A 115,343-nucleotide genomic window follows, 5' to 3' on the forward strand; every position below is an offset into this window, starting at 1 on the left:
CCGTGCGCGAGGACGTCAGCCTGGAGAAGGCCGACAGCGACGAGCCCGCGGCCAAGTAGTACGACGACGGTCCGCAGCACCACTTCACGGTTGTCCGCAGTCGGCGCCGCCCCCTGCCCTCACACGGGTCGGCGGCGCTGAGCCGGCGGCATGGGACAGGGAGAAACGAGCAAGGTGGCAACACCCAAGTCGCGTCCGCGCGACGGTTATCCGGGGCGGGCTCTGGCCCTCATCCTGGTGGTCACCGTCGGACTGGTCGCCCTCATGTTCGGGACAGGCCACAGGACGCCTCGCCTCGGGATCGACCTCGCGGGTGGCACCAGCATCACGCTGACCGCCACCTCGAAGGACAAGGCCGCGGTCAACCAGTCCAACATGGACATCGCGGTCGGGATCATCCAGAAGCGCGTCAACGCCTTCGGTGTCTCCGAAGCCGAGGTTCAGACCCAGGGCAACGACAACATCATCGTTGACATCCCGAAGGGGACGAACAGCGAGCAGGCGGCGCAGCAGGTCGGTACCACCGCCCAGCTGTACTTCCGCCCGGTGCTGGCCACCGCTCCCAGTGGTGTGACCCTGCCCCCCGCCACCAGCAGCCCGAGCGCGCCTGCCAGCGGCAGCCCGAGCGCCGCCGCCAGTGGCAGCGCCAGTGCCAAGCCGAGTGCCAGCGCCAGCGGTTCGACCGGTGCCGGCGCCAGTGCCGGTGCCGGCTCACCGAGTTCGGGTGCCTCCACGGCCGGTCGCGCGCTCTCCGAGGGCCTGCTCGCCGATGCCAGCGGCACGCCGAGCGCCCCCGCCGGCGGTGCGGCCACTCCGTCGGCCCCGGCCGCCGGCAGCGCCGCGCCGAGCTCGGCCGCCTCCGCGCTGCCGCCGGTCCCCACCGCCCCCGCGGACCCCTCCAGCCAGCTCACCCAGGGCACCGTCCCGGCCGACCTGGCCGCCAAGTTCGCCGCGCTGGACTGCTCCAACTCCACCCAGCGGATCGACTACCAGACCACCCCGGCGGCCGACGCCGTCGCCTGCTCCTACAACCAGGAGCAGAAGGTCTGGTACAAGTTCGCGCTCGGCCCGGTCGCGGTCAACGGTGCGGACGTCTCCAAGGCGCAGGCCGGCTACGACTCGCAGAACGGCGCCGGCTGGGAGGTGCAGCTGAACTTCAACGACCGTGGCTCCAAGGCTTTCGCCAACACCACCGGTCAGCTGGCCACCCTGCAGTCGCCGGCCAACCAGTTCGCCATCGTGCTGGACGGCAAGGTGGTCTCGCACCCCTACGTCAGCCAGTCGATCACCGGCGGCAACGCGGTGATCTCCGGCAGCTTCAGCCAGGACGACGCCAGCAACCTCTCCAACGTGCTGAGCTTCGGCGCGCTGCCGCTGAGCTTCAACCAGAGCGACATCACCACCGTCACCCCGCAGCTGGGCGGTGACCAGCTGCACGCCGGTCTGCTGGCCGGCGCGATCGGCCTGGCGCTGGTCGTCCTCTACTCGCTGATCTACTACCGGGGCCTGGGCCTGGTCTCGATCGCCGGCCTGGTGGTCTCCGCGATCCTGACCTACACGATCATGTGCCTGCTGGGCGCCGGGATCGGCTTCGCGCTGAACCTGCCGGCCGTCTGCGGTGCGATCGTGGCGATCGGTATCACCGCGGACTCCTTCATCGTGTACTTCGAACGCATCCGCGACGAGGTGCGCGAGGGTGCCCAGCTGCGCCCGGCCGTCCAGCGCGCCTGGCCGCGGGCCCGCCGCACCATCCTGGTCTCCGACTTCGTGTCGCTGCTCTGTGCCGTGGTGCTGTACATCTGCTCGGTCGGCAAGGTCCAGGGGTTCGCGTTCACGCTGGGTCTGACCACGGTGCTCGACGTCGTGGTGATCTTCCTCTTCACCAAGCCGATGATCACCCTGCTGGCGCGTCGGAAGTTCTTCGCGGACGGCCACCCGTGGTCCGGCCTCGACCCGAAGCGTCTGGGCGCCCGCCCGCCGGTGCGCGGCGGCCGCCGTCGCCCCGCCACCTCCGCCGCCGTGAAGGAGGCCTGACGTCGTGTCACGCTTCAGCAACATCGGCCACCGCCTCTACCAGGGCGAGGTCAGCTTCGACTTCGTCGGTCGGCGCAAGATCTGGTACAGCATCTCCGCGGCCATCGCCGCGGCGGCGCTGATCGGTCTGACCGTGATCGGTCTGCACCTGAGCATCGACTTCAAGGGCGGCTCGGTCTACACGATCAAGAAGCCCGGGCTGACGATCAGTCAGGCGCAGGACTCGATCGACAAGATCGTCGGCGACTCGACCCCGCAGGTGCAGGCCACCGGTGACGGCCAGATCCGGATCCAGGTCAGCTCCAACGACAAGCTGCAGTCCAGCGAGGTCGTCACCAAGCTGGCCGGCGACCTCGGCATCGGCGACCCGAGCGCGATCAACGCCCAGGTGGTGGGCCCGAGCTGGGGTCAGCAGATCTCCCAGAAGGCCCTGACCGGTCTGATCGTCTTCATGGTTCTGGTCACCGTCTACCTGGCGATCGCCTTCGAGTGGCGGATGGCGCTGGCGGCCCTGGTCGCCCTGATCCACGACCTGCTGATCACCATCGGTGTCTACGCCCTGGTCGGCTTCGAGGTCTCCCCGGGTACCGTGATCGGCTTCCTGACCATCCTCGGTTACTCGCTCTACGACACGGTCGTCGTCTTCGACACCGTGAAGGAGAACACCAAGGGGCTCGAGAAGCAGAACCGCCTCACGTACAGCGAGGCGGCCAACGCGGGTCTCAACCAGACCCTGGTCCGCTCGATCAACACCACCGTGGTGGCCCTGCTGCCGGTGGCGGCGCTGCTCTTCATCGGTGGCGGCATCCTCGGTGCCGGCACCCTGAACGACATCTCGCTCGCGCTCTTCGTCGGCCTCTCGGCCGGTGCGTACTCCTCGATCTGCGTCGCCACCCCGCTGCTCGCGCAGCTCAAGGAGCAGAGCCCGGAGATGCGCGCGCTGGCCAAGCGGGTCGCCCAGCGCAAGGCGGCGGACGCCAAGGCGGCCGCGGCCAAGGCGGCCGCGGCCAAGGCGGCGGCCGGCGAGAGCGACGAGCTGGTGGCCGACGAGATGTCGGACGCCGTCGAGGACGGCATCGCGGCCGGTATGGTCGGTCAGCGTACCCAGCCGGTCGGCCGGGCCCGTGGCAAGGGCCGCCCGTCCGGCAAGCGATGACCGAAGGACGCTCTCTGTGACCACCGCTGACACCGCCCTGACCGAGCTGCTCAACAGCCGGATCAAGGACGTGCCCGACTACCCGAAGCCGGGGGTGCTGTTCAAGGACATTGCCCCGCTGCTGGCCGACGCCGAGGCGTTCGGCGTCCTCACCAGGGCGCTGGCCGACCGGGCGACGGCGCTGGGCGCGACCAAGGTGGTGGGTCTGGAGGCCCGGGGCTTCGTGCTGGCGGCCCCGGCGGCCTTCGCCGCCGGGCTCGGCTTCGTGCCGATCCGCAAGAAGGGCAAGCTGCCCGGCGAGGTGTTCGAGCAGTCCTACGACCTGGAGTACGGCTCCGCCACCCTGGAGGTGCAGTGCGACGCCTTCGCCCCTGGTGAGCGGGTGCTGGTGGTCGACGACGTGCTGGCCACCGGCGGCACCATCGCCGCCTCGCTGGACCTGGTCAAGCGCACCGGGGCCGAGCTGGTCGGCGTGGTCGTCCTGATGGAGCTGGGCTTCCTGCCCGGCCGCGAGCGGCTCGCCGAGCACCTGGGCGGGGCGCCGCTGGAGACCCTGGTCATGGTCTGACCGGAGGGCGAACCGAGAACGAACCGAGAGCGGTGATCGCGGATGCGATCACCGCTCTCGGCATGTCAGGCACCGGGCGGCGGAACACCGGCGGGTCACGCTCGGTACGATGAAGGTTCATCCGGTGCGTACCGAGGAGTGTCTTTGCCAGACGAGGTAGTCCCCACGGCGGCCGCTTCCAGCAGCCAGCCGGCCGGCGACCAGCCGGCGGGCCAATCGCCCGCGCCCGCAGGGGCCACCCCGGCGCGTCCGGCGACGCCGCCCGTCTCCGGGCTGGCCCGCGCGGTGGCGCCCGCGCTGCGTCAGGCCTCCTCCTCCGGCGGTATGCGTGCCCGGCTGGCCCGGTTCGGCGGCCAGCGCGGCACGGTGCTCAACCCCGTCCTGGAACCGCTCTTCCGGACCATCAGGGCCGGCGACCCGAAGGCCGACCCGGCGCTGCTGCGCGACATCGAGCGGGCGTACGCGGTCGCCGAGCGTTGGCACCGCGGGCAGAAGCGCAAGAGCGGCGACCCGTACATCACCCATCCGCTGGCGGTCGCCACCATCCTCGCCGAGCTCGGCATGGACGCCCCGACCCTGATGGCCGGGCTGCTGCACGACACCGTCGAGGACACCGACTACGGCCTGGAGACGCTGCGCCAGGACTTCGGCGACTCGGTCGCGCTGCTGGTGGACGGCGTCACCAAGCTGGACAAGGTCAAGTTCGGCGAGGCCGCGCAAGCGGAAACGGTTCGCAAGATGGTGGTCGCGATGGCCAAGGACCCCCGGGTCCTGGTGATCAAGCTCGCCGACCGGCTGCACAACATGCGCACCATGCGCTACCTCAAGCGGGAGAAGCAGGAGAAGAAGGCCCGCGAGACGCTGGAGATCTACGCCCCGCTGGCGCACCGGCTGGGCATGAACACCATCAAGTGGGAGCTGGAGGACCTGGCCTTCGCCATCCTCTACCCCAAGATGTACGACGAGATCGTCCGGCTGGTGGCCGAGCGCGCGCCCAAGCGGGACGAGTACCTGGCCACCGTGATCGACCAGGTCCAGGGCGACCTGCGCGGGGCCCGGATCTCGGCCTCGGTGACCGGTCGGCCGAAGCACTACTACTCGGTCTACCAGAAGATGATCGTCCGCGGCCGCGACTTCGCCGAGATCTACGACCTGGTGGGCATCCGGGTCCTGGTCGACACCGTCCGCGACTGCTACGCGGCGCTCGGCACCATCCACGCGCGGTGGAACCCGGTCCCCGGCCGGTTCAAGGACTACATCGCGATGCCCAAGTTCAACATGTACCAGTCGCTGCACACCACGGTGATCGGCCCCGGCGGCAAGCCGGTCGAGCTGCAGATCCGTACCTTCGACATGCACCGGCGGGCCGAGTACGGCATCGCCGCGCACTGGAAGTACAAGCAGCGCGCGGTGGCCGGTGCCTCCAAGGTGCGCACCGACACGCCCTCCCAGGCCCGCAAGGAGGACAAGGCCGGCGCGGTCAACGAGATGGCCTGGCTGCGCCAGCTCCTCGACTGGCAGAAGGAGACCGAGGACCCGAGCGAGTTCCTCGAGTCGCTGCGCTTCGACCTGTCCAACAACGAGGTCTTCGTCTTCACCCCCAAGGGCGACGTGATAGCGCTGCCCGCCGGGGCCACCCCGGTGGACTTCGCCTTCGCCGTGCACACCGAGGTCGGTTTCCGCTGCATAGGGGCCCGGGTCAACGGGCGCCTGGTGCCGCTGGAGTCGACCCTGGAGAACGGCGACACGGTCGAGGTCTTCACCTCCAAGGCCGAGGGCGCCGGACCGTCCCGGGACTGGCTCGGCTTCGTCAAGTCGCCCCGGGCCCGCAACAAGATCAAGGCCTGGTTCTCCAAGGAGCGCCGCGAGGAGGCGATCGAGCAGGGCAAGGAGGCCATCGCCCGCGCGATGCGCAAGCAGGGCCTGCCGATCCAGCGGATCCTGACCGGCGACTCGCTGGTCACCCTGGCGCACGAGATGCGCTACCCGGACATCTCCTCGCTCTACGCCGCGATCGGCGAGGGTCACGTCTCGGCGCAGTCCATCGTGCAGAAGCTGGTCCAGGCGCTGGGCGGCGAGGAGGGGGCCACCGAGGAGTTCGCCGAGACCGCCACGGTCCCGACCCACGACAACCGCGCCGCGCGCCGCCGCCGGGCCAAGGGCGACCCCGGGGTGATCGTCAAGGGCGTGGACGACGTCTGGGTCAAGCTCTCGCGCTGCTGCACCCCCGTGCCGGGCGACCCGATCGTCGGCTTCATCACCCGCGGCAACGGCGTCTCGGTGCACCGGGCGGACTGCGTCAACGTGGACTCGCTGACCCAGCAGCCCGAGCGGATGATCGAGGTCGAGTGGGCGCCGACCCAGTCCTCGGTCTTCCTGGTGGCCATCCAGGTCGAGGCGCTGGACCGCTCCCGGCTGCTCTCGGACGTCACCCGGGTGCTCTCCGACCAGCACGTCAACATCCTCTCGGCGGCCGTGCAGACCTCGCGCGACCGGGTGGCGATGAGCCGCTTCACCTTCGAGATGGGCGACCCCAAGCACCTGGGCCATGTGCTCAAGGCGGTGCGCGGGGTGGAGGGCGTGTACGACGTCTACCGGGTCACCTCGGCCCGCAAGTAACGCGGACAAGACGGGAAGGGCCCCCACCGAACGGTGGGGGCCCTTCCCGTCAGGACGACCGACGTCGTGTCAGCCGCTGAACTCCTCCAGGCTCTTGAGCGCCTGGTCGAGCAGCGCCTGACGGCCGGCCAGCTCGGCCTCCAGCTTCTTGGCCTTGGCCTCGTTGCCGGCCGCACGGGCCTTGTCCAGGTCGGCCTTCAGCTTGTCGACCGCGCCCTGGAGCAGACCGGTCATGCCGGCCGCACGGGCCTTGGCCTCCGGGTTGGAGCGCTGCCACTCGGCCTCCTCGGCCTCGCGGATCGCGCGTTCCACGGTGTTCAGCCGGCCGTCCAGCTTCGGCTTGGCGTCGCGCGGCACGTGGCCGATCGCCTCCCAGCGCTCGTTGACGTCGCGCAGCGCGGCCTTGGCGGCCTTGAGGTCGGTGATCGGCAGGATCGCCTCGGCCTCGACCAGCAGCGCCTCCTTGAGCTTCTGGTTCTCGCTCTGCTCGGCGTCCCGCTCGGTGAAGACCGCCGAACGGGCCTGGAAGAAGACGTCCTGGGCGCCGCGGAACCGCGCCCACAGCTCGTCCTCGGCGTCCCGCTGGGCCCGGCCCGCGGCCTTCCACTGCGCCATCAGGTCGCGGTAGCGGGCCGCGGTGTCGCCCCACTCGGTCGAGCTGGAGAGCGCCTCGGCCTCGGCGACCAGCCGCTCCTTGGCCGCCCGGGCGTGGTCGCGCTCGGCGTCCAGCTGGGCGAAGTGCGCCTTGCGGTGCTTGGAGAAGACCGACCGGGCGTGCGAGAAGCGGTGCCACAGCTCGTCGTCGCTCTTGCGGTCCAGCCGGGGCAGGCCCTTCCAGGTGTCCACCAGCGCGCGCAGCCGGTCCCCGGCCTCCCGCCACTGGGTGGACTCGGCGAGCTGCTCGGCCTCGGCGACCAGCGCCTCCTTGGCCGTGCGGGTCTCGTCGGCCGCCTTGGCCCGAGCCGCCTTGCGCTCCACCTGGCGCGACTCGATCTCCCCGGCCAGGGTGTCGAGCCGCTGGACGAGCGCGGCGAGGTCGCCGACCGCGTGCGCCTCGACCACCTGCGAGCGCAGGTGGTCCAGCGCGGTCTGGGCGTCCTTGGCGGCCAGGTCCGTCTTGCGCACCCGGTGCTCCAGCAGGCCGATCTCGGCCGCCAGCCCCTGGTACTTGCGCTCGAAGTAGGCGAGAGCCTCCTCGGGGGAGCCCGCCTGCCAGGAGCCGACGACGCGTTCGCCCTCGGCGGTCCTGACGTAGACGGTCCCCTGCTCGTCGACACGGCCCCACGGGTCGCTGCTCACAGCGCCTCCTCCACATGACGGTTCGCCCACGCCTCGGTGGTGCGGATCCGTCGTCCACAGTTGAATGTGCGGCGGACCGATGGTCCGCCGTCCCCGCCCGCCCGATCGGTTCGGCTGCCGAGGGTGACGGCGAGCGGGTCAGGGCACCCTATACAACAGCAACATAGGCGACCAGGCCCGGTGCTGTCCGCATCCGGGCCGGGCCAATTCGCGCGGCGGGGCCTGAGCGCCCGCCAGGCTCGGCCCGGCCCCGGGTGCCTCAGCCCTTGGCCGCGGTCACCGAGTTGAGCACTACATTGGCGTTCGGCGCACCGTCCCCGGTGCCGCCCTGGACACCGCCGGCGGCGATGTTGTTCAGCACGTCCATGCCACCGGTGATCTTGCCGAACGGGGTGTAGCTGGGCGGCAGCTGGGTGTCCTTGTAGACCAGGAAGAACTGGCTGCCGTTGGTGTTCGGACCGGAGTTGGCCATCGCCACGGTGCCGGCCGGGTAGGTGGCGCCGGTCAGGTTCTCGTCCGTGAACGAGTAGCCGGGGGTGCCGCTGCCGGTGCCGGTCGGGTCACCGCACTGCAGCACGTAGATCCCCGAAGTGGTCAGCCGGTGGCACTTGGTGTGGTCGAAGTAGTTCTGACCGGCCAGGAAGACAAAGGAGTTGACCGTGTGCGGGGCCTTCGAGGGGTCCAGCTGGAGGGTCACCGCGCCGCAGCTGGTGTTCAGCGTGACGTTGTACTTGGCGCTGGTGTCGATCGCCATGGCCGGCTCGGCCTTCCACTGCTTGCCGTTCGGCTGGCCGGCGGCGGGCGTGGTGCAGCCCTTGACGTCCACCGGGCTGGCGGGCGCGCTCGGTGCGCCGGTGCCGGCCGCGGGCTGGCTCGGTGCGGCGTTCGCCGTGTCGCTCTTCTTGCTGTCGGACTTGAAGACGCCGCCGGCCCAGGCGCCGCCGCCCGCCAGCACCACCACGGCCACCGCGGCGCCGAGCACGGCGTTGCGGCGCTTGGCCTTGGACGCGGCCTCGACCCGGGCCTTCTGCTGCCGCTCGTACTTCTCCCGGGCGAGCTGCCGCCGTCGCTGTTCGCTGCTGACCACCGGCCGTGTCTCCTCAATCGCAACTCTCGTGGACATGTGTCCGGCGGATCATCGCATCCACCGGCCGCCAAGTGTAGGGACCTCGTCTGTAAGTACGCGGTGAACCGGCCCGCCACCTCGGTATCGGGTTCGCTACGGCGGGCGTACCGCCGGTAGGCTGCACCCCAGACTTTCCGTGTTCAAGAGCGCTCGCCGACCAGCTGAGAAGGACTGCCGTGTTCATCGCCGGATTTCCCGCCGGAGCCTGGGGCACCAACTGCTACCTGATCGCCCCGGCAGCCGGTGAGGAGTGCGTGATCGTCGACCCGGGGATGGACGCCACCGAGGGGGTGGAGGCGATGATCCGCGAGCACCGGCTGAAGCCGGTCGCGGTGGTGCTCACCCACGGCCACATCGACCACGTGGCCTCGGTGATGCCGATCTGCGGCGCCAAGGGCGTGCCGGCCTGGATCCACCCGGACGACCGGTACATGCTGACCGACCCGGAGAAGGCGCTCGGCCGCTCGCTCGGCGCGCAGCTCCTGGGCGAGCTGACCATCGGCGAGCCGGACGACGTCCGGGAGCTGACCGACGGCTCGGTGCTGGAGCTGGCCGGCCTCAAGCTCACCGTCGACCACGCGCCCGGCCATACCAAGGGGTCGGTGACGTTCCGGACGCCCGCCACCGATGAGATCCCGCCGGTTCTCTTCTCGGGCGACCTGCTCTTCGCCGGCTCCATCGGGCGCACGGACCTGCCCGGCGGCGACCACAGCGCGATCATGCGCTCGCTGGCCCGGGTCTGCCTGCCCCTCGACGACGCCACCGTGGTGCTGTCCGGCCACGGCACCCAGACCACCATCGGCCGCGAGCGCGCCACCAACCCCTACCTCAAGCAAGCGGCGGGGGCAGCCCCGAGTGGCGACGACGCTCCCGCGGCCGTGCGACGAGGAATGTGACGGAAGACCAGTTGAGCACCTTCACCGCCCCCAAGGGCACCTACGACCTGCTGCCGCCCAGCTCCGCGACCTTCCTGGCGGTTCGTCAGGCGCTGTCCGCACCGCTGCGCCGGGCCGGCTACGGCTACATCGAGACGCCCGTCTTCGAGGACGTCAAGCTCTTCTCACGCGGTGTCGGTGAGTCCACCGACATCGTCACCAAGGAGATGTTCACCCTCACCAAGCGCGGCAAGGAGGACCTGGCGCTGCGCCCCGAGGGCACCGCCTCGGTGGTCCGCGCGGTGCTCGAGGGCAACCTGCACAAGCTCGGCAACCTGCCGGTCAAGGTCTGGTACTCGGGCTCGTTCTACCGCTACGAGCGCCCGCAGAAGGGCCGCTACCGCCAGTTCTCCCAGGTCGGCGCCGAGGCGCTGGGCGCCGAGGACCCGGCGCTGGACGCCGAGCTGATCATCCTGGCCGACGACGCGTTCCGCTCGCTGGGCCTGCGCGACTACCGGCTGCTGCTCAACAGCCTGGGCGACAAGCAGTGCCGCCCGGTCTACCGGGCCGCGCTGCAGGAGTTCCTGCTGGGCCTGGACCTGGACGAGGACACCCGGCGCCGGGCCGAGATCAACCCGCTGCGGGTGCTGGACGACAAGCGCGAGGCCGTGCAGGCCCAGCTGACCGACGCCCCGATGCTGCGCGACTACCTGTGCGAGGAGTGCAAGGCCTACGACGAGCAGGTCCGCGCGCTGCTGACCGCCGCCGGAGTGGCCTTCGTCGACGACCCCAAGCTGGTCCGCGGGCTGGACTACTACACCCGCACCACCTTCGAGTTCGTGCACAACGGCCTGGGCGCGCAGTCCGCGATCGGCGGCGGCGGGCGCTACGACGGGCTCTCCGAGATGCTCGGCGGCCCCGCGCTGCCCTCGGTCGGCTGGGGCCTGGGCGTGGACCGGATCTACCTCGCGCTGGAGTCCGAGGGCGTCGTCCTCGACGTGCCCGCGACCACCTCGGTCTACGCGGTCGCGCTCGGCGAGGAAGCCAAGAACGTGTTGTTCGCCAAGGTCACCGAGCTGCGCCGGGCCGGTGTCGCCACCGACCTCGCCTTCGGCGTCAAGGGCATCAAGAACGCGATGAAGTCCGCCGACCGCTCCGGGGCCCGCTTCGCCCTGGTCGCCGGTGACCGTGATCTCGCCGAGGGAGTGGTCCAGTTGAAGGACCTGACCACCGGCGAGCAGAACCCGGTCGCACTCGAAGCACTCGTCACCACCCTGAAGGAGAAGCAGCTGTGATCCGCACGCACGACGCGGGCACGCTCCGCGCGGAGCACGCCGGAGCGACCGTCACCCTGGCCGGCTGGGTCGCCCGCCGCCGCGACCACGGCGGGGTGGCCTTCATCGACCTGCGCGATGCCTCCGGCACCGTGCAGGTCGTGGTCCGCGACCTCGAGTCGGTGCACGGCCTGCGCGCCGAGTACTGCGTCAAGGTGGTCGGCGACGTCCGGGTCCGCCCCGAGGGCAACGAGAACGCGGAGATCCCGACCGGCGCGGTCGAGGTCGTGGTCAGCGAGATCGAGGTGCTCTCGGAGGCCGCGCCGCTGCCGTTCCAGGTCGCCGAGTACGAGCCGGGCACGGTCAACGAGGAGGTCCGGCTGCGCTACCGCTACCTGGACCTGCGCCGCGAGGGCCCGGCCCGCGCGCTGCGGCTGCGTTCCAAGGTCAGCAACATCATCCGGCGGGAGCTGGAGGCGGCCGACTTCCTCGACATCGAGACGCCGTACCTGACCCGCTCCACCCCCGAGGGCGCCCGCGACTTCCTGGTCCCGGTCCGCCTGCAGCCCGGTCACTGGTACGCGCTGCCGCAGTCGCCCCAGCTCTTCAAGCAGCTGCTGATGGTGGCCGGCATGGAGCGCTACTACCAGATCGCCCGCTGCTTCCGCGACGAGGACTTCCGCGCCGACCGGCAGCCGGAGTTCACCCAGCTGGACATCGAGGCCTCGTTCGTCGACCAGGAGGACATCCTGGCCCTCGGCGAGAAGATCATCGCCGCGGTCTGGCGCGAGGTGCACGGTTACGAGATCGCGAACCCGCTGCCGCGGATGACCTACGCGGACGCGATGAGCCGCTACGGCTCGGACAAGCCGGACGTCCGGTTCGGCCAGGAACTCACCGACCTGACCGAGTACTTCAAGGGCACCGAGTTCCGGGTCTTCCAGGCCCCGTACGTCGGCGCGGTGGTCATGCCCGGCGGCGCCTCGCAGCCGCGCAAGGCGCTGGACGGCTGGCAGGACTGGGCCAAGGCGCGCGGCGCCCGCGGCCTGGCCTACGTCGTCATCGACGCGGAGACCGGCGAGCTGCGCGGCCCGGTGGCCAAGAACCTGTCCGCCGAGCACTTGGCCGGCCTGGCCGCCGCGGCGGGCGCCAAGAACGGCGACGCGATCTTCTTCGCGGCCGGCAAGCGGACCCCCTCGCAGGAGCTGCTGGGCGCCGCCCGCCTGGAGATCGGCCGCCGCTGCGACCTGATCGACGAGTCCCAGTGGGCCTTCCTCTGGGTCGTGGACTTCCCGATGTTCGAGCCGATCGAGGACGACAAGGGCGAGTTCCAGGGCTGGCACGCGGTGCACCACCCGTTCACCGCGCCCACCGATGAGTCGCTGGCCACCTTCGACACCGACCCGGGCAGCGCCCTGTCGAACGCCTACGACCTGGTGCTCAACGGCTCGGAGCTGGGCGGCGGTTCGATCCGTATCCACCAGCGCGAGGTGCAGCAGCGGGCGTTCGACGCGATCGGGCTCTCGGCCGAGGAGGCCCAGTCGCAGTTCGGCTTCCTGCTCGACGCGTTCAACTACGGCCCGCCGCCGCACGGTGGCATCGCGCTGGGCCTGGACCGGGTGGTCACGCTGCTCGGCGGCTACGACACCATCCGCGACGTCATCGCCTTCCCGAAGACGTCCACCGGTGGCGACCCGCTGACCGGCGCGCCGACCCCGATCACCCCGGCGCAGCGCCGCGAGGCCGGCGTCGACGCCAAGCCCCGCCTGAAGGAAGAGGCCAAGTCGGAGTCCTCGCAGGAGTCCTGACGCTTCATCAGCAGTGACCTCCGGCCGGTGCGCACCCGCGTACCGGCCGGAGCGCGTCCATCACCCCCGCAGTCCACGAAGGAGTGGGCCATGAAACCGCGCGTCAGAGTCGAGGAACCAGGCGACGCCCCCGCGATCAGACGGGTGCACATGGCCGCCTTCCCCGGTCCGGAGGAAGCCGACCTGGTGGACGCGCTGCGCCGGGATCCGGCCTGGCTGCCGGACCTCTCGCTGGTCGCCGTCGACGGCCGCGGCCTGGTGGTGGCGCACGCCCTGCTCACCCGGCTGCGGATCGGTGCGGGCGACGGCCTGGCGCTGGCCCCGGTGGCGGTGGCGCCCGAGTGGCAGCGGCGCGGGGTCGGCGAGCGCGTGGTGCGCGCCGCCCTGGCGGCGGCCCGGCAGGCGGGGGAGCGGCTGGTGGTGGTGCTCGGCGATCCCGGCTACTACGGGCGGTTCGGCTTCGCGCCGGCCTCCCGGCACGGGGTGAGCGGGCCCTTCGAGGTGCCGGACGCGGTCTTCCAGGCGGCGCCGCTGCCCGCCTACGACGGCGAGCCGAAGGGCCACTGCGCCTACCCGGAGCCGTTCGCCGCGGTCTGAGGACTTCAGCTGCCTGGCGCAACCAGTTGCACCACCGCGGCACGTGCTCTGCGAAGATCGGCCGCCGGCCTTAACGTGAGGGGTCATCAGCACCGATCCCACCCGGAGGCGCCACCGTGACCGACGAGCCCGTCAAGCAGCCCCGCCTGGCCAAGGCGGTCTACGAGAAGGAACTGCTGCGGCTCCAGCAGGAGCTGGTGAAGCTGCAGGAGTGGGTGCGGGTCGAGCGCGTCCGGCTGGTGGTGGTCTTCGAGGGGCGGGACGCGGCGGGCAAGGGCGGCGCCATCAAGCGGGTGACCGAGTACCTCAATCCCCGGGTCGCCCGGATCGCCGCGCTGCCCGCGCCCACCGAGCGCCAGCGCGGGCAGTGGTACTTCCAGCGGTACGTGGAGCAGCTGCCGGCGGCGGGCGAGATCGTGCTGTTCGACCGCAGCTGGTACAACCGGGCCGGGGTCGAGAAGGTGATGGGCTTCTGCACCGACGAGGAGTACTGGCAGTTCCTGCACCAGTGCCCGACCTTCGAGCGGATGCTGATCGAGGCCGGCATCGTGCTGCGCAAGTACTGGTTCTCGGTCAGCGACACCGAGCAGGAGCGCCGCTTCCGGTCCCGGCTGGCCGACCCGATGCGGCGCTGGAAGCTCTCCCCGATGGACACCGAGTCGATCAGTCGCTGGGAGGACTACTCCCGGGCCAAGGACGAGATGTTCGTCTACACCGACCTCCCGGAGTCCCCGTGGAACGTGGTGGAGAGCGACGACAAGCGGCGGTCCCGGATCAACATGATCGCCCACCTGCTCTCCACGATCCCGTACGAGGACGTCACCAAGCCCCCGGTGGCGCTGCCCTCCCGGCCGGCGTCCAAGGGCTACGAGCGCCCGCCGCGCGATCTGCAGAAGTACGTGCCGGACCACGCGGCTCGGGTGGCGCAGGGCAAGGGCTCCAAGAAGGCGAAGAGCTGACCGTCAGGGCGTGAACCTGACGGGCCGGCCGACGCCGCTCTCGCGCCCCGCGCGGTCGATGGCGGTGGCCGCGTGCCAGGCTCCCGGTGCCTCGGGCGGCAACCGGTAGCGGTCGGTGGTCAGGGCGGGCAGCAGGGCGACCAGGTGGTCGGGGTCGGCGGGCGGGATCGGTCCGGGGTAGTCGTCGTAGCGGTAGAGGGCGTACTGGAACGGCTGCGGGCCGGCGCCGGGCACGACCCGCAGCACTCCGCGCCAGGGCACCACGGGGGACAGCCCGGGCGGCCCGGGCGGGGTGCCGTGGGCGAGCCGGGGGAGCAGCGGGCGCAGCGCCGGGCGCTGCCAGTGCTCGGCGGCCAGCTTGCGGACGGCGCCGATCCGGTCGAGTTGGACGGCGCGGGCGCTGAACAGGATGTCGCCGCCGATGGCGGGCAGTGTCGCGTTGAGCGCGAGATGGCGGGAGAGCTCGGCCGGGTCCTGCCAGGGGCCGGGACGCTCGGGGGCGCCCGGGCGGGAGGCGGACTGGCCGATCCAGAGCTGGGTGTCGGTGCCGGCGGTCTGCTCGGCCCACCAGGGGGCGAGCAGAGCGTAGTCGGCGAGCTCGTAGCCGAAGTACCAGTAGAGCTGGGGCGCGATGTAGTCGATCCAGCCCTCGCGTGCCCAGCCGAGGGTGTCCGAGTACTGGCTGTCGTAGCTCTGCACGAGAGCGGTGGTGGCGGAGCCGCGCGGGTCGGTCCGCCGGTTCCGCCAGACGCCGAACGGGCTGACGCCGTAGACCACTTCGGGGCGGGCGGCACGGATCAGCTGCTGGGTCTGCCGGACCATCAGGTCGATGTTGCGGCGGCGCCAGGCGGCCCGGTTCCGGAATCCGCCGCCGTGCGCCGCGAAGCTCGCGTGGTCGGGGAAGTCCTGTGGGCCGGGGTACGGGTAGAAGTAGTCGTCGAAGTGCACGCCGTCGAGGTCGTAGTGCAGGACGGCGTCCATGATCGCCTGCTGGACGAACGCGCGGACCTCGGGGAGCCCGGGGTCGTAGTAGAGCTCGCCGTTGTAGCGGACCAGCCAGCCGGGGTTGCGCCGGGCGGGGTGGCTGGGCAGCAGCTTGGCGGGGTCCGGTTGGATCGCCACCCGGAACGGGTTGAACCAGGCGTGCAGCGCGAGGCCGCGCTCGTGGGCGGCCTCGACCGCGAAGGCAAGCGGGTCCCAGCCCGGGTCCCGGCCCTGGGCGCCGGTCAGCCACTCGGTCCACGGCTCGTAGGGCGAGGGCCACAGGGCGTCGGCGGTGGGGCGGACCTGGAGGAAGGCGGCGTTGAAGCCGATCGCCACCGCCTGGTCGAGCAGGGTGGTGAGGTCCGCCCGCGACCGCTCGGGCGGCAGCCCGCGCGCCGCCGGCCAGTCGGCGTTGTGCAGCGAGGTGATCCACAGGCCGCGCATCTGCCGCTTGGGCGGCCCGGGGACGGGCCGCGGAGTGGGCGCGGCGTCGGGCTGCGGGGTGGCGGGCTGCGGGGCGGCGGCGAGGCCGGTCGCGGCACGGCGGTCCGGGGCCGCGCGGCGCACGTCGCCGCAGCCCACGCCCGCGGCGAGGGCGGTGCCCAGGGCCGCCAGCAGCGTTCTGCGCCCGGGGCCGTGCGGGGGTGGCCGGTCCATCCGAGGCCTCCTGGGGGAAGGGAAGTACCTGGTGGGTCATTCCCGGTGGCCCGCCCGCCCGGGCCGAGGCCGGCCCGAGGTCGCTCGTTCAGGCCTGTCGGCCCGCTCGCATAGGCTGACGTGGTGGACGAACCGGACCTCTTCACCGCCGCCGCCGAGCAGCGCCAGGCCAGCGAGCCGGGCCGGGCGCCGCTGGCCGTACGGATGCGACCGCGCACGCTGGACGAGGTGGCCGGCCAGCGGCACCTGCTGGCCGACGGCTCCCCGCTGCGTCGCCTGGTGTCCGGCTCCAAGGGCCCGGCCGCGACCAGCTCGGTGATCCTCTGGGGCCCGCCGGGCACCGGCAAGACGACGCTGGCGCACGTGATCAGCCAGGGCGTCGAGGGGCGCTTCGTCGAGCTCTCGGCGATCACCGCCGGGGTCAAGGAGGTGCGCGCGGTGATCGAGGGGGCCCGCCGCGCGGTGGGCCTCAGCGGCCGGGAGACGGTGCTCTTCCTGGACGAGATCCACCGCTTCTCCAAGGCCCAGCAGGACTCGCTGCTGCCGGCCGTGGAGAACCGCTGGGTCACCCTGATCGCGGCGACCACCGAGAACCCGTACTTCTCGGTGATCTCCCCGCTGCTCTCCCGCTCGCTGCTGCTCACCCTGCAGTCGCTCACCGACGAGGACATCCGGGCCCTGCTGCGCCGCGCGCTGGCCGACGAGCGCGGCCTGGCCGGGAGCGTGACGCTCGGGCAGGAGGCCGAGGACCACCTGGTGCGGCTGGCCGGCGGCGACGCCCGGCGGGCGCTGACCACGCTGGAGGCGGCGGCCGGCGCCGCGCTGGAGCAGGGCGCGGCCGAGATCTCGCTGGCCACCACCGAGACGGCCGTGAACCAGGCCGCCGTGCGCTACGACAAGGACGGCGACCAGCACTACGACGTGGCGAGCGCGCTGATCAAGTCGATCCGGGGCAGCGACGTGGACGCCACCCTGCACTACCTGGCCCGGATGATCGAGGCGGGCGAGGACCCGAGGTTCATCGCCCGCCGCCTGATGATCTCGGCCAGCGAGGACATCGGCCTGGCCGACCCGACCGCGCTGCCCACCGCCGTCGCGGCCGCCCAGGCGGTGGCGCTGATCGGCTTCCCCGAGGCCCGGATCATCCTCTCCCAGGCCGCCATCGCGCTGGCCCTGGCGCCCAAGTCGAACGCCGCCTACCTGGCCATCGACGCGGCGCTGGCCGACATCCGCCAGGGCCTGGCCGGTCCGGTCCCGCCGCACCTGCGCGACGGCCACTACGGCGGGGCCGCCAAGCTCGGCCATGCCCAGGGCTACCAGTACCCGCACGACCTGCCCGGCGGCATCGCCGCCCAGCAGTACGCGCCGGACGCGGTGCACGGCAAGGCGTACTACCAGCCGACCAGGCACGGCGGCGAGGCGCGCTACGCGGACGTGGTGGAGTGGACCAGGGCCCGGCTCAAGGGCACCGGTCAGTAGCGCGGTGAGCAGCCGGTATACTCGGCCGAAGTGCCTTGTTCCGGGTCCGGCAGCCTTGCGGCTGACCGGCCGCACCAGCGGGACAACGGCCCGCAGCACCCCTAGCGGGAGCTGCCAGGAGCGTCGCGCACCTTCATCGGTGTCGCGGGCAGCCCATCACCTTCACCGGCGGTGGGCCGCGCGTGTGCATGCACGTCAGTGCCCGGCCTCGGAGAGCGGCTGATCACCCCCGGGTGGTTTTTCTCCGGACCGCGAGAGGCGACCTCCGTCAACACCTGGTGAAGCCGTATTCGCACACTGAAAGAGGTAATGGTTCCATGGCGAACCAGAAGCGTCCCAAGGTCAAGATCGCGCGTGCCCTTGGCGTGCCGCTGACCCCGAAGTCCGTCAAGTACTTCGAGGCCCGCCCGTACCCGCCCGGCCAGCACGGCCGTGGCCGCAAGCAGAACTCGGACTACAAGGTCCGTCTGCTCGAGAAGCAGCGTCTGCGCGCTCAGTACGACCTGAGCGAGAAGCAGATGGCGCGCGCGTTCGACCGCGCGAAGAAGGTCTCCGGCAAGACCGGTGAGGCCCTCATCGCGCAGCTCGAGACCCGTCTCGACGCCCTGGTCCTGCGTTCGGGCATCGCCCGCACCATCTACCAGGCCCGTCAGATGGTCGTGCACGGCCACATCGAGGTCAACGGCAGCAAGGTCAACAAGCCGTCGTTCCAGATGAAGCCGGGCTACGTCGTCACGGTCAAGGCGAAGTCCAAGGAGAAGGTTCCGTTCCAGGTCGCCCGTGAGGGTGGCTACGCGGGCGAGGGCCAGACCCCGAAGTACCTCGAGGTCAACCTCAAGGCGCTGGCCTTCCGTCTGGACCGCGAGCCGCAGCGTCGTGAGGTCCCCGTGATCTGCGACGAGCAGCTGGTCGTCGAGTACTACTCGCGCTGACCCGCGAGTCCGGTACCCCGGTACCGGATGTGTGGAGCCCCCACGGCCTTCGGGTCGCGGGGGCTTCGCGCGTTTCCCCGGGTTTTCCGCCGGCAGCCGCGCGGCCAGGGGTTATCCGGTCGGGATCAGGCCGCGCGGCGCGATAGGGTTCCACCCTGAGGAGTGAAGGGAGCACGCGGTGTCCGTGGGAGAGCTTGCCGGCCTGTTGGTTGCCGTGGGCTGGACCGTGCTGGTCACCCTGCTCGCCGTCGTCCTGGTGCGCCTGTCCAAGGTGCTGCGCGAGGCCACGGTGCTGGTCTCGGCCGTCACCGATCAGGCCGTTCCGCTGCTCAGCGACGCCAGCGCCGCCGTGCGCAGCGCCCACGAGCAGCTGGAGCGGGTCGACGACATCACCGCCAACGTGCAGGACGCCGCCGCCAACGCGAACGCGCTCTCCTCCACCGTGGCGGCCACCCTGGGCGGGCCGCTGGTCAAGCTGGCCGCGTTCAGCTACGGCGTGCGCAAGGCCGTCAACCGCCAGCAGAACACCGTGACGCTTCCTCAGCAGAGCAGTGAGCGCGAGGCGCTGGCGCAGCTGATCCGTGCCGAGGTACGGGCCGCCACCGCCCCCAGGGGCGGGCTGCTGTCCCGGGTCCGGCGAGCCGTGAAGGGCTGATGCACCGTGGTACGACGCATCTTCTGGATGACGGTCGGCGCCGGCGCCGCCGTCTGGGCCATGAACAAGGCGAACGAGGCGACCCGCCGACTCACTCCTGACAGCCTGTCAGGCGCCGCCGCGCGCGGTGCGCTGCACCTGGGCGACACGGCCAAGCGCTTCGCCCTGGACGTGCGGGCGGGCATGGCCGAGCGCGAGGAGCAGCTGCGGGCCGACCTCGGCCTGGACGGCACCGCGGTGGTCGAGCCGCCAACCCGCCCGATCGGGCGCCGGGGCGGTGCGGGCCGAGCTATCTCGGCGGCACCGGGGAGCCCCCCGGTCGTCGCCCTGCCCCCGTCGCGCGTCATCACCCCCCATGTCATCGCGTCAACGCCCCGTCAGCTCGATCAGCGCCGGGGTCAGCACCCTTAACCGGAAGGACCACTCATGGAGTCGGCAGAGATCCGCCGCCGCTGGCTGCGCTTCTACGAGGAGCGGGGCCACACCGTCGTTCCGTCGGCGTCCCTGGTCGCCGACGACCCCACCCTGCTGCTGGTCAACGCCGGCATGGTGCCGTTCAAGCCGTACTTCCTCGGCGAGGTCAAGCCTCCGTTCAGCCGCGCCACCAGCGTCCAGAAGTGCGTGCGCACGCTGGACATCGAGGAGGTCGGCAAGACCACTCGGCACGGCTCCTTCTTCCAGATGTGCGGCAACTTCTCGTTCGGCGACTACTTCAAGGAAGGCGCCATCAAGTTCGCCTGGGAGCTGCTCACCAGCTCCGTGGCGGACGGCGGGTACGGGCTGGACCCGGAGCGCATCTGGATCACCGTCTACCTGGACGACGACGAGGCCGAGCAGATCTGGCGCGAGGTCGTCGGCGTCCCGGCCGAGCGGATCCAGCGGCTGGGCATGAAGGACAACTTCTGGTCGATGGGCGTGCCCGGCCCGTGCGGCCCGTGCTCGGAGATCAACTACGACCGCGGCCCCGCCTACGGCGAGGAGGGCGGCCCGGCCGTCAACGGCGAGCGGTACATGGAGATCTGGAACCTGGTCTTCATGCAGTACGAGCGCGGCCACGGTGACGGCAAGGACGGTTTCGAGATCCTCGGCGACCTGCCGAGCCGGAACATCGACACCGGCATGGGCCTGGAGCGGCTGGCCGCGATCCTGCAGGACGTCGACAACCTCTTCGAGATCGACACCAGCCGGATGATCCTGGACCGGGCCGCCGAGCTGACCGGTCACCGCTACGGCGACGACCACAAGGCCGACATCTCGCTGCGCGTGGTCACCGACCACATCCGCACCGCCGTGATGCTGATCGGCGACGGCGTCACCCCCGGCAACGAGGGCCGCGGCTACGTGCTGCGCCGCATCCTGCGCCGCGCCATCCGCAACATGCGCCTGCTGGGTGCCACCGAGCCGGTGGCCAAGGAGCTGGTGGACATCACCATCAAGGCGATGGCCCCGCAGTACCCGGAGCTGGAGACCGAGCGCAAGCGGATCGACACGGTCGCCGTCGCCGAGGAGGCCTCCTTCCTGCAGACCCTGCGCAGCGGCACCAACCTGCTGGACACCGCCGTCACCGAGACCAAGCAGGCCGGCGGCGCGGTGCTCTCCGGCGAGCAGGCGTTCAAGCTGCACGACACCTACGGCTTCCCGATCGACCTCACCCTGGAGATGGCCGAGGAGCAGGGCCTCCAGGTGGACGAGAACGGCTTCCGCCGCCTGATGCAGGAGCAGCGGGACCGCGCCAAGGCCGACGCCAGGGCCAAGAAGATGGGCCACGCCGACGTGGCCGCCTACCGCGAGGTGGCGGATCGGTCCGGCGCCTCCGTCTTCACCGGCTACAGCGCCACCGAGGGCGAGGCCACCGTGGTCGGCCTGCTGGTGGACGGCGTCCCGGCGCCGGCCGCCACCGAGGGCGACGAGGTCGAACTCGTCCTGGACCGCACCCCGTTCTACGCCGAGGGCGGTGGCCAGCTGGCCGACCACGGCCGGATCCGGCTCGACTCCGGCGCCGTGGTGGAGATCCGCGACGTGCAGCAGCCGGTGCCCGGCGTGGTCGTGCACTCCGGCGGGGTGCTCTACGGCGAGGTGGTGCTCGGCGCCTCGGCGTACGCCACCATCGACATCGAGCGCCGCCGGGCCGTCTCGCGCGCCCACAGCGCCACCCACCTGACCCACCAGGCGCTGCGCGACGCGCTCGGCCCCACGGCCGCCCAGGCCGGTTCGGAGAACGCCCCCGGCCGCTTCCGCTTCGACTTCGGCTCGCCCGCCGCCGTGCCCGGCAGCGTGCTGACCGATGTCGAGCAGAAGATCAACGAGGTGCTGACCCGCGAACTCGACGTCACCGCCGAGGTGATGACGATGGACCAGGCCCGCAAGCAGGGCGCCATCGCGATGTTCGGCGAGAAGTACGGCGACTCGGTGCGCGTGGTCACCATCGGCGACTTCTCCAAGGAGCTGTGCGGTGGCACGCACGTCGGCAACACCGCCCAGCTGGGCCTGGTGAAGCTGCTCGGCGAGTCCTCGATCGGTTCCGGCGTGCGCCGGGTCGAGGCGCTGGTCGGCGTGGACGCCTACAAGTTCCTGGCCCGCGAGCACACCGTGGTGGCCCAGCTGACCGAGCTGGTCAAGGGCCGTCCGGAGGAGCTGCCGGAGAAGATCTCCGGGATGCTCGCCAAGCTCAAGGACGCCGAGAAGGAGATCGAGCGGTTCCGCGCCGAGAAGGTGCTGGCCGCCGCCGCGGGCCTGGCCGACGGTGCCGAGGACGTCCGGGGCGTGGCCCTGGTCGCCGCCCGGGTGGCCGACGGCGTCGGCGCCGACGAGCTGCGCAAGCTGGTCCTGGACGTGCGCAACCGGCTCGGCTCGCGCCCGGCCGTGGTGGCCGCCTTCACCGTGGTCAACGACCGCCCGCTCACCGTGATCGCCGCCAACGAGGACGCCCGCGCGCGCGGTGTCAAGGCCGGCGAGCTGGTCCGCACCGCCGCCAAGACCCTCGGCGGCGGCGGTGGCGGCAAGGACGACGTGGCGCAGGGTGGCGGCAGCAACCCGGCCGCCGTCGGCGAAGCCATCGAGGCCGTGCGCGCCCTGGTCGCGGAGCGCACCGCCTGATGGAGCCTCAGCTGCCGCACTCCCCGGGGGCGCACTCCTCGGGGGCCGAGGAGCCCAAGCCCTGGCGCCGGGGCCGGCGGATCGCCGTCGACGTCGGTGACGCCCGGATCGGGGTCGCCTCCTGCGACCCCGACGGGCTGATCGCCACGCCCGTGGAGACGGTCCCCGCCGGGGGCCGCTCCCAGGCGCGGCTCAAGGCGATCGTCGAGGAGTACGAGGCGATCGAGGTGGTGGTCGGCCTGCCGCGCTCGCTCAGCGGCAAGGAGGGTCCGGCGGCCGAGAAGGTCCGCGGCTACGCGGGCCGGCTGGCCGCGCTGCTCGCCCCGGTGCCGGTCCGGCTGGTGGACGAGCGGATGACCACGGTCACCGCCGCCCAGGGCATGCGCGCCTCGGGCGTGAAGGCCAAGAAGGGCCGGGCGGCGATCGACCAGGCCGCCGCCGTGGTGATCCTGCAGAGCGCACTCGAGGCCGAACGAGTGAGCGGTCGGGCGCCTGGCGAGAGTGTCGCGGCGGTCGGCTGATCAGCCGGTCCTACCGTGTGATCAGGGGCCCGTCCGGACGCGTCCGGACGGGCTCCATCGCATGCGGGCAGGTCGACACCAGGGGCTGACGCGATGGACCAGGACGCGGTCCCCGGCCTGACGCCGGGCCACCTCGGCGCCCCGGCGCAGGAGCCGCCGCCGGCCCCGCTGCCGGCGGACGGCGAGGGTGAGCCGTCGGACCGGTCGGCGTCCGGCCACACGGCGGCGGACGGGACGGCGCCGGACGGGGCGCAATCGGACCACGCGGCGGCGGACGGGGCGTTCGGCCTGTTCTTCGGCGGGGTGCCGGAGAAACCGCCCACCCAGCCCGACCGCACCTCACTGGCCTTCGGCCTCAGCCTGCTGCTGCTCGCTCTGCTGGCCGGCAGCGCGCTGCTGGTCGGCCGCGCGCTCCTGGTGCGGAGCGCTCCCACCAGACCGGCCGACTACGCGGGCGCCGGCAGCGGCGCCGTGGTGCAGGTCTCCGTCCCGCAGGGCGCCACCCTCACCGAGATCGGCAAGCTGCTGCAGCGCAGCGAGGTGGTGGCCAGCGTCCAGGCGTTCCTGTCGGCCGCCGGCGACAACACCAGCCGGATCCAGCCCGGCACCTACGCGCTGCGCCACAAGATGTCCTCGCTCGCCGCGCTGGGCGTGCTCGACGACCCGGCCAACGCCAACGCGCTGACCATCCCCGAGGGCTTCCGGGCCAGCCAGGTCTATGCCGCGATCGACCAGCGCCTGAGCCTGCCGGCCGGGACCGCCCAGCAGACCGCGGCGCAGCACCAGGGCGAGCTGAACCTGCCCGACTACGCGGGCGGCAACATCGAGGGCCTGCTCTTCCCCTCCACGTACACCGTGACGAAGGACACCACCGCGCTCGGTCTGCTCCAGCAGATGGTCCAGCGCGGCTCCCAGCAGTACGCGGTCGAGGGCCTGGACCATCCGATGGTCGGCGGCCTGACGCCCTATCAGGTCCTGGTGCTGGCCAGCCTGGTGCAGGGGGAGGTGGACAACCCGGAGGACATGGGCAAGGTGTCCCGGGTGATCTACAACCGGCTGGCCCGGTCGATGCCGCTGCAGCTGGACTCCACCATCAACTACGCGCTGGGCCGCACCACCCTGCACACCTCGGTCACCGACACCCAGCTGGACTCGCCGTTCAACACCTACCGGGCGCCCGGTCTGCCGCCCACTCCGATCGACAACCCCGGACCCGACGCGCTGCACGCGGCGCTGGAGCCGGCGACCGGGGATTGGATCTACTTCGTCACAGTCCGGCCCGGGGACACCAGGTTCACCGACAGTGAGCAACAGCACCGCAAGAACGTCGACGATTTCAACGCCTACCAGGCCAAGCACGGTGGCTCACCCAGTGGTTCTCCCGGCGGTGCGCCCGGCGCGAGCGGACACTGACGCCGCTCCACGGGCACGCAGCGCGAGGACGAGGACCAGGCGGGTACCGTGCGGTACGGTAACGTCTCCCCTCAGGCGCTGCGCTAGCACGCCGGTTCGAGATACTGCCGGGACGCCGTCCCGGACGGACGGTCCGATCAACCGTCCGTCTCCGTCGGCCTAAGGGAATCGATGACTGAACTGGGTCGGGGCTACGGCTCCCAGCCGTGGCACCCCACCGAGCCCGGCTACGGTGAGCAGCCGCAGCGGGCCGCTTCCCCGGACGAACAGGAGTACCTCCCGCAGGATCCGTACGGGCAGGGACACCAGTACCCGGTGCAGGGCCAGGAGCAGTACGGGCAGCAGCAGACGTACGTGCCGATGGATCCGTACGCGCAGCAGCAGTGGCAGCAGCAGCACCAGCAGCAGCAGCAGATCCCGCAGCAGCAGGGCTACCAGCAGTACCCGCAGCAGGGCGGCTTCCCGCAGCAGCAGACCGGGTACGTCCAGCCGTCGGGCTATCCGCAGCAGGGCGGCTACCCGCAGCAGTTCCCGCAGCAGCAGCAGGCTTCTCCGCAGCAGGAGTTCGGCCAGCAGCCGTTCCCGCAGCAGTTCCCCCAGCAACAGCAGGCACCTGCGCAGCAGCAGCAGTTCGCGCAGCCGCAGTACCCGCAACAGCAGTACCCGCAGCAGCAGTTCCCGCAGCAGCAGGCATCTGCGCAGCAGCAGTTCGCGCAGCCGCAGTTCGTCCAGCAGCAGGCCCCGGCGCAGCAGTTCCCGCAGCAGCAGTCGGTGCAGCAGCAGTCGGCGCAGCGCGCGCCGATGGCCGCGCCGCCCTCCGGCCCCGGTCCCGACGGCATCGACTGGGAGGCCGAGGCCGCCGCCCTGGACGCGCCCGCCGAGGAGCTCTACGCCGAGGACGGCGACTTCGCCGAGGGTGAGTACCAGGACGGCGACTACGCCGAGGACGGCGAGTACGCCGACGGCGAGTTCACCGAGGAGGGCGAGCACGCCGACGGTGAGCTCACCGAGGACGGCGAGCCCGCTGACGGTGAACTCACCGAGGAGGGCGAGGAGCAGCACACCTCCTTCCTCGGCACGGAGGACACCAGCGACGAGGCCGAGGCCAAGCGCAAGGCGAAGGGCAAGAAGACCGGCCGCCGAAACGGCGGTGCCTGCCTGCTGGTGGCCCTGGTGCTGCTCGGCGGCATGGGCGGCGCCGGCTGGTGGGGCTACGGCTTCTACCAGCAGAACTTCGGCCCGCCGGCCGACTACAAGGGCACCGGCACCGGCAAGGTGCAGATCCAGATCGAGGACGGTGCCTCGGCCGGCCAGATGGCGCAGGTGCTGAAGGACGCGGACGTGGTGAAGAGCGTCGGCGCCTTCAACAACGCCTACAACAAGGCGAACAAGCCGATCCAGCCCGGCTACTACGACATGCAGAAGGAGATGTCGGGCGACGCGGCGGTGGCGCTGATGATCAGCGAGGCCGGTGGCGACTCGCTGATCATCCCCGAGGGCAAGCGGGCCTCGGACATCTACACGATGATCGACACCAAGCTGAAGCTCGCCCCGGGCACCACCGCCGCCGCGGAGAAGGCGAACGTGGCCAGCCTCGGTCTGCCCAGCTACGCGAACGGCAACCCCGAGGGCTTCCTGTGGCCGACCAAGTACTCGGTCGCTCCCGGGATGAACCCCGCGGACCTGCTCAAGCAGATGGTCAGCAACGCGCTCGCCGAGTACAGCCAGCTCAACCTGGACACTGCCGCCCCGTCGATCGGCCTGAAGAACGCGTACGACGTGATCACCGAGGCGAGCATCCTGCAGGCCGAGGGCAACAACGTCGCCGACTTCGGCAAGATGGCCCGGGTGATCCAGAACCGCCTGGCCAACGAGAACGACGTGCACCACACGCTGGGCATGGACACCACGCTGGAGTACGGGGTCGGTTCCAAGACGCTGACCGAGGCGCAGATCGACGACGCCTCGAACAAGTACAACACCTACATCAACCCGGGCCTGCCGCCGACCCCGATCTCCAACCCGGGCGAGGACGCGATCCAGGCGGTGCTCAACCCGACTCCGGGCAACTGGCTGTTCTTCCTCGCGGTCAGCCCGACCGAGACGATCTTCTCCGCCTCGGGGGACGACTTCAAGCAGAACGTCAAGAACTACTGCGCCCAGCACGGCCGGACCTACAACGCGGCGCGGCAGACCTGTAACTGACCCGTCACGGCGGCCGTCGCGCCTGACCACCGAGACCCGAACCGCCCCCGAAGAGGCCCCGTGATGACCAACCGGCCGCACCGCGCCGCCGTGCTCGGCTCGCCGATCGCCCACTCGCTCTCCCCGGTGCTGCACAACGCGGCCTACCGGGCGCTGGGCCTGGACGGCTGGGAGTACGGCCGCTTCGAGGTGGACGAGGCGGGGCTGCCGGGCTTCCTGGCCGACCTGGAGCCGGCCGGCTGGGCGGGGTTCTCGCTGACCATGCCGCTGAAGCGGGCGGTGATCCCGCTGCTGGACGAGGTGAGCGCGACGGCGCTCGCGGTGGACGCGGTGAACACCCTGGTCTTCGAGGCGGACGGACGGCGCACCGGCGAAAACACCGATGTGCCGGGCCTGGTCGCGGCGTTGCGCGAGCGCGGCATCGAACGGGTGCCGGCGGCGGCCGTGCTGGGCGCGGGTGCCACCGCCGCCTCCGCGCTGGCCGCGCTCGGCCGGCTGGGCGCCGCGGAGGTGACCGTGTACGTCCGCGGCCCCGAGCGGGCCCGGCAGATGCGCGAGCTCGGCGAGCGGCTCGGCGTGGCGGTGCGCACCGCCGACTGGGCCCGCGGCGCCGAGGCGCTGGCCGGGCCGCTGACCGTCGCCACCACGCCGGTCGGCGCCACCGACGGCTTCGCGGCCGGGCTGACCGCCGACCCCGGCGCGCTGTTCGACGTGCTCTACCACCCGTGGCCGACCCCGCTGGCGGCGGCCTGCGCCGAGCGCGGGGCGACCGTGCTCGGCGGGCTCGACCTGCTGGTGCACCAGGCGGTGCTGCAGTGCGAGCGGTTCACCGGGATCACCCCGGGCCCGCTGGCCGCGATGCGGGCGGCGGGCGAACTGGCGCTGGCCGGCGGCTGACCGCGCCGGTCCGCCCGGGCACGCCGGTTGGCCCGGTGGCCGGTCAGTGCGCCGCGCTCGGCTCCCGACCGCGCAGCACGGTGATCAGCCCGGTCAACGAGACCACCGCCCAGACACCTTCGAGCAGCAGGAACCCCCACTGGGCGGTGAACGCGGCCTGGGTGGCCAGGATCGCCGAGCCGCAGAGGTTGAGCAGCAGATAGCTCCGGGCCCGCGAGTTCAGCCGACCCCACTGGGCCAGCGCGAACGGGATCAGGACCAGGATCGAGCCGATGATCTGAACGGTCTGCTCCATGGCGGCACCCTCCAACCGGGCTGCGTCGTCTTGTCGGTCCGGGTACGGCGCGTCTCGTCCGGTGGCCGCGGTGCCGCGGTCGCCCCCATTCTGCCTCAGCCGGTCAAGAGTTCGAAGGCCTGGGTGGAACAGGCCAGGTCAGCGATGGGACGCGACTGTCCGCTCCCCGGACCGCGGCCCGGCCGTGTTCGCGAACGTGAAAGGATCGGAGCAGGGCTCGACAGGTGCGGGCCCGCAGACCGAACCCTGGCCGGCAGCGCGGTGCGAGCGCCGCGACCGGACCGCTGACGAAGGAGCACCGTTGGGTACGTTGCGCTGGCTCACGGCGGGGGAGTCGCACGGCCCCGCCCTGGTCGCCACCCTGGAGGGCCTGCCCGCCGGCGTGCCCGTGACCACCGCGGCGGTGGCCGACGCGCTGGCCCGGCGCCGGCTCGGCTACGGGCGTGGTGCCCGGATGAAGTTCGAGCAGGACGAGGTCACCTTCCTGGGCGGCGTGCGGCACGGCGAGACCATGGGCAGCCCGGTGGCGATCATGGTCGGCAACACCGAGTGGCCCAAGTGGGAGCAGGTCATGTCGGCCGACCCGGTCGACCCCGAGGTGCTGGCCGGGCTGGCCCGCAACGAGGCGCTCACCCGCCCCCGCCCCGGCCACGCCGACCTGGCCGGCATGCAGAAGTACTCGATCGACGAGGCCCGCCCGATCCTGGAGCGGGCCAGCGCCCGGGAGACCGCCGCCCGGGTCGCGCTCGGCGTGGTGGCCCGCTCCTACCTCAAGGAGACCTGCGGCATCGAGATCGTCTCGCACGTGGTCGAGCTGGGCGCCGCCAAGGCCCCGGCCGGCGTGCTGCCGCTGCCCGCCGACGAGGCCCGCCTGGACGAGGACCCGGTGCGCTGCCTGGACGCGGACGCCGCCAAGCGGATGGTCGCCGAGATCGACCAGGCCCACAAGGACGGCGACACGCTCGGTGGCGTGGTCGAGGTGCTCGCCTACGGCGTGCCGGTGGGCCTGGGCTCGCACGTGCACTGGGACCGCCGGCTGGACGCGCGGCTGGCCGCCGCGCTGATGGGCATCCAGGCGATCAAGGGCGTCGAGGTCGGCGACGGCTTCGAGCTGGCCCGGGTCCCCGGCTCGCAGGCGCACGACGAGATCCTGCCGACCCCGGACGGCGTCAAGCGCGCCTCCGGCCGCTCCGGCGGCACCGAGGGCGGGCTGAGCACCGGCGAACTGCTGCGGGTGCGGGCCGCGATGAAGCCGATCGCGACCGTGCCGCGCGCGCTGCGCACCATCGACGTGCGCACCGGCGAGGAGGCCAAGGCGCACCACCAGCGCTCGGACGTCTGCGCGGTGCCGGCCGCCGGCATCGTCGCCGAGGCGATGGTCGCGCTGGTGCTGGCCGACGCGGTCTGCGAGAAGTTCGGCGGCGACCATGTGAGCGAGACCCGGCGCAACATCCAGGGGTACCTCGACCACCTGATCGTCCGATGAGCCCTGGTTCGCCCGCGGGCCCCCGGCTGGTCCTGGTCGGCCCGCCCGGCGCGGGCAAGAGCACGGTGGGCCGGCTGCTCGCCGAGCGGCTCGGCTGCGCCTTCCGGGACACCGACGCCGACATCGAGCAGCGGGCCGGCAAGCCGATCCCGGAGATCTTCATCGAGGACGGCGAGCCGCACTTCCGCGCGCTGGAGGCCGAGGCGGTCGCCGCCGCGCTGGCCGGCCACGACGGTGTGCTCGCGCTCGGCGGCGGCGCGGTCATGGCCGACGCCACCCGGGCGCTGCTGGCCGGGCGCCCGGTGGCCTACCTGGAGGTGGCCTTGCACGACGCCGTCAAGCGGGTCGGCCTGGACGCCCCGCGCCCGCTGCTCGCGGTCAACCCGCGCCAGCAGTGGCGCGAGCTGATGGAACGCCGCCGCCCGCTCTACCTGGAGGTGGCCGCTGCGGTGGTCGCCACCGAGGGGTGCACCCCGGAGCAGGTCGCGGACGCGGTACTGACATCCCTGAATCTGACATCCCGCCCGGAAACGAAGGACGCATGAGCACCGACACCGTCACCATCCACGTCGGCGGCTCGGCCGGCCACGCCCCGTACGACGTGCTGATCGGGCACCAGCTGCTGGGCGAGCTGAGCGGGCTGATCGGCGGCCAGGCGCGCCGGGTGGCGATCATCCACCCCGAGGCGCTGGAGGCCACCGGCGAGGCGATCCGCGAGGACCTGGCCGCCCAGGGCTACCAGGCGATCGCGCTGCAGGTGCCGAACGCGGAGGAGGCCAAGAGCGCCGAGGTCGCGGCCTACTGCTGGTCGGTGCTCGGGCAGACCGGCTTCACCCGCTCCGACGTGATCGTGGGCCTCGGCGGCGGCGCCACCACCGACCTGGCCGGCTTCGTCGCGGCCAGCTGGCTGCGCGGCGTGCGCTGGATCGCGATGCCCACCACGCTGCTCGGCATGGTGGACGCGGCGGTCGGCGGCAAGACCGGCATCAACATCGCCGAGGGCAAGAACCTGGTCGGCGCCTTCCACCCGCCGGTGGGCGTGCTGGCCGACCTGGCCACCCTGGAGACCGTGCCCAAGCACGACTACGTCTCCGGCCTGGCCGAGGTGATCAAGTGCGGCTTCATCGCCGACCCGGTCATCCTCGACCTGGTGGAGGCCGACCCGGAGGGCGCCAAGAGCCCCGCCGGGCCGCACACCGTGGAGCTGATCCGGCGGGCCATCCAGGTCAAGGCCGACGTGGTCTCGGACGACCTCAAGGAGTCGGGCCGCCGCGAGATCCTCAACTACGGCCACACGCTGGCGCACGCGATCGAGCGCAACGAGCGCTACAAGTGGCGGCACGGCGCGGCGGTCGCGGTCGGCATGGTCTTCGCCGCCGAACTCGGCCGGTTCGCGGGCCGGTTGGACGACGCCACCGCCGACCGCCACCGCACCGTGCTGGCCTCGGTCGGCCTGCCGCTGAGCTACCGGGCGGACGCCTGGCCGAAGCTGCTCGACGCCATGAAGGTCGACAAGAAGTCGCGCGGCGACCTGCTGCGCTTCATCGTGCTGGACGGCCTGGCCAAGACCTCGGTGCTGGACGGCCCGGACCCGTCGCTGCTGGCGGCGGCCTACGCGGAGGTCTCCTCGTGAGCCAGGAGTTCGGCCGGCGCGTCCTGGTGCTGAACGGCCCCAACCTCGGCCGGCTCGGCAGTCGCGAGCCGGACGTCTACGGGGCCACCTCCTACGCCGGCCTGGTCGAGCGCTGCACCGTGCTCGGCAAGGAGCTCGGCTTCGAGGTGGAGGTCAAGGAGACCAACTCCGAGCAGCAGATGATCGAGTGGCTGCACTGGGCGGCCGACGAGCGGACGCCCGTGGTGATCAACCCGGGCGCCTTCACGCACTACTCGTACGCGATCCGCGACGCGGCGGCCCAGCGCACCGCGCCGCTGATCGAGGTGCACATCTCCAACCCGTACGCCCGCGAGGAGTTCCGGCACACCTCGGTGATCGCCGCGATCGCCTCCGGCACCATCGCCGGCTTCGGCCTGGGCTCGTACGAGCTGGCCCTGCGCGCCCTGGCCGAGCAGCTCACCGCCCGCTGAGCGGCCTGCGGCAGCGGGTGGCGGCCCGGCTCGGGCAGGTCCGTCGATCCGGCCTGAGCTGGGCCCTTGGTGGGGGCGCCGTGTAATCTCCCCGGCGGGAGGTGTGTCGTGACGCAGCAGTACGCCGGGGGGATGCCCCCGCGCCCGGCAGTGCCGCCACCGGTGCCGCCGCGCCAGAGCGTGCAGCCCTGTCCCGCCGTGCCGGGGCGCCCCGCGCTGCCCCCGGCGCCGACCGTGGCTCCGGCCCCCGCCGGGCCGCTGGCGGCCAGTCAGCCACCACCGCCCGGCACCGAGCCGGCCAGGGCGCCGATCGGTGCGCCGAGCGTGGCGGTGCCGCCCGGTGCGACCGGCCACTTCGTGATGCCCACCGGCGCCCCCGTCCAACTGCCGCCCACCGCCGTCCCGCAGCAGGTCGGCCCGCTCGCGGTGCTGCTGATCGGCCCGGCGGGCGCGGGCAAGACCACGGTCGCCCGGCACTGGGCCGAGCGCCGGCCCGGCCCCACCGCGCACATCAGCCTGGACGACGTGCGCGAGTGGGTGCGGTCCGGCTTCGCCAGCCCGCAGTCCGGTTGGAACAACGTCTCCGAGGCCCAGTACCGGCTGGCCCGCCGCACCTGCGGCTTCGCCTGCCGCAACTACCTGGCCAACGGGATCTCCTGCATCATCGACGACGCGGTCTTCCCCGACCGGCCGGCGATCGGCCTGGGCGGCTGGAAGCGCCACATCGGCCCCGGGATGATCCCCGTGGTGCTGCTCCCCGGCCTGGACACCGTGCTGGCCCGCAACGCCCGGCGCAGCGGTCAACGGCGGCTCAGCGACGAGGAGGTGGCGCTGATCCACGGCCGGATGGCGGGCTGGTACAACTCCGGGCTGCCGATCATCGACAACTCCCAGCTCGACGTCACCGCCACCGCCGAGGCCCTGGACCGGGTGATCGCCGCCCGGCTGGCCGGCCAGCCGGTGCGCTGAACGTGCCCGACCCGTCGCAGAGTTTCGCAGAACAGAGAGTTCCCGCATGCCCGAAGGACACATCCTGCACCGGCTCGCCGCCCAGCACCGGGCGGCCTTCGGCGGCCGTCCGGTCGCCGTCGCCAGCCCGCAGGGCCGGTTCGCGGCCGGCGCGCGGCTGGTCGACGGCCAGCGGCTGCGCGGCGCCGAGGCCGACGGCAAGCACCTCTTCCTGGAGTTCGACGAGGCCTGGCTGCACATCCACCTCGGCCTCTACGGTGTCGTCACCTTCGGCCAGGCCCCAGCGCCGACTCCGGTCGGCCTGATCCGGCTGCGGCTGGCGAACGAGGAGCACTACGCCGACCTGCGCGGCCCCACCACCTGCGAACTGCTCACCCCCGCCGAGAAGGACATCGTGCACGCCCGGCTGGGCCCCGACCCGCTGCGCGCCGACGCCGAGCCGCAGCGCGCCTGGCAGCGGATCGCGCGCAGCCGCAGCACGATAGCCGCGCTGCTGATGGACCAGAAGGTGCTGGCGGGGGTGGGCAACGTCTACCGCGCCGAGGTGCTCTTCCGGCACGGCATCGACCCGCACCGGGCCGGGCGCGACCTGACCGCGGCGCAGTGGCAGCTGATCTGGGGCGACCTGGTGGAGCTGATGCGGACCGGCGCCGAGATCGGCCGGATCGACACCGTGCGCCCCGAGCACACCCCCGAGGCGATGGGTCGCCCGCCCCGGGTGGACGACCACGGCGGCGAGGTCTACGTCTACCGCCGGGCGGGGCAGCCGTGCCTGGTCTGCGGCACCGAGGTGCGCACCGAGGAGCACGCGGCCCGCAACCTCTTCTGGTGCCCGCGCTGCCAGTGCTCCTGACGGTCCGTCAGACGGATACCGACAACGGGGTCGCCGCCTCGGCGTCCAGCGCCGCCAGCCGCCGCAGGCAGGACCGCCGCTGCACCAGGGAGAGCCCGGCGACCGCCGTCCCGAGGGTCAGCCAGCCGACCGGTCCGGCCGCCAGCACCACCCCGGACAGCAGCGGCGGTCCGACCGACTTCTGGATCGCCTGCGACATGCCCGCCACGCCCAGGTAGGAGGCCCGCGCCCCGGTCGGCGCCAGCGACACGGACAACTCCCAGGAGCTGACCGAGCGCATCAGTTCCGCCATCGTGACCAGCGTCGCCGCGGCCAGCAGCGCCAACGAGCCGGTCCAGGCCCCGCTCCCGGTGCCGAGCGCCAGCACCGCGCAGCAGCTCAGCATCATCAGCCCCAGCAGCGCCACCGCCCGGGCCGCCCGGCGCGCGCCCTCGGCCCAGGCCGACACCCGCAGTTGCAGGACCACCACCAGCACCGTGTTGATGACCAGGCAGAGCGGCACGAAGGCGCGCGGCGCCGAGGTGTGGTGCACCAGCCAGAGCGGCAGCCCGACGTTGAGCACCGAGTCGTCCAGGCTCATCGGGATGTCCAGCAGCACGAAGAGCAGATAGCCCCGGTCCCGCCACGGGCCGGCGGCAGCGGCGGGCGGCTCGCCGCCGGCGGACTCGGCGGTCCGCGCGACGACCCGCTCGCCCGCGCTCGGCTCCCGGGTGCGCCAGATCAGCGCCGCGGCCACCACGAAGGAGAGCGCGTCGGCCAGGATCAGCACCCGGTAGGCGTCACCGGTCCCGACCGCCAGGCCGATCGCCGCGACCCCCGCGCCCAGCGCGGTGCCGGCGTTCGCCGAGCTGCGGGAGAGCGCCTGGTAGGTGGCGCGCCGCTGGCCCGCCACCCGGGTGGCGAAGAGCATCTCCAGCGTCTTGGCCGCCCGCTCGGCCAGGCAGGTGGCGGCGACCGCCGGGAGCAGCGTGTCGAAGCCGGTGCACACCAGCAGCCCGCCCACGGTCCCCAGTCGCAGCAGGTGGCAGCCGATCAGCAGGCCGCGCACCGGCAGCCGCTCGGCCAGCCGGCCGGCCAGCGGTGGTCCGGCGATGCCCGCCGCCGCGGCGGCGCCGAGCAGCAGGCCCACCTGCCGGGCGGGCAGGTGGCAGACGAAGGTGAAGTACAGCACCGAGGCCGCGGCCCACACCCCCGAACCGGTCCGGTCCAGGAACTGCGCCAGCAGCATGATCCGCGCGTCCCGCCCGCCGGGCGGCCGTCGCAGCTGCGCGATCAGTCCGGTGTCGTTCCCCCGCATGCCCTGCCCCCGTTTTCGCTGCTCCGCGCGGTCGCTGATCCGCCGTCGCGGTCCGGCAGTAGCCTGCCGCAGATAAATCTCGACGTCAAGATACTTGATGTCGACAGACCTGGCCGGGGCGACCGGCCGACCCGTCAGACCCGCCCCTCGATCACCTTCGCCGCCAGTGCCAGCAGCCGCGCCCGCTCGTCCGGCGCCAGTGGTGCCAGGAGTTCCTCGTTCGCCGCGTCCCCGCGCGCCTGGAGCCGGGCGAGCAGCTCGGCCCCCGCCGGGGCGAGCGCGATCGCGTTCTTCCGGGCGTCGTGCGGGTCCTTGCCGCGCAGCACCAGGCCCTTGGCCTGGAGGTCGTTGAGGATGCCCACCATGTCCTTGGGGTCGATCCGGACGCTGCGCGACAGGTCCGCCTGGGCCAGCGGGCCGAACTCGGCCACCGCGCAGAGCACGGCGTGATGGCCCATTCGGCAGCCCTCCTCGGCCAGCGCCTCGGCGACCAGTCGGTGGGCGAGCGCGCCGGCGCGGCCGAGCAGCCAGCTGGGCAGGGTCTGCAGGTGGGAGAACGGGGCCTCGGTCATGGGTCCATCCTAAAGTCGTTGGTGGTCCCAACGGAACCTGTTATCGTTGGTGGCACCAACGGTTATTGGAGGGGGAGCGCACCATGCGCAAGGTCAGGTTTCACGCGTACGGCAACGCCGACGTCCTGCGGCTCGACGAGGTCGCCGCGCCGACCCCGGGGCCGGGGGAGGTGCTGGTGGCCACCGAGGCGGTCGGGGTCAGCCTGATGCTGCTGAAGATGCTCGCGGGGGCCGGCGACACCCCGCTGCCCGGCTCGCCCGGCGGCGGCTTCGTCGGTCGGATCGCCGCGCTCGGGCCGGGGGTGACGGGCTGCCAGGTCGGCGACCGGGTCGGCGGCGTCGCCGCCGAGGCCTGTGCCGAGCTGCTGCTCGCCGCGCCCGCCCTGATCACGCCGGTGCCCGAGCAGGTGAGCGCCGCCGACGCGCTCGGCGTGGTGCACGGCGGCCTGGTGGCGCTGGCGGCACTGCGGGTCGGCGAACTGGCGAAGGGGCAGTCCGTCCTGGTGACCAACGCCGCCGGCGGGGTGGGGCACCTGATCGTCCAGCTGGCCCGGGAACTCGGCGCGGCCCGGGTGGTGGCCGCGTCCGGCAGCCCGGCGAAGGCCGACTTCCTGCGCTCGCTGGGCGCCGACGAGGTGGTCGGCTACCAGGCCCTCGACCGCTGTGAACCGGTCGACCTGGTGCTGGAGGGGGCCGGCGGCGAGGTGCTGCCGCGTGCGCTGGCCGCGCTGCGCCCGTTCGGCCGACTGGTCACGCTGGCCGGCTACGGCGGCACCCTGGACGCCGGCGCCGTGCTCGGGTCGATGACCACGGTCACCGGCCTGTCGATGGGGCAGCTGGCCCGCCACCGCCCGCAGCTGGTCGAGGAGATCCGGGCGGAGCTGTGGCGGCTGCTGGCCGAGCGGCGGCTGCGCCCGGTCTCGGTGCTGCTACCGCTGGAGCGGGCGGCCGAGGCCGCGGCGCTGCTGGAGTCGCGGGCCAACCTCGGCAAGGTGGTGCTCAGCGTCGCGTCCTAGCCCTCTCGCAGTGGCAGTGGCAGTGGCAGTGGCAGTGGCGGCGTCACCGGCGCGTCATGGGCGCCAGGTAGACCCGCAGCCGGGTCCGGTGCCACCAGGCGCCGGTGGCCCGCCGCTCCTGCGGGCTGGTGAACCGGTAGCGGTAGAGCACCGCCCGGACATGGGTCGGCGGCGCGTGCGGGAACGGGTTGTGCCGCAGCAGCCGCAGGGTCGCCCGGTCGCCCGCCAGCAGCCGCTCGGCGAACGGCCGCAGCCAGGGGCGGGCGTACGCCGGGGAGATCCCGGCGAACCACATCAGCCAGTCCAGCCGCAGGTGGTAGGGCGCGTACTGGCGCGGCCGCCGCCGCACGTCCCCCGGCTTGCCGCGGAACCCGTACTCGCGCCAGACCGTGGTCGGGGTCAGCCGCTGCTCGTCGGTGCCCTCGACGACCACCTCGAAGCGGATCCGGTTGATGCTGCCGAAGGCGCCGTAGCTGTTCACCAGGTGCAGCCGGTTGAACGAGTAGTTCATCAGCTGGTCGCGCGACAGCAGGTTGCGGGCCGGCCGGTAGCTGAGCCAGAGCACCAGCGCCGTCGCGGCCGACACCAGCACCTCGTACCAGAGCGGTGCCCGCGCGGTGGCCAGCCGCCCGGAGCCGGGCAGCCGCAGCGCGCCGAAGGCCAGCGCGATGGTCAGCCAGTTGAGCCAGGCGAAGTTGCCGGAGGCGACCAGCCAGAGCTGGGTGAGCACCATCGCGCCCGCCGCCCAGGAGGCGACCGGCTGCGGGGCGAAGAGCAGCACCGGCAGGCCCAGCTGGGCGAGGTGGTTGGCGGCCACCTCCGCGCGGTGCAGCGGCATCGGCAGGTGGTGGAAGTACCAGCTCAGCGGGCCGGGCATCGGCTGGGTCTCGTGGTGGTACCGCAGACAGGTCAGGTCCCGCCAGCAGCGGTCGCCGCGCAGCTTGATCAGCCCGGCCCCGAACTCCACCCGGAAGAGCAGCCAGCGGACCAGGAAGAGCACCAGCACCGGGGGAGCGACCGTGGCGTTGCCCAGGAAGACCGCCAGGAACCCGGCCTCCAGCAGCAGCGATTCCCAGCCGAAGGAGTACCAGGTCTGCCCGACGTTGACGATCGACAGGTAGAGCAGCCAGAGCAGGGCCCAGAGCAGCATCGAGCCCCAGAGCGGGACCAGGTCCGCCAGTCCCGCCGCGACCGCCGCCGCGAGCGCCGCCCCGCCCCAGGCGAGCAGGGCGAAGGCGCGGTCGCTGTAGCCCAGCCGGAACAGCGTCGGCGCCTCCCAGAAGGTCCGGTGGCGCAGATAGCGCGGCACCGGCAGCATCCCGTGCTCGCCGATCAGGGGCCGGAACTGCCGGGCCGCCGCGAGGAAGGCGACCAGGTAGACGCCGGCCAGCAGCCGCAGCAGCACCAGCCGGCTGAGCGCGTACCCGGGCGCCGTGAACCACTCCACCCGTCCATCTGACCAGAGGCGCGGCCCACCGCGCGGTACCAGCGCGCCGACCGGCCGCCACGCCGCCCGGCCCAGCACAACGGGCGCCCCGGCGCCCGGCTGCCTAGGCTTCCCTATATGTCTGATGCGTACGCGGCCCGCCGGGAACGGCTGAGCGAGTACTGCAGCGCGGGTGGCGCGGACGCGGCGCTGATCACCAAGGCCGCCAACGTCCGGTACCTCACCGGCTGCGCCCCGTGCGGCGCGACCCTGCTGCTCACCCGCGACCGCGCGCTGCTCGCGCTGCCCGCCGAGCTGCCCCCCGACGACACCGGCGAGCGCCCCTACGCCGCCGAGCTGCCGCACCTGGTGGCCGGGCCCGACCAGGACACCGCCGAGACCGCCGCCGAGGCCGCCGCGGGCCTGGGAGTGGCCGATCTGCTGGTGGAGGAGCACGACCTGACGGTCAGCCGGCACCGGGCGATCGCCGAGCGGGTCGCGGGTGCCCGGCTGGCCGACCTGCACCAGGCGGTCGAGCGGCTGCGGGTGGTCAAGGACGAGCAGGAGATCGCCGAGCTGCGGATCGCCGCCGAGATCGGCGACCAGGCGCTCGGCGAACTGCTGGAGTCGATCCTGGTCGGCCGCACCGAACGGCACCTGGCGATGGAGCTGGAGCGCCGGATGATCGACCACGGCGCGGACCGGGCGGGCTACCCCGTCTCGGTGGGCACCGGCAGCCACTCGGGCCGCAGCGCCCACCAGCCGACCGACCGCCGGGTCGAGGAGGGCGACTTCCTGACCGTCTCGCTCGGCGCCCAGTACCGGGGCTACTCGGTCTGCACCACCCGCACCTTCGTGATCGGCGCGGCCCCGGCGGCCTGGCAGGTCGAGCTGCACCGGCTGGTCTTCGAGGCCCAGCGGGCCGGGCGCGAGGCGCTCCAGCCGGGCGCGCCGGGCAGCGCGCCGGACCGGGCGGCCCGCGCGGTGCTGCTGGCCGGAGGGCATCAGGAGGAGCTGCCCAGACCGTTCGGGCACGGCGTGGGGCTGGAGGTACGGGAGGCGCCGCAGCTGGGACCCGCCGAGGTGGGTAAACTGGACAATCGCGTGCCGGTCACCGTCGGTCCAGGGGTACACCTCCCGGGCCGTGGCGGGGTCCGGATCGAGGACACGCTCGTGGTGCGCCCCCTCGAAGAGGGCGGTCCCGAGCTGCTCACCATCACTACCAAGGAGCTCCTCGCCCTGTGACCACCGTCGTGGTGGAGGCAGGCGCGCATCCCTTGGTTCCTTGACAGCTATATCAGGAGTAAGTGCGCCCGTGGCTTCCACGAACGATCTCAAGAACGGCATGGTCCTCAAGCTCGACAATGACCAGCTCTGGTCCGTTGTCGAGTTCCAGCACGTCAAGCCGGGCAAGGGCCCCGCCTTCGTGCGCACCAAGCTCAAGCACGTGCTGAGCGGCAAGGTCGTCGACAAGACGTTCAACGCGGGTACCAAGGTCGAGACCGCGAACGTCGACAAGCGCGGCATGCAGTTCTCGTACAAGGACGGCGAGCAGTTCGTGTTCATGGACATGGACACCTACGACCAGCTGATGATCGGCCCCGAGGTCGTCGGCGACGCCGCCAAGTACCTGCTGGAGGGCTTCGAGGCCCTGGTCGCCGTGTACGAGGGCGCCCCGCTCTACATCGAGCTGCCGGCCGCCGTCGAGCTGGTCATCGAGTTCACCGAGCCCGGCCTGCAGGGCGACCGCTCCACCGGTGGCAGCAAGCCCGCCCGCCTGGAGACCGGTGCCGAGATCCAGGTCCCGCTCTTCATCAACCAGGGCGAGAAGATCAAGGTCGACACCCGCGACGGCGGCTACCTCGGCCGGGTGAACAAGTAACCGTGGCGTCCGCACGCACCAAGGCGCGTACGCACGCCTTCCAGATCCTCTTCGAGGCCGACGGCCGAGGCGTCGACCCGCTCTCGGTGCTCGCCGGCTGGGTCGCCCGGGCCCGGGAGCCCAAGCCGGACGAGGGTGTGCCGCAGGTCGGCGAGTACACCATGCAGCTGGTCGAGGGCTATGTGAAGCACGCCCGCCGGATCGACGAGCTGATCTCGACCTACGCGGTCGGCTGGACGCTCGACCGGATGCCGGTCGTGGACCGCAACGTCCTGCGGCTCGGCGCCTACGAGCTGATCTGGGAGGACGGCGTCCCGGACGCGGTCGTCCTGGACGAGGCGGTGGAGATCGCCAAGGAGTTCTCCACGGACGACTCGCCGGCCTTCGTGAACGGGATGCTGGCCCGTTTCATGGAGCTCAAGCCGACGATCCGCCGGGACTAGGCCTGGCGGGTCGCCTCCCCACTCCGGTGGGGGACCGCCCGCCGGGTTGAACCCGCGCAGCGCTCCAGCGCCCTTCGATGGCCGTCGGACCTTCCGGTCCGGCGGCCATCGCGCGTATGTTGTTACTGACCAGTAGCTCATCCGAAGGGCGTCTCTCCCATGACCACCGCGACCGTGATCAACAGCGAGTTCGACCAGGCCATCGCCCTCGAACCGGACCCCGACGGCGCCGGGCGCTACCTCGGTGAGCTGGGCGCCGGCTGGCAGATCGGCGGCGGGATCAACGGCGGGCTGCTGCTGGCCGTCGCCGCCAACGCGCTGCGCCGGGAGCTGCCCGGGCACCCCGACCCGCTCTCGATCAGCTGCTACTACCTCTCCACCTCGGGCCCCGGCCCGCTCTCGGTGCGCACCGAGACGGTCCGGCGCGGCCGCACCCTCTCCAACGCGACCGCCTCGCTCTACCAGTGGGGCCCGGACGGCGCCGAGGTCGAGCGGCTGAGAGTGCTGGCCGGCTACGGCGACCTGGCCGCGCTGGCGGGCGAGGTGCACACCTCGGCCACCGCGCCGGAGCTGCCGCCGGTCGAGCAGTGCATCGGGATCGAGCACGCCCCGCCCGGACTGCTTCAGCAGGCCGCCCTGCTGGAGCGCTTCGACCTGCGGCTCGACCCCGGCACGGTCGGCTGGGCGGTCGGGCAGCCGGCCCGGCAGGGTCGGATCCAGGGCTGGTTCAAGCTGGCCGACGGGCGCGAGCCGGACCCGCTGTCGCTGCTGCTGGTCGCCGACGCGCTGCCGCCGGTCACCTTCGACCTCGGGCTGCCCGGCTGGGCCCCGACCATCGAGCTGACCGTGCACCTGCGCGCGCTGCCGGCCCCGGGCTGGCTGCGGGTCAGCCATGCCACCCGGAACCTGGCCGGTGGCCACTTCGAGGAGGACTGCGAGATCTGGGACTCGGCCGGCCGCCTGGTCGCGCAGTCGCGCCAGCTGGCCCGCGCGCCCCGCGCGCAGGTCTGACCCCGCGCAGGCTCAGCGCACGCCAGGGCGTGCGGATACGCCGACGGCGCGGTCCCCCGGGACCGCGCCGTGACGTTTCTTCAGTTGCCGGACGGGCGAGCGGGTCAGCTCGCGTCCTCCTCGCGCACCGCGCGACGAGCGTCCGAGTTCAGCACACCCCAGCTGATCAGCTGCTCGGTGAGGATGGACGGCGACTGGTCGTAGATCACGGCCAGCGTGCGCAGGTCGTCCTGGCGGATCGAGAGCACCTTGCCGTTGTAGTCACCGCGCTGGGACTGGATGGTGGCGGCGTAGCGCTGCAGCGGGCCGGCCTTCTCGGAGGGGACCTGGGTCAGTCTCTCCAGGTCCAGCACCAGGCGCGGCGGCGGCTCGGCCGCGCCGCCCGGGGTGCCGCCGGGCAGCAGCTCCTGCACCGGGACGCCGTAGAACTCGGCCAGCTCGGCCAGCCGCTGCACCGTCACGGCACGGTCGCCACGCTCGTAGGAGCCGACGACGACCGCCTTCCAGCGCCCCTGGGACTTCTCCTCGACGCCGTGCAGGGAGAGACCCTGCTGAGTGCGGATAGCTCGGAGTTTTCCTCCGAGCTGCTTCGCGTAGTCGCTGGACATTGTTCTCCCCGGACGAGAAATTCTTGATCATGTCGGTCACGGGGGGAGCTGGGGGTGACCCAGCTTCCCAAGGCGTCCTACCGATGGGTTCGACGTCTATTCCGTAACTCACTGTGAGGTTACGTAGAGTAAGGTAGCCCCGTCAAGCCGAATGGGGCAGCCGTGCGAATGGTCTGCTACCTGTACGTGAACACGACATAGAGGATGTCGGGCGGCTCATGATCGCCCTGGTACCCTTGACGAGGCCCGCGCCACGTTCGGGCGGCCACCAAATTCAGACATCCTTTAAGGCCCGTCCAGTGAGGCGGGGAAGGAGGTCCGCTTCGGCATGACCACACCACAGACTGACACTCCGCGTCCGCCGCACCAGGTGCTGGACGGCGCGGACATCGCCCGGGTGATCACCCGGATCGCACACGAGATCGTCGAACGCGCCAAGGGCGCCGAGGACGTCGTGCTGCTCGGCATCCACACCCGCGGTGTCCACCTCGCCCGCCGGCTGCACGCCAAACTGACCCAGATCACCGGCCGCGAGCTGCCGCTCGGCACGCTCGACATCACCATGTACCGGGACGACCTGCGGCTCAAGCCCGCCCGCGCCCTGGAGCACACCGAGATCCCGGCCGGCGGGATCGACGGCAAGGTGGTGATCCTGGTCGACGACGTGCTCTTCTCCGGCCGCACCATCCGCGCCGCGCTCGACGCGCTCGGCGACATCGGCCGGCCGCGCGCCGTGCAGCTCGCCGTCCTGGTCGACCGGGGCCACCGCGAGCTGCCCATCCGCGCCGACTACGTGGGCAAGAACCTGCCCACCTCGCTGCGCGAGGCCGTGCAGGTCCGGCTCTCCGACGCCGACGGCATGGACGCCGTCCTGGTCGGCGACCGCGACTACGCCGCCCGCAGCTCGCAGGCGCTGGCCGCCCCGAACCCCGCTCCGTGACCCGGTAGGAGATGCCCCACCCATGCGCCACCTTGTCTCCGCCGCCGATCTCAGCCGCGACGACGCGCTGCTGATCCTGGACACCGCCGAGGAGCTGGCCCAGCTCTCCGGGCGGGCCGTCAAGAAGCTCCCCACGCTGCGCGGCCGCACCGTCGTCAACCTCTTCTTCGAGGACTCCACCCGCACCAAGACCTCCTTCGAGGTCGCCGAGAAGCGCCTGAGCGCCGATGTGATCAACTTCGCCGCCAAGGGCTCCTCGGTGGCCAAGGGCGAGAGCCTGAAGGACACCGCGCTGACCCTGCAGGCGATGGGCGCCGACGCGGTCGTGATCCGGCACCACGCCTCCGGCGCCCCGGCCCGCCTCGCCCAGTCCGACTGGCTGCACGGCAGCGTGATCAACGCCGGCGACGGCACCCACGAGCACCCGACCCAGGCCCTGCTGGACGCCTTCACCATGCGCCGGCACCTCAACCCCGGGCTGGGCAACGACCTCAGCGGCCGCCGGATCACCATCGTCGGCGACGTGCTGCACAGCCGGGTGGCCCGCTCCAACGTGCTGCTGCTGCAGACCCTGGGCGCGCACGTCACCTTCGTGGCGCCGCCCACCCTGCTGCCGATCGGCATCGAGAGCTGGCCCTGCGAGGTCTCCTACGACCTGGACGCCGCGCTCGCCAAGACCGACGCGCTGATGATGCTGCGGGTCCAGCGCGAGCGGATGAACGCCGCCTTCTTCCCCACCGAGCGTGAGTACTCGCGCCGCTACGGCATGCACGCCGGCCGCCTGGCCAAGCTGCCCGAGCACGCCATCGTGATGCACCCCGGTCCGATGGTGCGCGGCATGGAGATCACCGCCGAGGTGGCCGACTCGCCGCGCTGCACCGTGGTCGAGCAGGTCGCCAACGGCGTCTCGGTCCGGATGGCCGTGCTGTACCTCCTGCTCGGCGGCGCCGTCTTCACCGACGGCCCGACCGACGCCGCCCGCACCGAAACACGCACCGAAACGAACGAGGCCGCCCAGTGACCAGCTACCTGATCCGCAACGCCCAGATCCTCGGCGGCCCCGCGCAGGACATCCACATCGCCGACGGCGTGATCCGCGAGATCGGCACCGGCCTGGCGGTCGAGGCCGACGTCGACATCGACGCGCACGGCCTGATCGCGCTGCCCGGCCTGGTCGACCTGCACACCCACCTGCGCGAGCCGGGCCGCGAGGACGCCGAGACCGTGCTGACCGGCACCCAGGCCGCCGCCAAGGGCGGCTACACCGCGGTGCACGCGATGGCCAACACCTTCCCGGTGGCCGACACCGCCGGTGTGGTCGAGCAGGTCTGGCGGCTCGGCCGGGCCTCCGGCTACTGCGACGTGCAGCCCGTCGGCGCCGTCACGGTGGGCCTGGAGGGCAAGAAGCTCGCCGAGCTCGGCGCGATGCACGACTCCGCCGCCGGGGTGCGGGTCTTCTCCGACGACGGCAAGTGCGTGGACGACGCGGTGATCATGCGCCGCGCGCTGGAGTACGTGAAGGCCTTCGACGGTGTCGTCGCCCAGCACGCGCAGGAGCCCCGGCTCACCGAGGGCGCCCAGATGAACGAGGGCCGGGTCTCCGGCGAGCTCGGGCTCGGCGGCTGGCCGGCCGTCGCCGAGGAGGCGATCATCGCCCGCGACGTGCTGCTCGCCGCGCACGTCGGCTCCCGGCTGCACGTCTGCCACGTCTCCACGGCGGGCTCGGTGGAGCTGATCCGCTGGGCCAAGGCCAAGGGCTGGGACGTCACCGCCGAGGTGACCCCGCACCACCTGCTGCTCACCGACGAGCTGGTCCGCAGCTACGACCCGGTCTACAAGGTGAACCCGCCGCTGCGCACTGCCGAGGACGTGCACGCGCTGCGCGAGGCGCTGGCCGACGGCACCATCGACGCGGTGGCCACCGACCACGCCCCGCACCCGGCGGAGGACAAGGACTGCGAGTGGGCCGTCGCCGCGATGGGCATGGTCGGCCTGGAGACCGCGCTCTCGGTGGTCCAGCAGGCGATGGTCGACACCGGCCTGCTGACCTGGGAGGGCGTGGCGGACCGGATGTCCCACCGCCCGGCCCGGATCGGCCGGCTGGCCGGGCACGGACGCCCCGTCTCGGTCGGCGAGCCCGCCAACCTGGTGCTCTTCGATCCCGCGTACCGTGGCACCGTGAATCCGGACAGCTTCGCCACCCGCAGCCGCAACACCCCCTACCGCGGGCTCGACCTGCCCGGTCGGGTGCACGCCACCTTCCTGCGCGGGGTGGCCACCGTGCTGGCCGGTGAGCTCGTCGAGGCCGGCGAGGTGGCGTGAACACCACCGAGCTGGCCGTCATGCACAAGGCCCAGGTGCACAACTGGCCCGACTACATCGGCTGGTCGGTCGGCCTGCTGATCGTGGTCGGGGTCATCTACTGGCTGATGCGGCAGGGCTGGAACTGGCGCCGCACCCTGCAGTCCGACCTTCCGGCGCTGCCCGCCGTGCCGAGCGAGACCGGCACACCCATCCTGGAGAGCAGCGGCCGCTACCACGGCAGCACCACCGCCGGGAACTGGCTCGACCGGGTGGTGGCCCACGGGCTGGGTGCCCGGAGCCTGGCGGAGCTGATGCTGACCGAGCGCGGGCTGCTGGCCCGCCGCCCGGGGGCCGAGGACCTCTGGCTGCCCGCCGAGGACCTGACGGGCGCCCGGACCGACTCCGGCATCGCCGGCAAGGTCGTGCCGGCCGGGCTGCTGGTGGTCAGCTGGCGGCTGCACGGCACCGAGTTGGACTCCGGGTTCCGGCTGGACCACCCGGACGAGCACGCGGCCTGGGTCACGGCCGTGGCCGGCCTGGCCGACCGAACGACTGCAACACGTACGACGAAGACGGAAGGCGTAACACCATGACCGCACCTGCCCCCACCACGCCGCGCCCCTGGCGGGAGCGTGTGCCTGCCGTGCTGGTCCTGGAGGACGGCCGGACCTTCCGCGGCCAGGCGTACGGCGCGATCGGCGAGACCTTCGGCGAGGCCGTCTTCAACACCGGCATGTCCGGCTACCAGGAGACCCTGACCGACCCGTCCTACCACCGCCAGGTGGTGGTCATGACGGCCCCGCAGATCGGCAACACCGGCGTCAACGACGAGGACCCGGAGTCGCAGCGGATCTGGGTGTCCGGCTTCGTGGTCCGCGACCCCGCCCGGGTGCCCTCCAACTGGCGCTCGCGCCGCTCGCTGGACGCCGAGCTGGCGGCCCAGGGCGTGGTCGGGATCAGCGGCATCGACACCCGCGCGCTCACCCGCCACCTGCGCGAGCGCGGGGCGATGCGGGTCGGCATCTTCTCCGGTCCCTCGCTGGCCGATCAGACCGAGCTGCTGGCCCGGGTGCTGGAGGCGCCGGAGATGAAGGGCGCCGACCTGTGCGCCGAGGTCGCCACCACCGAGCCCTACGTGGTGCCGGCGATCGGTGCGAAGAAGTTCACCGTCGCCGCCCTGGACCTCGGGATCAAGGCGATGACCCCGCAGCGGATGGCCGAGCGCGGCATCGAGGTGCACGTGCTGCCCGCCAACTCGACCGTCGAGGAGCTCTACGCGGTCGCTCCGGACGGCATCTTCTTCTCCAACGGCCCCGGTGACCCGGCGACCGCCGACCACCAGGTCGCGGTGCTGCGCGAGGTGCTCAGCCGCAAGACCCCGTTCTTCGGGATCTGCTTCGGCAACCAGATCCTCGGCCGCGCGCTGGGCTTCGGCACCTACAAGCTCAAGTACGGCCACCGCGGCATCAACCAGCCGGTGCAGGACCGCACCACCGGCAAGGTCGAGGTCACCGCGCACAACCACGGCTTCGCCGTGGAGGCACCGCTGGACAAGGTGAGCGACACCCCGTTCGGGCGGGCCGAGGTCTCCCACGTCTGCCTCAACGACGACGTGGTCGAGGGCCTGCAGTGCCTGGACACGCCCGCCTTCAGCGTGCAGTACCACCCCGAGGCAGCGGCCGGTCCGCACGACGCCGCCTACCTGTTCGATCGGTTCCTGGAACTGATGACCCGCACCACCGCAGGGAGCTGACCCGTGCCGAAGCGCACCGACATCAAGTCCGTCCTGGTCATCGGCTCCGGCCCGATCGTGATCGGTCAGGCGGCGGAGTTCGACTACTCGGGCACCCAGGCCTGCCGGGTGCTGCGGGCCGAGGGCCTGCGGGTCGTGCTGGTGAACTCCAACCCGGCGACGATCATGACCGACCCGGAGATCGCCGACGCCACCTACGTCGAGCCGATCACCCCCGAGTTCGTCGAGAAGATCATCGCCAAGGAGCGCCCCGACGTGCTCCTGCCCACCCTCGGCGGGCAGACCGCGCTGAACACCGCGATCTCGCTGCACGAGAACGGCACGCTGGCCAAGTACGACGTCGAGCTGATCGGCGCCAACGTCGAGGCGATCCACAAGGGCGAGGACCGCCAGCTCTTCAAGGGCGTGGTCGAGGCCGTCAACGCCAAGATCGGCCACGGCGAGTCGGCCCGCTCGGTGATCTGCCACTCGATGGACGACGTGCTGGCGGGCGTCGAGACGCTCGGCGGCTACCCGGTCGTGGTCCGTCCCTCCTTCACCATGGGCGGCGCCGGCTCCGGCTTCGCGCACGACGAGGAGGACCTGCGCCGGATCGCCGGCCAGGGCCTGGCCCTGTCGCCGACCACCGAGGTGCTCCTGGAGGAGTCCATCCTCGGCTGGAAGGAGTACGAGCTCGAGCTGATGCGCGACCGCAACGACAACGTCGTGGTGGTCTGCTCGATCGAGAACTTCGACCCGATGGGCGTGCACACCGGTGACTCGATCACCGTCGCGCCGGCCATGACGCTGACCGACCGCGAGTACCAGACGCTGCGCGACATCGGCATCGCGATCATCCGCGAGGTCGGCGTCGACACCGGTGGCTGCAACATCCAGTTCGCGATCAACCCGGAAGACGGCCGGGTCATCGTGATCGAGATGAACCCCCGGGTCTCCCGCTCCTCGGCGCTCGCCTCCAAGGCCACCGGCTTCCCGATCGCCAAGATCGCCGCCAAGCTGGCCGTCGGCTACACCCTGGACGAGATCCCCAACGACATCACCGAGCAGACCCCGGCCTCCTTCGAGCCGACCCTCGACTACGTGGTGGTCAAGGTTCCGCGGTTCGCCTTCGAGAAGTTCCCGTCGGCCGACGCCACGCTGACCACCACCATGAAGTCGGTGGGCGAGGCCATGGCGATGGGCCGCAACTTCCCCGAGGCGCTGAACAAGGCGCTGCGCTCGCTGGAGAAGAAGGGCTCGCAGTTCACCTGGATCGGCGAGCCCGGCGACAGGTCCGAGCTGCTGACGAAGGCCCAGATCCCGACCGACGGCCGGATCAACACCGTGATGCAGGCGATCCGGGCCGGTGCCACGCAGCAGGAGGTGTTCGAGGCCACCAAGATCGACCCGTGGTTCGTCGACCAGCTCTTCCTGCTCAACGAGATCGCCGCGGAGCTGGCCGAGGCCGCCGAGCTGGACCCGGAGCTGCTGCGGCACGCCAAGCGGCACGGCTTCTCGGACCAGCAGATCGGCGAGATCCGCGGGCTCAAGCCGGACGTGGTCCGCGCGGTGCGGCACGCGCTGGGCATCCGGCCGGTCTTCAAGACGGTGGACACCTGCGCCGCCGAGTTCGCCGCGAAGACCCCGTACTTCTACTCCTCCTACGACGAGGAGTCCGAGGTCGCCCCGCGCACCAAGCCCGCGGTGATCATCCTCGGCTCGGGTCCGAACCGGATCGGCCAGGGCATCGAGTTCGACTACTCCTGCGTGCACGCCTCCTTCGCGCTGGCCGAGGCCGGGTACGAGACCGTCATGGTCAACTGCAACCCGGAGACCGTCTCCACCGACTACGACACCTCCGACCGGCTCTACTTCGAGCCGCTCACCCTGGAGGACGTGCTGGAGATCGTGCACGCCGAGTCGCTGGCCGGGCCGCTGGCCGGCGTCATCGTGCAGCTCGGCGGCCAGACCCCGCTGGGCCTGGCGCAGGCGCTGAAGGACAACGGCGTGCCGATCGTCGGCACCCAGCCCGAGGCGATCGACCTGGCCGAGGAGCGCGGCGCGTTCGGCCGGGTGCTGCGGGACGCGGGACTGCCGGCCCCCAAGCACGGCACCGCCTTCTCCTTCGAGGAGGCCAAGGCGATCGCCGACGAGATCGGCTACCCGGTGCTGGCCCGCCCGTCCTACGTGCTCGGCGGCCGGGGCATGGAGATCGTCTACGACGAGGCCAGCCTCGCCTCCTACCTGGAGCGGCACGCCGGTCTGATCTCCGAGCACCCGGTGCTGATCGACCGCTTCCTGGACGACGCGGTGGAGATCGACGTCGACGCGCTCTTCGACGGCACCGAGCTCTACCTGGGCGGCGTGATGGAGCACATCGAGGAGGCCGGCATCCACTCCGGCGACTCGGCCTGCGCGCTGCCGCCGATCACCCTGGGCGGCTACGACATCAAGCGGCTGCGGACCTCCACCGAGGCGATCGCCCGCGGCGTCGGGGTGCGCGGTCTGATCAACATCCAGTTCGCGCTGGCCGGGGACATCCTCTACGTGCTGGAGGCCAACCCGCGCGCCTCGCGCACCGTGCCGTTCACCTCCAAGGCGACCGCCGTGCCGCTCGCCAAGGCGGCGGCCCGGATCTCGCTGGGCGCCACCATCGCCGAACTGCGCGCCGAGGGCATGCTGCCGGCCGAGGGCGACGGCGGCACGCTGCCGGCCGACTGCCCGATCTCGGTCAAGGAGGCCGTGATGCCGTGGAGCCGCTTCCGCGACATCCACGGGCGCGGCGTGGACACCGTGCTCGGCCCGGAGATGCGCTCGACCGGTGAGGTCATGGGCATCGACAAGGTCTTCGGCACCTCCTACGCCAAGGCGCAGGCCGGCGCGTACGGCGCGCTGCCGACCAAGGGCAAGGTCTTCGTCTCGGTGGCCAACCGGGACAAGCGCAACCTGGTCTTCCCGGCCCGGGCGCTGGTCGAGCTGGGCTTCGAGGTGCTCGCCACGGCCGGCACCGCCGAGGTGCTGCAGCGCGGCGGCATCCCGTCCACGCTGGTGCGCAAGCACAGCGAGGGCGAGGGGCCGAACGGCGAGCGGACCATCGTGCAGCTGATCCACGACGGCGAGGTCGACCTGATCATCAACACCCCCTACGGCACCGGCGGCCGGCTGGACGGCTACGAGATCCGCACCGCCGCGGTCTCCCGGGGCGTGCCCTGCCTGACCACCGTGCAGGCGATGGGTGCGGCCGTCCAGGGCATCGACGCGGTGACCCGCGGCGACGTCGGGGTGATGTCGCTGCAGGAGCACGCGGCGCTGATCAACTCCAGCCGCAAGTAGCAGGATCCTGTGTGGGAGGCACCCGGGCCGGGTGCCTCCCACACCCATGTGAGGAAGGCGCCGCGCGCGTGTACAAGCTGCTTTTCAATCTGGTCTTCCGGAAGATGGATCCCGAGAAGGCCCACCACCTGGCGTTCTTCTGGATCCGGCTGGCCGCCTCGGTGCCGGGCCTGCGGCAGTTGGTCGCCCTGGTGCTCGCGCCGCGGGACCAGGCGCTGCGCACCAACGCGCTCGGCCTGGACCTGCCGGGCCCGTTCGGGCTCGGCGCGGGCTTCGACAAGAACGCGGTCGGGATCGACGGTCTGGCGATGCTCGGCTTCGACTACGTGGAGATCGGCACGGTCACCGGTGAGCCGCAGCCCGGCAATCCGGCACCGCGCCTGTTCCGGCTGGTCGAGGACCGGGCGCTGATCAACCGGATGGGCTTCAACAACCAGGGCTCGGCCCGGATCGCGGCCCGCCTGGCGCAGCGCCAGCGCGGCTCGCTGTCACCGGTGGTCGGGGTGAACATCGGCAAGACCAAGGTGGTCGAGGAGGCCGACGCGGTCGCCGACTACGTCAAGAGCACCGAGCGGCTGGCCGGGTACGCGGACTACCTGGTGGTGAACGTCTCCTCGCCGAACACCCCGGGGCTGCGCAACCTGCAGGCCGTCTCGCACCTGGGCCCGCTGCTCAGCGCGGTCCGCGAGGCCGCCGACCGGAGCTGCACGCACCATGTGCCGCTGCTGGTGAAGATCGCGCCCGACCTGGCCGACGAGGACGTCGACGCGGTCGCCGACCTGGCGCTGGAGCTGGGCCTGGACGGCATCATCGCCACCAACACCACGATCGGGCGCGCGGGGCTGCTGGCCCCGGCCGCGCGGGTCGAGCAGATCGGCATGGGCGGGCTCTCCGGGGCGCCGCTGAAGGACCGCTCGCTGGAGGTGCTCAAGCGGCTGCGCAAGCGCACCGAGGGGCGCCTGGTGCTGGTCTCGGTCGGCGGGATCGAGACGGCCGAGGACGCCTGGCAGCGGATCCTGGCCGGCGCCGACCTGGTGCAGGGGTACACCGGCTTCATCTACGAGGGGCCGTTCTGGATGCGCCGGGTGCACCAGGGGCTGGGCCGGCGGCTGCGGCGGGCGGGCTTCAGCAGCATCGCGCAGGCCGTGGGCTCGGGCGTCTGAGCCCTGGGTTCCGTGTTGTCATGATCATCTGACGATATGTCATAAATCAGGGCAATGTGACAGTCGGCGGACGGATTTGGGAGAGTTCCGGGAGCCAGCGAACCGAGATGACCGGCCGGCGGTCGGTCCAAGCAGCCAGAGCGGTGGAAAGGGGCCACAGTCATGGCCAACCCCTTGCAGCTGCGGGCCGAGGTGCTCGCCAATCACCCGGAAGGGGCGTGCCACCGCCTGGTGCTGCACGCCCCGGGCGTGCCGCAGCGGGTACGGCCCGGGCACTTCGCCACCCTGGCGGTGGGCGGGGCCGACTGCGCCCTGCCGCTGCGCCGGGCCTTCTCGATCCACCGGGTCGACCCGGCGGCGGAGACCGTCGAGCTGGTGATCGCCGCCCGGGGCGCCGGCAGCCGCCTGTTGGCCGCCGCCCGGGTCGGCGAGCGGGTCGATCTGATCGCCCCGCTCGGCACGCCCTTCCCGCTGCCGGACGGCCCGGTCAGCGCGCTGCTGGTGGCCGGCGGCCACCGCGCCGCGCCGCTCTTCGCGCTCGGCGCCGAGATCCAGCGGCGCGGCGGGCGGGTCGGCTTCATCCTGGGCGCCGCCACCGCCGAGCGGCTCTACGGGGTCGAGCAGGCCCGCGCGCTCACCCCGGACGTGCTGCTGCTCACCGAGGACGGCTCGCTCGGCCTGACCGGCCGGGCCAGTGACCCGCTGGCCGAGGCGATCCAGGCGATCGAGGCCGGCGTGGTCTACGCCTGCGGGCCGATGGACATGCTGCGGCGGGTCACCGAGATCGCCGCCGAGCAGGCGGTGCGCGCCCACACCGCGGTCGAGGCGGCGATGGCCTGCGGCACCGGGATCTGCATGACCTGCGTGCTGCCGGTGGTCGGCCAGGACGGCCGCAGCCGCTTCGTGCGGGCCTGCGTCGACGGGCCGGTCTTCGAGGGCGCCCGGGTGCGCTGGGCGGACATCGGGACGGTTCCCGCCGACCTGGAAGGCGCCGCCGCGATGAGCGGTGCGGTGCCCGGTGCGGTCTTTGGCGCGACGGGAGGGCAGGGCTGATGGACCCGCAGGACGTCGACCTCAGCGCCCCGCTCGGCGCGCTCACCCTGCCCAACCCGCTCAGCACCGCCTCCGGTTGCGCGGGCTACGGGCGCGAGCTGGCCAGGTTCGTGCCGCTGGACGAGCTGGGCACCGTCACCACCAAGACGATCATGCCCTACCCGCGGGCCGGTGAGGCCACCCCGCGGATGGCCGAGACCCCCGCCGGGATGCTCAACTCGATCGGGCTGCAGGGCTCGGGGATCGAGCACTTCGTCCGGCACGAGCTGCCCTGGCTGGCCGAGCGCGGCGCCCGGGTGCTGGTCTCGATCGCCGGGCAGCGCCTGGAGGAGTTCACCGAGACCGCCGAGCGGCTGACCGGGCAGCCCGGCCTGGTCGGCCTGGAACTCAACATCTCCTGCCCCAACCTGGCCGATCGCGGCCTGGTCTTCGGCCGCAACCCCGCCACCTCCTACGACGTGGTGCGCGCCGTGCGCCAGGTCGCCGACCCCGAACTGCCGGTCTACGCCAAGCTCTCGCCCGACGTGACCTCGATCACCGAGATCGCCGCCGCCTGCGCGTACGCCGGGGCCGACGGCCTGTCGATGATCAACACCGCCCTCGGCCTGGCCGTCGACCTGGACACCATGCGCCCCGCGCTGGCGGCCGGCGCCGGCGGGCTCTCCGGGCCCGCGCTGCGCCCGATCGCGGTGCGCTGCGTCTACGAGGTGCACGCCGCGATGCTCGCCGGGCGGATCCCGCAGGTGCCGATCCTCGGCATGGGCGGCATCCGCAGCGGGCGGGACGCGCTGGAGTTCACCCTGGCCGGGGCGAGCGGGGTGGCGGTGGGCACCGCGCTCTTCCGCGACCCGGCCGCGCCGCGGCGGATCCTCGCCGAACTGCGCGCCGAACTGGCCGCCCGTGGCTTCGCCAAGTACACCGACGCGGTGGGGTTCGCCCACCGTCCCGCTCTCCGTCCGGAAAGGACCTCATGACTCTCGCCCCCTTCGGCACCCGGCTGCGCCAGGCCATGGACGACCGCGGCCAGCTCTGCGTGGGCATCGACCCGCACGCCGCCCTGCTCTCCGCCTGGGGCCTGGGCGACGACCTGGCCGGCCTGGAGACCTTCAGCCGCACCGTGGTCGAGGCGCTCGCCGACCGGGTGGCCGTGCTCAAGCCGCAGGCCGCCTTCTTCGAGCGGTTCGGCAGCAAGGGCGTCGCCGTCCTGGAGCGGACCGTCGCCGAGGCCCGCGCGGCCGGCGCGCTGGTGCTGATGGACGCCAAGCGCGGCGACATCGGCTCCACCATGGCCGCCTACGCCGAGGCCTTCCTGCGGCCCGACAGCCCGCTCTTCTCCGACGCCCTCACGGTCAGCCCCTACCTCGGCTTCGGTTCGCTGCGCCCGGCGCTCGACCTGGCCCGCGAGCACGGCTGCGGGATCTTCGCGCTCGCCCTCACCTCCAACCCGGAGGGCTTCGAGGTGCAGCGCGCGCTCGGCGCCGACGGGGTGAGCGTGGCCCAGCAGGTGCTGCGCCACCTGGCGGCCGAGAACGCCGGCGCCGAGCCGCTCGGCTCCTTCGGCGCGGTGGTCGGCGCGACGCTGGCCGACGCGGGCGTGGACCTGGCGATCAACGGCCCGCTGCTGGCCCCCGGGATCGGCGCCCAGGGCGCGACCATGGCGGACCTGCCCCGGGTCTTCGGAGCGGCCGTACCTGACGTGGTACCGAGCGTCAGTCGAGATGTGCTCAAGCACGGACCCTCGGTCAGCACGCTGCGGGAGGCCGCGCAGCGCTTCGTCGAGGATGTGAGGGCTGTCACACTCGCTTGACGAACAGGGCCCAAACCGGGCCGTTTTCTCCCGAAAAGTCCTGGCCTACCTGTGCTGACCAGGACTTTTCGGCTTCTTTTCCTGACGCGGGCGCGCAATCCGGGTAGTGTCCGGCGGTAGGTGCCCAAGGCGGTGTGTTTCTCGTTGCTCTCGCAGGTCAGAGCGGCTAGGTTCCTCTGCGGTCGCAGCCCAACGGGCTGTGGCAGGCCCCTGGTTCGACCAATGTCCTAGCACTTCAATTCCTTCCAGACCCTGAGGTGAACGGCGTGGCTCTTCCGCCCCTTACCCCTGAACAGCGCGCGGCCGCGCTGGCCAAGGCCGCCGAGGCTCGCCGGGAGCGCGCCGAGGTGAAGAACCGGCTCAAGCACTCGGGCGCCTCCCTGCACGAGGTGATCAAGGCCGGCAAGGCCGACAACGAGGTCATCGGCAAGATGAAGGTCTCCGCGCTGCTGGAGAGCCTCCCGGGCGTCGGCAAGGTCCGCGCCAAGCAGATCATGGAGCGCCTCGGCATCAGTGAGAGCCGTCGGGTTCGCGGCCTCGGCACGAACCAGATCGCCTCGCTGGAGCGCGAGTTCGGCGGCACGCCGTCCTGATCGGGTGGTGTCGCCGTACCGGTGGTCCCAGGTTCGTCCAGAATCCGGGATAATCGGTGCATGAGTGAACGTCCGCGGCTGACCGTGCTCTCCGGCCCCTCGGGGGTCGGCAAGAGCACGGTCGTCGCTCATCTGAGGCAGCAGCACCCCGAAGTCTGGCTCTCGGTGTCGGCCACCACCCGGCATCCGCGACCCGGCGAGAAGGACGGGGTCCATTACCACTTCGTCGACAGCGACGAGTTCGACAAGCTGATCGCCAACGGCGAGCTGCTGGAGTCGGCCGTCTTCGCCGGCAACCGGTACGGCACCCCGCGCGCGGCGGTCGAGCAGAAGCTGGAGCGCGGCGAGCCCGTGCTGCTGGAGATCGACCTGCAGGGCGCCCGTCAGGTGCGCCAGTCGATGCCCGAGGCGCAGCTGGTCTTCCTGGCCCCGCCGAGCTGGGAGGAACTGGTCCGCCGGCTCACCGGGCGCGGCACCGAGCCGCAGGAGGTCATCGACGAGCGGCTGGCCGCCGCGAAGATCGAGTTGGCCGCCGAGCCGGAGTTCGACACCACGCTGGTGAACACCTCGGTCGAGCAGGTGGCGGCCGAGCTGCTAGCCTTGCTCGGTGTAAACTGATCCGATCTTTCTGACTCAGTCGATCTCCGTCGATTCCGACTTGATCGATTCTGATTCGGCCTGATCGATTCAGGAACTGTTCTTTGCCACCCTTTCGGAAGGTTTTCGCGTGTCCTCTTCCATGACCGCGCCCGAGGGCATCATCAACCCGCCGATCGACGAGCTGCTTGAGGCCACGGACTCGAAGTACAGCCTGGTGATCTACGCCGCCAAGCGCGCGCGTCAGATCAACGCGTACTACTCGCAGCTCGGTGAGGGTCTGCTTGAGTACGTCGGTCCGCTGGTCGACACCCACGTGCACGAGAAGCCGCTGTCGATCGCGCTGCGCGAGATCAACGCCGGCATGCTGACCGCCGAGGCCGTTGACGCCGCCTGACGGTACGCACTTCGCAGAGGCCCGCCGGATTCGTCCGGCGGGCCTCTGTGCTGTTCGCGCTCCGCTGTTCGCACTCTGCTGATCGCGCTCTGCTTTTCGGCCGTCGTCCGCTCTTCGGCCCGTGCCGTCCGGTCTCCGGGTTTCCGGCTGCTGCGCCGGGCGGATCTGAGGAGTCGTAAGGTGAACGCGTGAGTGAGACGAGCCCTGTGCGGCAGCCCAATGTGGTCCTCGGTGTGAGCGGCGGGATCGCCGCGTACAAGGCGTGCGAGCTGCTGCGCCGGTTCAGCGAGTCCGGGCACCAGGTCACCGTGGTGCCGACCGCCGCGGCGCTGCACTTCGTCGGCGAGGCCACCTGGGCCGCGCTCTCCGGGCGGCCGGCCGCCACCGAGACCTGGGAGCGGGTGCACGAGGTCCCGCACGTCCGGATCGGGCAGCGGGCCGACCTGGTGGTGGTGGCGCCCGCCACCGCCGACCTGCTCGCCAAGGCCGCCCACGGCCTGGCCGACGACCTGCTCACCAACACCCTGCTGACCGCCCGCTGCCCGGTGGTCTTCGCCCCCGCGATGCACACCGAGATGTGGGAGCACGCCGCGACCCAGGAGAACGTCGCCACCCTGCGGCGGCGCGGCGCGATCGTGCTGGAGCCCGCGGTGGGCCGGCTGACCGGGGTGGACACCGGCAAGGGCCGGCTGCCCGACCCGGACGCGATCTTCGCCGCCTGCCGCCGGGTGCTGGCCCGCGGCGCGGCGCCCGCCGACCTGGCGGGCCGCCATGTGGTGGTCTCGGCCGGCGGCACCCGTGAGCCGCTGGACCCGGTGCGGTACCTGGGCAACCGCTCCTCCGGCAAGCAGGGCTACGCGCTCGCCGTGACCGCCGCCGCGCGCGGCGCCCGGGTCACCCTGCTGGCCGCCAACGTCGAGCTGCCGGACCCGGCCGGGGTGGATGTGGTCAAGGTCACCACCGCCCTCGAACTGCGCGAGGCCGCCGTGAAGACGGCCGCCGAGGCCGACGTCGTGGTGATGGCCGCCGCGGTGGCCGACTTCCGGCCGGCCGAGTACGCCGCCGTGAAGATCAAGAAGAAGGACGGGGTGGAGCCCGCGCCGGTCGCCCTGGTGCGAAATCCGGACATCCTCGCCGAGCTGTCCGGCACTCGGACCCGGCCCGGTCAGCTGGTGGTCGGGTTCGCGGCCGAGACCGACCAGGTGCTGGAGCACGGCCGGGCCAAGCTGGTGCGCAAGGGGTGCGACCTGCTGGTGGTCAACGAGGTGGGCGAGGGTCGGGCGTTCGGTGCGGACACCAATGAGGCCGTGGTGCTGGGCGCCGACGGTTCCGAGACGGCGATCGCGCCCGGCCCCAAGGAGGACGTCGCGGACGCGATCTGGGACCTGGTCGCCGCCCGGCTCGGGGTGCCCACCGATTGAGACAGGGGGTCCATAAACCTCGCAGGGAGTATTGAACGGCGATAGCTGACCGTTACACTCCAGGAATCAAGTCTTTCCGGATGCCCCGGCCCGGCCGGGAGCGTTCAGTCAGCAGCCGCTGCAACCCCAGGGAGCGCTGTGTCTCGCCGCCTGTTCACCTCGGAATCCGTCACCGAGGGACACCCCGACAAGATCGCTGACCAGATCAGCGACACCATCCTCGACGCCCTGCTCAAGGACGACCCGACCTCCCGGGTCGCCGTCGAGACGCTGATCACCACCGGCCTGGTGCACGTGGCCGGCGAGGTCACCACCAAGGCGTACGCGCCGATCGCGCAGCTGGTGCGCGAGAAGATCCTGGAGATCGGGTACGACAGCTCGAAGAAGGGCTTCGACGGCGCCTCCTGCGGCGTCTCGGTCTCGATCGGCTCGCAGTCCCCGGACATCGCGCAGGGTGTCGACACGGCGCACGAGCACCGTGTCGAGGGCGAAGACGACGAGCTGGACCGCCAGGGTGCGGGCGACCAGGGCCTGATGTTCGGCTACGCGTGCGATGACACGCCCGAGCTGATGCCGCTGCCGATCACCCTGGCGCACCGGCTCTCGCGCCGGCTGACCGAGGTGCGCAAGAACGGGACCATCCCCTACCTGCGCCCCGACGGCAAGACCCAGGTCACCATCGAGTACGACGGTGACAAGGCGGTCCGCCTGGACACCGTGGTGGTCTCCACCCAGCACGCCAGCGACATCGACCTGGACTCGCTGCTGGCGCCCGACATCCGCGAGTTCGTCGTGGAGCCGGTGCTGCAGGGCCTGACCATCGACACCTCGAACTACCGCCTGCTGGTGAACCCGACCGGCCGCTTCGAGATCGGCGGCCCGATGGGCGACGCCGGCCTGACCGGCCGCAAGATCATCATCGACACCTACGGCGGCATGGCCCGCCACGGTGGCGGCGCCTTCTCCGGCAAGGACCCGTCCAAGGTCGACCGCTCGGCCGCCTACGCGATGCGCTGGGTCGCCAAGAACATCGTGGCCGCCGGCCTGGCCAGCCGAGCCGAGGTGCAGGTCGCGTACGCGATCGGCAAGGCGGAGCCGGTGGGCCTGTTCGTGGAGACCTTCGGCACCGAGACCGTCCCGGTGCTGAAGATCCAGGCGGCCGTCACCCAGGTCTTCGACCTGCGTCCGGCCGCGATCATCCGCGACCTGGACCTGCTGCGCCCGATCTACGCCCAGACCGCCGCGTACGGCCACTTCGGCCGTGAGCTGCCGGACTTCACCTGGGAGCGGACCGACCGCGCCGAGCAGCTGAAGGCGGCCGCGCAGGCCTGAGGCCGCGGCTGCCGCGCTCCCACGCGGTTCGACTCGTAGCCAGAGTCGCAGCTCGACAGACCGCAGCGGCGGTGACCTCCCGGTCGGGGGGCACCGCCGCTGCGGTCTGTTTTTCGTCCCGGTGCGAGGCTGACCGCGTGCGGTGCGGTGGGGCGCCGGTGCACTGGTGCGCCGGTGGGTGCGGTGGTTCGGGGCTGTCGGCGCGGCGTGGTACGACTGGAGCGATCACGGTCGGCCGGAAGGGGGCGGAAAGGCAGATGAGCAGCGACGACACCCCGCCGGGCGGGCCGCCCGAGCAACTGGCGCTGATCCGCGAGACGGTCCGCCGGGCCAAGCCGCGCACCTGGCACGGGGCGCACCTGGCGGAGGAGCTACCGGTGGCCCGCGTCGTGGTGGACAAGGGCCTGCTCCACCTCGACCAGTTCTTCGACTACGCCGTGCCGGTCGCGATGGCCGAGCAGGCGCAGCCGGGGGTCCGGGTCCGGGTCAGGTTCGGCGCCCGGGTCGGCGCGGGCGGCCGGCGGGAGGGCGGCGAGCTGCACGACGGCTTCATCGTCGCCCGGCTCGCCAGCAGCGACTACGCCGGGCCGCTGGCCCCGCTGGCCCAGGTGCTCTCGCCCGAGCGGGTGCTGACCCCGCACCTGCTGAAGCTCAGCCGCACCATCGCCGACCGCTACGCCGGCACCCTGGCCGACGTGCTGCAGCTCGCCGTGCCGCCCCGGCACGCCAAGGCCGAGGTCGAGCCCTCGCCGGCCCCGCTGCCGCCGCTCGCCGCGCCGGCCGCCGACGGCTGGCAGCGCTACCCGCAGGGCCCCGAGTACCTGGCCGCCGTCACCGCCGGGCACGCGCCGCGCGCCGTCTGGACGGCGCTGCCCGGCCCCGACTGGCCGCGCGAGATCGCCACCGCCATCGCCGCCGCGCTGGCCGGCGGGCGCGGCGCCCTGGCGGTGCTGCCGGACGGCCGGGCCGTCGCCCGGGTCGACGCCGCGCTGACCGAGCTGCTCGGCGGTTCGCAGCGGCACGCCGTGCTGACCGCCGACCTCGGACCCAAGGAGCGCTACCGCAACTGGCTGGCCGTCAGCCGGGGTTCGGTGCGCGCCGTGGTCGGCACCCGGGCGACGGTCTTCGCGCCGGTGCACGACCTCGGTCTGCTGATCGTCTGGTCGGACGGCGACAGCAGCCACAGCGACCCGCGCGCCCCGCACCCGCACGTGCGCGAGGTCGCGCTGCTGCGGGCCGCCGAGGAGGGCGCCGCCGTGCTGCTCGGCGGGCTCGCGATGACGGTGGAGGGCGCGCAGCTGCTGCGTACCGGCTGGGCCCGCCCGCTCGCCGCCGACCGTGCCACCGTGCGCGAGGTGGCGCCCCGGGTGCGCACCGTCGAGGAGGGCGACCAGGCCAGGGATGCCGCCGCGCAGGCCGCCCGGCTGCCCACGGTGGCCTGGCAGACGGCCCGCGAGGCGCTGCGCAGCGGTCCGGTGCTGGTCCAGGTGCCGCGCCGGGGCTACGTCCCCCGGCTGGCCTGCGGGCGCTGCCGCACCCCGGCCCGCTGCGGGAGCTGCGCCGGCCCGCTGGAGGCGCTCGGCGCGGACCAGGCGCTCTGCTGCGCCTGGTGCGGCATGGTGGCCGAGGACTGGCACTGCGAGGAGTGCGGGTCGTTCCGGCTGCGGGCCCAGGTGGTCGGGGCCCGGCGGACGGCCGAGGAGCTGGGCAAGGCGTTCCCGGGGATCCCGGTGCGCACCTCGGGCCGGGACGCCGTGCTGGCGAGCGTGCCGGACGAGCCGGCTCTGGTGATCTCCACGCCCGGGGCCGAGCCGGTGGCCGAGGGCGGCGGGTACGCGGCCGCGCTGCTGCTGGACGGCTGGGCGCTGCTCAGCCGGCCCGACCTGCGCTCGGGTGAGGAGGCGCTGCGGCTCTGGCTGGCGGCGGCCGCGCTGGTCCGCCCGGCGGGGGAGGGCGGCCTGGTGCTGATCGTGGCCGAGCCCACCGCGCGTCCGGTGCAGGCGCTGGTCCGCTGGGATCCGGCCGGGCACGCCGACCTGGAGCTCGCGGAGCGGGCCCAGCTCGGGTTCCCCCCGGTCTCCCGGATGGCGGCGGTCACCGGCACGCCCAGTGCGGTGGCCGATCTGCTGGCGGTGACCCGGCTGCCGGAGGAGGCCGATGTGCTCGGCCCGGTCCCGCTGCCACCGCTGCGCGGTCAGGAGCAGGAGCGCGCGCTGCTGCGGGTGCGCCCTGGCCAGGGCGGGGCGCTGGCGGCCGCGTTGAAGGCGGCTCAGATCGCCCGGGTGGCGCTGCGCGGGGCTGAGCCGGTGAAGGTGCGGATCGACCCGCTGGACATCGGGTGAGCCGGCCGGTGGTCGGCTGCTGAGGTCGGGGCCGGTCGCGCGACCGGGGCCGGTGAGCGGTGCGGTGACCAGTTGGGTGCTCGGGGACCGGTTGGGTGGTCGGTGCGGGGACGGTTGAGTGACCGGCCTGGGCGCCTGGCCGGGGCCCGCAGAGGGCCGGCCAGGCGCGCGCCGCGCGGTTGGTGCGGGTACTGCGGTTGGTGTGCTTGGTGTGCTTGGTGTGCTCGGTGTGCTTGTCGGGTCGTCCGGTGGGTCCGGTCAGCCGCGCAGCGGGATCCCGGAGCGGTCCAGGCCGCCCTGGCGGGCGGCCGGCACCGAGCGGGCCAGCGCCGCCGAGGCCGGTTCCGGAGCGGGCGCCGGTTCCTCGGCGATCCGGTCGTCGCGCGGGCTGCTGGGCGCGGGGAGCGAAGCGCCGAGCGCCGGTCCGGCGGCGGGCGCGCCACCGGCCGCGCCGAGCAGCTCGGCCGCCGAGCGGCGCATCCCGTAACGGCGGTGCACCGCCTGCTTGGTCACCCCGAGGGCGGAGCCCACCGAGTCCCAGGAGAAGCCCAGCGCCCGGTCGAACTCCACCGCCGCCGCGACCAGCGTCTCCACGCTCTCCCGCAGCTCCTGGGCCAGGCGCACGGTCGGCGCGGGCGCCCGGCCGTACACCACGAAGCCGCCGGAGTTGCTGGGGCGACGCGGCCGGTAGACGTTGCCCAACTGGGCGGTGAGGGTCCGCAGGGCGTCGACCTGGCGGCGGACCCGTTCGATGTCCCGCACCAGCAGGTGCAGACTCGCCCGTGCCCGGGTGTCGTGGTTGATCTGCTCGGCCATCGTGCTCAGGCCACCTTCCGTGCAAATGATGGGGCCTCGCGCCGGCCCGGTGAAACTCACGGTCAATCTGCTTTGACCAACGCCGAAGCAGGGTCCGGGGTCACGCGTCCGGCAGCTCCGGTTCCAACGGTCCGTACCGGGTCGTCCGTGTTCGGCCGAGCCGGGTGGGCCCGGGCGGCTCGGCGCCACCGCATAGACTGACGTGCTGCCCGCGTGACCACCCCGACCCGAAGGAGCCGCCGCCGTGGCGATCCAGCCGATCCGGATCTTCGGTGACCCGGTGCTGCGTGCCAAGGCGCAGCCCGTGACCACCTTCGACAAGGAACTGCGCACGCTGGTCAAGGATCTGACCGAGACCATGCTCGACGCGCCGGGCGCCGGCCTGGCCGCGCCCCAACTCGGGATCTCGCTGCGGGTCTTCACCTACCACGTGGGTGGGGTGACGGGTCATCTGATCAACCCCGACCTGTCGTTGACCGAGGAGGAGCAGGACGGCCCCGAAGGCTGCCTCTCGCTGCCCGGGCTGCGCTTCGACACCAAGCGCGCGTACGGCGTGGTGGCGCGCGGCTTCAACGAGTACGGCGACCCGGTGACCGTCGAGGGCACCGAACTGCTGGCCCGCTGCATCCAGCACGAGACCGACCACCTGGACGGGATCATCTTCATCGACCGCCTCGACCGGGAGCTGCGCAAGGAGGCGATGCGGGCGATCCGCGAGGCCGACTGGGGCAGCGGCCCGGCGCCCGAGGTGCGGATATCGCCGCACAGCACCTTCGGGCCGGTGCGCTGACGTCCCGCGTTGGCTGACCTCTCGCGTCCGCCTGCCGATCGATCCTGATCAACTCTGCTTGACCTGATCAACCGTCAACTCTCCTGTTATGAAAGGGACCTGCTTTGCGTCTCGTCTTCGCCGGAACCCCCGAGGTGGCCGTCCCCGCGCTGGAGGCGCTGCTCGCCTCCGAGCGGCACGAGGTGGTCGCGGTGGTCACCCGTCCCGACGCTCCCGCCGGACGCGGGCGCAAGCTGGTCGCCAGCCCGGTCGGGCAGCGGGCGGCGGAGGCCGGCATCGAGGTGCTGAAGCCCGCCAAGCCGAGCGAGCCGGAGTTCCTGGCGCGGCTGGCCGAGTTGGCCCCAGACTGCTGCCCCGTGGTCGCCTACGGCGCGCTGCTGCGCGAGCCGGCCCTGGAGATCCCCGCGCGTGGCTGGGTCAACCTGCACTTCTCGCTGCTGCCCGCCTGGCGCGGCGCGGCGCCGGTCCAGCACGCGGTGCTGGCCGGCGACCAGGTGACCGGTGCCTCGACCTTCCTGATCGAGCGCGGCCTGGACTCCGGGCCGGTGTTCGGCGTGCTCACCGAGGAGATCCGCCCCTCCGACACGAGTGGCGTGCTGCTCGACCGGCTGGCCAGGTCGGGCGCCGGCCTGCTGGCCGCCACCATGGACGGGATCGAGGACGGCAGCCTGGTCGCCGTCCCGCAGCCGGCCGACGGGATCACCCTGGCCCCGAAGATCAACGTCGAGGACGCCCGGATCGAGTGGAACCACCCCGCGCTGCGGATCGACCGCCTGGTGCGCGGCTGCGCGCCCGCCCCCGGTGCCTGGACCACCTTCCGGGGCGAGCGGCTGAAGCTCTCCGGCCCGGTGAAGCTGCTCACCGACGCCGCCGAGCTGGCCCCCGGCGAGCTCGCGGTGAGCAAGAACGCGGTGCGGGCGGGCACCGGCAGCCACGACATCGAGCTGGGCGAGGTGCAGCCGCAGGGCAAGAAGCCGATGCGGGCGGCCGACTGGGCGCGCGGCGTGCGGATCGAGAGCGGCGAGCGGCTGGGTGCGGCCTGAGGGGGCGGCCCCGCCGTCCGTGGTGCGTGGTCCGAGGCGTGTGCTGCCGCGTGGTCGCGGGGCATGGCCCTGAGGTTTAGCGTTACCGTTTCTGATAACTCCGCAGCACATTGAGGTCCCCATGAGCACCCCCGCCACCCCGTCGAAGCCCGCCAAGCGCGCCCCCCGCCCGCACCGCCGGCCGAAGAAGGACCCGGCGCGCAGCGTCGCCTTCCGCGCGCTGCGTGCCGTCGACGAGCGCGACGCCTACGCCAACCTGATCCTGCCCTCGCTGCTGCGTGAGGCCGAGCAGAAGGGCATGGACCGCCGCGACGCCGCGCTCGCCACCGAGCTGGTCTACGGCACGCTGCGCCTCCAGGGCACCTACGACGCGATCATCGCCGCCTGCATCGACCGCCCGCTGCGCGAGGTGGACCCGCCGGTGCTGGACGTCCTGTCGCTCGGCGCCCACCAGTTGCTCGCCACCCGGATCCCGACCCACGCCGCCGTCTCGGCGACCGTGGAGCTGGCCCGGGCCGAGGTCGGTGACGGCCGGGCCAAGTTCGTCAACGCGGTGCTGCGCCGGATCAGCGCCCAGGACCTGGACGCGTGGATCGCCCAGGTCGCCCCGCCGTACGAGCAGGACGCCGAGGACCACCTCGCCGTGGTCCACTCGCACCCGCGCTGGGTGGTCTCCGCGCTCTGGGACTCGCTCGGCCGCTGGCAGCCGCAGGCCGCCGGACGCTCGGCCGTCGAAGAGCTGCTGCGGGCCGACAACGAGCGTCCCGAGGTCACCCTGGTGGCCCGGCCGGGCCGGATCGCGGTGGACCGGCTCGCCGCCGAACTGCCCGAGAGCACGCCCGGCCGCTGGTCCCCGTACGCGGTGCGGCTGGCCGAGGGCGGCGACCCGGGCTCGCTGGAGGCGATCCAGCAGAACCTGGCCGGTGTCCAGGACGAGGGCAGCCAGCTGGTCGCCCTCGCGCTGGCCGCAGCGCCCATCGAGGGCGGCGACCGGCTCTGGCTGGACGGCTGCGCCGGCCCCGGCGGCAAGGCCGCGCTGCTGGGCGCGCTGGCCGCCGAGCGGGGGGCCGCGCTGGTGGCCAGCGAGCGCCAGCCGCACCGGGCCCGCCTGGTGGCCCGGGCGCTGGACGGCAACCCCGGCCCGTACACCGTGATCACCGCTGACGGGACCAGGCCGGCCTGGCGTCCGGGCAGCTTCGACCGGGCACTGGTCGACGTGCCCTGCTCCGGTCTCGGGGCGCTGCGCCGCCGTCCCGAGGCGCGCTGGCGCCGTCGCCCCGAGGACGTGGCCGGCTTCGGCCCGCTCCAGCGCGACCTGCTGCGCTCGGCGCTGGACTCGGTGCGGGTCGGCGGCGTGGTCGGCTACGCGACCTGCTCGCCGCACCTGGCCGAGACCCGCGCGGTGGTGGACGACGTGCTGCGCGGCCGCACCGACGTCGAGTGGGTGGACGCGCGGCCGTTGCTGCCGGGCGTGCCCTCGCTCGGGGACGGCCCGGACATCCAGCTCTGGCCGCACCTGCACGGGACGGACGCGATGTACCTGGCGCTGCTGCGGCGCACCGCGTGAGGATCGCGGCCCAGACGGTCTGCCGCGCGAGCGGTGACCGGCGGGCGGTGACCGGCGGGCGGTGGCCGGCGGGCGGTGACCGGCCGCGCGGTGACCGAGGGTGGCCGCCGAGGGCGGATGCTCAGCTCAGCTGCTCGGCCAGCGCGAGGATGATTCCGCTCGGCCCGCGCAGGTAGCAGAGCAGGTAGCTGTCCTCGTAGCGCGCCACTTCGCCGACGAGTTCGGCACCGTGCGGGCGGAGGCGGGCGAGGGTGTCCTCGAGGTCGTCGACCGCGAACATGACGCGGTGCAGGCCCAGCGTGTTCGCCGGGGCGATCTCCGGCTCGGGGGTGATCGCCTTCGGGGCGTGGTACTTCGCCAGTTCGAGCCGGCCCGGGGCATCCGGGATCCGCATCATCGCGATCTCGCTCCGCATGTCGTCGAGCCCGACGACGTCTCCCGCCCAGCTTCCTTCGATCGGCATCCTGCCTTCCAGCTCCATGCCGAGTTCGGTGAAGAAAGCGACGGCGGCGTCGAGGTCGTCGACGACGATGCCGACGTTGTCCATGCGCTGAATCGTCATATTCCCGAGCATAGGGACAAATACATCGGATTTCAGGCGGCGGGCAGACCCTGGACGGCCCGCAGGGCGGCGGCCAGGGCCGCGACGTCGACCGGTGCGCTGGTGTCCACCCGGTGCACCCGGCCGAACGCGAGGGGTCGGGCGTCGCGGGACCAGTCCTCCCAGCGGCCGTCCCAGCGGCCGTCCCGCTCGGGGTGGACCGGGTGCCGCTCGGTCATCCGGGCGGTGAAGCGGCGGCGGGCGAGCTCCAACGGGACCTCGCACCAGACTTCCTGAACCTCCGTCACACCGGCCCGCCGCAGCCCCGCCTGGACGATCGGGCGCAGCGGGGCCAGCCACGGGGTCTCCAGCACCGCCGCGCCCCGGGCGTCGGCGAGCAGTGTCCAGAGGGTCTCGCCGGAGGCCGTTCCGAGGATCTTGCTCCACTCCAGGTCCGAGCAGCCGGCCGGGCGCAGGGGGGCCAGGTTGTCCGCCAGGGTCTCCTTGACGGAGTCCTTGCTGAACAGCGGCAGCCCCAACTCGGCGGCCAGCGCGCGGGCCAGGGTGGTCTTTCCGGCGCCGGGCAGGCCGTTGACCAGTACGGTGATCATGAAGTCAGCCTAGTGCCGCTGAAGTGGCGTGCGGGCCTGGGGTCCTAGCGTTCCACCAGTACGGTCAGCAGCTTGTCCAGGAAGCGCTCGAACGACGCCTGCGGGTCCATCGGCGCGTTGCCGGAGGCCAGGGCGGCGGCGATGTTCGGGTAGTCGCCGCTCGTCACCACGCCGGTCAGGTAGCTGACCAGGTCGCGCTGCCACTGCTGGACGTCCTGGCCGGCCGCGACGGTGGCGCGTTCCCAGTCGACGAACTGGCAGATGAAGCCGTTCAGCATCGCCAGCGCCTCCATCTTCTGCCCGCCGCTCAGGTCGGCGTCGGCCAGCGCGCCGAGGAAGAACTCGGTGACCCGCAGGCTGTTCGGGCCGAACGAGGCTCGGGTCCGGACGATGGTGACCGCCCAGGGATGCCGGCGCAGGATGGCCAGCTGCTGGCGGGCCAGCAGCCGCAGGTCGGCGCGCCAGTCGCCGGACGGGTGATCGGGCAGCTGGTACTCGCCGCAGACCGCGTCGAGCATCAGGTCGAGCAGTTGCTCCTTCTTCGGCACGTAGTTGTAGAGCGACATGGTGCCGGCGCCCAGCTCCCCGGCGATCCGACGCATCGTCACCGCCTCCAGCCCGTCGGCGTCGGCGAGTTCCATCGCCGCGCGGGCGATCGAGGCCCGGCTGTGCGCGGGGCGCGGCCCGCGTCCGGCGCGCTCGGGGCGCAGCCAGATGAGCTCCGGCGGCTCGGCTCCGGGCTGCGGGGTGGGCTGTTGGGCGGGCTGTGATTCCGGCTTGGGGGTGGGCTGGGGGGTGGGCTTGCTGGACGGCACGGGTTGATCACCTCTCGGCTCCCCATCTTAGGAGCGGTTCGGGCGGGGTCCGGGCAGGCTTTTACTCCGTACCACGTACGTAGTACTGTGCTGCACAGCTCGCTTCTACGTACAACGTACCTAGAACTTCGGAGGGAACCGTCATGTCCCGAGAACACCTCGCCGTCCGCGCCCAGGGTCTGACCAAGCGCTACGGCAAGACCCATGCGCTGGCCGGGCTCGACCTGGCGGTCCCCGCCGGCACCGTCTACGGCCTGCTCGGACCGAACGGCGCGGGCAAGACCACCGCCGTGCGGATCCTCGCCACGCTCGCCTCGCCAGACCAGGGCAGCGCCACCGTGGCCGGGTTCGACGTGGTGGCCGAGCCCGAGCAGGTGCGCCGCAGCATCGGGCTGGCCGGGCAGCACGCCGCCGTCGACGAGGGGATCACCGGGCGGGAGAACCTGCAGCTGGTCGGCCGCTTCCACCACCTCGGTGCCCGGGAGGCCCGCCGCCGTAGCGCCGACCTGCTGGAGCGGTTCGGGCTCGCGGCGGTGGCCGACCGCCTGGTGCGCACCTACTCGGGTGGGCAGCGCCGCCGACTCGACCTGATCGCCTGCCTGGTCACCAGCCCGCCGGTGCTCTTCCTGGACGAGCCGACCACCGGCCTCGACCCGCGCAGTCGCGGCGAGATCTGGGACGCGGTACGGGAGTTGACCGGCACCGGCACCACCGTGCTGCTCACCACCCAGTACCTGGACGAGGCGGACCGGCTGGCCGACCAGGTCCTGGTGATCGGCCAGGGCCGGGCGATCGCCGACGGTCCACCTGACCGGCTCAAGGCCTCGATCGGCGCCCGGGTGGAGGTGGCTGTCGGCAGTGCCGGTGAACTGCCCGCCGCCGCACGGGTGCTGGCCGCGCTGACCGGGGGTGAGCCGCACGCCGACGCCGACCGGTTGCTGCTCTCGGTGGTCTCCCGTCCCGGGCGGGAGGTCTCGTTGCCAGGCCTGGTACGGGCGTTGGACGAGGACGGGGTGGCCGCGCGGGACGTGGCGCTGCGCACGCCGACGTTGGACGACGTCTTCCTGGCGCTGACCGGAGAGGCTGGTGCTGGTGATGGTTCTGGCGCGGACGCCGGTACCGGTGCGGGTGCCGTGGCGGAGGTGGCGGCCTGATGTCTGTCACGACTCCTGACACCGTCCGGCTCCCGGCGTTCGGCAGCCCGCGTCGCAGCCTCACCGATCCGCTCGCCGACGCGCTCACCTCGGCCCGACGGGTCCTGCTGCACTACCGCCACTCGCCCGGCCTGGTGGCCGCCTCACTGGCGGTGCCGGTGGTGATGGTGGTGGTCTTCGGCTACGTCTTCGGCAGCGCGATGCAGGTGCCCGGCGGCAACTACCGCGCGTTCCTGATGCCGGGCCTGTTCGCGATGGTCAGCGTCAACGGGGTGATGCCGACCATGGTCGGCGCGGCCCGGGACCTGGACCGCGGCGCCGCCGACCGGATCCGCTCGATGCCGGTCTCGCGCTTCGGCGTGCTGCTCGGCACCGCGCTGGCCGACCTGCTGGTCAGCACCGTGGTGCTGGCGCTGCTCGCGGTGGTCGGGCTGGTGGTGGGCTGGCAGGCCCACCACGGCTTGGGCGACGCGCTGGCCGGCTTCGGACTGCTGCTGCTCTTCCGCTTCGTGATGACCTGGCTCGGCACCTGCCTGGGCCTGGCCGCCGGGCGGGAGGAGGTGGCCGGGCAACTGGCCATCCTGACCTTCCCGATCAGCATGGTGACCAACACCTTCGTCCCGACCGGCGGCATGCCGGGCTGGCTGCGGGCGATCGCCGAGTGGAACCCGATCAGCTCGGTGGTCGCCTCGGCCCGGGAGCTGTTCGGCAACCCCGTGAGCGGCGGCGCGGGTTGGCCGCTGCACCACCCGGTGACGGCGACCCTGCTCTGGTCGGTGGTGCTGCTGCTGATCTGCGGGCCGCTCGCGGTGCGCAGCTACCAGCGGCACGGCCGGTGACGGTGGCACCGGCAGCGCTGGCGGCACCGGTGTCACTTGCGGCCTGGGCGAACTGACGATCGTTCAGGCCGGTCGGGTCGGCTTCCGGACTTCTCACGAAAGTGCTGGACAGCAGGGGTCGGTGCGGCGGAGGGTGGGATCATGGAGTACACCTACCTCGGCCGTACCGGCCTGCGCGTCTCTCGTCTCTGCCTGGGCACCATGAACTTCGGTCCGTTCACCGAGGAGGCCGACGCCCACCAGATCATGGACGTCGCGCACGAGCAGGGCATCAACTTCTTCGACACCGCCAACACCTACGGGCGGCAGGTGCACCTCGGGCGCACCGAGGAGATCATCGGCGACTGGTTCGCCAAGGGTGGCGGGCGCCGCGAGAAGACGGTGCTCGCCACCAAGCTCTACGGGGACATGGGGGATTGGCCCAACGAGGGCAAGCTCTCCGCGCTCAACATCCGCCGGGCGGTGGAGGCCAGCCTGAAGCGGCTGGGCACCGACCACATCGACCTCTACCAGATGCACCACATCGACCGGGCCACTCCCTGGGAGGAGATCTGGCAGGCGATGGAGGTGCTGGTCGCCCAGGGCAAGATCATCTATGTCGGCTCCAGCAACTTCGCCGGCTGGCACATCGCCCGCGCCCAGGAAGCCGCCAAGGCCCGCAACTTCCTCGGCCTGGTCAGCGAGCAGTCCTACTACAACCTGCTGGAGCGCACCGTCGAGCTGGAGGTGCTGCCCGCCGCCGAGTCGTACGGCCTGGGCGTGCTCCCCTGGTCGCCGCTGCACGGTGGCCTGCTCGGCGGCGTGCTGCGCAACGAGCGGGAGGGCGTGCGGCGGGGCGGTGAGCGGGTGGTGGAGGCGCTGGCCGCCAAGCGCGAGCAGATCCAGGCGTACGAGGACTTCGCCGCCGAACTCGGCCATGAGCCCGGCGACATCGCGCTTGCCTGGCTGCTCACCCGGCCGGCCGTGACCGCCCCGATCGTCGGGCCGCGCACCCTCGACCAACTGCAGGCGGCGGTGCGGGCCGTGGATGTGACGCTCGATCAGAAGTCGCTGGAGCGACTGGACGAGATCTTCCCGGGCCACCGGCCCGCACCGGAGGCGTACGCCTGGTGAACCTGCCGGGCCGGGTTGGCTGACCGGGTCGGTGGGGTCGGTCGGGCCGGTCGGGTCGGTCGGATCGGCAGGCCTGGTTTGCGCCGGCCGCGGATCAGTTCGCGCGGCCGACCGCGTTTGCGATCAACTCATCGGACAGGGCCCGCAGTTGGAGGCGAGCGTTGGCGTCGTAGGCCTGGGCGTCGGACCGGGCCGGCCGGCGGCCGCTGTAGTAGCGGCCGCTGTTGGCGCCGGCGGCTCCGGTGACCAGGCGGAGCGTCGCCTCGACGCCCTCCTCCACCGTGCTCCAGGGCTCCACCCCGGACTCCCGGACCATGGTGGTGGCCATGTAGCTCGCCGGGTGCAGGGCGTTCACGGTGACCGGCCGGTTGTCGACCGCGAGCCGGTCGGCCAGGTCGAAGGTGGAGATGATCTGGGCGAGCTTGCTGCGGCAGTAGGCCGCCGTCCCGCTGTACTCCTTGGTGATCTGCGGGTCGGCGAAGTCGATCGGCTGCTGACCGGCCGAGGCCACGTTGACGATCCGGGCCGACGCGCCGGGCGTCTCGAGGAGGCGGGGGAGCAGTCGCTCGGTCAACAGGTAGCCGGCCAGGTAGTTCACGGCGAAGTGCAGTTCGAGGCCGTCGGCGGACTCCCGGCGGACATCCTTCGGCCCGCCGGTGCCCACGCCGGCGTTGTTGACCAGCACGTCGAGTCGGTCGAAGTCGGCCAGCACGCTGTCCGCGAGCCGGTCCACCTGGCGCAGGTCGGCCAGATCGGCCAGCCGGATCTCGGCGGCCCCGCCGGCCGCCCGGACCTGCTGCTGGACTTCGGTGGCGCGTTCGGCCGAACGCCCGTGCAGGATCAGCAGGGTATCCGGCGCGGCCAGCCGCAGGGCGAGGGCGCGGCCCAGGCCGTCGGTGGCGCCGGTGATCATGATGGTGGTCGGGGACGACGAGGGTGACATAGGGTCAGCTCCTAAGCCTGTCAAGGGGTTTCGAGGAGCTCCGAGGAGTCCCGAGGAGTCCCGAGGAGTTTCGAGGGGAGTCGAGGAGTTTCGAGACGGTGCGGATTGAATGTAGCGGATCCTCCGGGGAAGCGGCTACGGGTCGACTGCGGTGCTGAGCGGACGATGGGGACAATGGGGACGAGAGGGACAAGAGGGATGACGGGGGCGGCAGGGGCGGCAGGGCCGGGCAGCGGGGTGCCGCGGCTGGTGGGCGCGTGCCAGGAGCAGGACGCACCCGAGGAGCGCGACGCCTACCAGGACCCGCGGCTGGCCTCGGTCTACCAGCGCGGCAACGAGATGCCGGCCACTTCGCTGCGGGCCTGGGCGGAGCTGATCGCCGGCTACGCGTCAGGTGGCCGTGCCGTTTTGGAGGTCGGGGCCGGTACCGGGATGTTCTGCGCCGCGCTGGCCGAGGTTCTGCCGGATGCCGAGGTGACCGGAGTGGAGCCGTCCGCGCCGATGCTGGCCGAGGCGCAGCGGCACAACGCTCACCCGCGGGTGCGCTACCTGGCCGGTTCGGCGCAGGCGCTGCCGATGCCGGACGCCGGCGTCGACCTGGTGCTGCTCTCCCGGGTGGTCCACCACCTGCCGGACCGCCCGGCCGCCGCCCGCGAACTGGCCCGGGCGCTGCGGCCGGGCGGGCGGCTGGTGATCCGCACCACTGTGCGGGAGCGGCTGGACGCGCCGGTGTACCGCTACTGGCCCCGGCTGCTGGAGACCGACGCCGAGCGCTTTCCGAGCGAGCGTCAGATCGTCGAGGACTTCACGTCGGCCGCCGACTTCGCCGTGCACCGGGTGCACTCCTTCAGCCGGCCGACGGCGCTCGACCTGCGGGAGTGGCGGGAGCGGATCGCCGGGCGGGCGCAGTCGAAGTTCCTCGCGCTGACCGAGGCGGAGTTCGCGGCGGGCCTGGCGCGACTGGACGCGGAGCTCGCGCGGGGCAGTGGCGGTGGTGGCGGTGGGGTGGCTGACTGCGGTGGTGGTGTGGCTGACGGCGGTGCTGTGCCCCGGGGAGCGGTGGCGCCGGTCGAGGAGCGGTACGACGTGATCGTCCTGGAGCGCACCCCGGTCGGGGCCTGAGCCTGCGCGGGGCGGGGGGACTGCTCTCGGGCCGCCCCGGCGTCCGGCCGGCCTTACTGATGCACCGGCGGCATCGCGAGTGGATTGATCGGCATCTGTGTGCGACAGAGCGCCGCGATCGGCTTCAAGGCGGCAGTCAGGCGGTCGAGTTCGTCGTGCGGCAGGCCTTCCCACACGCGGCCGGCGGCCAGGTCGGTGGCGGCCTCGACGGACCGGTGCCGGATCCGGCCGAGCTCGGTGACCGCCCCCTCCGCCGTCAGCCAGCCCCGCTCGACCAGCCGCGCCGCGGCGGCCTCCCACTCCTCGTCCGTCCACCCGCGCAGCGGCTGGAGCACCTCGCGGCTGGCGTCCAGCGCGCAGTGGAGCACCGGCGCCTCGCAGCCGTCCAACCCGGCCGCGACCAGCGCGGCCACATGGCCGTCCCCGCGGTGCTCGCGCAGTACGGTCGCGGCCTGCCACAGCCGCCCGTACACGTCCGCGGGCCGGGGGAGCGCGGCGTTGGCGGCGGCCAGCACCCGGCCGGCACAGTCCAACCGGGCCGCCGCCTCCTCCAGCGCGGTCGCCGCCGACTCGACCTGCTCGGGCTTCACCGGCTCCAGCAGTCGGACCAGCGCCGCCGCCGAGCCCTCGGTCCGGGCGGCCAGCGCCTGTTCGGGGCTCGCGTGCGTCCACACGTCCGGCAGGGCGCGCTCGACCATCGCCGGGGAGAAGCTGAAGAACGCGGCGATCACCGGCGGCGCGTCCACGGCGCCCAGCGGAGCCGAGCGGCCGGCGAAGTAGCCGCGCCAGCCGCCGTCCAGCCCGGCCGCCTCGAAGGCCGCCCGGCTCTCGGGCTGGAGGAAGGTGACGGCGTACACCGGCTCGAAGAGCCACCACAACGCGCGGGCGGGGTGGACGGGATCGGACATCGGGAGACCTTCCTCGGAGGAGCTTGCCGGCTGGGCGGCCAGTTCGCTGGACGGGCAGTTCGCTGGACGGGCAGTTCGGCTGGACGGGCAGTTCGCTGTATGGGGACGGCCCGGTGGGCACTGGCGGCCGCCCAGTGCTGATGACCACGGCGGCGGCCCCGGTAACCCCGACCGGGATGTGATGACGGTCACCCGGGGGTCACGGCGTGCGGTTGCCGGTGACGCGGCGCGGGATGATGGGACGAGGCGCCCGTTTCCCGTGGCGCCCCAGCCCTCGCGCGAAGGTAGTCGGTCATGGCCCAGATCAGCCCGTCGGATCTCAGCGATTCCACACTGGACCGACGAAGCCAGATCAACCCCAGCATCCTGTCCGCGGATTTCGCCCGCCTGGCCCAGGAGGCCGAGGCGGTGCGCGGTGCCGACTGGCTGCACGTCGATGTGATGGACAACCACTTCGTGCCCAACCTCACGCTCGGCGTTCCGGTGGTGGAGTCGCTCGCCCGCGCGACCAGCACGCCGCTGGACTGCCACCTGATGATCGAGCAGCCCGACCGCTGGGCCCCGCAGTACGTGGAGGCCGGGGCCGGCTCGGTGACCTTCCACGTCGAGGCCGCCGCCGCGCCGGTCCGGCTCGCCCGGGAGATCCGGGCCAAGGGCGCCCGCGCCTCGATGGCGCTCAAGCCCGCCACTCCGATCGAGCCCTACGAGGACCTGCTGCCCGAGCTGGACATGCTGCTGATCATGACCGTCGAGCCCGGCTTCGGCGGCCAGGCCTTCCTGGACATCATGCTGCCCAAGATCCGCCGTACCCGGGAGCTGATCTCCAAGCACGGCCTCGAGCTCTGGCTCCAGGTGGACGGCGGCGTCTCCGCCACCACCATCGAGCGCTGCGCCGAGGCCGGCGCGGACGTCTTCGTCGCCGGCTCGGCCGTCTACGGGGCCGCCGACCCGGCCGAGGCGGTCCGCGCGCTGCGGGCGCAGGCCGAGGCGGCCACGGCGGGCGCGGGGTGGGCGTGCGCGCACTGAGCCGGCCGGGGTCCGGTGCGGGGTCGGGCGTGGGGCCCGGTGCGGGGCCTGGTGCGGGGACCGGCGTGGGGCCCGGTGCGGGGCCGGACTACCCGTTGCCGTCCGGCGGGCCGGGCCTCCCGTCCTCCGGCTCGGTACTGGGCTTTCCGGCTCCTCTCACTCAGCGGGTCGGGCTGTTCCGGCGTGGGCTGGCCTGGCTGGTCGACTTCGCACTCGTCCTCGGGCTGGCCACGCTGCTCGGCGTGCTGACCTTCCATCGGATCGGCGCGATGCTGGTCAACGTCCCCGGCCTGGCCGGGCAGGGCGTCTGGCAACTGCTCAAGTCGCGCGGCGACTACGTCGGGGCCGGCGAGGGGCTGGGGCTCTCGCTCTGGCACTCGGCCATCTCCGACGTGCGGCAGGGCTTCGTCGCCCTGGTGCTGCTCACCTTCCTCTACCAGTTCGCGACGCTGGCCTTGGCCGGCCGGACCCTGGGCAAGGCGCTGTTCGGACTGCGGGTCCATGGCGTGCTGCCGGCTGCGGTGTCGGGCGCCGTGCTGGACGCCGTGTCGGGCGCATTGTCGGCCGCGGCGCCGGGCGGGCTGCGGCGTGGCCTGCGGCGCCGGCCCGCCGCGATCCGTGGCGCGGTGACGGCGGTGGCCGACATCGGCTGCTTCGCGGTCGCCTGCTGCGTGTTGGCCGGCGGGGCGTTCCTGGTCGCGGCGGTGCTGTGGGCCCTCGCCGTGCTGGTCTTCTGGGCCAACGCGCTCCCGGCCCTGACCGGAGAGCGCCGCTCGGTGGCCGACCGTCTGGCGGGTACCCGGGTCGGCACGGTTGCCGTCCTGCAGCCCGCCGCGGCGCTGGCGCAGCAGGGCCTGCGGCAGCTGGCCGACACCGGCCTCGGGCGCAACCTGCTGGGCCGGGCGGACGACTGAGGAGGCGTCAGCCCGCCGCAGACCGAGTGATCGTCCGGTGGCGGGCGGACCGCCGCGCCAAAGCGAGCGCTACGGTGGCCTGATGAGCAACCTTGATCTCAAGCCCGCCGCCACCCTGTGCGGTGGCGACGCGAGCGCCGGCCCCGTCCGCGACCTGCTGGCGGGGCGGAACGTGCGGCTCGGTGAGAGCACCGAGGTCCGCCGGCTGCTGCCGAACCTCGGCCGGAGGATGGTCGGCGCCTGGTGCTTCGTCGACCACTACGGCCCCGACGACATCGCCGACGAGCCCGGCATGCAGGTCCCGCCGCACCCCCACATGGGCTTGCAGACCGTCAGCTGGCTGCACGAGGGCGAGGTGCTGCACCGCGACAGCCTGGGCAGTCTGCAGACCGTGCGGCCACGGGAGTTGGGCCTGATGACCGCGGGCCACGCCATCTCCCACTCCGAGGAGTCCCCGCGCGAGCACGCCCGCCTGCTGCACGGCGCCCAGCTCTGGGTGGCCCTGCCCGACTCCCACCGGCACACCGCCCCCACCTTCGAACACCACGCCCAACTCCCCGAGATCACCGCACCCGGCCTGCACGGCACCGTGATCCTCGGCTCGGTCGACGGCGCCACCTCGCCCGGCGCCACCTACACCCCCCTGGCCGGCGTCGACCTGACCCTCAGCGAGGGCAGCTCCTCCCGCCTCCCGCTGGAACCGCACTTCGAGTACGCCGCCCTGGCGATAAGCGGCAGCGTCGACGTGGACGGCGTCCGCCTGGAGCCCGGCGCGATCCTCTACCTCGGCTGCGGCCGCCGCGAGTTGCCCCTGCTGGCCCGCACCGACAGCTCGCTGCTGCTGCTGGGCGGGGAGCCGTTCGAGGAGCGGATCCTGATGTGGTGGAACTTCATCGGCCGATCCAGTGAGGAGATCGTACAGGCGCGGTCGGACTGGATGGAAGGCACGAGGTTTGGCGAGGTGCACGGTTATGACGGGGAGCGGCTGGCCGCGCCGACGCTGCCGCCGGTGCCCCTCAAGCCCCGGGGAAGGGCCCGCTGACCTGGCCTTTTGTGTGGTTGGGTGGGCGTGTCCGCACGCGGTGCGAGCGGCGGCCGGCTTGGTCGCAACCGACTGTGGAAGCGGCGCTCGGCAGGGTTCAGCGACGCACGCTGAGTCCCGTGAGCTCCGGAGGCGAGTCCCGTCTTTAACTGCCTTTGGCAGCGTCTACTCGTACTGATGCTGACCTTTTGCTGACCGTCAAAAGAAGAGAGGTCTAGACCATTCGGTCTAGACCTCTCGTTCGGGTTGCTGAGGCGTAGGGAGACTCGCAGCCCGGCCAGGTCACCCGTGCCGCCTGAGCCCATGCCATCGAGGGCGCCTTCTGAACTCCGGACGAGGACACCGCGTTCGTGCACCTGGCCGAGATGGAGAAGCCCTGCGTCGAGTGCACAGCCAACCGCCGGATCTGCGCCATCCCACCGCGAGAGGCGTCTCCCGACCTGCTCGGCGCGCGCTCGACAGCTGTCGAGCATCTCCGCAGGCGTCCGCGCTGCGAGGGGATCTCGGTTCATCGCCACGTCTGAGCCTCCCACGAGTGCACTTCGACATGAGCCTTCATCATCCATCGCACCGGTCCCCCAGGATGGAGAACTCGTGAATGCCGCCCCACGGCCGGGCAGTCCCTCTCGGCGACAGCCGTTCGTCTCATCTTGCTGTCCAGGGGCCAGACATGGGCCATCGTCATCGCGAAGGGGCACCGGAGATGCGAACCTACATCCCGGCAGGGCCCGGCCCCTGGGGCCGGGCAGGAATCGGCCGGTGGCACCGGGTATGGCTCATGGGATCAGCAGGCTGCCCCGGTACCGCCGAGCGGTAGTTCGGCGACCGGCTCCCACCGGTAGTAGCCCGCGGCAGGGTCTTGGGTCCGCATCACCAGATGCACCGCGTCGACGGTGATGGTCACGCGCTCGGGCCGTAGCTCCCGCAGCCCCCGGGTTCAGAGACACGTCGTCCGCAGGATGCAACTCCTGGGCTTTGGCGTAGGCGAGGGAGGTGTGCGGCCAGAAGCGTGCCGCCGGTGGACGCAGCTCGATCCCCTCGACCCGCTCGGCCGCAGCCCGGACTCGGTGGTTGAGGGCGGCCATCGGGCCCTCCGGGTAGACGGCGACGGTGATGGCGGTGACGCCGGGCCAGGTCGGGCCGAGCTGGAGGTCGAACGGTGCCACGTCAGCGAGTTCGGCCCGGGCCTCCTCCTCCAGCTGCCGCAACTGCTCAGCGGTGACGCCGTGGAAGACGCCCTGGACAGTGCTGTGCGGCCACTGGTCCGGGATGACCCCCAGGTGGCCGAAGCGGCCGAGGAGTTCGGCGTGCTGTAGGACCGCATTCACAATGGCCCTTTCCTGCCCATCGACCTGGGCTTCTTCCCGGTGTCTCATTCCGAGGTCACCGCATTCCGTCTCACGGTCGTTCCCCTGGAGCCGTCGAGCGTCCGGATGCGGTCAGTGGGCGCTGGCGCGCGGGCCGTTGTACTGCTCTTCGGTGACCGGCTCCAGCCAGGTGGTCTCGGGGGCGCTGTCGCCGGTGCCCTCCCACAGGGCGATGTGCTCCATGAAGAGTTCCGGGGTGGCGCCGTGCCAGTGCTCCTCGCCGGGCGGGCAGGTGACGGTCTGGCCGGGGTGGGCTTCCAGGATGGTGCCGTCGCGGGTGCCGATCAGGGCGATGCCCGAGGTGACGTGCAGGGTCTGGCCCACGGCGTGGGAGTGCCAGTTGGTGCGCGCGGCTGGGGAGAAGCGGACCTGGTTGGCGCGCATCCGCGAGGGCTCCTGGCCTGCGTAGATCACGTCGAACCACACGTCGCCGGCGAACCAGTCGGACGGGGCCTTGGTGGTGGGCTGCTTCTTGACGAGTTCCATGGGGTGTTTCTCCCTTTTCTGCGTTTGGCGTTCTGGGGTCGCGTGGCGTACCGGCACTGCTGGCGCGGTGGGTCGTGCTGCTTCTTCAGGCCCTGGCGTCGTCGTGGGCCAGGTCTCCGCCGAGCGCGCGCGAGGCGTGGGCCTGCGTGAGCAGGTCCTTGGCCTTGGCGGCGACGGCGTCGATCGCGTCGGCTCCGGCGACGAAGCGCGCCGGGGGCTTGTCCTGGCCGGCGATCGTCAGCAGGGCGGCGGCGAGCTTGGCGGGGTCGCCGGGCTGCTGGCCGTTCATCGACTGCCACTGCTTCTTCGTGGCGGCGGTCCGTTCGGCGTAGTCGTCGATCGACAGGTCCGCCCAGGTGGTGGAGGAGTCGACCAGCAGGTCGGTGCGGAAGAAGCCGGGCTCGACGATGGTGGTGCGGATGTTGAACGGCTCGACGTCGTAGGCCAGGGACTCCATGAAGCCCTCGACGCCGAACTTCGCGGCGGCGTAGGCGACGCAGAACTCCAGCCCGATCAGGCCGGCGAGGGAGGAGATCGTGATGATGTGCCCCTCGCGCTGGGCACGCATGACGGGCAGCACAGCGCGGGTGGTGTTCATCGGCCCGAACAGGTTCGTCTCGATCTGGGCGCGCATCTGCGCGTCCGAGATCTCCTCGAAGTAGCCGGCGTAGAAGTTGGCGGCGTTGTTGACCAGAACGTCGATGCGGCCGAAGCGGTCCGTGGCGGCCTGGACGGCGCGCTGCGCGGCAGCGGGGTCGGTGATGTCCAGGGCGGTGGCCAGGAGGTTGTCCTGTTCCCCGCCGAGTGCGTGAAGAACGTGCTCGGGTCGGCGGCCGGTGGCCACGACCGGGTGGCCCGCAGCGAGGGCCTGGCGGGCGATGTCCGCGCCCAGGCCGCGCCCGGCACCGGTGATCAGGAAGACCTTGCTCATGAGGGGGTACTCCATTCGGATGATGACGCGATAGGGGGGTGGATGTCAGCTGGCGTCGCGCTCGTCGGCGATCTTCCTGAGCTGGTTGATCGCGGTCATGGCGTTGGGCCAGCCCGCGTAGAACGCCAGGTGGGTGATCGCCTCGGACAGCTCCTCCACGCTCAGGCCGTTGTCCAGCGCCACGCCCAGGTGGTAGCCGAGCTGCTCGGCGTGGTAGAGGGCGGCCAGCACGCTCACCGTGACCAGGCTGCGGTCACGCGGCGACAGCTGCGGCCGCTCCCACACGTCACCGAACAGGATCTCGTTGGTGACCTCCACGAGCTTGGGCGCGATGGCGGCCAGCTCCTGCGGGGCGGACTGCTTCGCCATGGGATTACTCCTTGATCAAGAGATGAGCCGGTTGCGACCACTGTGTGGCGAGGGCGGCCTTCCGGCAGCCGCCACAGCCCGTCCCCCTGGTTGAACCGGGGTCGCAAGCTGCTGCCGATATCCAGAAAACCGCAGACCAAAGCCTCCAGGGAGGGACTGGAGTCACAGGTACTGACAGGACCCCCCAGCCGCGCTGAACCCGACCTAACCTGGGGGCGTGAGCACCGAGAGCGACATCCGCGAGTTCTTGGCCACCCGCCGCGCCAAGATCACCCCCCAGCAGGCCGGCCTGCCCGCCTACGGGGGCACCCGGCGCGTGCCCGGCCTGCGCCGCGAGGAAGTCGCCCTGCTCGCCGGCGTCAGCATCGACTACTACGTCCGCCTGGAACGCGGCCATCTCGCCGGAGCCTCCGAAGAAGTCCTGGACGCCATCGCGGGTGCCCTGCAACTCGACGACGCCGAACGCGCCCACCTGTACGACCTGGCCCGCGCTGTCGCCCACCGACCCGCGCGCCGCACCAAGCGCACCCGCGGCCCGATCCCCGACAGCGTCCTGCGCGTCCTGGACTCCATGACCGACTCCCCGGCCTTCATCCGCAACGGCCGCCTCGACATCCTCGCCGCCAACCAACTCGGCCGCGCCCTGTACTCCCCCCTCTACACCGGCTCCGCCAAGGAACCGGTCAACATCGCGCGCTTCCAATTCCTCGACTCACGCGGCCACGACTTCTTCCCGCAGTGGGAAGACTCCCTGAACACCACTGTTTCGCTGCTGCGCACCGAGGCCGGACGTGCCCCGCACGACAACGAGCTGACCGGGCTCATCGGCGAACTCGTCACCCGCAGCGAGGAGTTCCGCACCGCCTGGGCCAAGCACAACGTGCGTCTGCACCACACCGGCTGCAAGTCCTTCCACCACCCCGCCGTCGGCGACATCACCCTCGACTTCGACGCCATGGAACTTCCCGCGCAGCCAGGCCTGACCCTCACCGCCTACACCACCGCGCCCGGCACCCCCGACCATGACTCGCTACGACTCCTCGCCGCCTGGGCCGCCACCGAAGCAGACCAACCCGCCGAAACACCCACCCCCAGCCACAAGAACCAGTGACTCCCGAACCGATCTGACCTGCTGCTACGCGGTGTACCTGCTCGGGTAGGCGTCGGTGGCACACACTGAGGCCAGGGCCGGACCCCATCTCATTGAGCTGTCCCTTGGGCCAGACGAAGGCCACCGTTAGACCGGGCGACCCTTGTCGCCGTGGCCCGCGACCGCGTCCGCACCGCCTACGGCGTTCCCGCAACAACACCTGTGGTGCTGGTTGGTGACACCCCCGGGACGTCGAGGCCGCGCTGACCAGCGGGGCTCAGATCGTCGCCGTCGCTACCGGAGTCCATTCCGTCGCTGATCTTCGTGAGGCCGGCGCCGGCGTGGTGCTGCCGGATCTGACCGACACGGCGGCTCTGCTGGCCCATTTCGAGTGTGTCGCCGCCGAGTGTGACTGACGAACCACCTCTCACCCCGGGGCGATACGGCACCGCTGTCCACCGAGCGGGCGAGCGGGTGCGGACCGAGCACGCCAATGCGGCTTGGTCATGCTCTACGGTGATTCCATGAAGCCTCACCCTGTCCCACACGGCTTCGCGGCTGTCGATGCCCAACTGCAACCGGCTGCCTTCGTAGCTGTGTTGGAGCGCCTGTCGACTGCTCCGTTCTACGCCTCCTACAAGCGTCGCCTCCGAGAGCTCGTCAGCGGCCAGGCGGGTGGGCGGTTTCTCGATGTCGGGGCAGGGGCCGGCGACGGGGCTCTGGCGTTCAGTTCCGAGTACGGTGCCGAAGTTGTGCCCATCGACCGGTCGTTGACGTTGGCTGCGGCGATGGCCGACCGGGGAGTGCCGAACGCCATCGCGGCGGACGGGTGGGCGGAACGAGAGCTAATGTCCGTCTCGCCGTCGCACACGCCCCGCGCCCGTAGCGGACCGCCCGCCTGGGCGAAAGCCGCCATGATCTCCTGGTAGGCCGCCCGACCCGGCAGCTCCGGGGCGGATGTCGGCGGCGCGGGCGGGGCCGGATCCGACAGCTCCAGCAGCGTCTTGCGCGTAATCCGTACGTCCTCCGCAGTCTGGCTAAGCTCGTCCAGCACGGAGGTGAGCTCCGTGATCGGCGTTGTCACGTTGTTGGGTGCGAGAGTGCCTGAGGGTGTGTCGGGGTGTGGTGGGGTCGGGTCGCAGCTGTGTGTTCAGGCCGCGGTGGGCGGGCCGGCGGCGCGTTGGGCCGGGCCGGCGGAGCGGAAGCCCTTCATGGCGCGTTCGCGTTGCCTGGTGGGCTGGTGGCTGTTCTCGACTCGGTTGTTCAAACCCTTGTGGGAACGGTGCTCCACGGACGGCATGACCTCGCGGTGGGCGGCTCCATAGGGGCGGAGCTTGTCCGTGACGATCGCCCTCGGCACCGCGCGGGTCCGCTTGAGGAGGCGGCGCGGGAAGCGCCTGGCCGCAGCCTTGTCCCGCCGCCCCTGCACGAGGATGTCCAGCACGTTGCCGTCCTGGTCAACGGCCCGCCCCACAGGTACTTCCGCTCGCCGTTGACCTTGATGAAGACCTCGTCCAGATGCCACTTGTCCCCGGTCCGGGGCTGCCTGCGGCGCAGCGCATCGGCGTAGGTCTGCCCGAACTTCAGGCGCCACCGCCGGACCGTCTCGCAGGAGACGACGACACCGCGCTGGAGCATCAGCTCCTCCACCTCGCGGAACGACAGCGGGAACCGGAACTACAGCCACACACAGTGGGAGATGACCTCGACCGGGTACCGGTGACCCCTGTACGACGGCGACGTGCTCTCCACGAATGATCCCCTCCGCCATGATCGATCAGAAGATCATCGCACCCGGTCGGCCAACGTGACAGCGCCGCGACGAGGAACTCGCGCGCTCCTTGTTCAGCGCCGCGTCCGCCACCTGTCAGGACCTGTGCGGCCGGGCAGCCGACCCCCGAACCCAGGCCACCCGAGCCCGATTCGTCCCGTCTGGACCGTTGCGGGCCGGTTCGCAGCCAAGGGCGCGATCGAGATAAGACATATAACATGTCACATCTTATTGATTTGCCGTATGCCGCGTGAGACCGTGCCTGACAACGCCTCCACGCTCTATATCCGAGGCGCATCCACTGGTTCCCCCACCAAGGAGTGATGATGCGTCAGCTATTTCGGCTGCCCAGAATCGTGGCTGTGCTCGCCGCCGCGAGTACGGCCGTCGCCGGGTTCGCCGCCACCCCGAGTTTCGCCGCCCCCACGGTGAAAACCGGTCAGCAGGTCACCCAAGCCGCTGCCAACCGGGGCATACCCCCGACCGGCAGCACCCTCGGCGCGAACACCGACGCCGCAACCCAGGCCCAGCGCCTCGCGCCCGCCCAACTCCCGCCGCGCTCCCCGCGGTCCGCCGCCCCCAAGGCGCCCGCACCCAAGCCCGCCGCGTCCCGGGCCGGCGCCGCAGCCGCCGTCACCTCCTGCACTCCGGCCGACTTCAGCAGCCGCACCGGCTCTGCCCTGGTCAGCTTCATCGAGGGCTCGAGCCAGGACTGCATCAGCTCGCTCTTCCTCACCAGCGGCAGCGACGCCGCCGGGGTGTTCAAGGAGAGCCAGATGCTGGCCGTGGCGAGTGGCTACCAGAGCGCCGCCTCCTCCTACACCGGCGACAACTCCACTGGCAGCTACCAGTTGGAGTACTTCCTGCAGGCCGGCTACTACGTCCAGTACTACGACCCCACCGATGTCGGCCCCTACGACGCCTCGCTCACCGGCGCGGTGCAGGCCGGCCTCGATGCCCTCGTCGCCAGCCCGCACTTCACCGACGTCAGCGACGGCAACGGCCAGGTCGGCGGCGAGGCGATGATCCTCAGCGACAGCGCCAACCTGCAGGCCCGCTACATCAACACGTACAAGCAGGTGCTGAACGGCTACAACAGCTCGTACGACTCCTCCTGGTACATGGTGAACTTCGTCAACTCCGTGTACACCCCGATCTTCCGCGGCCATCAGAACCCGGCCTACGTCGCCGCGGTCACCGCCGACCCGAGCCTGATCACCACGCTGGACAGCTTCGCGCTGAACCACAAGGACCTGTTGGGCACCAGCAACTCCTTCCTGGCGTCCAACGCCGGCCTGGAGGCCGCCCGGTTCATCGAGCACCCGGCCCTGATAGCCACCGTCCGTCCGCTGATCAAGGGCCTGATGGACATCTCCTCGATCACCGGCCCGACCTCCGCGCTCTGGGTCGGCGTCGCCGGCATGGCCGCCTACTACGACCCGACCAACTGCTCCGACTACGGCGTCTGCAACCTGCCGCAGCAGCTCAAAGCCGCGGCGCTGCCGATCAGTTACACCTGCGACTCGACCCACAGCATCCTTGCCCAGAGCCTGACCGCGGCCGACCTGTCCGCCGTCTGCACCAGCCTGGAGAACGAGGACGGCTTCGTCCACAACCTGGTCAAGGACAACGGCCCGATCCCCGGCCAGTACGAGAGCTCGCTGCAGATGGTGGTCTTCGCCTCCCCGCAGGACTACCAGACCTACGCGGGCGGGATCTACGGCGTGAGCACCAACAACGGCGGCATCACCCTGGTCGGCGACCCGACCAACCCCACCAACCAGCCGATCTCGCTCACCTACCAGAACGGCAACGACGGCTTCACCGCCGGCATCTGGAACCTCAACCACGAATACACCCACGCCCTGGACGGCCGCTACGACCTGAAGGGCAACTTCACGCAGCAGACCGTCGTCCCGGACGTGTGGTGGATCGAGGGCGTGGCCGAATACGTCTCGTACACCTACCGGAACGTGACCGACACCGGCGCGGTGGCCGAGGCCCCGAAGCACACCTACGCGCTCAGCACGCTCTTCCAGAACACCTACCAGAACAGTGACCAGACCCGCACCTACCCGTGGGGCTACCTGGCCGTCCGATACATGGTCGAGAAGCACCCGGACGTGATCCAGAACATGCTCAGCCACTTCCGCACCGGTGACTACACCGGCGGCTACGCGGTCTACAACTCCATCGGCACCGCCTACGACGCCGACTTCAACACCTGGCTGGACGCCTGCGCCGCCGGCGCCTGCGTGGTGGGCGGCACCCCGACCGCCGCCTTCACGGCCGCCCCCTCTGCCCAGACCGTCCAGTTCACCGACCAGTCCACCGAGGCCGGCACCGGCAGCATCTCCTCCTGGGCCTGGAACTTCGGCGACGGCACCAGCTCCACCGGCCAAAACCCGTCGCACACCTACACTGCGGCCGGCACCTACACCGTCAGCCTCACCGTGACCGACACCAACGGCAAGACCAACAGCATCACCCAGTCCGTGACCGTCAGCAGCCTCACCGCCTGCACCGCCACCGACACCCGGGTGCTGGACCAGGACTGCTTCCGCGCCAACCAGTCCGCGACCGCCGGCAACCTGGACTACTACTACATCTACCTGCCGGCCGGCACCACCACCCTGAAGATCAACAGCACCACCGGCACCGGCACCGCCTACCTGCTCTACAACCCCAACACCTGGGCCACCCCGAGCGCCTACACCAACGGCTCGACCAACAACGGCACCACCGACCAGAGCCTGACCGTCACCAACACCACCGCCGGCTACCGCTACATCAGCCTCTACGCCCAGACCACGTTCAGCGGCGTCACCATCTCCACCCAGTACTGACAGTGATGACGGACGTGATGACGCTGCCGGCGGGTCTGACCCGTGTACTGACTGACGTTTCGACTGTCCTGTTGTGGATTTGTCGGCCCGTCGGCGGCGTCATCACGCACGCGGTCGGACGGGCGTTCGTGACTTCATAGGAGCTCATAGGAGCCTGGCCAGAGGCCCCGTCACTGTCTTGTCCACCCGCCCGACCGGCGCGTGCCGCCCTCGGCTCGGACAAGCGGCAAGGACGGGCATGACCAGCATGACGCACCACGGCCCGGAGATCACCGACGGAGTCGACACTCACGGCCTGACCCACCACGCGGCGGTGATCGACCAGCTTGGCCGGCATCTCGCCGATCGGGAGTTCCCGGCCACGGTCAGCGGCTACCGGGACCTGCTGGACTGGATGCGCTCGCACGGCACCCTGACAGCGGTCGGAGTGGAGGGCACCGGCGCCTACGGCGCCGAACTCGCCCGGGTACTGACCGCCGCCGGGGTCACAGTCGTCGACGTCGACCGCCCGGACCGCAAGACCCGCCGGTTGCGAGGCAAGGCCGACCCGATCGACGCCTACGGCGCCGCCACGGCGGTGGCCTCCGGACGGGCCACAGGCATCCCGAAGAGCCGTGACGGCCTGGTCGAGGCCGTGCGTGTGCTACGGGTCGTCCGCCGCAGCGGTGTCAGGGCCCGCACTCAGGCGATGAATCAGATCCGCAGCCTGCCCAGCAACCTGCACACCGCAGCGGCGGGGAACATCCCCGTGGGTGCGGGGAGCAGCCTGGCCACCTCACCCGGCGGGTACGCCTCCAGGGGGCAAGCCCGTGCAGGTGGGGGATGGCGCGGTGTCACCCAGGCGGTGAAGGTCGGCGGCCGCTCGGGGGAGAGCCTCGGCTGCGGGCTGCTCGCGATGCGGCCGGGCTTGCGGACCCGGCTGTGCCAGCGGCTGCGACGGCATAGCGGACGCAAGGGCGAGCGTCGCAGCCTGTCCGAGCGCGACTGCAACGGGCTACCGCTCCACCGGGACCGGTCTCTCTCGCCTTCCCACTGCCGCCACCTTGAAGGGCCGAGGTCGGCAACGGTGATCGGTGGCTTGAATGATCCCCACGTCCGGGAAGGCGGTCTTGCCGTGGGCACGGAGGCGTCACAGGCTTGGCGTCGCGAACAGCCGTGAGCGCGAGCGTGCCCGCAACTCCCATGCCGGGTAAGGCTGGCGACGCGCTGACGTCGTTCCAGAAGCCCAGGTCCACGATGGACCAGAGGCCGTCGACTCCCGGAAGGGGCGCACCGTGCCGCAAGAGACCACCCCCGAACTCAAGGTCACCGCCGAAGAGGTGGGCGACTGGTACGACCAGTTCGGCGAGATCTATCACCAGACTCTCGGTGAGAGTGTGCACTGCGGTCTGTGGTTCCCCCCGGACGAGCCCCACCCCGGCAGCCTGGACCTGGTCGACCTGTCCTCGCAGGCCCAGGACCGGTACACCGACTACCTCATCAGGACCCTCAACCCGCAGGCCGGCCACCACGTCCTGGACATCGGCTGCGGCACCGGGCGCTCGGCCCTGCGCCTGACCGAACAGCGCGGCGCCAAGGTGACGGGCGTGGCCGTCAGCAAGGCCCAGATCGAGCGTGCCAACCAGCTCGCGCGCAGCCACGGCCTCACCGACCGGCTCGTCTTCGAGCACGCCGACGCCATGCGACTCCCGTACCCGGACGAAACCTTCGACAGCGCCTGGGCGGTGGAGAGCATCTGTCACATGGACCGGGCGAAGGCCCTGAACGAGGCCTGGCGGGTGCTGCGCCCCGGCGGGGACCTCCTGGTCCTGGAGTCGGTTCTGACCGAGGAACTCACCGAGGCCGAGACCGCCGTGTTCGACGGGATGCTGGCCTCCAACCTGCCGCTGCGGCTGCCGGAGTTCTTCGCGCTGGTCGACCAGGCCGGCTTCCGGACACTGGAGCTCAAGGACCTGTCGGCGAACCTGGCGATGACCATGAACGTGATGGAACTCGTCTGCCACGACCGGCGGGAGGACTTCATCCAGCGCTTCGGAGCGGAGTTCACCGAGACGGTGCTCGCCGGCCTGCCACGGGCACGCACCATCGTCGCGCGCAAGACCCGCTTCTTCCTCCTGCTGCTGCGCAAGCCGCTCGCGTAGCGCGTCGCCCCTGCGCGCGGTCCCCGAGCCGGTCACTGAACCCTTCCGCGCGGCAAGGTACGGAGTAAGGACTTGCGTGCAGGGCACCCTCGTCCTGCGCCGCACACCCTGACGGCGTCGCCGTTGCTTCTGGACAGTACTGCGCCCCGCCGGATGCGAGGATCCGGCGGGGCGCAGTACTGTTCCGGTCCTGGCTACTCGCCGCTCGACGGGGGCAGCGGAGTCAGGGTCGGCGGGGCCCAGATGGGGTCGGTCTGGGGCACGTACTGGCGCAGGGTGAGGGAGAACTCGCCGCGGCGGGGGATCGGGAGCCAGTTGGGCGAGGGGTTCTCGGGGTCGGGGTTGGGGCTGGGGTCGCCGTACTGGACGGCGATGTCGTAGGAGCCGTCCAGGTTGGGATTCAGGGGGGTCTGCTGACCCGGGGGGATCTGCAGGACCTGGGGTTCGGTGCTCAGGTCGAGCCAGGCGATGGAGTAGAGGGTGTCCATGTTGATCACGGTCCGACGCGCTCTAACGGCTGTACTGCTCCAAGGCGGCATCCAGTGCCACGCGCTGAGTCTCCGTCATCGGGCCCAGGACGCAGACCGGATAGAGCCTCGTCCTGGACGGCGGCGTCGACGATCCGAGATACTCCCTCGTGCGCCTCCCCGGTCCGTTCTGCGGCGGGTAGGGCCACCCGGCCGGCCGCAGGTCTGCCAGTGACGCAGAGAATTCCGTGAGTTGGACGTGGATCCCGGTGAAGGCGTGCGGCCCGGCTCCCTCGATCTCGCGGACCGTGACCCGCTTGATCTGGTCCCGGCGGAATTCGCGTCGTCCCTCGGAGGTCACGGTTCGGATGGCGCGCGGGCCCACATGGAGTGACCAGGGCTCCCGGCTCGCCAGTGAGCGTTCGGTCCGGGCGTGCTGACGGGCTATGGCGATGCCGTTGAACGCGAACAGGAGCGCCAGGAAGAGCGCGGCTGGCCCGATCGACACGGCGGCGTCCCAGCCACTGTTCATGGGCGGCGACGGCAGGTAGTACAGCCCGACACCCAGCAGCAGGCCACCACCGCCCGCGCAGGCCGCCGCCGTGATGGCTGAGGCCCTCGGGGACGCCCCCTTCCGGGGAACCGTGTGGCTGTAGTCCGCCAGCGGCTCCTGACCGGTCCACTGCGCCTCGAACTCGTGGACATCCGAAGGCTTTTCCTCTCTTCTGGCTCCCGCCGGATCCAGCACGGTCCTGGGGTGCGTGTCGGGTTCCACGAGCATGGCGCGGGCTTCGGCGATGGTGGGTCGTCGTGCCGGATCGCCGTTGAGCAGGGCGTCGAGGAGGGGACCCAGGCGGCCCGCTTGCTCGGGCGGGCGAGGCGCCTGACGGAGGGAGGCGAATGGGTCGGTATCGGGGAAGGGGCGCACGCCCTCGACTGCTTCGTACAGGGTCACGCCGAGAGAGAAGAGGTCACCCGAAGCGCTGCTGGGCGCGCCGAGCCAGCGCTCGGGCGCCGTGTAGCCGGGGGTGCCGAACACGGCCCCCGTCGAGGTGAGCCGGGGGTCGCGGGGGTCGACGGCAATGCCGAAGTCCGCCAGAAGGATCTCGCCGTCCCGGCCGAGCAGGACATTCGCGGGCTTCACGTCGCGGTGGATGATGCCCGCCTCGTGCGCGGCCTCCAGGCCGTTCAGGAGGCTGCGGGCCAGGGCCTCGGCCTCGGCCGGGGTGAGCCGCTCCCTGGCCTTCAGCGTCTCGGCGAGCGAGGTGCCCTCGACCAGTTGCATGACGATCCAGGGTGAACCGTCGACGTCGAAGATGTCGTGTACCGTCACGATGTTCCGGTGGTGCCGCAGCCGGGCCGCATTGCGCGCCTCGCGCTCGGCTCGGACCAGGTAGTTTGCCCGCTCGTCCGCAGCGAGCTGGTTCGGTATCCGTAACTCCTTGACCGCGACCTGGACCCGCAGAGCCTCGTCCTCTGCCCTCCAGACCCGGCCGAAGCCTCCTGCCCCGAGGGAGTCGATCAGCCGGTACCTGCCGCCGATCACCTGCCCGGCCTGCGCTTCCATTCAGCCACCCGCCAGTCGTGCCGGATTGATCGCGACGGAATTTTACCGCCGCATCGATCCACCAGACCGGCCGCGCAGCCGATTTGCGACCACCCGGTGCGGAATTCGAGCTTGATTCGCATGTCGCCGGGCTGACAGGCGGCGAGGTGGTCCGCCCGGCTGTCCCGCGCGTACCGAGCCCAGCAGTAGGTCGTGCCGGTTCATGAGGTTCTGGCAGCTATCTCGTCTCCCGCAGGTCGGCGAGGCGTGGATCCTCGAGGATCTGCCGCATCGCCACGCGGGGGAGCCCCAGATGACCCGCCGCATGGATCTCGTCGCCGGCCCAGCAGAATGCCGCGCGGATCTCCGACTCCCAGGCTCCCGGGTCGCGTTCGCGCTGCGCGGCGAGTTCCGCCACGCGGGCGTCCTGGGCGGCGAGCGCTTCGTCGACGAGCTGCTCGCGTAGGGTCGGGCGCTCCCGCGCGGTCTTCACGGACCACCAGTAGGGCTGGTCATCCTCGGGTTGCGTGTCCTCGTAGACGGCAGCCAGTCCCAGCAGCTCGATCGGGGGCCGCCGCCCTCACGGAGTGGGAAGTCGGCCCCGCCGACCTCCCGTTCCGGTACCCCAGGGCCAGGCACTGCCTGGGCGATCCGATCCAACAGAGGTCAGTTGGTGCCAGCTGTCGGCTCCAACACGAAGACGGGGATCACCCGGTCCGTCATCGTCCGGTACTCGGCGTAGTCCGGCCAGACCTCGACCGCGCGGGACCACCACAGCTCCCGCTCCGCGCCCTCGACCTGGCGGGCCGTCATCTCCCGCCGCACGGTGCCGTCCTGGAACTCGACCTGCGGGTGCGCGACCAGGTTGTGGTACCAGGTGGGATGCTTGGGTGCGCCGCCCTGCGAGGCCACCACGGCGTACGCTCCCTGGTGCTCCACCCGTATCAGCGGGGTCTTGCGGAGCTTGCCGCTCTTGGCCCCGAGGCTGGTGAGGATGACAACGGGCGCGCCCTCCAGGGTCGTTCCCTCGGTGCCCCCGGAACTCTCGTACAGTGCGACCTGGTCGCTCACGAACTGGTCCGGGCTGGGCTGGTATTCGCCACTGAGAGGCATGCTGTTCTCGTCCCACTGGGGAGGGCCCAAGGTGGCTGACTCGGTGTCAACTGGCTCGGGCCCTCAATCGGATCTGCCGCCTCCATGATCCACCACCAGGGTCCGTGGGTTGAAGTCCTGGTCCCAGCCGTGGGTGGAGAAGCCCCGCCCGCCGGACAGGTAGGCGCTGAGGGCGGCGTGGGAGGTCGGGAACATCGGCAGCGGCAACCGGGTCTGCGGCGACCAGGCGACGGTGAGGTGCTTGTCCGGCTCGGTGTTCGTCAACTCGCCCTGCCAGGCGGTGGCGAGGAAGACGGACAGCAGGAAGGGGCCCTTGCCGTCCCAGCCTTGCCGGACCTGGACCGTGTGCGCCAGGCGCAGGTCCGCTGGTTCGACGACCAGAGCGGTCTCCTCCCGCAGCTCGCGGGCCGCGGCCTCGTCGAGGCGTTCGCCGACCTCGACCTTGCCGCCGGGGATGGTCCAGGCCGGCGTCGTGCTCCAGCCGTTCGCCGCGTAGTGGATCGTGGCGATACTCGCCTCCTCGCGGTTGTGGGCGATCACGGCAACGGCCTGTCGCAGGCTCTCCACAGCAGGACCTCCAAGAGCGTTCGTCGGACGGGGAGTTCACGGGGCTGGGGCGGGTCGGCGCGGCAACTCGAGCACCCTGCGGGCGTAGCCGAGGATCTCACGGTCGCGGCACGGGTGAAGGCGGGTCCACCTGTCCGGCGGCGGGGTTTTTGCGTCGGCGCGTGTCCGTGTGGTCGGCTGATGTTCCGATCTGCCCGAGTGGGCACTGCCGACGAGGAGAGTGGCCCATGGCGGGCTTCGGCTGGAAGCTGCACGGTGACGGCAGGAGCCCCGCGCCCGGTGCGGTGGTCAAGCCGGACGAGCGGCTGAGCTGGGGGCGCACCATCGGGCTCGGCGCTCAGCACGTGGTGGCGATGTTCGGTGCGACCTTCGTGGCACCGGTCCTGATGGGGCTCAATCCCAACCTGGCCGTGATGGTCTCCGGTGTCGCGACCATCTTCTTCCTGCTGGTGACCGGCGGGCGGATCCCCAGCTACCTCGGCAGCAGCCTCTCGTTCGTCGGTGTGGCCGCCGTGATCAAGGCCCAGGGCGGTGACGCCGCGACACTCACCGGCGCCATGCTGGTGGTCGGGGCGGTGCTCGTGGCCTGCGGCGCGGCGGTCAGGGCGGCGGGCGCGCGGGTGATCCACGCCGTGCTGCCGCCGGTCGTGACCGGCGCGGTGGTGATGCTGATCGGCTTCAACCTGGCACCGGTCACCGCCGGGACGTACTGGCCGCAGGACCAGTGGACGGCACTGCTCACCATGCTGTTCACCGGCTTCGCCCTGGTGGTGCTGCGCGGCTTCTGGTCGCGGATCGCGATCTTCCTGGGCCTGGTCTTCGGGTACCTGATCTCCTGGGTCTTCGACCGGGTCTTCGGGAAGATCCACGCCGTCAACGGGGCCGGCGCGGTGACGGACCACTGGCGGCTCGACCTCTCCGGCGTGAGCAGGGCCCAGTGGCTCGGCCTGCCCACCCTGCACGCCCCGAGCTTCTCCGCCGCCGCCGTGCTGGTGGCACTGCCCGTCGTGGTCGCGCTGATCGCCGAGAACGCCGGACACGTCAAGGCGGTGGGCGAGATGACGGGTGACCCACTGGACGACCGGATGGGCGTGGCGATCATGGCGGACGGCGCCGCCACCATGATCTCCACCAGCGTCGGCGGCCCGGCCACCACCACCTACGCCGAGAACATCGGTGTGATGGCCGCGACCCGGGTCTACTCCACCGCCGCGTACTGGTGCGCCGCCGGTTTCGCGATCCTCTTCGGCCTCTGCCCGAAGTTCGGCGCGGTGGTCGCCGCGATCCCGGGCGGCGTGCTGGGCGGGATCACCGTCGTCCTGTACGGCATGATCGGCCTGCTCGGCGCCCAGATCTGGGTGCACAACCGGGTGGACCTGACCAACCCGCTCCACCTCGTCCCCGTGGCGTCCGGTCTCATCATCGGCATCGGCAACGTGTCCCTGAAGTTCACCGCCGACTTCTCGCTCAGCGGCATCGCCCTGGGCACCCTGGTCATCCTGATCGGCTACCACGTGCTGCGCCTGATGGCCCCGGCCTATATGAAGCAGCAGCAGTCGCCGCTGCTGGATGCGGGAACCAGCGAGTACGACAGCGGTAGCTCGGACCGCTGACCGCTGACCGCTGACCGCGGCCCAGCGCCAGGGCTGGGTCAGCCGCAGTGGCTCCAGCCGCTGGTCCAGGAGGTGCCGCGGTAGGAGCCGCCCCAGGTCACGCAGATGTGCGGGGCGTGCTCGGTGACCGGGCCGGCGTAGTCGGCGAAGTTGCCCGGGTTGCTCGTCGAGGCCCCGCCCTGGGCGGCCAGGGTGGCGTTCATGGGGACAGCGCCGCTCGGGTGGGCCACGAGCGTGACCGCACAGTCGACGCCGGTGGCGTTGTCGTACAGCAGGTAGATGGTGGCGTCGCCGAGGCTGTGCGAGTCGATGACGCCGTACCCGCTGCCGCAGACCTGGCCGGGGGTGTACGGGTTGGCGGCGGCCGGGGGCTGCGTCGGCGTTGGCGGCGGCGATCCCTTGGCGGTCGGGCCGGCGCCGGGGGTCTGCGCGGGGGCGGCCGGGGCCGTTGGCGCGGTGCTCGCCGCGGGGCCGCCCGGCGCCGGGGCGGCCGGTGGGGTGGTGGACCCGGTCGGGCGGGTCGGCTGGGTGGCGGTCGACCGGCCGGGGATGGCTGACGAGGGGGCGCCGGGTCCGGCGCTCGCACCGGCTGACGGAGGAGCACTGGGGCCGGCGCTCGGGGCGGCTGACGAGGGAGCGCCGGGTGCGGCGCTCGCACCGGCCGATGGCGAGGCGCTGTCGCCGGAATCACCGGCCGGCGCCGCGGTATCGCGCAGACCCGACACGCCGTCGAGACCGACTCCCGTGGCGGCGGAACTGTGGCCGGGCTTCGGCCCCGAACCGGTGACCGCGACCGCGCCGACAACGATGCCGCCCACAGCCGCCGCGGCCGCGACGCAGGCTGCCGCCCTGCGGACCTGCCGGCGCCGCCGGGACGACTGCTGGTAACTCTCGGCCAGAGCCGCCCAGTCAGGTTCGGCGGTCGCCGCCTGCGTCGGTGTGCCGCTCCAGAGCGGTCCTGGCCCCCGTGTGTCCGTCATGGGCCGACATCCTAGGACACCTGTCCTACCTGCGCGGTGGCAGGTGGACACCGGACGCAGCGTCACCGCGCGGGGCCCCCGGGGGAGATCCGGGCACCGGCGGTCAGCGGCCGCTGGCCGGCGGCGGTGGCTGCCCCAATGGGCTGTCCGTAGCACTTTGTTGGCCGATGATCACGGATCGATGTAACCAATCATCAGGTTCGACGCGTCCCTGGTAGTTGAGCGGTGCGAGAGCCGCCGCCCCGCCCCTCCTCGAGGCGGGCCCCGCCCAGCGACGGAGTGTGAGACCTTGCCCCAGCAGGCCCCTTTCCGACCTGTCCGACGGCCCCGGGTCGGAGCGCCGACCGAGCCCGCTGTATCCGCACCTGCCTGGAGACCCTCGGCCGGAACGCCACGCTGAGGACCGCCCCGGGCCACGACGACGTCACCGGCGTCGGCTCGGCAGCCGCGGACTTCGCACCCTCATTCGTCCGGCACTGACCCCGCGCCCCGAGGCGCCCCGGGGCCATTGGTGCGTGCCCGCTGCCCGCTGCCCGGTATTCGGCTGGATATCCCGGGAATGCCCGGGAGTTATCGTGGGGGTTCTCGTCCGGGAGTTCTCCGGGAGCCGCGCCCGGCGCGGCTGTTCCATGATCATTCGTGCGTTGACAGTTTCGCCACCGAGCTCCTAGGTTGAAAGCGCCGCACAGCCGCAGACGTAGCGTCAAATGGGGGACCGCTGCCAGGCCGTGGGCATCCGATACGGGGGATGTGCCGAGTGAGTGCCGTGCGCATTGCGCAGGCCGGCTCCGTCCGGTTCCACAGACCGTTCCCACCGCTGAACGCACTGCTGAGCGCGCGGCACTTCCGCGTCTTCGGCACAAGCCGGTCGGTGACCGCTGCCGCATGCCCGCCAGCAGAAATCGAAAAGGTGAAGCCATGGCCAATCCATTTGAGAACGACGACGCCCAGTACTGCGTTCTGGTCAACGACGAGGGACAGCACTCGCTCTGGCCTGCGGCGATCGAGGTGCCGGCCGGCTGGGTGGCGCGGTTCGGCCCGTCGCCGCGCGAGGCGTGCCTCGCCCATGTCGAGGAGAACTGGACCGACATGCGCCCGCTCAGCCTGGTCCGCGAGATGGATGCGTTGTCCTGACGGGCGCGCTCTCCCGACCGCTGTCCTCTGACCGCCGTCTCCCGACCGCTGTCCTCTGACCGCCGTTTCCCGACCGCTGTCCTCTGACCGCCGTTTCCCGCCCGCGCACCGACCGTTCGACCAGCCGGGCCGAATGGATTTCGCCGAGCGGGTAATACCGTGCAGCGCGCGGCCGGTTGTCGCTCCGATTCGCTGATTCGCTGATTCGCCGAACCAATGGGATGAGAGAAAGCCATGCCTGCGCACGATTCGGCCCCGGTGCCGCTTTCCAGAGCACAGCACGGAATCTGGCTGGCCCAACAGCTGGATCCGGCGAGCAGCGCCTACAACCTGGCTCAGTTCACCGACATCCGAGGGCCGTTGACGCTTTCGGTGCTCGACCGGGCGGTGCGGCGACTGGTCGGTGAGGTGGAGACCGCGCACGTGCGGTTACGGCCGGACGGGGTCAGTGCGCTGCAACTGCGGTATGACGGACCGGGCCGGCCCTTGGAGTCGGTCGACCTGAGCGGCGAGCGGTTACCGCGAGAAGCCGCCGAGCGCTGGATGCGCGAGCAGGTCGACCGGCCGGTCGACCTGCTGGCCGGGCCGCTGTTCAGCACCGCCGTGCTGCGGCTCGCGCCCGACTGGCACTTCCTCTACGTGGGCGGCCACCACATCATCACGGACGGCTTCAGCGGCTCCCTGGTGAGCGCCCGGATCGCGGAGCTCTACACCGCGCTGGAACGCGGCGAGGAGCCTGCCGCCCACTCCTTCGGCACCCTCGCCCAGCTGCTGGAGCAGGACGCCGCCTACCGGGCCTCGGAGCGGTTCGAGGAGGACCGGGCGTACTGGCAGGCGCACCTGAGCGACCTGCCCCGGCCCGCCCCGCTGTCCGGTCGGCCGACCGGTGCCGGGTACGCGAGCGGGGCGGCCGGCGCGACGCGGCGGACCGGGCGGATCGGCGCCGCGCAGACGGCCGCCGTGCGCGCCGCGGCCCGCCGAGCCAGGACCGCCCTGCCCGCGCTGGCGGTCGCCGCGGTTGCCGCCTACACCCAGCGGATGACCGGCGAGTCGAGCGTGGTGCTGGGCCTGCCGGTGACCGCGCGGAGCAACGCGGTGCTGCGCGGCATCCCCGGCATGGTGTCCAACATCGTGCCGCTGCGCCTGGAGGTCGGCGCGGACCTGCGCTGGACCGACCTGGCGCGGGCGGCCGCGGCCGAGGTGAAGCGGGCGCTGCGCCACCAGCGCTACCTCCATCAGGACATGCGCGCCGATCAGGACCTGCGCGCCGATCTGGAGATGCGCGCCGATCGGGACCTGCGTACTGAACGGGGCCGCGCCGAGGGCCTGTTCACGACCCAGGTCAACCTGCTGCCGGCCGGCAGCGGGCTGCGGTTCGGTGCCGCCACCGGCACCCAGATCTACCTGGCCGGGCCGGTCGACGACCTGTCCGTCGTGCTCCAGGACCACGGCACCGAGGGCCTGATGCTGCAGGTCGAGGCCAACGCGTCGCGCTACCCGGCCGATGAGGTGGCCGGCCACCAGCAGCGGCTCTCCGCGTTCCTGTGCGCGGCCGCGGCGGACCCCGATCGGACGGTGGGCCGTACCGAGTTGCTGACGCCGGCCGAGCGCCGCTGGGTCATGGTCCAGGGCCAGGCCACCCCGCACCGCGAGGATCCGACGGCGAGCACGCTCACCGAGCGGTTCGCCGCCCAGGTGGCGCGCACGCCGGACGCGACCGCACTGAGCTCCGACGGTGTCCGCTACAGCTACCGGGAGCTGGACCTGCGGGCCAACCGCCTGGCGCACCGGCTGCTCGCGTCCGGGGTGACGGCCGAGACGCCCGTGGTGCTGCTGCAGGAACGCACCCCGGACCTGGTGGTCTCGATGCTGGCCGTGGTCAAGGCGGGCGGCGTCTACCTGCCGCTGGACACCCGGCACCCGGTGCGGCGGCTGCGGACCACGGCACGCGACAGCGGCGCGCTGCTGGTGCTCTGCGACGCCGGCACCCTGGAGTTGGCCGAGCGGCTGGAGCTGCCCGTGGTCGCGGTCGACGCTCCGCGGACCTGGCAGGACGGGCCGGCCACCGAGCCGACCGTGACCTGCGGGCCGGCGCAGTTGGCGTACGTGATGTACACCTCCGGCTCCACCGGCACGCCCAAGGGCGTCGCCATCACGCACGAGGACATCCTGGGGCTGGCGCTGGACCACGTCTGGGACGGCGAGGCGCACCGGCGGGTGCTCTTCCACTCGCCCGCGGCCTTCGACCTGGCGACCTACGAGGTGTGGGTGCCGCTGCTGAACGGTGGCGAGGTCGTCGTCGCGCCGCCCGGCGAACTGGACATCCCCACCCTCGGTGCCGTGCTCGCACGGCACCGGGTGACCGCACTCTGGCTCACCGCCGGGCTGCTGCGGCTGGTCGCCGAGGAGGACCCGGGGTGCCTGGCCGGGCTCCGGGAGCTCTGGGCGGGCGGCGACGTGGTGCCCGCCGCGACGGTGCGCCGGCTGCGCGAGGCCTGCCCGGCGCTGGTGATCGTCGACGGCTACGGCCCGACCGAGGCGACCACCTTCATCACCTACCACCGGCTGGCCGCCACCGACCCGGTGCCCGACCCGATGCCGATCGGCCGGCCGTTCCAGGGGATGCGCTGCTACGTGCTGGACGAGTGGCTGCGGCCGGTCCCGGCGGGCAGCGTCGGCGAGTTGTACGCCGGCGGCATCGGACTGGCGCGCGGCTACGTCCGGCACCCGGGCCGCACGGCCGAGCGGTTCGTGGCGGACCCGTTCGCCGGCGACGCGGGGGCGCGGATGTACCGCACCGGGGACCTGGTGCGCTGGAACGCCGGCGGCGAGCTGGAGTTCGTCGGGCGGAGCGACGACCAGGTGAAGATCCGCGGCTTCCGGATCGAGCCGGGCGAGATCGAGTCCGCGCTGGCCGACTGCCCCGGTGTCGGCCAGGTGGCGGTGGACATCCGCACCGGGCCGCGCGGGGACAAGCGCATCGTCGCCTACCTGGTGGCGCAGACGCCGGGGCTGTCAGCGGACCTCGCGCCGGTGCGGTCCCACGCGGCCGCCACCCTGCCCTCCTACATGGTGCCCGCGGCCTTCGTGCGGCTCGACGCACTGCCGCTGACCGGCAACGGGAAGGTGGACCGCCGGGCGCTGCCCGTACCGGACTTCGGCGCGCTCGAGGCGGCCGGGCAGGCCCCGGCCACCGCGGCCGAGGCGACGCTGTGCGCGCTGTTCGCCGAGGTCCTCGGCCTCGGCTCGGTGGGCGCGGACGCCGGGTTCTTCGAGCTCGGCGGGGACAGCATCATGGCGATCCAGCTGGCCGGCCGGGCCAGGGCGGCCGGCCTGGTGTTCACGCCCCGGGAGGTCTTCGACCACCGCACGCCGGCCGCGCTGGCCCGGGTCTGCCGCACCGAGCCGGTGGAGCAGGCCCAGGAGCGCGACCCGGACGCCGGTGTCGGCCCGGTCCCGGCCACCCCGATCGTCCAGCGGCTGCGCGAACTCGGCGGCCCGATCGACGGTTACCACCAGTCGGTGGTGCTGCGCAGCCCGGCCGGACTGGACGAGCCGACGCTGCACCGGGCGGTGCAGTGCCTGCTGGACCGGCACGACGCGCTGCGGCTGCGGCTGGCCGACCGGGACGGCGGCTGGCAGCTGTCGGTCGCCCCGCGCGGCGAGGTGTCCGGCAAGGCGTGCGTGACCCGGGTCGACGTCGAACACGCTGTTGATGTCGAGCACGCTGTCGACGTCGAAGACGGTGGGGCCGCGCTGGCGGACCTGGTGCGCGAGGCCCGGGAGCGGGCCGCGCGCGAGCTGGCGCCGCAGGACGGTGCGCTGGTCCGGGTGGTGTGGCTGGACCGCGGACCCGACCTGCCGGGCCGGCTGGTGCTGGTGCTGCACCACCTCTGCGTGGACGGCGTCTCCTGGCGGATCCTGCTGCCCGAACTGGTCGCCGCGTACCAGGCGGAGAGCGCCGGCGCCGCGCCGTGCCTGGACCCGGTCGGCACCCCGCTCAAGGAGTGGGCCGAGCAGCTGGTGGCCGCCGCCGACGAGCCCGCGACGGTGGCCGAACTCGCATACTGGCAGCAGGCGTCGGCCGGTGACGATCCGCTGCTGGGCCGTGGTCGGCCGGACCCGGCGCGCGATGTCGTCGCCACCGAGGCCCGGCTGATCCGCACCCTGGCGCCCGAGCTGGCCGAGCCGCTGCTGACCACCGTGCCGGCCGCCTTCTACACCGGCGCCACCGAGGTACTGCTGGCCGGCCTGGCGCTGGCGGTGACCGACTGGCGCGGGCGGCACGGCCGCCCGGACGGCCCGGTCCGGGTGGACCTGGAGGGCCACGGCCGCGAAGGCGAGCGCTGCGGCGCCGACCTGACCCGCACGGTCGGCTGGTTCACCACGCTGTATCCGGTGCGGCTGGTCACGGACGCCGCGCAGACGGCCGGCACCTGGGCGGCGGGCCCGGCGACCGGCGCGCTGATCAAGCGGGTCAAGGAGCAGCTGCGGGCGGTGCCCGGGCACGGGCTGGGCTACGGCCTGCTGCGCCACCTCAACGCGCGGACCGGGCCGCTGCTCGCCGCCGCGCCGACCCCGCAGATCTGCTTCAACTACCTCGGCCGCACCGCCGGCCTCGGCCGCACGCCCGAGGCCGACTGGTCGGTGGCCGCCGAGGACGGCGCGTTCGCCGGCGGCGGCGATCCGCTGATGCCGCTCGGCCACCTGCTGGAGATCGACGCGGTCGCCCAGGAGGGGCCGCACGGAGCCGAGTTGAGCGTCAGCTGGCGCTGGCCGAGCGGACTGCTGGCGGAGCACGAGGTGGCGGACCTGGCCGACACCTGGCAGCGGGCGCTGGAGGTGCTGGTGCGCCATGGGCAGTCGCCGCAGGCGGGCGGGCACACCCCGTCCGACCTGGCGCTGGTGGAGCTGGCGCAGGAGGAGATCGAGGGCTTCGAGGCGGACTTCGCCGCCGACGCGGCCCGGGGCGACGAGTGGGACGAGGACGCATGGGGGACCGGCCGGTGAGCGAGAACGCGATCGAGGACATCCTGCCCGTCACGCCCGTCCAGGAAGGAATGATCTTCCACGCGCGGTACGACGAGAGCGCGGCCGACGTCTACACCGCGCAGTTCGTCTTCGAGCTGCACGGGCCGCTGGACGGAGCGGCGCTGCGGGCCGCCGCCGAGACCGTGGTCCGCCGCCACCCGGCGCTGCGCAGCGCGTTCCGCCAGCGCGCCACGGGTGAGTGGGTGCAGGTGGTGGCGGCGAACGCGCCGCTGCTCTGGCGGGAGCTGGACCTGAGCACGCTGCCCGAGGCGGAGCGCGCTGCGCGGCTGGAGCGGCTGCTGGCCGACGACCGTGCCCACCGCTTCGACCTCGGCCGGCCCCGGCTGGTCCGGTTCAGCCTGCTGCGGCTGGCCGCCGAGCGGCAGGTGCTGGTCCTGATGAACCACCACCTGGTGCTGGACGGCTGGTCCACCGCGCAGCTGATGGGCGAGCTGTTCAGGCTGTACGCACACGGCGGTGCGGGCGGTGCGGGCGGTGCGAGTGGTGCGAGTGGTGCGGGAGCTGCGGGCGGTGTGCTGCCCGCGGTCCGCCCGTACCGGGACTTCCTCGGCTGGCTGGGCCGACAGGACCGGCAGCGGGCGCTCGACGCCTGGCGCTCGGCGCTCGCCGGGGTCGAGGAACCCACGCTGCTGGCCGGGCAGCAGCACGCCGCCGTGGCCGAGCGGCCCGAGCGGGTCGAGCTGGAGTTCTCCGCCGAGCAGACGCAGGCGCTGCTGGACCTGGCCCGCAGCCACGGGCTGACCCTCAACTCGCTGGTGCAGGGCGCCTGGGGCATCCTGCTCGGCACCCTGACCGGTCGCTCGGACGTGCTGTTCGGCGCCGCCGTCTCCGGCCGTCCGGCGGAGCTCGCGGGGGCCGAGGAGATCGTCGGGCTGCTGATCAACACCGTCCCGGTCCGGGTGCGCCTGGACCGGAACGAGACGGTGGCCGAACTGCTCGCGACCGTGCAGGCCGAGCAGGCGGCGCTGACCCCCTACCACCACACCGCCCTCACCGACCTGCACGCCGCCACCGGCCTGGGTGCCCTCTTCGACACCCTGCTGGTCTTCGAGAACTACCCCGTGGACCTGGCGGCGCTGCGGCTGCCCGGCGGTCCGGCCGTCGCCGAGGTCCAGGTCCGGGACTCCGCCCACTACCCGCTGCGCCTGCTCGTGGTGCCGGGGAGCCGGCTGCGGATCACCCTCGACCACCGGCCCGACCTGCTCGACCGGGTGGCGGTGGAGCGGATCGCGCAGCGCCTGCACCGCCTGCTGCCGGCCATGGCGGCGGACCCGCGGCAGCCGGTCGCCCGACTGGACCTGCTCACGGCCGACGAGCGCGAGCGGGTGCTGGAGACCTGGAACAGCACCGCGCACCCGGTTCCCGACACCACGCTGCCCGAGCTGATCGAGCGGCAGGCCGCCCGCACCCCCGACGCGACGGCCCTGTACGGCCCCGACGGCAGCCGGACGTACGCGGAACTCAACGCCGGCGCCAACCGGTTGGCGCACCTGCTGGCCGAGCGGGGCGCGGGCCCGGAGACGACGGTCGGCGTCGCGCTGCCGCGTTCGCCGGACCTCGTGCTCGCGCTGCTGGCCGTGCTGAAGAGCGGTGCGGCCTACCTGCCGCTCGATCCCGACTACCCGCCCTCGCGCACCGCCGACCTGCTCGCCGACGCCGCGCCGCAGCTCGTGCTGACCAGCCGGGCACTGGCCGCCGCGGTGCCCGCCCACCTCCCGGCGCTGGTCCTGGATGACGAGCAGGTGCAGGCCGGGCTGCGCGCGCAGCCGCAGACCGACCCGGCCGCCGGCCGACCGCGCGGCGGCTCGCCGGCGTACGTCATCTACACCTCCGGCTCCACCGGCCGCCCCAAGGGCGTCGTGGTCGAGCACCGCGCGATCGTGAACCGGCTGCTCTGGATGCAGGACCGGTACCGGCTGGACGGCACCGACCGGGTGCTCCAGAAGACCCCGGCCGGGTTCGACGTGTCGGTGTGGGAGTTCTTCTGGCCGTTGATCAGCGGTGCGGCCGTGGTGGTCGCCCCGCCGGGCGTGCACCGCGAGCCCGACCGGCTGGCCCGGCTGATCGAGGACACCGGCGTGACCACCGCGCACTTCGTGCCCTCGATGCTGCGCGCCTTCGTGGACGAGCCGGCGGCCAAGGCCTGCACCAGCCTGCGCCGGGTCTTCGCCAGCGGCGAGGCGCTGCCCGCCGAGCTGGTCGGCGACTTCCACTCCGTCTGCGCCGCGCCGCTGGTCAACCTCTACGGGCCCACCGAGGCGGCGGTCGACGTCACGCACTGGAGCTGCCCCGCGCAGGGCACACCCGAGGCCGTGCCGATCGGGCGCCCGGTCTGGAACACCCGGATCCACGTCCTGGACGCGGCGCTGCGCCCGGTGCCCCCGGGTGTCGTCGGCGAGGTCTACCTGGCCGGCGTCCAGCTCGCGCGCGGCTACCTGGAGCGGCGCGGCCTGACGGCGGAACGTTTCGTCGCCGACCCGTACGGCCCGCCCGGCACCCGGATGTACCGCACCGGCGACCTCGGGGCCTGGGACCAGGACGGCTGCCTGCGCTACGCCGGCCGGACCGACCACCAGGTCAAGATCCGCGGGCAGCGGATCGAGCTGGGCGAGATCGAGGCGGTGCTGGGCCGCCACCCGGGCGTCGCCCAGGCGGCCGTGACCGCGCTGGACGCCCGGCTGACGGCGTACGTCCGGCCCGTGGGCCAGGGCGCGGGCAGCGACGGGGAGTTGGTCCCCGCGCTCCGGCAGTACCTCGCCGAGCAGCTGCCGGCCGGCTGGGTGCCGACCGCCTTCGTGCTGCTGGCGCAGTGGCCGCTGACGCCCAGCGGCAAGCTGGACCGCAAGGCGCTGCCGCGCCCGGGGTTCACCGCCTCCGCCGCGAGCCGCGCTCCGCGCAACCCGCAGGAGGAACTGCTCTGCGGGCTGTTCGCCGAGGTGCTCGGCCTGGACACGATCGGGATCGACGACGACTTCTTCGACCTGGGCGGGCACTCCCTGCTCGCCGGCCGGGTGATCAGTCGGATCCGCACCGCGCTGGATGTGGACCTGCCGCTCAGCGCCCTGTTCGAACACCCCACCGTGGCGCGCCTCGCCGAGGCCGCCGCCGCACAGTCCGGCATCCCCAAGCGCCCCGCCCTGCGCCGGATGCCGCGTCCCGAGGAGGACGAGTGATTCCGCTTTCGTACGGACAGCGCCGGCTCTGGTTCCTGAACCGCCTGGAGGGCGGCAGCGGTGCCTACAACATGCCGCTGGCGCTGCGGTTGACCGGTGCGCTGGATGTCGCTGCGCTGGGTGCGGCGTTGAACGATGTGGTGGAGCGGCACGAGAGCCTGCGCACGGTCTTTCCCGAGCGTGACGGCGAGCCGCGTCAGCGCATTCTTCCGATGGCCCGGGTGGCGCTGCCGCTGGTCGAACGAGACTGTACGGAAGACGAGTTGGCCGCGCAGTTGGCCGCCGAGGCGGGGTATGCGTTCGATCTGACCAGTGAGCTGCCGCTGCGTCCGGTGCTGTTCGCGTTGGCGCCCGAGGTGCACGTGCTGGTCCTGGTGCTGCACCATGTGGCGGGCGACGGCTGGTCGTTGGCGCCGTTGGCGCGGGATGTGTCGCGGGCTTATGCGGCGCGGGCGGCCGGCGGGGCCCCGGATTGGGAGCCGCTGCCGGTGCAGTATGCGGACTATGCGTTGTGGCAGCGTGAGTTGCTGGGCGAGGAGAGCGACCAGCAGAGTCTGATGATGCGTCAGGTCGATTTCTGGCGTGGTGCGTTGGCCGGTCTGCCGGATGAGGTGTCGCTGCCGGGGGACCGGTTGCGGCCGGCGGTGGCGGGGGGAGCGGGCGGGAGTGTGCCGTTCGCGCTGCCTGCCGGGGTGCATGCGGCGGTGGTGCGGCTGGCCCGGGAGTGCGGGGTGAGCGTCTTCATGGTGGTGCAGGCGGCGCTGGCCGCTCTGCTGGCCCGGCTGGGGGCGGGTGAGGACATCCCGATCGGCGCGCCGGTGGCGGGTCGCACGGATGAGGCGCTGGAGGAGGCGGTCGGGTTCTTCGTCAACACGCTGGTGCTGCGCACCGATGTGTCGGGTGACCCGACCTTCCGCGAGCTGCTCGGTCGGGTGCGGCGGGCCGACCTGGCCGCGTTCGCGCACCAGGACGTCCCGTTCGAGCGCCTGGTGGAGGAGTTGAACCCGCCGCGTTCGATGGGGCGGCATCCGTTGTTCCAGGTGATGCTGGCCTTCCAGGACACCGCGCTGCCCGAACTCGACCTGGCGGACCTGCGGGTGGCGGTCGAGCCGGTGGCGCGTTCGGCGGCGAAGTTCGACCTGTCGGTCGATGCGGCGGAGCGTTTCGAGGCCGGCGTGCCGGCGGGGATCGAGGGCTGTGTCGATTACGCCGGTGAGCTGTACGACCGGGAGACGGCGGTTGCGTTCGCCGGTCGGCTGGCCACGTTTCTGGCCGCGGTGGCTGCCGAACCGGATTGCCGTATCGGTCATTTCGAGTTGGTTACCGGTGATGAGCGTGAGTTGGTGTTGCGTCGGTGGAATGACACGGTGCGTGCGGTGCCGGAGGGGTTGATCCATGAGCATTTCGAGCGGCAGGTGGAGTTGGCGCCGGATGCGGTGGCGGTGGCTTGTGAGGGTGTGGAGTTGTCGTATGGGGAGGTGAATGGGCGGGCGAATCGGTTGGCGCGGTTGTTGATTGAGCGTGGTGCGGGTCCGGAGCGGTTCGTGGCGTTGGCGTTGCCGCGTAGTGAGTTGATGTTGGTGGCGTTGCTGGCGGTGTTGAAGTCGGGTGCGGGGTATCTGCCGGTGGATCCGGAGTATCCGGCTGACCGGATCGCCTACATGTTGGAGGATGCCGAGCCGGCGCTGGTGGTGACGGTCGCGGCGGTGGCGGGCGGGTTGGCGCTGGGTGACCAGGCGGTTGTGGTGGTGGATGAGCCCGGTGTTGGGGCGGAGTTGGCGCAGTGGTCGGACGCTGATGTCGAGGACTTCGAGCGGGCCGTGCCGTTGGTGGCGGATCATCCGGCGTATCTGATCTATACGTCGGGTTCGACGGGTCGTCCGAAGGGTGTGGTGATCGCGCATCGTGGTATTCCGGGTCTCGCGCACGCGAAGGTGGAGTGGTATGCGACGACGTCGGAGAGTCGGGTGCTGCAGTTCTCGTCGTTGAGTTTTGACAGTCATGTCTCCGAGGTGTGGTCGGCGCTGTTGGGTGGTGGGCGTCTGGTGGTTGCTCCGTTGGAGCGGATGATGCCGGGGGAGCCGTTGGTGGAGTTGGTGGCGGAGCAGGGGATCACGCATATCGATCTGCCGCCGGCTGGTCTGGCGGTGATGCCGGAGGGTTCGTTGCCCGAGGGTGGGACGTTGATCGTCGGTGGTGAGGCGAGTTCGCCGGCGTTGGTGGAGCGGTGGTATCGCAACCGTCGGATGATCAATTCGTATGGGCCGACCGAGGCGACGGTGTGCGCGAGTATGAGTGATCCGATCTCGAGTGCGGCGATTCCGCCGATCGGGCGGCCGGTGTGGAACAAGCGGGTGTATGTGCTGGATGGGGGTCTGCGGTTGGTGCCGCCGGGTGTGGTGGGTGAGTTGTATGTGGCGGGGGAGGGTCTGGCGCGGGGGTATCTGGGTCGGCCTGGTCTGACGGCGGAGCGGTTTGTGGCGTGTCCGTTCGGTGTTGGTGAGCGGATGTATCGCACGGGTGACTTGGTGCGGTGGGGTGCGGATGGGCAGTTGGTGTTCCTGGGTCGGGCGGACAGTCAGGTGAAGGTGCGGGGTTTCCGGATCGAGTTGGGGGAGGTGGAGGCGGCGATCGACGCGCTGCCGGGGGTGGCGCAGGCTGTGGTGCTGTTGCATGAGGGTGCGGTGGGTGATCGGCGGCTGGTGGCGTATGTGGTCAGTTCGACGCAGAGCGCTGCCGGGTTGCGGGAGTTGTTGGGCCGGGTGCTGCCGGATTACATGGTTCCGTCGGCGTTCGTGTTGCTGGATGCGTTGCCGTTGATGCCGAACGGGAAGGTGGACCGGCGGGCGCTGCCGGAGCCGGAGTTCGCGGCTGCGGTCGTGGGGCGGGGTCCGCGTTCGCCGCGCGAGGAGATCCTCTGCGGGCTGTTCGCCGAGGTGCTCGGCGTTCAGCTGGTGGGGATCGATGACGGTTTCTTCGAGTTGGGCGGGCACTCGCTGCTGGCGACGCGGTTGGCGAGCCGGGTGCGTTCGGTGCTCGGGGTCGAACTGCCGCTGCGCGTGCTCTTCGAGGCCCCGACGGTGGCGGGGTTGTCGGTGGCGTTGGCAGGCGAGGAGGCGAGTGAGCGGCCCGCGTTGCGGCCGATGGCGCGCCCCGAGCAGCTGCCGGTCTCCTTCGCGCAGCGGCGGCTCTGGTTCCTCAACCGCCTCGAACCGGCGAGCGGCGCCTACAACATGCCGCTGGTCCTGCGGTTGACCGGTGCACTGGACACCGCCGCGCTGGCTGCCGCGCTGAACGACGTGGTGGAGCGGCACGAGAGCCTGCGCACCGTCTTCCCCGAGCGCGATGGTGAGCCGCGTCAGCAGATCCTGCCGATGGCCCGGGTGGCGCTGTCGCTGGCCGAACAGGACTGCACCGAGCAGGAGTTGGCCGCGCGGATGGCCGCCGAGGCGGGGTGCGCCTTCGACCTCACCAGTGAACTGCCGCTGCGTCCGGTGCTGTTCGCGCTGGCGCCCGAGGTGCACGTGCTGGTCCTGGTGCTGCACCACGTGGCGGGCGACGGCTGGTCGCTGGCCCCGCTGGCGCGCGACGTCTCGACCGCGTACGCCGCCCGGGTCACCGGTACGGCCCCCGCCTGGCAGCCGCTGCCGGTGCAGTACGCGGACTACGCCTTGTGGCAGCGTGAGTTGCTGGGCGAGGAGAGCGACCCGCAGAGTCTGATGACACGTCAGATTGATTTCTGGCGTGGTGCGTTGGCCGGTCTGCCGGATGAGGTGTCGCTGCCGGGTGACCGGGTGCGGCCGCCGGTCGCCGGGGGAGCGGGCGGGAGTGTGCCGTTCGCGGTGCCCGCCGGGGTGCATGCGGCGGTGGTGCGGCTGGCCCGGGAGTGCGGGGCGAGCGTCTTCATGGTGGTGCAGGCGGCGCTGGCCGCTCTGCTGGCCCGGCTGGGGGCGGGTGAGGACATCCCGATCGGCTCCCCGGTAGCCGGCCGCACCGACGAGGCGCTGGAGGACGCCGTCGGCTTCTTCGTCAACACCCTTGTCCTGCGCACCGATGTCTCGGGCGACCCGACCTTCCGCGAGCTGCTCGGTCGGGTGCGGCAGGCCGACCTGGCCGCGTTCGCGCACCAGGACGTCCCGTTCGAGCGCCTGGTGGAGGAGTTGAACCCGCCGCGTTCGATGGGGCGGCATCCGCTGTTCCAGGTGATGCTGGCCTTCCAGAACACCGCGCTGCCCGAACTCGACCTGGCGGACCTGCGGGTGGCGGTCGAGCCGGTGGCGCGCTGGGCGGCGAAGTTCGACCTGTCGGTCGATGCGGCGGAGCGTTTCGAGGCCGGCGTCCCCTCAGGGATCGAGGGTTGCGTCGAGTACGCCGGCGAGCTGTACGACCAGGAGACGGCGGCTGCCTTCGCGGGCCGGCTGGCCGGCTTCCTGGCCGAGCTGACCGCCGAACCGGACCACAGCATCGGGCGGTTCGACCTCACCACCGAAGCCGAACGCCGCCTGGTCCGCGACGAGTGGAACGACACCGCGCACCCCGTCCCGGCCGGCACCCTGCCGTCCGTCATCGAGGCCCAGGCCGACCGCACCCCCGAGGCGCCGGCCCTGCTGTTCGGCGACACGGTGCTCAGCCACCGCGAGCTGTCGGCGCGGGCGAACCGCCTGGCCCGCCACCTGGTCGGCCTCGGCGCCGGCCCCGAGCGCACCGTGGCCGTCGTCCTGCCGCGCTCGCCCGAGCTGGTGGTCGCGCTGCTCGCGGTGCTGAAGTCGGGTGCGGCCTACCTGCCGGTCGACCCCGACTACCCGGCCGACCGGATCGCCTACATGCTGCGGGATTCCGCGCCGGTGGCCGTCCTCACCTGCCGCGAGCTGGTCGGCGCCCTGCCGGCCGGCGTCCTACCGGCCGGGGTCCGCCCGCTCGTGCTGGACGACCCGGCCGAGGCCGCCGCACACGCGCACCACCAGGACCACCACCTCGGCGACCAGGAGCGGACCGCGCCGCTGCTGCCCGCCCACCCCGCCTACCTGATCTACACCTCCGGCTCCACCGGCCGTCCCAAGGGCGTCGCCGTCCCGCACGACGCGATCGTCAACCGCCTGCACTGGATGCGCGACCAGTACGGCGTCGGCCCCGGCGACCGGGTGCTGCAGAAGACCCCGTCGAGTTTCGACGTCTCGGTCTGGGAGTTCTTCCTGCCGCTGCTCTCCGGCGCCGCCCTGGTGGTGGCCCCGCCCGGCGCCCACCGCGAGCCGGCCGGGCTCGCCGCCGAGATCCGGCGGCACGGCGTCACCATCGTCCACTTCGTGCCGTCGATGCTGCACGCCTTCGTCGCCGAGCCCGCCGCCGCCGGCTGCACCAGCCTGCGGCACGTGGTGTGCAGCGGAGAGGCGCTCTCCACCGACCTGCTGTCCCGCTACCGCCACCTGCTGGGCGCCGAACTCCACAACCTCTACGGCCCGACCGAGGCGGCCGTCGACGTCACCTACCACCGGGCGGCGGCAGACGAGAGCGGCAGCACCGTGCCGATCGGCCGGCCGGTGTGGAACACCCAGGTCTTCGTCCTGGACCGCGAGCTGCGGCCGCTGCCGCCCGGCGTGCCCGGCGAGCTCTACCTGGCCGGTGACCAGCTCGCCCGTGGCTACGCCGGCCGGCCCGCCCTGACCGCCGAGCGGTTCGTCGCCAACCCGTTCACGCCCGGCGCCCGGATGTACCGCACCGGCGACCTCGTGCGCTGGAACCGGGACGGCGCCCTGGTCTTCCTCGGCCGCGCCGACCACCAGGTGAAGCTGCGCGGCCTGCGCATCGAACTGGACGAGATCGCGACCGTGCTCGCCGGTGCCCCCGGCGTCTCCTGGGCGACCGCCCTGGTGCACGAGCGCGCCGAGGGCGACCAGTTCCTCGCCGCGTACCTGGTCTCCGACGGCAGCTGCGCCGAGGCGGCACTGCGGGCGCACCTGGCCGCCGCGCTGCCGGAGTACATGGTGCCGTCGGTCTTCGTGCCGATCGACGAGGTGCCGCTGTCACCCAGCGGCAAGCTGGACCGCAAGGCGCTGCCCGTGCCCACCCCGGTGGCCGGCACCCCGCACCGGGCGCCCGGCTCCGCGACGGAGGAGATCCTCTGCGGCGTCTTCGCCGACCTGCTCGGACTCGACACCGTGGGCGTGGACGACAACTTCTTCGAGCTCGGCGGCCACTCGCTGCTCGCCACCCGACTGATCAGCCGCATCCGCAGTGTTCTCGGCGCCGAAGTCAGCCTCCGCACCCTCTTCGAAGCCCCCACCGTCGCCACCCTCGCCACCCGCCTCACCCGGGACGCCACCACCCGCCCGGCCCTGACCGCCGGCCCCCGCCCCGAGACCGTCCCGCTCTCCTTCGCCCAGCAACGCCTCTGGTTCCTCTCCGAGTTGGAAGGCCCCAGCGCCACCTACAACATCCCCGCCGCACTCCGCCTCACCGGCGCCCTCGACCGCGACGCCCTGCACGCCGCGCTCAACGACGTCGTCACCCGCCACGAAGTCCTCCGCACCAGCTACCCGTTCGCCAACGGGCAGCCCCGGCAGGAGATCCTGGCGCCTTCGATCGTCGACCTGCCGCTGACCACCATCGACACCACCCCCGCCGCACTGGCCGAGGACCTCGCTGCCGAGGCCAACCGCGGGTTCGACCTGAGCGCCGAACTCCCGCTGCGTGCCACGCTCTTCGCCATCGACGCGGAAGCGCACATCCTGCTGCTGACGTTGCATCACATCGCCGGCGACGGCTGGTCACTGGGCCCGCTGGCCGGTGACCTCTCCACCGCCTACAGCGCACGCCGCGAGGGCCACGCCCCCGGCTGGCAGCCGCTGCCGATCCAGTACGCCGACTACACCCTCTGGCAGCGCCGGCTGTTCGGCGACGCCGCCGACCCGACCGGCCGCCTGAGTGAGCAACTGGACTACTGGCGCCAGGCGTTGGCCGACCTGCCAGACCAGCTCACGCTCCCCGTCGACCGCCCCCGCCCGGCCGTCGCCACCCACCAGGGCGCCACCGTCTCCATCACTGTCCCCGCCACCACCCACCAGCGGCTCGCCCGGCTCACCCGCGCCCACGGCGCCACCCTCTTCATGGGCCTGAACGCCGCCCTCGCCACCCTCCTCTCCCGCCTCGGTGCGGGCACCGACATCCCCATCGGCACGCCCATCGCCGGACGCACCGACGAAGCCGTGAACGACCTCATCGGGTTCTTCGTCAACACCCTCGTCACCCGCACCGACCTGAGCGGCAACCCGACCTTCGGCGACCTGCTCCAGCAGACCCGCGACACCCTGCTGGCCGCCTACAGCCACCAGGAACTCCCCTTCGACCACCTCGTCGATGCTCTGAACCCCACCCGCTCCCTCGCCCGCCACCCCCTCTTCCAGACCCTCCTCACCCTCCAGAACACCACCGTCCCGAGCCTCGAACTCACCGGGCTCACCGCCCGGCCCGAGGCCCTCGGCGGCACCGCGACCGCCAAGTTCGACCTCGCCTTCGACCTCTCGGAACAGTTCGACCCCGAGACGGGTCCCGCCGGCCTCACCGGCACCCTCACCTACGCCACCGACCTCTTCGACCACGAAACCGCCGCGCTGCTCGCCCGCCGCTTCACCGACCTGCTGCACACGCTCACCGCCACGCCCGACCGCCCGGTCACTGGCGCCGACATCCTGATGGCCGACGAGCGCCGGACGCTGCTGGGGAGTTGGCAGGACACCGCCCGCGAGGTGCCCGAGGCCACGGTGCCCGAGCTGTTCCAGGCCCAGGCCGCCCGCACGCCCGACGCGGTCGCGGTGGTCTTCGACGGCACCGAGCTGACCTATCGTCAGCTGAATGACCGAGCGAACCAGTTGGCCCGGCTGCTGGTGGTGGAGCACGAGGTGCGGGCGGAGGCGCTGGTCGCGATCGCGCTGGACCGGTCCGCCGACCTGGTGGTCACGCTGCTGGCCGTCCTCAAGGCCGGCGGAGCGTATCTGCCGATCGACCCGGACTACCCGGCCGCCCGCATCGCGCACACGCTCACCGACGCCGCACCCATCCTGACGATCACCCGGCGGAACACCCTGCCGGACACCGAGGGGCCGCTGCTGGCCCTGGACGACCCGCGCACCGTGGCCGCGCTGGCGCAGACCGGGAGCCACGACCTCACGGACGCCGAGCGCCGCTGCCCGCCGGACCCCGCGCATCCCGCGTACGTCATCTACACCTCGGGCTCCACCGGCCGGCCCAAGGGCGTCGTGGTGCCGCACCGGGGCCTGACCAACTTCCTGACCGACATGGGCACCCGGTTCCCGCTGGCCGGACAGGACCGGTGGTTGGCGGTCACCACCATCGCGTTCGACATCGCCGCACTGGAGCTGTACCTGCCGCTGATCAGCGGCGCCCGCGTCGTCCTGGCCGACCGCCCGACCGTGCTCGACCCCGCCGCGCTCACCGCTCTGCTGCACAACTCCGGCGCCAGCATCATGCAGGCCACCCCCGCGCTCTGGCAGGCGCTGCTGGCTCAGTCGGCCGTCGACTCAACCAGCCTTCCCTCGCTGCGAGTTCTGGTCGGCGGCGAAGCGCTGCCCGCCCCGCTGGCCGGCGCCCTGCGCCCGATCGGCGAGACCACCAACCTCTACGGCCCCACCGAGACCACGATCTGGTCCACCACGCACCGACTCGACCAGCCACTGATCACGGGCAACCCCGCCATCGGCCGGCCCATCAGCAACACCCGCGCCTACCTGCTGGACAGTTCGCTGCGCCCGGTCCCCACCGGCGTGGCCGGTGACCTCTACCTCGCCGGCCACGGCCTGGCCCGCGGCTACCTCAATCGACCCGCCCTCACCGCCGAACGCTTCGTCGCCTGCCCCTTCGGCGCACCGGGTGACCTCATGTACCGCACCGGCGACCTCGCCCGTTGGCGGGCGGACGGCACGCTCGACTACCTCGGACGCACCGACCACCAGGTCAAGATCCGCGGCTTCCGCGTCGAGCTCGGCGACATCGAAGCCGCCCTCACCACCCACCCGACCGTCACCCAGGCGACCGTCATCCTCCGCGAGGACACCCCCGGGGACACCCGAGTCGTCGGCTACGTCACCGGCGCCACGCAAGCCGACCCGGCCGAACTCCGGTCACACATACGGCAGATGCTGCCCGACCACATGGTCCCCTCGGCCATCGTCGTGCTGGCCGCCTTCCCGCTGACCGACAACGGCAAGCTCGACCGCAAGGCGCTCCCCGCGCCCGACTACGCCAGTGGCGGTGGGCGCGCGCCCGCGACCGCGCAGCAGGAGATCCTCTGCGGTGTCTTCGCCGACGTGCTCGGCCTGGACACGATCGGGATCGACGACAGCTTCTTCGAGCTGGGCGGACACTCGCTGCTGGCCACGCGGTTGGCGAGCCGGGTGCGTTCGGTGCTCGGGGTCGAACTGCCGCTGCGCGTGCTCTTCGAGGCGCCGACCGTCGCCGCCCTGGCCAGGGCCCTGGAGGGCGAGCAGGCCAGCGCCCGACCGGCGTTGCGGCCGATGGCGCGTCCCGAACACCTGCCGGTCTCCTTTGCCCAGCGGCGGCTCTGGTTCCTCAACCGGCTCGCCCCGGACAGCGGCGCCTACAACATGCCGCTGGCGCTGCGGCTGACCGGAAAGCTGGACCGTTCCGCGCTGCTCGCGGCGCTGGCGGACGTGGTGGAGCGGCACGAGAGCCTGCGCACGGTCTTCCCCGAGCACGACGGCGAGCCGGAGCAGGCGGTGCGAAGCGCCGCCGCGGCCGCGGTCCCGCTGGACGTTCGGGAGATCGGCGCGGCGGAGCTGCCGGCCGCGCTGCACGCGGCCGTCCGCCAGGGCTTCGACCTCTCGGCCGAACTCCCGTTGCGAGTCCACCTGTTCGGCCTCGACGCGGACGTCAGCGTGCTGCTGCTGGTGCTGCACCACGTGGCCGGTGACGGCTGGTCGCTGGCCCCGCTGGCGCGCGATGTCTCGACCGCCTACGCCGCCAGGGCCACCGGCACGGCCCCCGCCTGGCAGCCGCTGCCGGTCCAGTACGCGGACTACGCCCTGTGGCAGCGCGGACTGCTCGGCGAGGAGTCCGACCCGGAGAGCGTGTTGGCCCGCCAGACCGACTACTGGCGCCAGGCCCTGGCCGGCCTGCCCGACGAGGTGACCCTGCCCGGCGACCGCCTGCGACCCGCCACCACCGAAGGCGGCGGCGCCAGCGTGCCGTTCACCCTGCCCGCCCCGGCACACGCGTCCCTGGTGCGACTCGCTCGCGAGAGCGGCGCGAGCGTCTTCATGGTGGTGCAGGCGGCGCTGGCCGGCCTGTTGGCCCGGCTCGGCGCCGGCGAGGACATCCCGATCGGCTCCCCGATCGCCGGCCGCACCGACGAGGCGCTGGAGGACGTCGTCGGCTTCTTCGCCAACACCCTCGTCCTGCGGACCGACGCCTCCGGCGACCCCACCTTCCGCGAACTCGTGGCCCGGGTGCGGGACACCGACCTCACCGCCTTCGCCCACCAGGACCTCCCCTTCGAACGCCTGGTGGAGGCAGTCAACCCGCCGCGCTCGGCGGGCCGCCACCCGCTCTTCCAGATCATGCTGGCGTTCCAGAACACCGCCCTGCCCACCCTCGGCCTACCTCAACTCGAGGTTGCGGCAGAGCCTCTGGACCGCGCCGACGCGAAGTTCGACCTCTCGCTGGACATCACGGAAGGCTTTGAAGCCGGCATCCCCGCAGGCCTCTACGGCTGCCTCGACTACTCCACCGACCTCTACGACCGGGACACCGCCACCGCCTTCGTCGGTCGGCTGGTCGCTTTCCTGGCTGCGGTGGCTGCCGAACCGGATTGCCGTGTCGGCCACTTCGAGCTGGTGACCGGTGATGAGCGTGAGTTGGTGTTGCGTCGGTGGAATGACACGGTGCGTGCGGTGCCGGAGGGGTTGATTCATGAGCATTTCGAGCGGCAGGTGGAGTTGGCGCCGGATGCGGTGGCGGTGGCTTGTGAGGGTGTGGAGTTGTCGTATGGGGAGGTGAATGGGCGGGCGAATCGGTTGGCGCGGTTGTTGATTGAGCGTGGTGCGGGTCCGGAGCGGTTCGTGGCGTTGGCGTTGCCGCGTAGTGAGTTGATGTTGGTGGCGTTGCTGGCGGTGTTGAAGTCGGGTGCGGGGTATCTGCCGGTGGATCCGGAGTATCCGGCTGACCGGATCGCCTACATGTTGGAGGATGCCGAGCCGGCGCTGGTGCTGACGGTTGCGGCGGTGGCCGACCGGCTGCCTCTGGGGGAGCGCACGGTGCTGGTGCTGGACCGGGACGAGGTCCGGGCCGGCCTGGCGGCGCAGGTCGAGACCGACGTCGAGGACGTCGAGCGGGCCGTGCCGTTGGTGGCGGATCATCCGGCGTATCTGATCTATACGTCGGGTTCGACGGGTCGTCCGAAGGGTGTGGTGATCGCGCATCGTGGTATTCCGGGTCTCGCGCACGCGAAGGTGGAGTGGTATGCGACGACGTCGGAGAGTCGGGTGCTGCAGTTCTCGTCGTTGAGTTTTGACAGTCATGTCTCCGAGGTGTGGTCGGCGCTGTTGGGTGGTGGGCGTCTGGTGGTTGCTCCGTTGGAGCGGATGATGCCGGGGGAGCCGTTGGTGGAGTTGGTGGCGGAGCAGGGGATCACGCATATCGATCTGCCGCCGGCTGGTTTGGCGGTGATGCCGGAGGGTTCGTTGCCCGAGGGTGGGACGTTGATTGTTGGTGGTGAGGCGAGTTCGCCGGCGTTGGTGGAGCGGTGGTATCGCAACCGTCGGATGATCAATTCGTATGGGCCGACCGAGGCGACGGTGTGCGCGAGTATGAGTGATCCGATCTCGAGTGCGGCGATTCCGCCGATCGGGCGGCCGGTGTGGAACAAGCGGGTGTATGTGCTGGATGGGGGTCTGCGGTTGGTGCCGCCGGGTGTGGTGGGTGAGTTGTATGTGGCGGGGGAGGGTCTGGCGCGGGGGTATCTGGGTCGGCCTGGTCTGACGGCTGAGCGGTTCGTCGCCGACCCGTTCACCCCTGGCGCTCGCATGTACCGCACGGGTGACTTGGTGCGGTGGGGTGCGGATGGGCAGTTGGTGTTCCTGGGTCGGGCGGACAGTCAGGTGAAGGTGCGGGGTTTCCGGATCGAGTTGGGGGAGGTGGAGGCCGCGATCGATGCGCTGCCGGGGGTGGCGCAGGCGGTGGTGCTGTTGCATGAGGGTGCGGTGGGTGATCGGCGGCTGGTGGCGTATGTGGTCAGTGCGATGGAGTCTGCTGCCGGGTTGCGGGAGTTGTTGGGCCGGGTGCTGCCGGACTACATGGTTCCGTCGGCGTTCGTGGTGTTGGACGCGTTGCCGTTGATGCCGAACGGGAAGGTGGACCGGCGGGCGTTGCCGGAACCGGAGTTCGCGGCTGCGGTCGTGGGGCGGGGTCCGCGTTCGCCGCGCGAGGAGATTCTCTGCGGGCTGTTCGCCGAGGTACTGGGCGTCGAGTCGCTCGGAATCGATGACGGTTTCTTCGAGTTGGGCGGGCACTCGCTGCTGGCGACGCGGTTGGCGAGCCGGGTGCGTTCGGTGCTCGGGGTCGAACTGCCGCTGCGCGTGTTCTTCGAGGCGCCGACCGTCGCCGCCCTGGCCACGGCCCTGGAAGGCGAGCAGGCCAGCGCCCGACCGGCGTTGCGGCCGATGGCGCGTCCCGAACGGCTGCCGGTCTCCTTCGCGCAGCGGCGGCTCTGGTTCCTCAACCGCCTCGAACCGGCCAGTGGCGCCTACAACATGCCGCTGGTCCTGCGGTTGACCGGCGCACTGGACACCGCCGCGCTGGCTGCCGCGCTGAACGACGTGCTGGAGCGGCACGAGAGCCTGCGCACCGTCTTCCCCGAACGCGATGGTGAGCCTGAGCAGGTGGTCCGCCCGGCGGAGGCGGCGAGGATCGAGCTGCCCGTCACCGACCTGCGCGGCAGCGAGGTGCCCGGCGCCGCGTTGGACGGGGCGGTGGCTTCGGAGACGACCCGTCCGTTCGACGTGACGACGCAGGTTCCGCTGCGGGCCGGGGTGTTCCGGACCGCCGACGACGAGCACGTGCTGCTCCTGGTGGCCCACCACATCGTCAGCGACGGCTGGTCGACCGCTCCGCTGGTGCGCGACCTCACCGCCGCCTACACGGCCCGCCACGCGGGCGCCGCCCCGCACTGGGGCGAACTCCCGGTCCAGTACGCGGACTACACGCTGTGGCAGCGCGAGCTGCTCGGCGACGAATCCGACCCGGAGAGTCTGACGGCCCGTCAAGTCACCTACTGGCGGCAGCAGCTCGACGGCCTGCCGGACGAACTGCCGTT

At 72.0% G+C, this 115,343-nt stretch carries 87 protein-coding genes, 4 pseudogenes and 1 riboswitch (2 of these 92 cut by a window edge); of the genes and pseudogenes, 66 read left to right on the forward strand and 25 right to left on the reverse strand.

Annotated features, from left to right (window positions below; all coding sequences use genetic code 11):
* The 5 genes from yajC to OG403_RS31345 all read left to right on the forward strand — a co-directional run.
* Nucleotides 1-59, forward strand: partial view of a preprotein translocase subunit YajC gene (gene yajC, locus OG403_RS31325; protein ID WP_442911016.1) — the 3' end only. Its footprint begins 295 nt before the window's first position; 59 of the gene's 354 nt are visible here — the last part of the coding sequence; the start codon falls outside the window, past its left edge; it ends in the stop codon at nt 57-59.
* 115 nt (nt 60-174) lie between these two features.
* Nucleotides 175-2,034 (forward strand): protein translocase subunit SecD, encoded by a 1,860-nt coding sequence (gene secD, locus OG403_RS31330; RefSeq protein ID WP_442911017.1) that lies wholly within the window; start codon nt 175-177, stop codon nt 2,032-2,034.
* A 4-nt stretch (nt 2,035-2,038) separates the two neighbouring features.
* A complete protein-coding gene (secF, locus tag OG403_RS31335; protein ID WP_329570344.1) occupies nt 2,039-3,190 on the forward strand; it encodes a protein translocase subunit SecF in 1,152 nt (383 codons plus the stop codon).
* 16 nt (nt 3,191-3,206) lie between these two features.
* Nucleotides 3,207-3,758: an adenine phosphoribosyltransferase gene (locus OG403_RS31340; protein WP_329570346.1), complete on the forward strand. Its 552-nt coding sequence runs from the start codon at nt 3,207-3,209 to the stop codon at nt 3,756-3,758.
* Between the two features lie 138 nt (nt 3,759-3,896).
* Complete coding sequence (locus OG403_RS31345; RefSeq protein WP_442911018.1) at nt 3,897-6,377, forward strand: RelA/SpoT family protein; 2,481 nt, start codon at nt 3,897-3,899, stop codon at nt 6,375-6,377.
* Nucleotides 6,378-6,446: 69 nt separating this feature from the next.
* Here OG403_RS31345 and OG403_RS31350 read toward each other — a convergent pair whose 3' ends face one another.
* A complete protein-coding gene (locus OG403_RS31350) occupies nt 6,447-7,676 on the reverse strand; it encodes a DUF349 domain-containing protein (protein ID WP_329570350.1) in 1,230 nt (409 codons plus the stop codon).
* A gap of 259 nt (nt 7,677-7,935) precedes the next feature.
* Entirely contained in the window at nt 7,936-8,763 is an 828-nt protein-coding gene (locus tag OG403_RS31355; RefSeq protein ID WP_329570352.1) for a peptidylprolyl isomerase, read from the reverse strand.
* Nucleotides 8,764-8,978: 215 nt separating this feature from the next.
* Between OG403_RS31355 and OG403_RS31360 the strand changes: the two genes are divergently transcribed.
* The 5 genes from OG403_RS31360 (at nt 8,979) to ppk2 (ending at nt 14,315) form a co-directional block, all read left to right on the forward strand.
* Nucleotides 8,979-9,698 (forward strand): MBL fold metallo-hydrolase, encoded by a 720-nt coding sequence (locus OG403_RS31360; protein ID WP_329570354.1) that lies wholly within the window; start codon nt 8,979-8,981, stop codon nt 9,696-9,698.
* An 11-nt stretch (nt 9,699-9,709) separates the two neighbouring features.
* Entirely contained in the window at nt 9,710-10,972 is a 1,263-nt protein-coding gene (gene hisS, locus OG403_RS31365; protein WP_329570356.1) for a histidine--tRNA ligase, read from the forward strand.
* Nucleotides 10,969-12,759: an aspartate--tRNA ligase gene (gene aspS, locus OG403_RS31370; protein WP_329570358.1), complete on the forward strand. Its 1,791-nt coding sequence runs from the start codon at nt 10,969-10,971 to the stop codon at nt 12,757-12,759. The genes hisS and aspS overlap by 4 nt, the downstream gene beginning before the upstream one ends.
* A 90-nt stretch (nt 12,760-12,849) precedes the next feature.
* Nucleotides 12,850-13,356: a GNAT family N-acetyltransferase gene (locus OG403_RS31375; RefSeq protein ID WP_329570360.1), complete on the forward strand. Its 507-nt coding sequence runs from the start codon at nt 12,850-12,852 to the stop codon at nt 13,354-13,356.
* A 116-nt stretch (nt 13,357-13,472) separates the two neighbouring features.
* Nucleotides 13,473-14,315: a polyphosphate kinase 2 gene (gene ppk2 / locus OG403_RS31380; RefSeq protein WP_329570362.1), complete on the forward strand. Its 843-nt coding sequence runs from the start codon at nt 13,473-13,475 to the stop codon at nt 14,313-14,315.
* 327 nt (nt 14,316-14,642) lie between these two features.
* Here ppk2 and OG403_RS31385 read toward each other — a convergent pair.
* Nucleotides 14,643-15,956, reverse strand: a pseudogene (locus tag OG403_RS31385) (glycoside hydrolase family 10 protein); the annotation flags it as partial.
* A 120-nt stretch (nt 15,957-16,076) separates the two neighbouring features.
* On the opposite strand from OG403_RS31385, the gene OG403_RS31390 reads away from it, so the two are divergent.
* From OG403_RS31390 to OG403_RS31430, 9 genes are all read left to right on the forward strand, one after another.
* On the forward strand, nt 16,077-17,435 hold the full coding sequence (locus OG403_RS31390; RefSeq protein ID WP_329570366.1) for a replication-associated recombination protein A: 1,359 nt from the start codon (nt 16,077-16,079) through the stop codon (nt 17,433-17,435).
* A 317-nt stretch (nt 17,436-17,752) separates the two neighbouring features.
* Nucleotides 17,753-18,367, forward strand: a complete 615-nt coding sequence (rpsD, locus tag OG403_RS31395; RefSeq protein WP_329570368.1) for a 30S ribosomal protein S4 — start codon at nt 17,753-17,755, stop codon at nt 18,365-18,367.
* A gap of 178 nt (nt 18,368-18,545) precedes the next feature.
* Nucleotides 18,546-19,022 carry a DUF948 domain-containing protein gene (locus OG403_RS31400; protein WP_329570370.1) on the forward strand — a complete coding sequence of 159 codons (477 nt, stop codon included), beginning with the start codon at nt 18,546-18,548 and terminating at the stop codon, nt 19,020-19,022.
* Between the two features lie 6 nt (nt 19,023-19,028).
* Nucleotides 19,029-19,433 (forward strand): DUF6167 family protein, encoded by a 405-nt coding sequence (locus OG403_RS31405; RefSeq protein WP_329570372.1) that lies wholly within the window; start codon nt 19,029-19,031, stop codon nt 19,431-19,433.
* A 15-nt stretch (nt 19,434-19,448) separates the two neighbouring features.
* Nucleotides 19,449-22,118, forward strand: coding sequence for an alanine--tRNA ligase (gene alaS, locus OG403_RS31410; protein WP_329570373.1), 2,670 nt, complete (start codon nt 19,449-19,451; stop codon nt 22,116-22,118).
* The gene (gene ruvX / locus OG403_RS31415) at nt 22,118-22,639 is read left to right on the forward strand and encodes a Holliday junction resolvase RuvX (protein ID WP_329570375.1); all 522 of its coding nucleotides are present in this window, start codon (nt 22,118-22,120) and stop codon (nt 22,637-22,639) included. Before alaS ends, ruvX begins: the two co-directional genes overlap by 1 nt.
* A gap of 93 nt (nt 22,640-22,732) precedes the next feature.
* The gene (gene mltG, locus OG403_RS31420) at nt 22,733-24,052 is read left to right on the forward strand and encodes an endolytic transglycosylase MltG (protein WP_329570377.1); all 1,320 of its coding nucleotides are present in this window, start codon (nt 22,733-22,735) and stop codon (nt 24,050-24,052) included.
* A 171-nt stretch (nt 24,053-24,223) separates the two neighbouring features.
* Nucleotides 24,224-26,257: an endolytic transglycosylase MltG gene (gene mltG / locus OG403_RS31425; RefSeq protein ID WP_329570379.1), complete on the forward strand. Its 2,034-nt coding sequence runs from the start codon at nt 24,224-24,226 to the stop codon at nt 26,255-26,257.
* 63 nt (nt 26,258-26,320) lie between these two features.
* On the forward strand, nt 26,321-27,154 hold the full coding sequence (locus tag OG403_RS31430; RefSeq protein ID WP_329570381.1) for a shikimate dehydrogenase: 834 nt from the start codon (nt 26,321-26,323) through the stop codon (nt 27,152-27,154).
* A 43-nt stretch (nt 27,155-27,197) separates the two neighbouring features.
* On the opposite strand, the gene OG403_RS31435 is transcribed toward OG403_RS31430, so the two are convergent.
* Nucleotides 27,198-27,449, reverse strand: coding sequence for a CBU_0592 family membrane protein (locus tag OG403_RS31435; RefSeq protein ID WP_329570382.1), 252 nt, complete (start codon nt 27,447-27,449; stop codon nt 27,198-27,200).
* A gap of 19 nt (nt 27,450-27,468) precedes the next feature.
* A riboswitch (guanidine-III (ykkC-III) riboswitch) is annotated at nt 27,469-27,533 on the reverse strand.
* A gap of 217 nt (nt 27,534-27,750) precedes the next feature.
* Here OG403_RS31435 and aroC point away from each other — a divergent pair.
* From aroC to OG403_RS31465, 6 genes are all read left to right on the forward strand, one after another.
* Nucleotides 27,751-28,935, forward strand: a complete 1,185-nt coding sequence (gene aroC / locus OG403_RS31440; protein ID WP_329570383.1) for a chorismate synthase — start codon at nt 27,751-27,753, stop codon at nt 28,933-28,935.
* Entirely contained in the window at nt 28,932-29,480 is a 549-nt protein-coding gene (locus OG403_RS31445; protein ID WP_329570385.1) for a shikimate kinase, read from the forward strand. Before aroC ends, OG403_RS31445 begins: the two co-directional genes overlap by 4 nt.
* Complete coding sequence (gene aroB, locus OG403_RS31450; RefSeq protein WP_329570387.1) at nt 29,477-30,568, forward strand: 3-dehydroquinate synthase; 1,092 nt, start codon at nt 29,477-29,479, stop codon at nt 30,566-30,568. The genes OG403_RS31445 and aroB overlap by 4 nt, the downstream gene beginning before the upstream one ends.
* Nucleotides 30,565-31,020 (forward strand): type II 3-dehydroquinate dehydratase, encoded by a 456-nt coding sequence (gene aroQ / locus OG403_RS31455; protein WP_329570389.1) that lies wholly within the window; start codon nt 30,565-30,567, stop codon nt 31,018-31,020. The genes aroB and aroQ overlap by 4 nt, the downstream gene beginning before the upstream one ends.
* 132 nt (nt 31,021-31,152) lie before the next feature.
* Nucleotides 31,153-31,989, forward strand: coding sequence for an AAA family ATPase (locus OG403_RS31460; RefSeq protein WP_442911098.1), 837 nt, complete (start codon nt 31,153-31,155; stop codon nt 31,987-31,989).
* A 46-nt stretch (nt 31,990-32,035) separates the two neighbouring features.
* Nucleotides 32,036-32,842 carry an Fpg/Nei family DNA glycosylase gene (locus OG403_RS31465; protein ID WP_329570393.1) on the forward strand — a complete coding sequence of 269 codons (807 nt, stop codon included), beginning with the start codon at nt 32,036-32,038 and terminating at the stop codon, nt 32,840-32,842.
* A 7-nt stretch (nt 32,843-32,849) separates the two neighbouring features.
* On the opposite strand, the gene OG403_RS31470 is transcribed toward OG403_RS31465, so the two are convergent.
* On the reverse strand, nt 32,850-34,139 hold the full coding sequence (locus tag OG403_RS31470) for an MFS transporter (RefSeq protein ID WP_329570395.1): 1,290 nt from the start codon (nt 34,137-34,139) through the stop codon (nt 32,850-32,852).
* Between the two features lie 134 nt (nt 34,140-34,273).
* Nucleotides 34,274-34,711 carry a MarR family winged helix-turn-helix transcriptional regulator gene (locus OG403_RS31475; RefSeq protein ID WP_329570397.1) on the reverse strand — a complete coding sequence of 146 codons (438 nt, stop codon included), beginning with the start codon at nt 34,709-34,711 and terminating at the stop codon, nt 34,274-34,276.
* Between the two features lie 83 nt (nt 34,712-34,794).
* On the opposite strand from OG403_RS31475, the gene OG403_RS31480 reads away from it, so the two are divergent.
* Nucleotides 34,795-35,727 (forward strand): quinone oxidoreductase family protein, encoded by a 933-nt coding sequence (locus OG403_RS31480; protein WP_329570399.1) that lies wholly within the window; start codon nt 34,795-34,797, stop codon nt 35,725-35,727.
* 43 nt (nt 35,728-35,770) lie between these two features.
* Here the strand turns inward: OG403_RS31480 and OG403_RS31485 are convergent, their stop codons facing one another.
* Nucleotides 35,771-37,174 carry a lipase maturation factor family protein gene (locus OG403_RS31485; RefSeq protein ID WP_329570401.1) on the reverse strand — a complete coding sequence of 468 codons (1,404 nt, stop codon included), beginning with the start codon at nt 37,172-37,174 and terminating at the stop codon, nt 35,771-35,773.
* Nucleotides 37,175-37,291: 117 nt separating this feature from the next.
* On the opposite strand from OG403_RS31485, the gene OG403_RS31490 reads away from it, so the two are divergent.
* The 4 genes from OG403_RS31490 to OG403_RS31505 all read left to right on the forward strand — a co-directional run bounded on the left by OG403_RS31490 (nt 37,292) and on the right by OG403_RS31505 (nt 40,489).
* On the forward strand, nt 37,292-38,398 hold the full coding sequence (locus OG403_RS31490) for a M24 family metallopeptidase (RefSeq protein WP_329570404.1): 1,107 nt from the start codon (nt 37,292-37,294) through the stop codon (nt 38,396-38,398).
* 70 nt (nt 38,399-38,468) lie between these two features.
* The gene (gene efp, locus OG403_RS31495; RefSeq protein WP_329570406.1) at nt 38,469-39,035 is read left to right on the forward strand and encodes an elongation factor P; all 567 of its coding nucleotides are present in this window, start codon (nt 38,469-38,471) and stop codon (nt 39,033-39,035) included.
* Nucleotides 39,036-39,037: 2 nt separating this feature from the next.
* On the forward strand, nt 39,038-39,478 hold the full coding sequence (gene nusB / locus OG403_RS31500; protein WP_329570408.1) for a transcription antitermination factor NusB: 441 nt from the start codon (nt 39,038-39,040) through the stop codon (nt 39,476-39,478).
* Nucleotides 39,479-39,637: 159 nt separating this feature from the next.
* Complete coding sequence (locus tag OG403_RS31505; RefSeq protein WP_329570410.1) at nt 39,638-40,489, forward strand: thioesterase family protein; 852 nt, start codon at nt 39,638-39,640, stop codon at nt 40,487-40,489.
* Nucleotides 40,490-40,593: 104 nt separating this feature from the next.
* On the opposite strand, the gene bldD is transcribed toward OG403_RS31505, so the two are convergent.
* Entirely contained in the window at nt 40,594-41,097 is a 504-nt protein-coding gene (bldD, locus tag OG403_RS31510) for a transcriptional regulator BldD (protein WP_035840801.1), read from the reverse strand.
* A 328-nt stretch (nt 41,098-41,425) separates the two neighbouring features.
* On the opposite strand from bldD, the gene pyrR reads away from it, so the two are divergent.
* From pyrR to OG403_RS31590, 16 genes are all read left to right on the forward strand, one after another.
* Nucleotides 41,426-42,037 (forward strand): bifunctional pyr operon transcriptional regulator/uracil phosphoribosyltransferase PyrR, encoded by a 612-nt coding sequence (gene pyrR, locus OG403_RS31515; RefSeq protein ID WP_329570413.1) that lies wholly within the window; start codon nt 41,426-41,428, stop codon nt 42,035-42,037.
* 22 nt (nt 42,038-42,059) lie between these two features.
* The gene (locus tag OG403_RS31520) at nt 42,060-43,058 is read left to right on the forward strand and encodes an aspartate carbamoyltransferase catalytic subunit (protein WP_329570414.1); all 999 of its coding nucleotides are present in this window, start codon (nt 42,060-42,062) and stop codon (nt 43,056-43,058) included.
* Nucleotides 43,055-44,359, forward strand: a complete 1,305-nt coding sequence (locus OG403_RS31525) for a dihydroorotase (protein WP_329570416.1) — start codon at nt 43,055-43,057, stop codon at nt 44,357-44,359. Before OG403_RS31520 ends, OG403_RS31525 begins: the two co-directional genes overlap by 4 nt.
* A gap of 20 nt (nt 44,360-44,379) precedes the next feature.
* Nucleotides 44,380-44,934: a PH-like domain-containing protein gene (locus tag OG403_RS31530; RefSeq protein WP_329572664.1), complete on the forward strand. Its 555-nt coding sequence runs from the start codon at nt 44,380-44,382 to the stop codon at nt 44,932-44,934.
* On the forward strand, nt 44,931-46,094 hold the full coding sequence (gene carA / locus OG403_RS31535; RefSeq protein WP_329570419.1) for a glutamine-hydrolyzing carbamoyl-phosphate synthase small subunit: 1,164 nt from the start codon (nt 44,931-44,933) through the stop codon (nt 46,092-46,094). The genes OG403_RS31530 and carA overlap by 4 nt, the downstream gene beginning before the upstream one ends.
* Before the next feature lie 3 nt (nt 46,095-46,097).
* Nucleotides 46,098-49,406: a carbamoyl-phosphate synthase large subunit gene (gene carB, locus OG403_RS31540; protein WP_329570421.1), complete on the forward strand. Its 3,309-nt coding sequence runs from the start codon at nt 46,098-46,100 to the stop codon at nt 49,404-49,406.
* A gap of 68 nt (nt 49,407-49,474) precedes the next feature.
* Entirely contained in the window at nt 49,475-50,569 is a 1,095-nt protein-coding gene (locus OG403_RS31545) for a quinone-dependent dihydroorotate dehydrogenase (protein ID WP_329570423.1), read from the forward strand.
* A gap of 162 nt (nt 50,570-50,731) precedes the next feature.
* Nucleotides 50,732-51,622, forward strand: coding sequence for a dihydroorotate dehydrogenase electron transfer subunit (locus tag OG403_RS31550; RefSeq protein WP_329570424.1), 891 nt, complete (start codon nt 50,732-50,734; stop codon nt 51,620-51,622).
* Nucleotides 51,622-52,596 carry a dihydroorotate dehydrogenase gene (locus OG403_RS31555; protein ID WP_329570427.1) on the forward strand — a complete coding sequence of 325 codons (975 nt, stop codon included), beginning with the start codon at nt 51,622-51,624 and terminating at the stop codon, nt 52,594-52,596. The genes OG403_RS31550 and OG403_RS31555 overlap by 1 nt, the downstream gene beginning before the upstream one ends.
* Nucleotides 52,593-53,429: an orotidine-5'-phosphate decarboxylase gene (gene pyrF, locus OG403_RS31560; protein WP_329570429.1), complete on the forward strand. Its 837-nt coding sequence runs from the start codon at nt 52,593-52,595 to the stop codon at nt 53,427-53,429. The genes OG403_RS31555 and pyrF overlap by 4 nt, the downstream gene beginning before the upstream one ends.
* Before the next feature lie 266 nt (nt 53,430-53,695).
* Nucleotides 53,696-54,022: an integration host factor, actinobacterial type gene (mihF, locus tag OG403_RS31565; RefSeq protein WP_280694587.1), complete on the forward strand. Its 327-nt coding sequence runs from the start codon at nt 53,696-53,698 to the stop codon at nt 54,020-54,022.
* A 60-nt stretch (nt 54,023-54,082) separates the two neighbouring features.
* Nucleotides 54,083-54,640: a guanylate kinase gene (gmk, locus tag OG403_RS31570; protein ID WP_329570432.1), complete on the forward strand. Its 558-nt coding sequence runs from the start codon at nt 54,083-54,085 to the stop codon at nt 54,638-54,640.
* A gap of 109 nt (nt 54,641-54,749) precedes the next feature.
* Nucleotides 54,750-55,016: a DNA-directed RNA polymerase subunit omega gene (gene rpoZ, locus OG403_RS31575; RefSeq protein ID WP_035840778.1), complete on the forward strand. Its 267-nt coding sequence runs from the start codon at nt 54,750-54,752 to the stop codon at nt 55,014-55,016.
* A gap of 206 nt (nt 55,017-55,222) precedes the next feature.
* Nucleotides 55,223-56,437 carry a bifunctional phosphopantothenoylcysteine decarboxylase/phosphopantothenate--cysteine ligase CoaBC gene (gene coaBC / locus OG403_RS31580; RefSeq protein ID WP_329572665.1) on the forward strand — a complete coding sequence of 405 codons (1,215 nt, stop codon included), beginning with the start codon at nt 55,223-55,225 and terminating at the stop codon, nt 56,435-56,437.
* Nucleotides 56,438-56,575: 138 nt separating this feature from the next.
* Complete coding sequence (gene metK / locus OG403_RS31585; RefSeq protein WP_329570436.1) at nt 56,576-57,769, forward strand: methionine adenosyltransferase; 1,194 nt, start codon at nt 56,576-56,578, stop codon at nt 57,767-57,769.
* A 257-nt stretch (nt 57,770-58,026) separates the two neighbouring features.
* Nucleotides 58,027-60,111, forward strand: coding sequence for a primosomal protein N' (locus tag OG403_RS31590; protein WP_329570438.1), 2,085 nt, complete (start codon nt 58,027-58,029; stop codon nt 60,109-60,111).
* Nucleotides 60,112-60,369: 258 nt separating this feature from the next.
* On the opposite strand, the gene OG403_RS31595 is transcribed toward OG403_RS31590, so the two are convergent.
* Nucleotides 60,370-60,927 carry a hypothetical protein gene (locus OG403_RS31595; protein WP_329570440.1) on the reverse strand — a complete coding sequence of 186 codons (558 nt, stop codon included), beginning with the start codon at nt 60,925-60,927 and terminating at the stop codon, nt 60,370-60,372.
* 244 nt (nt 60,928-61,171) lie between these two features.
* Here OG403_RS31595 and def point away from each other — a divergent pair, with 244 nt between their 5' ends.
* The 3 genes from def to OG403_RS31610 all read left to right on the forward strand — a co-directional run bounded on the left by def (nt 61,172) and on the right by OG403_RS31610 (nt 64,327).
* Nucleotides 61,172-61,717 carry a peptide deformylase gene (gene def / locus OG403_RS31600; RefSeq protein ID WP_329570442.1) on the forward strand — a complete coding sequence of 182 codons (546 nt, stop codon included), beginning with the start codon at nt 61,172-61,174 and terminating at the stop codon, nt 61,715-61,717.
* 104 nt (nt 61,718-61,821) lie between these two features.
* On the forward strand, nt 61,822-62,760 hold the full coding sequence (gene fmt / locus OG403_RS31605; RefSeq protein WP_329570444.1) for a methionyl-tRNA formyltransferase: 939 nt from the start codon (nt 61,822-61,824) through the stop codon (nt 62,758-62,760).
* A 121-nt stretch (nt 62,761-62,881) separates the two neighbouring features.
* Nucleotides 62,882-64,327, forward strand: a complete 1,446-nt coding sequence (locus OG403_RS31610) for an RsmB/NOP family class I SAM-dependent RNA methyltransferase (RefSeq protein ID WP_329570446.1) — start codon at nt 62,882-62,884, stop codon at nt 64,325-64,327.
* 121 nt (nt 64,328-64,448) lie between these two features.
* On the opposite strand, the gene OG403_RS31615 is transcribed toward OG403_RS31610, so the two are convergent.
* The 3 genes from OG403_RS31615 to OG403_RS31625 are packed head-to-tail and all read right to left on the reverse strand — an operon-like array spanning nt 64,449 to nt 66,294.
* Entirely contained in the window at nt 64,449-64,889 is a 441-nt protein-coding gene (locus tag OG403_RS31615; RefSeq protein WP_329570448.1) for a VOC family protein, read from the reverse strand.
* 32 nt (nt 64,890-64,921) lie between these two features.
* Nucleotides 64,922-65,479, reverse strand: a complete 558-nt coding sequence (locus OG403_RS31620; protein WP_329570450.1) for an AAA family ATPase — start codon at nt 65,477-65,479, stop codon at nt 64,922-64,924.
* A gap of 44 nt (nt 65,480-65,523) precedes the next feature.
* On the reverse strand, nt 65,524-66,294 hold the full coding sequence (locus OG403_RS31625) for a TetR/AcrR family transcriptional regulator (RefSeq protein ID WP_329570452.1): 771 nt from the start codon (nt 66,292-66,294) through the stop codon (nt 65,524-65,526).
* 143 nt (nt 66,295-66,437) lie between these two features.
* Between OG403_RS31625 and OG403_RS31630 the strand changes: the two genes are divergently transcribed.
* From OG403_RS31630 to OG403_RS31640, 3 genes are all read left to right on the forward strand, one after another.
* Nucleotides 66,438-67,448 carry an ATP-binding cassette domain-containing protein gene (locus OG403_RS31630; RefSeq protein WP_329570453.1) on the forward strand — a complete coding sequence of 337 codons (1,011 nt, stop codon included), beginning with the start codon at nt 66,438-66,440 and terminating at the stop codon, nt 67,446-67,448.
* Nucleotides 67,448-68,287: an ABC transporter permease gene (locus OG403_RS31635; RefSeq protein ID WP_329570455.1), complete on the forward strand. Its 840-nt coding sequence runs from the start codon at nt 67,448-67,450 to the stop codon at nt 68,285-68,287. Before OG403_RS31630 ends, OG403_RS31635 begins: the two co-directional genes overlap by 1 nt.
* Before the next feature lie 141 nt (nt 68,288-68,428).
* Nucleotides 68,429-69,400 (forward strand): aldo/keto reductase, encoded by a 972-nt coding sequence (locus OG403_RS31640; RefSeq protein ID WP_329570457.1) that lies wholly within the window; start codon nt 68,429-68,431, stop codon nt 69,398-69,400.
* 94 nt (nt 69,401-69,494) lie between these two features.
* Here the strand turns inward: OG403_RS31640 and OG403_RS31645 are convergent, their stop codons facing one another.
* Nucleotides 69,495-70,343 carry an SDR family NAD(P)-dependent oxidoreductase gene (locus tag OG403_RS31645; protein ID WP_329570459.1) on the reverse strand — a complete coding sequence of 283 codons (849 nt, stop codon included), beginning with the start codon at nt 70,341-70,343 and terminating at the stop codon, nt 69,495-69,497.
* Between the two features lie 198 nt (nt 70,344-70,541).
* Here OG403_RS31645 and OG403_RS31650 point away from each other — a divergent pair, with 198 nt between their 5' ends.
* Entirely contained in the window at nt 70,542-71,465 is a 924-nt protein-coding gene (locus OG403_RS31650) for a class I SAM-dependent methyltransferase (protein ID WP_329570461.1), read from the forward strand.
* A 53-nt stretch (nt 71,466-71,518) separates the two neighbouring features.
* Here OG403_RS31650 and OG403_RS31655 read toward each other — a convergent pair whose 3' ends face one another.
* The gene (locus OG403_RS31655; protein WP_329570463.1) at nt 71,519-72,373 is read right to left on the reverse strand and encodes an SCO6745 family protein; all 855 of its coding nucleotides are present in this window, start codon (nt 72,371-72,373) and stop codon (nt 71,519-71,521) included.
* 294 nt (nt 72,374-72,667) lie between these two features.
* Here OG403_RS31655 and rpe point away from each other — a divergent pair, with 294 nt between their 5' ends.
* From rpe to OG403_RS31670, 3 genes are all read left to right on the forward strand, one after another.
* The gene (gene rpe, locus OG403_RS31660) at nt 72,668-73,399 is read left to right on the forward strand and encodes a ribulose-phosphate 3-epimerase (protein ID WP_329570465.1); all 732 of its coding nucleotides are present in this window, start codon (nt 72,668-72,670) and stop codon (nt 73,397-73,399) included.
* Between the two features lie 65 nt (nt 73,400-73,464).
* Nucleotides 73,465-74,313, forward strand: coding sequence for a hypothetical protein (locus tag OG403_RS31665; RefSeq protein WP_329570466.1), 849 nt, complete (start codon nt 73,465-73,467; stop codon nt 74,311-74,313).
* A gap of 82 nt (nt 74,314-74,395) precedes the next feature.
* Complete coding sequence (locus OG403_RS31670) at nt 74,396-75,355, forward strand: pirin family protein (protein ID WP_329570468.1); 960 nt, start codon at nt 74,396-74,398, stop codon at nt 75,353-75,355.
* Nucleotides 75,356-76,377: 1,022 nt separating this feature from the next.
* Here OG403_RS31670 and OG403_RS36795 read toward each other — a convergent pair.
* From OG403_RS36795 to OG403_RS31690, 4 genes and pseudogenes are all read right to left on the reverse strand, one after another.
* Nucleotides 76,378-76,731 (reverse strand): annotated as a pseudogene (locus OG403_RS36795) (hypothetical protein); the annotation flags it as partial.
* A 63-nt stretch (nt 76,732-76,794) separates the two neighbouring features.
* A complete protein-coding gene (locus OG403_RS31680) occupies nt 76,795-77,208 on the reverse strand; it encodes a (R)-mandelonitrile lyase (RefSeq protein WP_329570470.1) in 414 nt (137 codons plus the stop codon).
* Between the two features lie 85 nt (nt 77,209-77,293).
* A complete protein-coding gene (locus OG403_RS31685; RefSeq protein WP_329570472.1) occupies nt 77,294-78,139 on the reverse strand; it encodes an SDR family NAD(P)-dependent oxidoreductase in 846 nt (281 codons plus the stop codon).
* A 45-nt stretch (nt 78,140-78,184) separates the two neighbouring features.
* Entirely contained in the window at nt 78,185-78,508 is a 324-nt protein-coding gene (locus tag OG403_RS31690; protein ID WP_329570474.1) for a carboxymuconolactone decarboxylase family protein, read from the reverse strand.
* Nucleotides 78,509-78,725: 217 nt separating this feature from the next.
* Between OG403_RS31690 and OG403_RS31695 the strand changes: the two genes are divergently transcribed.
* Nucleotides 78,726-79,619 carry a helix-turn-helix transcriptional regulator gene (locus OG403_RS31695; RefSeq protein WP_329570475.1) on the forward strand — a complete coding sequence of 298 codons (894 nt, stop codon included), beginning with the start codon at nt 78,726-78,728 and terminating at the stop codon, nt 79,617-79,619.
* A gap of 260 nt (nt 79,620-79,879) precedes the next feature.
* Nucleotides 79,880-80,014 carry a hypothetical protein gene (locus tag OG403_RS31700; protein WP_329572667.1) on the forward strand — a complete coding sequence of 45 codons (135 nt, stop codon included), beginning with the start codon at nt 79,880-79,882 and terminating at the stop codon, nt 80,012-80,014.
* A gap of 761 nt (nt 80,015-80,775) precedes the next feature.
* On the opposite strand, the pseudogene OG403_RS31705 reads toward OG403_RS31700, so the two are convergent.
* Nucleotides 80,776-81,350, reverse strand: a pseudogene (locus OG403_RS31705) (IS6 family transposase); the annotation flags it as partial.
* 345 nt (nt 81,351-81,695) lie between these two features.
* On the opposite strand from OG403_RS31705, the gene OG403_RS31710 reads away from it, so the two are divergent.
* The 3 genes and pseudogenes from OG403_RS31710 to OG403_RS31720 all read left to right on the forward strand — a co-directional run bounded on the left by OG403_RS31710 (nt 81,696) and on the right by OG403_RS31720 (nt 86,356).
* Nucleotides 81,696-84,215, forward strand: coding sequence for a collagenase (locus tag OG403_RS31710; RefSeq protein WP_329570477.1), 2,520 nt, complete (start codon nt 81,696-81,698; stop codon nt 84,213-84,215).
* Nucleotides 84,216-84,453: 238 nt separating this feature from the next.
* Nucleotides 84,454-85,200: pseudogene (locus OG403_RS31715) on the forward strand (IS110 family transposase); the annotation flags it as partial.
* 289 nt (nt 85,201-85,489) lie between these two features.
* Entirely contained in the window at nt 85,490-86,356 is an 867-nt protein-coding gene (locus OG403_RS31720) for an SAM-dependent methyltransferase (protein WP_329570481.1), read from the forward strand.
* 194 nt (nt 86,357-86,550) lie between these two features.
* Here OG403_RS31720 and OG403_RS31725 read toward each other — a convergent pair whose 3' ends face one another.
* The 5 genes from OG403_RS31725 to OG403_RS31745 form a co-directional block, all read right to left on the reverse strand.
* Nucleotides 86,551-86,844 carry a DUF1214 domain-containing protein gene (locus OG403_RS31725; RefSeq protein WP_329570483.1) on the reverse strand — a complete coding sequence of 98 codons (294 nt, stop codon included), beginning with the start codon at nt 86,842-86,844 and terminating at the stop codon, nt 86,551-86,553.
* 22 nt (nt 86,845-86,866) lie between these two features.
* Nucleotides 86,867-88,390 (reverse strand): serine/threonine-protein kinase, encoded by a 1,524-nt coding sequence (locus OG403_RS31730; RefSeq protein WP_329570485.1) that lies wholly within the window; start codon nt 88,388-88,390, stop codon nt 86,867-86,869.
* A 217-nt stretch (nt 88,391-88,607) separates the two neighbouring features.
* Complete coding sequence (locus OG403_RS31735; protein WP_329570487.1) at nt 88,608-88,862, reverse strand: hypothetical protein; 255 nt, start codon at nt 88,860-88,862, stop codon at nt 88,608-88,610.
* A gap of 173 nt (nt 88,863-89,035) precedes the next feature.
* Nucleotides 89,036-89,482, reverse strand: a complete 447-nt coding sequence (locus OG403_RS31740; RefSeq protein ID WP_329570488.1) for a nitroreductase family deazaflavin-dependent oxidoreductase — start codon at nt 89,480-89,482, stop codon at nt 89,036-89,038.
* Between the two features lie 63 nt (nt 89,483-89,545).
* Nucleotides 89,546-90,049, reverse strand: coding sequence for an NUDIX domain-containing protein (locus OG403_RS31745; RefSeq protein WP_329570490.1), 504 nt, complete (start codon nt 90,047-90,049; stop codon nt 89,546-89,548).
* A gap of 227 nt (nt 90,050-90,276) precedes the next feature.
* Between OG403_RS31745 and OG403_RS31750 the strand changes: the two genes are divergently transcribed.
* A complete protein-coding gene (locus OG403_RS31750) occupies nt 90,277-91,662 on the forward strand; it encodes a uracil-xanthine permease family protein (protein WP_329570492.1) in 1,386 nt (461 codons plus the stop codon).
* 38 nt (nt 91,663-91,700) lie between these two features.
* On the opposite strand, the gene OG403_RS31755 is transcribed toward OG403_RS31750, so the two are convergent.
* A complete protein-coding gene (locus OG403_RS31755; RefSeq protein WP_329570494.1) occupies nt 91,701-92,642 on the reverse strand; it encodes a hypothetical protein in 942 nt (313 codons plus the stop codon).
* A 918-nt stretch (nt 92,643-93,560) separates the two neighbouring features.
* On the opposite strand from OG403_RS31755, the gene OG403_RS31760 reads away from it, so the two are divergent.
* The 4 genes from OG403_RS31760 to OG403_RS31775 all read left to right on the forward strand — a co-directional run.
* Nucleotides 93,561-93,776, forward strand: coding sequence for an MbtH family protein (locus tag OG403_RS31760; protein ID WP_329570496.1), 216 nt, complete (start codon nt 93,561-93,563; stop codon nt 93,774-93,776).
* A gap of 234 nt (nt 93,777-94,010) precedes the next feature.
* A complete protein-coding gene (locus OG403_RS31765) occupies nt 94,011-98,786 on the forward strand; it encodes a non-ribosomal peptide synthetase (protein WP_329570497.1) in 4,776 nt (1,591 codons plus the stop codon).
* On the forward strand, nt 98,783-102,001 hold the full coding sequence (locus OG403_RS31770; protein WP_329570498.1) for an amino acid adenylation domain-containing protein: 3,219 nt from the start codon (nt 98,783-98,785) through the stop codon (nt 101,999-102,001). Before OG403_RS31765 ends, OG403_RS31770 begins: the two co-directional genes overlap by 4 nt.
* Nucleotides 101,998-115,343: the 5' portion of a non-ribosomal peptide synthetase gene (locus OG403_RS31775; protein WP_329570500.1), read on the forward strand. 3,364 nt of this gene lie beyond the right edge of the window; only the first 13,346 of its 16,710 coding nucleotides appear in the window; it begins with the start codon at nt 101,998-102,000; the stop codon falls past the right edge of the window. The genes OG403_RS31770 and OG403_RS31775 overlap by 4 nt, the downstream gene beginning before the upstream one ends.

The sequence above is a fragment of the Kitasatospora sp. NBC_01266 genome, from assembly GCF_036242395.1.
Lineage (GTDB): Bacteria > Actinomycetota > Actinomycetes > Streptomycetales > Streptomycetaceae > Kitasatospora.

Bases quoted from the DNA above. Each gene is read 5' to 3' on its own strand.
- OG403_RS31375 (WP_329570360.1), top strand. From the start codon at position 12,850: ATGAAACCGCGCGTCAGAGTCGAGGAACCAGGCGACGCCCCCGCGATC.
- rpsD (WP_329570368.1), top strand. From the start codon at position 17,753: ATGGCGAACCAGAAGCGTCCCAAGGTCAAGATCGCGCGTGCCCTTGGC.
- alaS (WP_329570373.1), top strand. From the start codon at position 19,449: ATGGAGTCGGCAGAGATCCGCCGCCGCTGGCTGCGCTTCTACGAGGAG.
- ruvX (WP_329570375.1), top strand. From the start codon at position 22,118: ATGGAGCCTCAGCTGCCGCACTCCCCGGGGGCGCACTCCTCGGGGGCC.
- mltG (WP_329570377.1), top strand. From the start codon at position 22,733: ATGGACCAGGACGCGGTCCCCGGCCTGACGCCGGGCCACCTCGGCGCC.
- mltG (WP_329570379.1), top strand. From the start codon at position 24,224: ATGACTGAACTGGGTCGGGGCTACGGCTCCCAGCCGTGGCACCCCACC.
- OG403_RS31430 (WP_329570381.1), top strand. From the start codon at position 26,321: ATGACCAACCGGCCGCACCGCGCCGCCGTGCTCGGCTCGCCGATCGCC.
- OG403_RS31435 (WP_329570382.1), bottom strand. From the start codon at position 27,449: ATGGAGCAGACCGTTCAGATCATCGGCTCGATCCTGGTCCTGATCCCG.
- OG403_RS31445 (WP_329570385.1), top strand. From the start codon at position 28,932: ATGAGCCCTGGTTCGCCCGCGGGCCCCCGGCTGGTCCTGGTCGGCCCG.
- aroB (WP_329570387.1), top strand. From the start codon at position 29,477: ATGAGCACCGACACCGTCACCATCCACGTCGGCGGCTCGGCCGGCCAC.
- OG403_RS31460 (WP_442911098.1), top strand. From the start codon at position 31,153: ATGCCCCCGCGCCCGGCAGTGCCGCCACCGGTGCCGCCGCGCCAGAGC.
- OG403_RS31465 (WP_329570393.1), top strand. From the start codon at position 32,036: ATGCCCGAAGGACACATCCTGCACCGGCTCGCCGCCCAGCACCGGGCG.
- OG403_RS31470 (WP_329570395.1), bottom strand. From the start codon at position 34,139: ATGCGGGGGAACGACACCGGACTGATCGCGCAGCTGCGACGGCCGCCC.
- OG403_RS31475 (WP_329570397.1), bottom strand. From the start codon at position 34,711: ATGACCGAGGCCCCGTTCTCCCACCTGCAGACCCTGCCCAGCTGGCTG.
- OG403_RS31480 (WP_329570399.1), top strand. From the start codon at position 34,795: ATGCGCAAGGTCAGGTTTCACGCGTACGGCAACGCCGACGTCCTGCGG.
- OG403_RS31490 (WP_329570404.1), top strand. From the start codon at position 37,292: ATGTCTGATGCGTACGCGGCCCGCCGGGAACGGCTGAGCGAGTACTGC.
- OG403_RS31505 (WP_329570410.1), top strand. From the start codon at position 39,638: ATGACCACCGCGACCGTGATCAACAGCGAGTTCGACCAGGCCATCGCC.
- bldD (WP_035840801.1), bottom strand. From the start codon at position 41,097: ATGTCCAGCGACTACGCGAAGCAGCTCGGAGGAAAACTCCGAGCTATC.
- pyrR (WP_329570413.1), top strand. From the start codon at position 41,426: ATGACCACACCACAGACTGACACTCCGCGTCCGCCGCACCAGGTGCTG.
- OG403_RS31520 (WP_329570414.1), top strand. From the start codon at position 42,060: ATGCGCCACCTTGTCTCCGCCGCCGATCTCAGCCGCGACGACGCGCTG.
- OG403_RS31530 (WP_329572664.1), top strand. From the start codon at position 44,380: ATGCACAAGGCCCAGGTGCACAACTGGCCCGACTACATCGGCTGGTCG.
- carA (WP_329570419.1), top strand. From the start codon at position 44,931: ATGACCGCACCTGCCCCCACCACGCCGCGCCCCTGGCGGGAGCGTGTG.
- OG403_RS31550 (WP_329570424.1), top strand. From the start codon at position 50,732: ATGGCCAACCCCTTGCAGCTGCGGGCCGAGGTGCTCGCCAATCACCCG.
- OG403_RS31555 (WP_329570427.1), top strand. From the start codon at position 51,622: ATGGACCCGCAGGACGTCGACCTCAGCGCCCCGCTCGGCGCGCTCACC.
- pyrF (WP_329570429.1), top strand. From the start codon at position 52,593: ATGACTCTCGCCCCCTTCGGCACCCGGCTGCGCCAGGCCATGGACGAC.
- gmk (WP_329570432.1), top strand. From the start codon at position 54,083: ATGAGTGAACGTCCGCGGCTGACCGTGCTCTCCGGCCCCTCGGGGGTC.
- OG403_RS31590 (WP_329570438.1), top strand. From the start codon at position 58,027: ATGAGCAGCGACGACACCCCGCCGGGCGGGCCGCCCGAGCAACTGGCG.
- OG403_RS31595 (WP_329570440.1), bottom strand. From the start codon at position 60,927: ATGGCCGAGCAGATCAACCACGACACCCGGGCACGGGCGAGTCTGCAC.
- OG403_RS31610 (WP_329570446.1), top strand. From the start codon at position 62,882: ATGAGCACCCCCGCCACCCCGTCGAAGCCCGCCAAGCGCGCCCCCCGC.
- OG403_RS31615 (WP_329570448.1), bottom strand. From the start codon at position 64,889: ATGACGATTCAGCGCATGGACAACGTCGGCATCGTCGTCGACGACCTC.
- OG403_RS31620 (WP_329570450.1), bottom strand. From the start codon at position 65,479: ATGATCACCGTACTGGTCAACGGCCTGCCCGGCGCCGGAAAGACCACC.
- OG403_RS31630 (WP_329570453.1), top strand. From the start codon at position 66,438: ATGTCCCGAGAACACCTCGCCGTCCGCGCCCAGGGTCTGACCAAGCGC.
- OG403_RS31635 (WP_329570455.1), top strand. From the start codon at position 67,448: ATGTCTGTCACGACTCCTGACACCGTCCGGCTCCCGGCGTTCGGCAGC.
- OG403_RS31640 (WP_329570457.1), top strand. From the start codon at position 68,429: ATGGAGTACACCTACCTCGGCCGTACCGGCCTGCGCGTCTCTCGTCTC.
- OG403_RS31645 (WP_329570459.1), bottom strand. From the start codon at position 70,343: ATGTCACCCTCGTCGTCCCCGACCACCATCATGATCACCGGCGCCACC.
- OG403_RS31650 (WP_329570461.1), top strand. From the start codon at position 70,542: ATGACGGGGGCGGCAGGGGCGGCAGGGCCGGGCAGCGGGGTGCCGCGG.
- OG403_RS31655 (WP_329570463.1), bottom strand. From the start codon at position 72,373: ATGTCCGATCCCGTCCACCCCGCCCGCGCGTTGTGGTGGCTCTTCGAG.
- rpe (WP_329570465.1), top strand. From the start codon at position 72,668: ATGGCCCAGATCAGCCCGTCGGATCTCAGCGATTCCACACTGGACCGA.
- OG403_RS31670 (WP_329570468.1), top strand. From the start codon at position 74,396: ATGAGCAACCTTGATCTCAAGCCCGCCGCCACCCTGTGCGGTGGCGAC.
- OG403_RS31680 (WP_329570470.1), bottom strand. From the start codon at position 77,208: ATGGAACTCGTCAAGAAGCAGCCCACCACCAAGGCCCCGTCCGACTGG.
- OG403_RS31685 (WP_329570472.1), bottom strand. From the start codon at position 78,139: ATGAGCAAGGTCTTCCTGATCACCGGTGCCGGGCGCGGCCTGGGCGCG.
- OG403_RS31690 (WP_329570474.1), bottom strand. From the start codon at position 78,508: ATGGCGAAGCAGTCCGCCCCGCAGGAGCTGGCCGCCATCGCGCCCAAG.
- OG403_RS31710 (WP_329570477.1), top strand. From the start codon at position 81,696: ATGCGTCAGCTATTTCGGCTGCCCAGAATCGTGGCTGTGCTCGCCGCC.
- OG403_RS31725 (WP_329570483.1), bottom strand. From the start codon at position 86,844: ATGGACACCCTCTACTCCATCGCCTGGCTCGACCTGAGCACCGAACCC.
- OG403_RS31730 (WP_329570485.1), bottom strand. From the start codon at position 88,390: ATGGAAGCGCAGGCCGGGCAGGTGATCGGCGGCAGGTACCGGCTGATC.
- OG403_RS31740 (WP_329570488.1), bottom strand. From the start codon at position 89,482: ATGCCTCTCAGTGGCGAATACCAGCCCAGCCCGGACCAGTTCGTGAGC.
- OG403_RS31750 (WP_329570492.1), top strand. From the start codon at position 90,277: ATGGCGGGCTTCGGCTGGAAGCTGCACGGTGACGGCAGGAGCCCCGCG.
- OG403_RS31755 (WP_329570494.1), bottom strand. From the start codon at position 92,642: ATGACGGACACACGGGGGCCAGGACCGCTCTGGAGCGGCACACCGACG.
- OG403_RS31760 (WP_329570496.1), top strand. From the start codon at position 93,561: ATGGCCAATCCATTTGAGAACGACGACGCCCAGTACTGCGTTCTGGTC.
- OG403_RS31765 (WP_329570497.1), top strand. From the start codon at position 94,011: ATGCCTGCGCACGATTCGGCCCCGGTGCCGCTTTCCAGAGCACAGCAC.